Source organism: Streptomyces sp. NPDC048584 (genome assembly GCF_043199595.1).
GTDB classification, from domain to species: domain Bacteria; phylum Actinomycetota; class Actinomycetes; order Streptomycetales; family Streptomycetaceae; genus Streptomyces; species Streptomyces edwardsiae.
On the sequence record NZ_JBICWF010000009.1, the window covers coordinates 280,295 to 363,827 of the forward strand.

Genomic DNA, 83,533 nt, shown 5'->3' on the forward strand with positions numbered 1-83,533 from the left:
TCGCCCGTGCGGGCGGCCGGCGGGCAGGTGCGGCCCAGCCAGGTCCGTACGAGTCTGCCCTCCTCGCCCGCGCGGGCGGCCTCGTCGACGTATGCCACCGCCCTGGGGAAGCGGCGTCTGAGCGTGGCGAGGTTCTTCAGGCCGTCGCCGGAGGTCTGGCCGTACACCGCGCCGAGGACGGCGAGTTTGGCCTGGGCGCGGTCGCCGGCGAAGGCGCGGTCGGACACCGACTGGTAGAGGTCGGTCTCCCGGCCGGCCACCTGCATCAGTCCGGGGTCGCGGGAGATCGCCGCCAGCACGCGGGGCTCCATCTGGTCGGCGTCGGCGACTACGAGCCGCCAGCCCGGGTCGGCGACGGCCGCGCGGCGGATCACCTTGGGGATCTGCAGGGCGCCCCCGCCGTTGGTCACCCAGCGGCCGGTCACGGTGCCGCCGGCGAGGAACTCGGGCCGGAAGCGGCCGTCGCGCACCCAGTCCTGGAGCCAGGACCAGCCGTGGGCGACCCAGATCCGGTACAGCCTCTTGTACTCGAGCAGGGGTTTGACGGCCGGGTGGTCGACGGACTCGATCTCCCAGCGGCGGGTCGACGTGACCTTGACGCCGGCCCGCGAGAACGCCTTCACCACCTCGGCGGGCAGGTCCGGCCGGACCCGGTGACCGAAGGCGGCGGACACCTCGTCGGCGAGTTCGGCCAGCCGGCGCGGCTCGCCACCGCCCGCGTACCGCTCGCCCAGCAGGTCGTGCAGCACCGCGCGGTGCACGTCCGCCCGCCAGGGCAGCCCGGCGCGGTTCATCTCGGCGGCCACCAGCGTCCCCGCCGACTCGGCGGCCGTCAGCAGCCGCATCCGGTCCGGGTGCGCGGTCGCGTCGGTGCGCCGCTGCTGCTCGGCGTAGACCGCGAGGAGGTCCGGCAGGGGCAGCGGGACGCCCTGGGGTTCGAAGAGGGAGGACTGGGCGCCGGGTTCGGCATGGCGCTGCGGCGGATCGGGCGGTACGGGGCCGCCGCGCAGCCGGGCCAGCGCGGCCGCGGCCGAACGGGGTTCCCCGTACCGCCCCTCGTGGCCGAGGAGAAGGGTCTCGGCGGTCTCGACGTCGTAGGCCCGCTCCACTCGCACCCCCGTGGCGAGCAGACGCGGGTATACCTCGGCGGTGGACCGCCATACCCATCGCGTGACACCGGGGCGTCCGCGCACGGCTTCGGCGAGGTCCGGCTCCCGGTGCACCGGGCCGGCGGGCAGCCCGTCCGGGCCGAGGAGGGCGACGTCCACGCCACCGTCCCCGGCCGGAGCGAGCGCCCACCGGTCGGCCATGCTGCGAGTGTGGCAGGGGGGTCTGACAACGGCCCCCGGTCAGCCTTCCCGGCCGGTCTCGTCGGCCTGTTCGGTCTCGACGTACTGCGCCAGCATCTCGGCGACGTACCGCTCGGTGGCGGGCTTGGTGACGCCGAGACCGCTGAGGAGGCCCTCGCCGTTCTCGTGCTCGAGGAGGGCGAGCAGGATGTGCTCGGTGCCGATGTAGTTGTGGCCGAGGCGCAGGGCCTCGCGGAAGGTGAGCTCGAGGACCTTCTTGGCCGCCGGGCCGTACGGCACCAGCTCCGGGGCCTCCTCGACGGCCGGCGGGAGCGCCGCGCGGGCGGCCTCGGCGACCGCCCGCACGGTGACGCCCTGCTCGTCGATCGCCTTGACCGCCAGTCCCCACGGCTCGGCCAGCAGACCGAGGACCAGGTGCTCGGGCAGGCCCTCGGCGTTGTGCGCGGTCTGGGCCTCGGTGTGCGCGGCCATGATCACGTTGCGGGCACGGGGCGTGTAGCGGTTGAAGCCCTGGCTCGGGTCGAGGTCGTTGCCCTCCTTCGGTACGAAGCGCTTCTGGGCCGCCTGCCGTGTGACGCCCATGCTCCGGCCGATGTCGGTCCAGGAGGCGCCCGAACGGCGGGCCTGGTCCACGAAGTGGCCGATCAGGTGGTCGGCCACGTCACCGAGGTGCTCACCGGCGAGCACCGCGTCCTGGAGCTGTGCGAGCGGCTCCTCGTGGACCTTCTTGATGGCCGCGATGAGGTCGTCGAGACGGATGGATGACTTGATGGCGGGGTCCTTCGTCATGTGTCAACCGTAAGTTGACACCCCTGCACTGTCAACCCACGGTTGACACCTTCGGGTGAATGCTCCGGACGTGGCACGATCGGCCCGTGAGTACGTCCAGCACCGTCGACCGCGCCTTCCGGGCCGCCCTTTACGACACCGGCGACACCGCCCTCGACACCGGCGCGTCCCTGCTCGCCGCAGATCCCGCGGCCGACGCGGAACTCGCCCGGCGGGGCGAGGAGTTCGTGGCCACCGCCTGGCAGCGCGGCTGGCAGCCCGCCGATGTCGTACGGATCGTCCGGCGCGAGCTGGACGACGTCCACGTACGGCTCGTCACCGCGCTGATCCTTGCGGGGGCACCGCGCGACGACCGGCCGCGCGGGCCCCGCTGGCAGGCCCAGCTCGACGAGCTGGAAGCGGACGACGTCCCGCGCGGTGACCGTTTCTCGTACGCCTCGGCCGTACTGGAGCTGTACCGCCTGCTACTGCGGCTGCCCGCCCTCGAACCCCTCGACGAGACCGCCGCCCCGGATCCGCGCGACCGGCGGCCCGAGTCCCGCATGCTCGGCCGCATCCGCGCGCTGCTCGCCAAGGCGGAGGCGACGGGGTTCCCGGACGAGGCGGAGGCACTGAGCGCCAAGGCGCAGGAGCTGATGGCCCGGCACAGCGTCGACGAGGCGCTGCTCGCCGCGCGGGCGCCCTCCGCCGCGACGCCGGGAGCCTGCCGGATCGGCGTGGAGCCGCCGTACGAGCAGGCCAAGGCGGTCCTGCTGGACGCGGTCGCCGGCGCGAACCACTGCCGGGCCGTGTGGAACGAACCGCTCGGCTTCTCCACCGTGGTCGGCTTCGCCTCGGACCTGGAGGCGGTGGAACTCCTCTACACCTCACTGCTGGTGCAGGCCACCACGGCGATGACCCGGGCGGAGGCCGCGCAGCGGGCCGGCGGACGCAAGCGGACCAAGACCTTCCGGCAGTCCTTCCTCGCCGCCTACGCGCACCGCGTGGGCACCCGTCTCGCGGCTGTCGCCGAGACCCAGGTGAGCGACGATCTGCTCCCGGTCCTCGCCTCCCGCGCGGTGGCGGTCACCGAGCGGACGGACCGCCTGTTCCCGGAGACGACGACCACCCGGCTGCGCGGGGTGAGCGACGCGGCGGGCTGGGAGGAGGGCGCCCGCGCGGCCGACGACGCCCAGGTCAGGGCCCGCCCGCACCTTCCCGGCGCGTCCTAGGCCCTGTCGTCGAACGGCCGTTTGCCGCGCGACGCGGCGCGGGAGGTGCCCCCACTCGCCGCACCGGACCCTGAGCCGGGTACATCCGGTACGAGGCCCAGGGCCCGGCACTCCCGCAGCCTTCGGCCGGGGGACCCCCAGAGCACGCACCTGACGCCGCGCGGCCCGCCCTGAGGGGCGGACGCCGGGAAGGTGACGACAGGACCTAGTCACCCACCTGCTGGTACGCGCCCACGGAGATCTCGTGGCCGCCCCGGCCGTCGGACGCGACCGGGCCGTACGTCCAGCGGAACGTACGGCTGTCCGAGTCGCCGGGGAGCTCGACCCGCAGGTTCGCGGCGTCGAAGGAGCCGTCCCCGCGCGGGCCGCGTTCGTAGACGAGGGTGAAGGACGCGGACTCGCCCTTGGCCAGGGTCAGCTTCTGCGCCTTGGCCCCCTCGGCCGGCGGCACGTCCAGGCTCTCGGAGTCACCGGTCCCCGCCAGCAGCACCTCGGGGAAGCCCTCGAGGGTGCACGAGGCGCTCTGGTTGGTGAAGGCGACGGGAACCTCACCGGTGTCCCCCGCGGCCGGCGCGATGCTCGCGGGCCCGACCTCCATGCTCACCGTGCCGGCCGAGCAGGGGCTGCTGTCCGGCTTCCCGTCGTCACCGTCCGGGCCGCCGCAGGCGGTCAGCAGGAGAAGCGCGGCGAGGACGGCGGGGACGGCGATCGGCGTGGTGCGCATGAATGATCCTCTGGGGTTCGTGGAAGTGCCCATCGGCCATCATCACGCACCGCCACCGGTTCGCCGGAGAAGGTGACCCGCCGGTCGGGGCGCTACGAACCCACCCCATCCGTCGGCAGCCCCGACGGGAAGGAGCCGCCCTCCGCCCTGGTGTACGTCTCGGTGCCGAGGGGGCTCTTCCAGGTGACCTTCAGGGAGTCCTTGTCGACGGAATCGACCGTGCCGTTCGCCCGGTCCTCGTCGTCGCCGCACTTCAGGCGGATCGTCCGGGTTCCGCCCTCCTCCCGCGCGGTACCGCTGCACACGGTGCCGCCGGTGGCGAAGAGGGCGGCCTCCTCGCCGCTGACCATCAGGACGACGGCCTGGCTGTCGACCGTGACGAGCCAGCTGCCCTCCAGCGGGCCCGCCGGAGCCTTGCTCGCTTCGGGGCTCGGGGTCGCCGTGGCCGACAGGGCGGGCGTGGGCTTGGAGTCCGAGTCGTCCGAGTCGTCGGAGCCGCCCCCACCGCCCGCGGTCAGCGCGAGCGCGCCGGCCAGCCCCACGGCCGCCGTCGCGAGCCGCGCGCGCCGGGACCGCCACCCGCGCGGTGCCGGCGGCGATACGCGTGAGTGCCCCACCCAAGCCCTCGAAGTCACTGCGAGCCCCCTAGCTGAATCCGGCCCCGGCGGCCGGACGACCGCCGTCAGCTAACAGGACCCGCCCTCCGGCCCACCAGCCTCCGTGACGCACCTCGCACAGCATGTCCACTGCTGAACGGCGGGGCCGGGACGTGGAATGCGGGCAGCACGCAAGGGAACACGAGGGAACACATGGGCTCCCGCGCGCGTCTCATTGGGAGCGGGGTTCGGTAAGGCATCCGCCAAAGCGGACACGACACGACCGCAAGGGCTGTAATCGCGGGAACACCGCGCGTGCACGTGCATATGCCCATGCATCTGCACATGAAACAAAGCTATGATCCGCATCAGTTGACCACTGCATCAATGGCCACACCAGCCAGTGCACCAGCGGGGAGCGACTTGTGGACCACGACGTGTACGACGGCGACGTGTACGACGGTGCCGACGCGTCCGGCGTGTACAACGGCATGGCGGCCACCGGGCTCGACGGTGTGGCCTGGCAGAAGAGCCGGCACAGCAACTCGCAGGGATCCTGCGTGGAGTTCGCCCGGCTGCCCGGCGGCGAGGTGGCGGTGCGCAACTCCCGTTTCCCCGAAGGCCCCGCGCTCGTCTACACCCGCGCGGAGATCGAGGCCATGCTGCTGGGCGTGAAGGACGGCGAGTTCGACCACCTGGTCGCCGGCTGACCGGTGCGCGGGGGCGGATGGTGGCGCCCCGAGGTGCTCAGGAGGCGATGACGCGCGTAGAACCGCGGCGCCCGGACGCGCCGCGGTTCGTCATACGCCGGGACCGGAGCGGTCCGCCGTGTGCGGCAGCCGGAACAGCGCCCAGACCACCTTGCCGCCGAGCCGCCCGGCCATCGGGTGCCAGCCCCAGCCGTCGCTGAAGGAGTCGACGAGGAACAGTCCCCGGCCCGACTCGGCGGAGAAGTCGGCGGGGAGGTCGTCCGGGTCACGGGCGACGGGACCGTCGTCGCTGGGGTCGCGCACCGCGCACACCAGCCGCTCCGTCCACCGCAGCAGATGCAGCCGTACCGGCAGGTCCGGCGCCGTCGGACGCGGGGTGCCGGCCGGCAGCGCGTGCCGCAGCGCGTTGGTGACCAGTTCGGAGACGACCAGGCACACGTCGTCGAAGCGGTCGCCGGTGTCCCACTGCTCGAGTGTCTTGCGGGTGAACCGCCGGGCCTCGCGGACCGCTTCGTAGCGGGCGGGGAGGGTGCAGGAGGCGGCGTCGGAGGCGGCCGCGAGGTTCAGCGGCGGAAGGCCCTGCCGTAACGGCTGGAGCATGGTCGATCCATTCGTCCCCATGCGAGGCACTCCCGGGAATTCGCGGTCGTAGCGAGGCTGCGGTGGTGCGGGACCATGGTTTCCGATACGTACAGCAGATGCAAGGGCAGATGCACGTGCAGCTGACCGAAATCGGCGCCCCCGTGCTGGTTTGGTGGGCATTTTTTCCGTCAACTTCGTGTCCTCTTCCGCCTGTTCCCTTGCCTCGTCGTGACTTCTCCCCTCTCCTCTCTTGCTGCTTCCGTGCCCGTTCCGTGCCCGTTCCGTGCTCGTTCCTGATCGGAGTGAGCGGCTGGATTCCGTTTCCGTAACCGGACGAGTACTGCTCGAAGTGTTTTAGTGGCAGACTGCGGGCCCTGAAGACGTTGGGGAGGCTGGCGAACGTGAGCGCGGGAGAGCCGGGATCGGTGGTGCGGCGCATGCTGCTCGGATCACAACTACGGCGACTGCGTGAGGCGCGGGGGATCACGCGCGAGGCCGCGGGCTACTCGATCCGCGCCTCCGAATCGAAGATCAGCCGCATGGAGTTGGGCCGGGTGAGCTTCAAGACCAGGGATGTCGAAGACCTCCTGACGCTGTACGGCATCACGGACGAGCAGGAGCGCCTGTCGCTGGTCTCCCTCGCCAAGGAGGCCAATGTGGCGGGCTGGTGGCACAGTTACTCGGACGTGCTGCCGAGCTGGTTCCCGACGTACGTGGGCCTGGAGGGCGCGGCCTCGCTGATCCGGGCGTACGAGGTGCAGTTCGTGCACGGCCTGCTGCAGACCGAGGAGTACGCCCGCGCGGTGGTCCGCCGGGGCATGAAGGGCGCGAGCGAGGAGGACGTCGAGCGGCGGGTGACGCTGCGCCTGGAGCGGCAGAAGTACCTGGTCGCGGAGAGCGCCCCCGAGTTCCACGTCGTCCTCGACGAGGCCGCCCTGCGCCGGCCGTACGGCGACCGCGCGGTGATGCGCGGCCAGCTCCAGCACCTCATCGACATCTCCGAGCGGCCCAACGTCCGGCTGCAGGTCATGCCGTTCAGTCTCGGCGGGCATTCCGGCGAGTCGGGCGCGTTCACCCTCCTCAGCTTCCCGGAGTCCGATCTGTCGGACGTCGTGTACCTGGAGCAGCTGACCAGCGCGCTGTACCTCGACAAACCCGAGGACGTGGCCCAGTACGAGAAGGCCCTCAAGGACCTCCTGCACGACAGTCCGGGCCCGTCGGAGAGCCGGGACCTCCTGCGCGGACTGCTGCAACTGTCCTAGGAGAGCCCGTACGGCTGTGCGGACGACCCCTGCAACTCGTATGCAACATAAGTACGATGACGTCCAGTCAGGTAATACGGTCGATCAGTGCTCCGCTGATGCAGCAAGGGATCGAGGAATCACATGCCGTCGTACTTCACCGACCTCGCTCAGCAGTACATCGACGGTGAGTGGCGCCCGGGCACCGGCTCCTGGGACATCATCGACTTCAACCCGTACGACGACGAGAAGCTCGCGTCGATCACCATCGCCACGGTCGACGAGGTCGATCAGGCCTACAAGGCGGCCGCCCGCGCGCAGAAGGAATGGGCGCGGACCAACCCGTACGCCCGCCGCGCGGTGTTCGAGAAGGCGCTCAGGCTGGTCGAGGAGCGCGAGGAGGAGATCGCCGAGGCGATCGTCGCCGAACTCGGCGGCACCCGCCTGAAGGCCGCCTTCGAGCTGCACCTCGCCAAGGAGTTCCTGCGCGAGGCGGTCCATCTGGCGCTGGCCCCCGAGGGCCGGATCATCCCCTCGCCGGTCGACGGCAAGGAGAACCGCGTCTACCGCGTGCCCGTCGGCGTCGTGGGCGTGATCAGCCCCTTCAACTTCCCCTTCCTGCTCTCCCTGAAGTCCGTCGCCCCCGCACTCGCGCTCGGCAACGGCGTGGTGCTCAAGCCGCACCAGGACACGCCGGTCGTCGGCGGCTCCCTCGTCGCGAAGATCTTCGAGGACGCGGGCCTGCCCGGCGGTCTGCTCAACGTCGTCATCACCGACATCGCAGAGATAGGCGACGCCTTCCTGGAGCACCCGGTCCCGAAGGTCATCTCCTTCACCGGCTCGGACGCGGTCGGCCGCCGTGTGGCCACCGTCTGCGCCTCCCTCTTCAAGCGCTCGGTGCTCGAACTCGGCGGCAACAGCGCGCTGGTGGTGCTCGACGACGCCGACCTCGACTACGCCGTGGACGCGGCCGTGTTCAGCCGGTACGTCCATCAGGGCCAGGTCTGCATGGCCGCCAACCGTGTGCTGGTGGACCGCTCGGTGGCCGACGAGTTCACCGAGAAGTTCGTCGCCAAGGTCCGCTCCCTCAAGGCCGGCGACCCGCGTGACCCGGAGACGGTCATCGGCCCGGTGATCAACTCCCGCCAGGCGGACACCCTGTCCGGCGTGGTCGAGCAGGCGCTCGCCGAGGGCGCCACCGCCCTGGTCTGGGGCGCGCGCCGGGACAACCTGGTCGAGCCGTCCGTCCTCACCGGTCTGCCCGCCGGCTCGGCCCTGCTGAAGCAGGAGGTCTTCGGACCCGTCGCCTTCCTCGTCCCGTTCGACGGTGAGGAGGAGGCCGTACGCCTCGTCAACGACACGCCGTACGGCCTGAGCGGCGCCGTGCACACCGGGGACATCGAGCGGGGCGTCCGCTTCGCCAAGCGGATCGACACCGGCATGTTCCACGTGAACGACGGCACCGTGCACGACGAGCCGATCGTCCCCTTCGGCGGCGAGAAGAGCTCCGGCATCGGCCGGCTCAACGGCGACACCATGCTGGACGCCTTCACCACGGTGAAGTGGATCTCGGTGCAGCACGGCCGGAGCGGCTTCCCGTTCTGAGCGGGCACGCGCGGGCGGGGACCGGCGGAAGACCGCCGCGGGCGGCCGGCAGCGGGCAGGGCAGCCCCCGGGCCTGATCCCGGGGGTCCTACGCTGGCCCCATGTCAGCAATCCGTCTCCTGGTGCTCGGCGCCGTGCGCCAGCACGGGCGGGCCCACGGCTACCAGGTGCGCAACGACCTGGAGTACTGGGGCGCGCACGAGTGGTCCAACGCCAAGCCCGGCTCGATCTACCACGCGCTGAAGCAGATGGCGAAGCAGGGACTGCTGCTCGCGCACGAGATCGCGCCGTCCACGGCGGGCGGGCCCCCGCGCGTGGAGTACGAGATCACCGCGCGGGGCACCGAGGAGTACCTGACACTGCTGCGCGCCTACCTCACCGCCTACGACCAGCGGCCGGACGTCCTCACCGCGGCGCTCGGCTTCATGGTCGACCTGCCGCGTGAGGAGGCCCTCGCCCTCCTGGAGGAGCGGGTGCGCAAGATCGAGGAGTGGCGGTCCTCCGTCACCGAGTACTACACACCCGAGGACGGCCCCGGCCAGCTCGGGCACATCGGCGAGATCATGAACTTCTGGGTGCACTCCGCCGACTCCGGCGCGGAATGGACGAGGGGCCTGATCGAGCGTGTCCGGGGTGGCGCCTACACCTTCGCCGGTGAGGGCGACCCGTTCGTCGGGGTGCTGGCGGAGGGGCAGGAGAACCCGTTCGCGTCGGGACGGCCGCACGCCGACGAACAGGACGCCCGCTAATCAAGTTTGACCAATCACTCCGCGCGCGTTACGTTCTCCAGGTAGTCAAATTTGTCTAGCGAGGGAGTCCGAGTGGCCGACGCGGCGATCACCGTCGAAGGGGCACGCAAGACATTCGGTGGCAAACACGCATTGGACGGCCTCGATCTGACCGTCACCCGCGGCACCGTGCACGGGGTGCTGGGGCCCAACGGCGCGGGCAAGACGACCCTGGTCCGCATCCTGTCCACCCTGCTCCGCCCCGACGCGGGCCGGGTCGAGGTGGCGGGTCACGACGTCGTGCGCGAGGCGTACGCCGTACGGCTGCGCATCGGCCTGCTCGGCCAGCACGCGGCGCTCGACGAGGAGCTCGGCGGCCGGCAGAACCTGGAGCTGTTCGGCCGGCTGCACCACCTGGGCGCGCGCCGCGCACGCGCGCGTGCGGACGAACTCCTGGAGCGCTTCGAGCTCTCCGGCACCGGACCCAAGGCGGTGAAGCAGTACAGCGGCGGCATGCGGCGCCGCCTGGATCTCGCCGCCTCCCTGATCACCGAACCGGAGGTGCTGTTCCTGGACGAACCCACCACCGGCCTCGACCCGCGCGGCCGCGCGGAGGTGTGGGACTCCGTCCGCTCCCTGGTCGGCGGCGGTACGACGGTCCTGCTCACCACCCAGTACCTGGAGGAGGCCGACCAGCTCGCCGACCGCATCTGTCTGGTCGACGCCGGCCGGGTCGTCGCCGACGGCACGGCGGACACGCTCAAGGCCACCATCGGCGGCGACCGCATCGACGTCGTCCTGCGCGACGCGGGGCAGCTGGGCGCGGCCGTCGCCCTGCTGCCCGTGGCCAAGGACGCGGTCACCGTGGACACCGACCGGCGGCTCCTCAGCGCCCCGGTCACCGACCGCATGGCGGCCCTGACCGGTGTCGTGCGCGCGCTGGAGGAGGCCGGTATCGAGGCCGAGGACATCGCCCTGCGCAGGCCCACCCTCGACGAGGTGTTCCTGCGGCTGACCGGACACGACGACCGGACGAAGGAGGCCGCGTGAGCAGCCCGGCGTACGCCCTGACCGACTCCTGGACCATGACCCGCCGCGAACTCGCCCGCTGGGGACGCCGGCCGGCGGCGGTGGTGGTGAACCTGGTCTTCCCGGTGATGCTGCTGCTGATGTTCGGCTACCTGGTCGGCGGCGGTCGGGGCGTCAGCGGGGACTACCTCGACTTCCTGGTGCCCGGCATGCTCGCGCTCACCATGGCCTTCGGCCTGGAGGGCACGATGATCGCGGTCACCCAGGACCTCGACAAGGGGGTCATCGACCGCTTCCGCTCCATGCCCATGGCGAACGGCGCGGTCCTGGTCGGCCGTTCCGCCGCCGACATGCTCCAGTCGGCGCTCGGCCTGACGGTCCTCCTCGCCGTCGCCGCCGCGCTCGGCTGGCGCCCGCAGGGCGGCCCGGACGGCTTCCTCGGCGCCGTGGGACTGCTCCTGCTGTTCCGGTTCGCCATGCTGTGGATCGGCATCCACCTGGCCCTGATCGCCGGGAAACCGGAACTCGTGCAGGCCGTACAGATCCTGGTCTGGCCGGTCGGCTTCCTGTCCAACGCCTTCGCCGCCCCCGAGTCCATGCCGGGCTGGCTGGGCACGGTCGTCGAATGGAACCCCATGTCCCAGACCGCCACCGCCGTACGCGACCTCTTCGGCAGCCCCGGCGGCGAACCGGGCCACACAGGGGCCGCCGTCGTATGGCCCCTGGCCCTGCTGGCGGTGTTCCTCCCGCTGGCGGTACGGAGGTTCTCGCGGCTCAGCCGTTAGTGAGGGAAGCCGGTGGCCGTGTTCCCGTCGCGTGTACGGGGACGCGGTCGCCGGCCGACCGCGCCACGACCTGCGCGACCGGCCGGGAGAAGTTCAGTGCGAAGGTCGGCGGGTCGCCACCCGGGTAGTTTCACCCGGAGGACCGGTTCACTCGGGCAGCGCCCGCGCGTCCCGCCACGGCGCCCCGCCGCCACCCGGGTGGACCAGCCCGTACTTGTGCCCGGACGTGGTGATCGACGCCTCGCGCGGGAGACGGAAGTCCCACACCAGGTCCTCGTCGGGGAACGGCGCGATCATCGCCCCCGACACCGGCTCGACGGCGGCCCCCCGGGTCGAGGCGGAACCGCTCGCCCGCCCTGCGCACCTGACGGGGATTCACCTCCCGGAAGGTGCGGGACTTGTCCCGGCGGACCTGGACGTTGACGCCCCTGACGAGGTTCGGACGCGCACCCCGCGCGAGGCCCCGTTCGCTCCAGCGCCATCCCGGCGAGCATGCGCGCCTCACTCGAACCGGCCGTCCCAGGAAGGGGTCCACGGACACGGGGCGTTCGTCGTGCCGCGGGCCTCTGTGGAGCGGCATGGGTGCCTCCGGATCCCGGGAACGACGGATGAGGGGGAGCGGGGGACGGTCAGCGCACGGCGGTTCCGTCCGCCCGCAGCTGCATGTGCGGACGCCCCGTCACCAGCAGCCAGGCCGGCAGCGAGGCGACGCACAGAAGGGCGAGGATCCCGGGGGAGGCGACCAGGACGGCGGCGACGAACAGGCTCACCCAGCCCTGCCGGGTGATGGCCAGCAGAACCCCCAGCACACCCGCCGACACGCCCACCGCGGGCTGCACCCCGGGCACCAGCGCGTGCGCGCACAGCCCGAGCGCGGTGCCGACGAACACCGCGGGGAAGATCCGCCCGCCCCGGAAACCGCAGGACGCGGCGACGAGCAGCGCGGCCAGTTTGACGATCGTCATCGTGGCGAACCCGCCCGCCGACCAGCCTTCGGGGTCGCGCGCCAGTACCGCGATCTCGTCGAGCCCCTTGAACAGGGTCAGATGCCCGCCCAGCGCCGCCAGGGCGCCCAGCAACACGCCACCCGCCGGCAGCATCAGCATCGGGTGCCGCAGCCGCCGGAACACCCCATGGACGTACGGGAAGGCGTAGACGGCGCACATGCCGAGCACGGCGCCGACGGAGGCGACCACGAGGGACGCCAGCAGGTCGCCCCAGCCGGGATGCCCGAACGGCGGCAGATGGAGGTCGAAACTCGGCTCCGACACCAGCGCGATGGTGAGCGCGCCGGCCCCGGCGGCCGCCAGCGGCGCGAAGAGGCTGTCCCACAGCTGTCCCTTGAGCCGCTGCCCCGCCAGCGCCTCGGAGATCACCAGAGCGGCGGCGACCGGCGTCCCGAACAGCGCCCCGATCGTCCCGGCCTCCGCCAGCGCCACCCAGCCCCGCTCCGGAGCCTTCGGGAAGGCCCTGGCGCCCAGCCACACCGCCAGCGAGACGTTCACCGCGATGATCGGGTTCTCGGGCCCCAGGCTCGGCCCGCCGGCCAGCATGAGCGCCGTCGCCAGCAGCAGCCCCGGCAGCACCGCCGGCGGCAGCACCGGCGCGTCGAGTCCCGTGGTCGCCGGATCGGGCCCCGCGTGCCCCGGCGCCTTCCACACCACCAGCCCGACCGCGATCCCGGTGGCGACGAGCATCACGAACATCCACAGCACGGAGTACCGGCCGACGCCCAGGGCGTCCGGCAGACCCTGCCAGAGCACGTCCTGCAGCTCCTCGGCCGCCGTGCTCACCCCCACCAGGACCAGGCTCGTCACCACGCCCACGAGCAGCGCGGGGACGATGGTCGGCAGCAGGGAGCGCGCCTCGGCCGCCGGAGCGGTGGCGGCGGGTGTCTGCGGTGCGCTGTCCTGGGCCACGCGCACACGATAAGCGGACGAAGCGGACGAAGCGGACGAAGCGGACAAAGCCGTAAGCGGCTTGCACCTCACGCGACGTGAGGGCCGAAGGTGGAACGCGTACCGAGAAGGGAGCGGAAGTGAGCTACACCGTGGGACGGGTCGCCGGATTCGCCGGAGTCACGGTGCGCACCCTGCACCACTACGACGACATCGGCCTGCTCACCCCGAGCGAGCGCAGCCACGCGGGCCACCGGCGTTACAACGACGCCGACCTCGACCGGCTGCAGCAGATCCTGTTCTACCGCGAGCTCGGCTTCCCGCTCGACGAGGTCGCCGTCCTGCTCGACGACCCGGAGGCGGACCCGCGCGCGCATCTGCGCCGGCAGCACGAACTGCTGACCGCCCGGATCGAGAAGCTGCGGAAGATGGCGGCGGCCGTGGAGAACGCCATGGAGGCACGCAAGATGGGAATCAACCTCACGCCCGAGGAGAAGTTCGAGGTGTTCGGGGACAAGGACCCCGAGCAGTACGCCGAGGAGGCCGAGGAACGCTGGGGCGGCACCGAGGCGTACGCCGAGTCGCAGCGCCGCGCGGCGACCTACACCAAGGAGGACTGGAAGCGCGTCCAGGCCGAGGTCGACGACTGGCAGGAGCGGTACACCGCCCTGATCGCCGCCGGGGTACAGCCGGCCGACGAGGCCGCCATGGAACTCGCCGAGGAACACCGGCGGCACATCGGCAAGTGGTACTTCGAGGTGCCGTACGAGATGCACCGGTGCTTCGGGGAGATGTACGTCGCCGACGAGCGCTTCAAGGCGTACTACGACTCCATGCGGCCCGGTCTCGCCGAGCACCTCAGGGACGCGATCCTCGCCAACGCCGAGCGGCACACCTCCTGAGCGTCGCGGCCCGGCCCGCACCCGGGCCGCGACCTGCGGATTGCGTGTCCTGGCACCCCCGCGGAACCCGGGCGTCCACGGCTGCGTTCATAATTTGGGCAGCGAACCCAGCCCTGACCCCCAGCTGCAGGAGCCACATCCCCGTGACCACGCTTGCGCTCGGCCCTGAGTGGCTGAGCCCGGACTACCTGATCGAGACCTTCAGCCTTCCCGGCATTCTGCTGATCGTCTTCGCGGAGTCCGGACTCTTCGCGTTCCTGCCCGGTGACTCCCTGCTGTTCACGGCGGGTCTCTTCGTGGCCGAGGGCAACTACATCACCCAGCCGCTGTGGCTGGTGTGCACCCTGATCGTGGCGGCCGCCGTCATCGGCGACCAGGTCGGCTACATGATCGGCAAGTTCTTCGGGCCGAAGCTGTTCAGCAGGCCGAACTCCAAGCTCTTCAAACAGGAGAACCTGGAGAAGGCCCACGAGTTCATGGAGAAGTACGGCCCCAAGGCGATCGTCCTGGCCCGCTTCGTCCCCATCGTGCGCACGTTCGCGCCCATCGTGGCCGGTGCCGGCCGCATGAAGTACCGCACGTTCCTGACGTACAACCTCATCGGCGGTATCGCCTGGGGCAGCGGCGTCACCCTCGCGGGTTACTGGCTCGGACAGATCGAGTTCATCAAGACCAACGTCGAGGCGATCCTCGTCCTCATCGTCGTCGTCTCCGTGGTGCCGATCCTCATCGAGTACCTGCGCGAGCGCGGCAAGAAGAAGCGCGCCGCCGCCGCAGCGGCCGCGGCCCCGCAGCAGCCCCAGTACCCGGTCATGGACGACGCCACGACCCAGCTGCGCCGCATCACCCCGGCCCAGCCCCAGCAGCCCCACTACGGCAACCAGGGCCACCCCCAGCAGGGCTACCAGCAGCAGCCCCAGCAGCCTTACGGCAACGACCAGTACTACGACCAGAACCAGCAGCAGCCGTACAACAGGGGCTACTGAAGCGCCCCGAAGGGGCGCGGGGAACTGCGCGAACAACCCCCACCGGCCCGCGGTCGCCATCCCACCGAGGCTCCCGAGCCGGATGGCGCCCGGGGGCAAAATGGCGCCGGCGCCAAAAACTCCGCGCCCGGCGCCAAAAACTCCGCGCCCGGCGCCAAAAACTCCGCGCCCGGCGCTAGAAACCCCGCGTCCGCTTGGCCGCCCGGCGCTTCTCCGCGGACCCGATCCGCAGGAAGATCCGCGAGATCTCCGACCCGAGGTTCACCCCGATCGCGATGGCCATGGCCAGTGCCACGGCCTTCGTGAGGGACGCCAGCCCCGAGTCCACCTCGTTCTGCGCGATCCCCAGCAGACCGAAGTACGTCGCGGAACCCGGCAGCAGCGGCCCGATCGCCGCCGTGGTGTACGGCAGCGCCGACGCGAACCGGTACCGGGCCAGCAACTGCCCGAACAGACCCACGAGTCCCGCCGCCACGGTCGTGGAAGCCACCGGCGAGATGTCGCCCGTCGCGTGCATCGCGCCGTACACCACCCAGGCGACCCCGCCGTTCAGGGTCGCCATCAGCACGGTGGACCGTTCCTGCTGGAGCAGGACCGCGAAGGCCAGCGACAGCATCATCGACGCGCCGATCTGCGACAGCCGGTCGTCGGAGGCGCCGAGCGCCGCGTCCGGGTTGAGGTTGGCGCCCAGCTGCACGCCGAAATACAGCACCGTCAGCACCCCGGCCACGATGCCCACGAAGAAGTACAGGACCTCCAGCAGACGCGCCGACGCGGTGATGTAGAAGCCGGTCAGACCGTCCTGCACGCCCGCCACCAGCGCCCGCCCGGGCAGCAGCGCGAACAGCCCACCGGTGATCACCGCGGACGCCTTCACATCCGCGTGCGCCAGCGTCAGCGCCACCCCGATCGCGGCCGGCGGCATCGCGGCCACGGTGAACTGGTAGAACTCCGGCAGCCCGCGCCCCGCGCAGAGCCAGGCCAGCCGGTCGCCGAGCATCGCGCCGGTCGCGGCCGACACGAACACGACGAAGCCACCGCCGACGAGCACCGACGCGGCCCCCGCGAGCAGCCCGCTCGCGAGCGTCAGCGCCCACCCGGGGTAGGGATGCCGGTTGCGGCGGATCTCCGCCAGCCGGCGGTAGGCCTCCTCCAGGGAGACGTGGGTCTCGTCGTCGCTGAGGTCGTCCACCAGCTGGTAGACGGCCGCCAGCCGGGTGTAGTCGGGGCTGCGGCGCCGCACCGTGCGCGACGCGGTCACCGGGTCGTCGACCAGGGACGGCTGGTGGGAGATCGACAGCAGGGTGAACGTGACGTTGGGCTCGCAGCGGTCCAGGCCGTAGGAGCGGCACACGGCGAACATCGCCGCCTCCACGTCCTCGGCGCCCTCACCGCCCGCCAGCAGCAGCTCCCCGATACGCAGGGTCAGGTCGAGCACGCGCGGGACGGCCGGCCCGGCCTCGTCGGGCCGCTGCACCGGCTCCGGCGCCGGACGCTCCGTCACCGGCATGCGCAGCATGGTGCGCATCCGGTCCTGCCACGGAACGTCCTGGGCCAGCCGGACCAGCGGTATGCCGCTCGCCGGGGTGAACGCCGCCGTCTGCTTCGCGCTGTAGGTGCTCGGCGTGCTGAACGCCGACCCCTCCGTCTCGTCCGCGGCGGCCGGGGCCATGTCGAGACCGTCCGGGACGGAGAACTCGGAGGTGGTCTCGGACTCCGTACCGTGCTTCGTGACCGCCAGCCCGTCGGGGACGGCGAACTCGGACGTCGTCGACGAGTCGGCCTCGGCCGGCCCCGCGACCACGGCGGGAGGCGTGAACGCGCTCCTCGCCTCGTCCGACTGCGGCTTGCGGTCCTCCGCGTCCGTCACCTGCTCCGCTCTCCCTGTACGACACCGTCCGTCAGATGTCCGTAAGCCTGCCCCGTACCGCCTCAGTATGCGCACGCACAGCAGAAACGGGCCGCACACGTGTGTGCGGCCCGTTCGCGCGTCGTGCGGCGGGAGGGCTCAGTGGCCGCCCGTCTCCTTGAAACGCTTGTAGGACCGCTCGATCTCGACCTCGGCGTCCACCCGGCCGACCCAGTCGGCGCCCTCGACCGACTTGCCCGGCTCCAGGTCCTTGTAGACCTCGAAGAAGTGCTGGATCTCCAGGCGGTCGAACTCCGACACGTGGTGGATGTCACGCAGGTGCTCCACGCGCGGGTCCGTCGCCGGGACGCACAGCAGCTTGTCGTCGCCGCCGGCCTCGTCCGTCATACGGAACATGCCGATCGCGCGACACCGGATCAGACAGCCCGGGAACGTCGGCTCGTCCAGGATGACCAGCGCGTCCAGCGGGTCGCCGTCCTCACCGAGGGTGTTCTCCACGAAGCCGTAGTCGGTCGGGTAGGCGGTCGACGTGAAGAGCCGACGGTCCAGGCGGATCCGACCCGTCTCGTGGTCCACCTCGTACTTGTTCCGCGAACCCTTCGGGATCTCGATCGTGACGTCGAACTCCACCGGACGCTCCTCCATGATCAGCACATAGTTCTGGTGGTTAAGTGTCCCTCACGCAGGTGTGTGATCGCGAAAGGGGCTGGTGGTCGTGCCAGAGCTGAGGCCTTGGCGGGCCGCGAGGCCGCATGTCGTGCGGTTCGCGAGCGCCGTACGACCTCGTCTCACCCGGGCCGCGGAGACCGTACGGCCACGTCTGGCGCGCGTCGCCGCGGCCACCGTGCCACGGTTCGCGCGGCCCGACCGGCCGGGATCACCGCAGGCCGCGCGGGGCGCGCGACCGGGGACCTGGCTGTTCACCGCGACCGCCGGCACCGCCGGTCTGGCGCTCGCCGCGGGTGTGGTGACCGCCGCCGGTCCCTGGGACTCCTCGGGCCAGCGTACGGCCGAGCGGGACCGGGCCGTGGCTCTGCAGGCCGCGCGTGGCACAGATCACGGCGGCGTCCGCGCTCACGCCGGTACGCCGCCCCGCGGGCCCCGGGCGGCCCCACCGGCCGCTTCCGTGCTCACCGGCCTCGGCGGCACCGCCACCACCGTGAAGTCGGCGCCCGGCGGCAAGGCCCTCGGCGCCGTCCTCGACCCGCTGCTGAGCAGCCCCGCGCTCGGCCGGCACGGCGCCGCCGTGCTCGACGTCGCCACCGGCGAACAGCTCTACGGCACGGGCTCCGCGGACGCCCTCATCCCCGCCTCGACCACGAAGATCGCCACGGCCGTCGCCGCGCTCTCCGCGATGGGCGCCGACCACCGCCTCACCACCCGCGCGGTGTACGAACCCGACACCAAGGAGGTCGTACTCGTCGGCGGTGGCGACCCCACGCTGACCGCGCGGAAGAAGGCCGGCGATCTCGCGAGCCTGCGCGACCTCGCGGAGCGGACCGCCGCGGCCCTCGCAGGACAGGGCGTGCGCGAGGTGACGCTGTCGTACGACACGACCCTCTACCAGGGCGCCACGATCCACCCGATCGGGGTCAACCCGAACATCGCGGCCGTCACCCCCTTGATGACCGACGAGGCCCGGACCGACGACTCCACCAGCGGGCCGGCTCCGCGGATCGCGGACCCGGCGGCGGACGCCGCGCGGAAGTTCGGCGACCTGCTGAAGGAACACGGCGTCAAGGCCACACCTCCCGGCCCGTCGAAGGCCACCACCCGCGCGTCCACGCTCGCCACGGTCTCCTCGCCCCCGCTGGCCGCACTCGTCGAGCGGATGCTGACCAACAGCGACAACGACCTCGCCGAGGCCCTCGCCCGCCACACCGCCCTCGCTGCCGGTGAGAAGCCCGACTTCGCCGGCGGCGGAGCGGCGATCACCGCCCGTCTGAAGCAGCTCGGGCTCCCCGTGAAGGGTGCCGACGTCAAGGACGGCAGCGGCCTCGACCGGCGCGACCGACTCACCGCCGGCCTCCTCACCGCCCTGCTCGCCAAGGCCGGCGACCCGGCCCACCCCGAACTGCGCCCCGTCCTCACCGGCCTGCCCGTCGCCGGCTTCACCGGCACCCTCACCGGCCGCTACACCGAGGGCGCGGCCGGCGTCGTACGGGCCAAGACCGGCACCCTCACCGGCGTCAACACCCTGGCGGGCACGGTCGTCGACACCTCCGGCCGCCTCCTCGCCTTCGCCTTCCTGGCCAACGACACCACCGACCCGACAGCGGCCCAGTCGGCCCTGGACAAGGTGGCGACAGCCCTGGCCGCGTGCGGCTGCCGCCTTTGAGGGGCGCGAGGCCGTGTCGATGTGCGGCTCCGCCGCGTGGGCGCGAACGGGGGTTCGGGGGCAGCGCCCCAGGGACGGGACGGGAAGCGGCGGCGGGGGGCGGAAACCGGAAGCGCGACCACCCCCCTGCCTCACCCCCTCCGGGCACCGCCACCCTGCCCCGAACCGGGCCACTCACGTACCGTTGACACATGACGAGCATCGGTGGTGCCGCTTCTTCCGGGATGGTCGACTGGAACCTCGCGGTCGCGACCGCGACCCGCCTCATGCGCCCAGGCCCGGACGTGAGCCGCGACGAGGCCCGCGCCGTGGTCGCCGAACTGCGCCGGCACGCGAAAGCCTCGGAGGAACACGTCCGGGGCTTCACTCGTCTGGGCACCGAGGAGACCCACGACACCCCCCTCCTCGTCGTCGACCGCCCCGGCTGGGTCCGCGCCAACGTCGCCGGCTTCCGCGAACTCCTCAAACCGCTCCTCGACAAAATGCAGGAACGCCGTGGCACCGGCCCCGGCAACATGGTCCTCGGCGCCGTCGGCGGCAAGGTCACCGGCGTGGAACTCGGCATGCTGCTGTCCTTCCTCGCCTCCCGCGTCCTCGGCCAGTACGAGACCTTCGCCCCCGCCACCCGCGACCTTCCGTCCGGCGCGAACGGCGGCGGCCGACTGCTGCTCGTGGCCCCCAACATCGTCCACGTCGAACGCGAACTCGACGTCGAGCCGCACGACTTCCGCCTGTGGGTGACCCTCCACGAGGAGACCCACCGCACCCAGTTCACCGCCGTACCCTGGCTGCGGGACCATCTGCAGGGCGAGATCCAGGCGTTCCTCGAACAGACCGACGTCGACCCCATGACCGTTCTGGAACGCATCCGCGAGGCAGCCCAGTCCCTGGCCGGCGGCCGCCCCGAGGGCGAGGACGGCGACGACGGACGCTCCCTCGTCGAGCTCGTGCAGACCCCCGCCCAGCGCGAGATCCTCGGCCGGCTCACCGCCGTGATGTCCCTCCTCGAGGGCCACGCCGACTTCGTGATGGACGGCGTCGGCCCCGAAGTCGTCCCGAGCGTCAACGAGATCCGAGAGAAGTTCCAGCAGCGCCGCGCCAAGGGCGCGTCCCGCCTCGACACGGCCCTGCGCAAACTCCTCGGCCTGGACGCCAAACTCCGCCAGTACCGCGACGGCGAACGCTTCGTGCGCGCCGTCGTCGACGAAACCGGCATGGACGGCTTCAACCGGGTGTGGACCTCGCCCAACACACTCCCCACCAAAGCGGAGATCGCCAAACCGGCGGACTGGATCACACGGGTGCACCGCAAACCGGAAGCCTGACCCCCACGCCCCGTCATGCGCCGCACACGGCCGACGGCAGACGGACGCCCCTGCAATCACCCGTCCGAGGGACCGTGAGTCCGGAGTAGGCGTGCGATGCTCGGGGAACGGCCCGGTTCTGTCACCATCTACACACTCTGAGTGACCGGATCTCGGGCTCACCCCCCGACAACTTCATGAAGGGAACCGGACATGGGTCCCCACCCCGCGGTCGCGGCGATACGCCTGGCGGTCCGCCGCGTCCTGACCGACATCCTCGACGACCACGGCCGAATCCCCGGCCCGCCCACGCACGAGCGGCCCCCCTCCCCTCTCGTGCTCGTGGCCTGCTCCGGCGGCGCCGACTCCATGGCGCTCGCCTCCGCCCTCGCCTTCGAAGCCCCCCGCCTCGGCGTCCGGGCCGGCGGCGTCACCGTCGACCACGGCCTCCAGGCCGGCTCCGACCTGCGCGCCGCCGACGTCGTCACCCGGCTGCGCGAACTCGGCCTCGACCCCGCCGAGTCCGTCGCCGTCACCGTCGGCCGCGACGGCGGCCCCGAGGCCGCCGCCCGCGACGCACGCTACGCCGCGCTGGACGCCGCCGCCGAACGGCACGGCGCCGCCGCCGTCCTGCTCGGCCACACCCGCGACGACCAGGCCGAGACCGTCCTCCTCGGCCTGGCCCGCGGCTCCGGCATCCGCTCCCTGTCCGGAATGGCCGCGGTCTCGGGGGCCGACGGCCGTTACCGGCGCCCCTTCCTCCAGGTCGACCGGCAGACCGCCCGCAAAGCCTGCATGGCCCAGTCCCTGCCCGTCTGGGACGACCCGCACAACGCCGACCCCGCCTACACCCGCTCCCGCCTCCGCCACGAGGGCCTGCCCGCCCTCGAGAAGGCCCTCGGCAAAGGCGTCGTCGAGGCTCTCGCCCGTACGGCCCAGCTCTCCCGCGACGACGCGGACGCCCTCGACGCCTGGGCGGGCCGCGTGGAAGCCGGCGTACGCGACGCCGACGGCCGCCTGGAGTGCGCCGCACTGCACGATCTGCCGCCCGCCGTACGCCGCCGGGTGCTGCGCCGCGCCGCCATCGAGGCCGGCGCACCCGCCGGTTCGCTGTTCGCCCGCCACATCGAGGAAGTCGACCGGCTGATCACCGGCTGGCGCGGCCAGGGGGCCATCAATCTCCCCGGCCGGGTCGTCGCCCGCCGGCAGGGTGGCAGACTGGTGATTCGGCAGGGCTGAATCCGGACCCCACCGACCCGTACGAGTCGCGGGACGGACCGGACCGGCCGGTGGGACGACCGAAAGTGATGCGGGTGGACGCGAAAGACATGGGTGCCGACCTCGAGAAGGTGCTCATCACCAAGGAAGAGATCGACGCCAAGCTGGTGGAGCTGGCCGCGAAGATCGACGCGGAGTACGCGGGCAAGGATCTGCTGATCGTCGGCGTGCTCAAGGGCGCGGTGATGGTGATGGCCGACCTCGCGCGGGCGCTGTCCACTCCCGTCACGATGGACTGGATGGCCGTGTCCTCGTACGGGGCGGGCACCCAGTCCTCCGGTGTGGTGCGGATCCTCAAGGACCTCGACACCGACATCAAGGGCCGGCACGTCCTGATCGTCGAGGACATCATCGACTCGGGACTCACCCTGTCGTGGCTGATCTCCAACCTCGGCTCGCGCGAGCCCGCCTCCCTCAAGGTGTGCACCCTGCTGCGCAAGCCCGACGCCGCCAAGGTCGCCATCGACGTGGAATGGGCCGGTTTCGACATTCCCAACGAATTCGTCGTCGGCTACGGCCTCGACTACGCCGAGAAGTACCGCAACCTCCCGTTCGTCGGTACGCTCGCGCCCCACGTCTACGGCGGCTGAACGAGGGCGCCCGGTCCGTCGTACGTGATCGGGAACCCCAGCAGGCTCCGCGGCGTTGGAGCATGCGTGGACGGGATCGCCGGCTGTCCCCCGCAGCTTCGGGGGACAAAGCTGGGGTACCGTCCGAAGAACAGCCTTTATCAAACTCACTATGGCAGGAGGGACGGGGCGGCACCGCTCCGTATGGATGGACGTGAAGCGATACTTCCGTGGGCCGGTCATGTGGATCGTGCTGGCCGTCCTCGCCGTGGTCGTGTTGATGCAGGTCGTCGGCTCGTCCGGCGGCTACAAGACAGTGGACACCGGCGAGGTCGTCCAGGCGATCAATGAGAACAAGGTCGAGTCGGCCAAGCTGACCACCGGCGACGAGCAGACCATCAAGGTCCAGCTCAAGGACGGCGTCAAGGTCAAGGACAGCTCGAAGATCCAGGCGAGCTATATCGGTGACCAGGGCGTCACCATCGCCAGCACACTGCAGGACAAGTTCCAGAACAAGCAGATCCCGGACGGCTACACGGTTTCGCCGTCCAAGCAGAACCCCTTCGTGAGCATTCTGCTGTCCCTGCTGCCGTTCGTCCTCATCGTCGTGGTCTTCCTGTTCCTGATGAATCAGATGCAGGGCGGCGGCTCCCGCGTCATGCAGTTCGGCAAGTCCAAGGCGAAGCTCATCACCAAGGACACCCCGAAGACGACGTTCTCCGACGTCGCCGGATCGGACGAGGCGGTGGAGGAGCTCCACGAGATCAAGGAGTTCCTGCAGGAGCCGGCCAAGTTCCAGGCCGTCGGAGCGAAGATCCCCAAGGGCGTCCTGCTCTACGGGCCGCCCGGAACCGGCAAGACCCTGCTGGCCCGCGCCGTCGCGGGCGAGGCCGGCGTCCCCTTCTACTCGATCTCCGGTTCCGACTTCGTCGAGATGTTCGTCGGTGTCGGTGCCTCCCGGGTCCGTGACCTGTTCGAGCAGGCCAAGGCGAACGCCCCGGCGATCGTCTTCGTCGACGAGATCGACGCGGTCGGCCGCCACCGCGGCGCCGGCCTCGGCGGCGGTCACGACGAGCGCGAGCAGACCCTGAACCAGCTCCTCGTCGAGATGGACGGCTTCGACGTCAAGGGCGGCGTGATCCTCATCGCCGCGACGAACCGGCCCGACATCCTCGACCCGGCGCTGCTGCGCCCCGGCCGCTTCGACCGCCAGATCGCGGTCGACCGCCCGGACATGCAGGGCCGCCTCGAGATCCTCAAGGTGCACCAGAAGGGCAAGCCGGTCGCCCCGGACGTCGACCTGTCGGCCGTCGCCCGCCGCACCCCCGGCATGACCGGCGCCGACCTGGCCAACGTGCTGAACGAGGCCGCGCTGCTGACCGCGCGCAGCGATCAGAAGCTGATCGACAACCACATGCTGGACGAGGCGATCGACCGTGTGGTCGCGGGCCCGCAGAAGCGGACCCGGATCATGTCGGACAAGGAGAAGAAGATCACCGCGTACCACGAGGGCGGACACGCCCTGGTCGCGGCGGCCTCCCCGAACTCCGACCCGGTCCACAAGATCACGATCCTCTCCAGAGGCCGTGCCCTCGGCTACACCATGGTCCTGCCGGACGAGGACAGGTACTCCACCACGCGCAACGAGATGCTGGACCAGCTCGCGTACATGCTGGGCGGCCGCGCGGCGGAGGAGCTCGTCTTCCACGACCCGACCACCGGTGCGGCCAACGACATCGAGAAGGCCACCGGAGTGGCCCGCGCGATGGTCACGCAGTACGGCATGACCGAGCGGCTCGGCGCCATCAAGTTCGGCGGCGACAACACCGAGCCGTTCCTCGGCCGTGAGATGGCGCACCAGCGCGACTACTCGGAAGAGGTCGCCGCGCTGGTGGACGAGGAGGTCAAGAAGCTCATCGAGACCGCGCACAACGAGGCGTGGGAGATCCTCGTCGAGAACCGTGACGTCCTCGACAACCTGGTCCTGGCCCTCCTGGAGCGGGAGACGCTGGGCAAGGAGGAGATCGCCGAGATCTTCGCGCCGATCGTCAAGCGCCCGCCCAGGCCCGCCTGGACCGGCTCCTCGCGCCGTACGCCGTCGACCCGCCCGCCGGTCCTCTCCCCCAAGGAGCTGGCCCTGACGAACGGGGCGAACGGCGCGACGCCGGCCATCAGCACGGCCAAGAGCACCGCGGCGGACCCCGCCCCGGCGCCGGAGCGCACCCCGGAGGAGCGCCCCGAGAGCTGACCGGCCCGGAATGGATGCCGCGCCCCCCAGGTTCTAGCCTGGGGGGCGCGGCATTTTGCGCACCGCAGTTGAGACGCGTGCCCCGCACGCGTGAAGGCACAGGAACGAGGCACCTCATGACCGACCCCGTGACGCTCGACGGCATGGCCCCCATCGGCGAGTTCGACGAGAAGCGCGCGGAGAACGCGGTACGCGAACTTCTGATCGCGGTCGGCGAGGACCCGGACCGTGAGGGCCTCCTGGAGACCCCTGCACGGGTGGCGCGGGCGTACCGGGAGATATTCGCGGGCCTGTGGCAGAAGCCCGAGGACGTCCTGACGACGACCTTCGACCTGGGCCACGACGAGATGGTGCTCGTGAAGGACATCGAGGTGTACTCGACCTGTGAGCATCATCTGGTGCCGTTCCGGGGTGTGGCGCACGTCGGGTACATCCCGGCCACCAGCGGAAAGATCACCGGCCTGTCGAAGCTGGCCAGGCTGGTGGACGTCTACGCCCGGCGGCCCCAGGTGCAGGAACGTCTCACCACGCAGATCGCGGACTCGCTGATGGAGATCCTGGAGCCGCGCGGAGTGATCGTGGTCGTGGAGTGCGAGCACATGTGCATGTCGATGCGCGGCATCCGCAAGCCCGGTGCGAAGACGCTGACCTCGGCCGTGCGCGGTCAGCTGCGGGACGCGGCGACGCGCAACGAGGCGATGAGCCTCATCATGGCGCGCTGACGCCTGCTCTCACGCCGCCCGGGCCGTGCCCTGGCTGTTGTCGTCGTCGTCCTCCGGGAGTTTGCAGACGCGTTCCAGGAAGATGGCGGCCGCTATGACGCCGATGCCCGCCAGGACCGAGGAGCCGGCGTAGATGGCCTGGTCGCGGCGGGCGGGGATGTCGAGGGACTCCAGGAGGAAGACGCCCGTGCCGCCGTACATGCCGGCGACGAGGGCGGCGACCAGGGCGCTGGCCTGCCCGAACACGACCGCGCGGGCCGCCATCAGGGGGTCGACGCCCTTCGCCCCGGCCTGCCGCTCGCGCTGGGCCTTGAGGCGGGCGCGCAGCGAGAGCGCGGTGGCCGCGAGGACCACCGCGATCAGGGCGAGGACGATGGGCGCGGCCACGGGCACGCTCGGCAGGGTCCCCACGGAGTTCCAGAGGCGGGCGCCGGCCCAGGACAGGACCCCGGCCACGACGAAGACGCCGGCCAGCACCCTGATGCGCAGCTCTTTCACGGTGTCCCTTCGTGTTCCCCCGGACGACGGTGCCCCGGAATGTGGTCCTGTCGACCTTAACGGCTACTCGGGCAGCCGGAGTTCCAGGTCCGCGCGGGGGGCGACGCCCTCCCGGGTGACCGTGCCGAGGAGATCGGCGACGGGGCCGCGGCCGGGGAGCTCCGCCCCGGGGTCGACGTCGTGCCACGGGGCGAGGACGAAGGCCCGCTCGTGTGCGCGGGGGTGGGGGAGCGTGAGCTGCGGGTCGTCGGAGTGGAGGTCCGCGTAGGAGACGATGTCCACGTCGAGGGTGCGCGGTCCCCAGTGCTCGTCCCGGACCCGGTGGAAGGCCTCCTCCACGGCGTGGGCCCGCTCCAGCAGGGAGGACGGGGGCAGGGTGGTCTTCAGGACAGCGACCGCGTTGAAGTACGAGGGCTGGGTGCCGGGCTCGACGCCCCAGGGCTCCGTCTCGTACACGGGGGAGACCGCTTTGACCCGGATGCCGGGGGTGTCCTCCAGGGCGTCGACGGCCCCCTGGAGGGTCTCCAGCCGGTTGCCGAGGTTGGCGCCGAGGGAGATCACGGCCCGTTTCGGGTTGTGCAGGGTGGTGTCCGCGGCGTCGACCTGCTCGACCACGGCGGCGGGGACGGGCTGGACGGTCGGGTCGGTCTGGCCCTGGGTGGACGGCCTGGTCATACGCGGCTCCGGATGATGGTGACGGTCACGTCGTCGAAGGGCACGGTGATCGGCGCGTCCGGCTTGTGGACGCACACCTCGACCTCGCGCACCGCCTCGTGCTTCAGACAGACCTGGGCGATGCGCTCGGCCAGGGTCTCGATGAGATTGACGGGTTCGCCGCTGACGACGGCCACGACCTCCTCCGCCACGATGCCGTAGTGCACGGTCCTGGTGAGGTCGTCGTCGGCCGCGGCCGCCCGGGTGTCCAGGCCGAGGACGAGGTCCACGATGAAGGTCTGGCCCTCTTCGCGTTCCTTGGGGAACACACCGTGGTGCCCGCGGGCCTTCAGGCCGCGCAGCGCGACACGATCCACGCCTATCACTCCTGCAAAGTCGTCGGTCCGGCCGGTCGGTGCCTGTGCGGACGGCACACCGGTCACCACTCGAATCTACCCGCGGCAGCCGACAGTGCCGGTGGCCCGGGGGTGCGAAGGCGTCCGGTGTCCGGCGATTTCACCGCCCGTTTCCTCCCGGGGAGGCGGGGGCTCACGGGGCGGCGGCCGTTTCCGCCCGTCCTGTCGTGATTCCCGCCACCTCCCGCGCCCCGGCGGGTCCCCGCTCAGGCCGGGGTGTCGTCGTCCTCGCCGTCCTCGTCCTCGGCGAGGACGGGGGAGGCGTGGTGGGACCAGAGCTTCCAGCCCTCCGGCGTGCGGCGGAACACGTTCGTCGCGACGACGAGCTGGCCGACCAGGGGACCGAGTTCCTCGCCGGCCTCGGGCGCGGGGCCGCCGCTGAGGATGTTCTCCGTACAGGTCACGAGGGCGGTGTCACCGGTGACGGAGACATGCGTGTCGGTGAGGAAGAACTGGATGTAGTCGGTGTTCGCCATGATCAGGGCGTACGACCTGAGGACCTCACCGCGCCCGGTGAGCACCGGCCAGCCGGGGTGCACGCAGGAGACCACGCCGGTGTCCGCCGGGTCGTGGTACGACTCGTCGACGCCGAGATCGCCGGGGGTCAGCCAGAGCGACGCCACCCCTTCGAAGTCGCCCCTTTCGAGTGCCTCGTAGAAGGCGGTGTTGGCGGCCTCTACCTGCTCGACGTCGGTGTGGGGCGCGCTCACCGGGCTCCTTCTGCGCCGTGCGCGCCGGGTTCGGGGGGCGCGGTGCGCGCCTGCGTGATGGCGCGGGTGACCCGTACGGCGTCCGCGGTGGCGCGTACCTCGTGCACACGGACCGCCCACGCGCCGGACCGCGCGGCGAGCGCGGAGACGGCGGCGGTGGCCGCGTCCCGCTCCCGCGCGGGCGGGGGCGCGCCGTCCGGGCCGGCCAGCACACGGCCGAGGAACCGCTTGCGGGAGGCGGCGACGAGCACCGGGTGGCCGAGGGCCAGGAGACGGTCGAGGTGGGCGAGGAGTGCCAGGTCGTGGTCGGCGCCCTTGGAGAAGCCGAGGCCGGGGTCGACGATCACACGGTCGGCGGCGACGCCGCCCTCCAGGACGGCCGCCACGCGCGCGTGCAGTTCGTCGGCGACCTCCGTGACCACGTCGGCGTACACGCCTTTGATGGTGCCGCCCTCCAGGAAGCCGCGCCAGTGCATGACGACGAAGGGGGCGCCCGCGTCCGCGACGACGGGGATCATGGCGGAGTCGGCGAGTCCGCCGCTGACGTCGTTGACCAGGGCCGCGCCCGCCGCGAGGGACTGTTCGGCCACGGAGGCGCGCATGGTGTCGACGGAGATGGTGACGCCCTCGGCGGCGAGGCCGCGGACCACGGGGATGACGCGTTTGAGCTCTTCGGCCTCGTCGACGCGGGTGGCGCCGGGCCGGGTGGACTCGCCGCCGACGTCGATCAGATCGGCGCCCTGGGCAACCAGGTCGAGGCCGTGCTTGACGGCGGTCGTCGTGTCGAACCAGCGGCCGCCGTCGGAGAAGGAGTCCGGGGTGACGTTCACGACTCCCATGACCGCGCAGCGGTCCCATTGAGGAAGGCCCGCGACCTGGCGGCGTCCGCTGTGGTTGCTCATATGTTCAGCGTAGGCCCAGGGGAGGGGCGGGGGACGCCTCGGGCGGGTGGGGTGCCGCTGGTCCGGGGAGGGCGCGCGGGGCCTGTCGGGGCGGGACCGGGCCGTGCCCGAGGAAACCTTGCGCCCGTATTGCGGTGATGCCCGATGCCCGGCGGATCTGCGCATACGGGACGGCTCGGGATTCGCGGTTCCCGGGGGTCCGGAACTCGGGATGGAATGCGCGCCGGGATTCGCTTCCGGTACCGGGGGAGGAGCCGGACCGGGTGCCTCGAGGCCCTGCCGTCCGGGGCGGGGCGGCCCCAGGGCCCGTCTGCGGGCCGGGTAGTTGGGCAATAAACGATCTTGATATTTGGGCAATATGTGTATTCACGCGCGGCCCGCGTTCCCTGATGCCCTGTGAAAGTCTCGGTGTGGCTTTGTTTTTACGGGGCGGGGCACCATCATTCGCCTACGCGCGGTAAGTTTCTGGCCATGCCACGTGGACGTCACCGTCATTCCCCGCCTCTGCACAGGATGCTGCCCCCGTCGGCGATCGCAGGCGTCTCCGTCGTCTGCGCCCTGGGGTCCTGGGTGTTCACACAACCGATGGTGCTTCGTGTCCTGGCCGCGGCCGCCGCGGTCACGGCGGTTCTGAGCGCCGTCGTCATGCGGCACTGGGATACCCAGGCGGGCAAGCGCGTCGCCGATCTCACCCGCGCGCGTGCGAGTGACGAATGGCGTTTCGAGGAACGGATCGCCGAACTCGAGTCCGACCTCGAGGAGTCGCGCGAGCTGCGGACCAAGCTGGACCAGCGGTTGCGCGCCAAGCGCGCGGAACTGGCGGGGCTGCGCAACGAGCACGCGGCTCTGCTGCGCCGGTACGCCGCGGCGGAGGTCGACCGGGCGAGCGTCCTGGAAGAGCGCCGGGTGCTGGAGATAGAGGCCGCGGTCCCGGCCCGCGCGCTGCCGGCCGGGACGTCGGACGCGGCCGAGGACGGGGAGGCGGAGGCGCCCGCGCGGGAGTCCGCTGAGGTGGCGGCCGAGGCGGTGGAGCCGGCCGAGACGGTCGGACCGGACGAGGCCGTCGTCGAGGAGGAGACCTCCGCGTCGTCCGTCTTCTCGCCGGAGGGGTCCAAGCTGTTCCTGCGGGCCGACGCGGCGCTGACCCGGCTCGCCTCCGACGCGGGCGAGGACGAGGCGGCCGACGTCACTGGGGAGGACGGCGCCGATACGGCCGTAGCGGCCGACGACGCGCCGGAGGAGACCGACGACGCCCCGGCCGGGTCCGGCGACACGCCGCAGGACGCGGGCGCCCCGGACGACGAGGACGACGATGCCTCCGCGGAGGGCCCCGAGGACGACGGGCCCGAGCCGACGAAGGAGCCCGAGCAGGAGGACGAGACCGAGGCCGAGGGGCGGACCGAGGAGGCCGGCGAGCACGAGCGTACGACGGCCCCGCCGCCGCCGCCGGCCGCTCCGCCCGCCCAGTCCGTGCGCCGGCCCTCCGGACACTTCACCGTGCCGACGGCGGTGGCGGTCGTACCGCCGACCGCGCCGGTACGGCGGCCGGTGTCCGGGGGCGACTTCGACTTCTTCGGGACGAAGAAGGACGCGGACGGCGCCGCGATGGACACCGTGCACAACGAGGACCTCGCCGATGTCGTCGGCCAGGAGGCGCTCGCGCTGCACAAGGCGGAGGCGGAGGCGGAGTTCAAGCCCGCCGACGAGCAGGCGCGCGGCGTCGGCCAGGTCATCGACCTGACGGCCCACGACGAGACGGAACACATCGACGTTGAGGGCCTGCGCAGCGCGGTCTCCTGACCCCGGCCACCCCGACGGGCCCCGTGCACACCGCGCGGGGCCCGTCGGCGTTCCGCGGCCGGACCCGCCGGGTCAGGACATCCAGCGGTCCGGGAGGGCGTCCCTGCGGCCGGTGCGGGAGCGTTCCGCCTGGGAGCGGAGGAGGGCGGCCGCCTCCGCGGTGTCGCGGAGACGGGCCGTCACCGACTTGTTCGCGCCGGTGTCCACGTGGACGTCCGCGACGCCCCGCGCGCGCTGCCAGGGGCCCTGGACCAGCCGTACGCTCTGCACCTTGGCGTGCGGCACCAGGGACAGGCTGCGGCGCAACAGGCCCTGCCGGGTGGCGAACACCGCGTCGGTGACGGTGAGTCCGTAGCCCCGCCACCACAGCGGGACGCACCACCGCGCGCGGCGCGGCGGCGGGACGAGTGCCTCGCGCGGGGGCACGCTCACGCCGGGCAGCACCCGCGCGACGACGGATTCCGCGAGTTCGCGCGGGGCGACCGGCAGCAGCAGCGAGTTGGACGAACCCGCCACGTCCAGTTCCACGCGTACCCAGCCCCGGCGCCGCCACAGCAGCGGCTCGACGAGCCGTACCGTCTGCACGCGCCCCGGCGGCACCGTCTCGTGGGCCCGGTCGAGCAGCCCGTGGTCGATGCGCAGCCCGTCCGGTGACTCGGCCAGCGTCCAGTCGTACTCGGTGACGAACCGGCCCACACTGCTCGCGCCAGCCGCGCCCAGCATCGGCACGGCCGCGGCGAGCACCGTCCACAGGCTGTGGGTGGCCATCCACAGCAGCGGCACCACGACACCCGCGACGAGGAGCCAGCCCCAGGTCGCCCCGGTCAGCAGGAGGGAGACGACGAGGACGCCCGCCGGCACCCGCAGCATCTGCCGGGCCGGCGCCTCGCCGACCTCGTGCGCGGTCTCGGGAGCGAAACCCGCCGCCCGCGCGAGCAGTTCCGCGCGCAGCGCGCGTGCCTCGCCGGCGCCCAGGAAGGCGAGTTCGTCCTTCTTGTCGGCCCCTATGACATCGAGTTTGAGTTTCGAGACGCCCGCCACCCGCGCGAGCAGCGGCTGGGTGACGTCGATGGCCTGGATGCGCTCGAGGCGGATGTGCGCGGTGCGCCTGAACAGTAGTCCGGTCCGGATGCGCAGCTCGCTGTCGGTCACCGCGAAGTGGGTGAACCACCAGGTCAGGAAGCCGTAGAGGGCGGCGGCCGGAATGAGTACGGCGATGCCGATCAGCAGGGTGGTCGTGGTCAGCCGGTTCAGCTGGCGCTGTGCCTGGTCGGGGTCGTGCAGCGCCCAGCCGATCAGCACGGCGACGGGCGCCCACGCCCGCCTGAGGGGTGTGACGGGGTGCAGCCGCCGTTCCGTCACGGGCGGCCGGCCGCGCACGGCCTCGGGGGCGTCGGGGGCGTCGGGGGTGGTCACAGCCCCGCCGATCGGGCTTCACCGAGCTCGGTGAGCCGGTCGCGCAGGCGTTCCGCCTCGGCCGGGTCGAGGCCGGGGATGGTGGCGTCGGTCGCCGCGGCCGCCGTGTGCAGCTGCACGCTGGCCAGCCCGAAGTGCCGTTCGACCGGCCCGGAGGTGACCTCGACCAGCTGCATCCGCCCGTACGGTACGACCGTCTGCTCGCGCCACAGCACGCCCCGGCTGATCAGCAGGTCGTCGGCGCGTTCCGCGTACCGCCAGGAACGCCAGTTCCGCTCCAGCAGTACCCAGCCCCAGAGCAGCAGGGCCAGCGGCAGCAGCGCGAAGGCGGCCCAGACGGGTCCGGCGAGCAGTCCCGGCACCAGCGCGGTGGCCAGGGTCAGCAGCCCCAGCCACACCACCAGCAGCAGCCGCCGCATCCGCAGCAGCCCCGGAGGCAGCGCGATCCACACCGGCTCATCGCCGTCCGCGACCGCCCGCCTGCCCGTTGCCGCTGATCCCGTGTCGTGCGGGCTCCCCGTCTCCATACGGCCAGCGTACGTAGGAGAGACTGTGTTCATGACTCCTACGACGGAGACCATGGTCGGTATCGGCGGCGCGGCGGAGAGCACCGACATGGTGCTCAACATCGGCCCCCAGCACCCCTCCACCCATGGCGTGCTGCGGTTGAAGCTCGTCCTGGACGGTGAGCGCATCGTCAGCGCGGAACCCGTGATCGGCTATATGCACCGGGGCGCGGAGAAGCTGTTCGAGGCCCGTGACTACCGTCAGATCATCATGCTGGCCAATCGTCATGACTGGCTGTCGGCGTTCTCCAACGAGCTGGGCGTGGTCCTCGCCGTGGAGCGGATGCTCGGCATGGAGGTCCCCGAGCGCGCGGTGTGGCTGCGCACGCTCCTCGCCGAGCTGAACCGGGTGCTCAACCATCTGATGTTCCTCGGCTCCTATCCGCTGGAACTCGGCGGCATCACCCCGATCTTCTACGCCTTCCGGGAGCGCGAGGAGCTCCAGCACGTCATGGAGGAGGTCTCCGGCGGGCGCATGCACTACATGTTCAACCGTGTCGGCGGCCTCAAGGAGGACCTCCCGGCCGGCTGGACCACACGCGCGCGTGCCGCGATCGCCGACGTCCGCTCCCGTATGGACCGCTTCGACGACCTGGTCCTCGGCAACGAGATCTTCCGTGGCCGCACGCGCGGGGTCGGCGTGCTGTCCCCCGAGGCCGTGCACGCGTACGGAGTGAGCGGGCCGATCGCGCGTGGCTCCGGTGTCGACTTCGATCTGCGCCGCGACGAGCCGTACCTCGCCTACGGCGAACTCGGCGACGTCCTCAAGGTGGTCACCCGCGCGGAGGGCGACTGTCTCGCCCGCTTCGAGTGCCTCCTGGAGCAGACCCACAACGCCCTCGACCTCGCCGGCGCCTGCCTCGACCGGCTCGCCGAGCTGCCTCCGGGCCCGGTCAACCAGCGCCTTCCGAAGGTCCTCAAGGCGCCCGAGGGACACACATACGCGTGGACCGAGAACCCGCTCGGCATCAACGGCTACTACCTGGTCAGCAAGGGCGAGAAGACCCCGTACCGGCTGAAGCTGCGCTCGGCCTCGTTCAACAACATCCAGGCGCTCACCGAACTGCTGCCGGGGACGCTGGTCGCGGACATGGTGGCCATCCTCGGGTCAATGTTCTTCGTCGTCGGCGACATCGACAAATAGGTCCCGCGCGATCCCGACCGGCTGGGCGAGCCACCCGAAGTCGCCGAGTCCGCCCGGCGCGACGAGTTCGGCGGCCTCTCCGGCGCGCGCGAGGGCGCGTACGTATCCGGCGGGGTCGGTGGACGCAAGCGTGAGCGGGGGGCGTACGCCGCTGACACCGAGGGCGCGCAGGGCGTCCCGCTGCGACAGCAGGCGTGTGCCGGGGAGAGCGCAGGCCGCGGCGCACGCGTCCAGGGCCACGTGTGCGGTGAGGTCGCACGACCCGTCGGGCACGGGCGTCGTCTCCCGCCCTTCCCGGAACGCCGCGAGCGTCCCGAACGGCGGCCGCGCGGCCGCCGTGTGCGCGTAGTCCACCGCGACGGCGAGCCCCCGCGCGAGCGTGCCGACGGCCGACGCCCACGCCCCGTCCCGCGGCAGTCCGATCTCCGCGCGGAGCCCCTCCTCGGCCCCGAGCGGCCACCACCGCGCCAGCCACCCGGCGTCCGCCCCGGTGACCGGCTTCCCGAGCTCCTCCGTGCCGTCCGGGCGCACCAGCACCCGCCGCGGGACGCCCGCCGGGTCCACCTCCGCCACGTCCACGGGTACGTTGTCCAGCCACTCGTTGGCGAAGAGCAGCCCTGTGACCGGCTCCGGGGGCAGGGCGGGCCGCCAGTCGATCCGTGGGGCCAGCCCGTCGGGCGGGTCGGCGAGCTCGACGGCGTACGCGTGCACGCGTGCCGCCACGTCGGTGGGCAGCGCGGCGAGGACGCCGGTGATCAGTTCACCCCGCCCGGCCGCCATGTCCACGAAGTCGAGCACCTCCGGACGCCCCAGTGCCTCGTCGACCCGGCACAACAGCCGCGCCACGGCGCCCGCGAACAGCGGGGAGGCGTGCACGGACGTACGGAAGTGTCCGGCCGGTCCCGGACCGGGCCCGCGGTAGAAGCCGCCCGGCCCGTACAGGGCCTCCTGAGCCGCCTCCCGCCAGCCTCGCGGGCCCCGCCCGCCGCCCTCCGCCTCGCCCGTCCGCGCCGTCGTCACCGGCCCAGGTTAAGGGCGCGGATATGCCGGGCCTCCACCTTGCGGAGTACACGTGCCCACCAGGGATCGGCCCTCCGGTTGACCCCTGCACGCATTTCGCTTCCCTACGCTGGGTTACGTGCAGCGCCTCTATGACTTCCTCCGCAGACACCCGACCTGGGTGGACGGCTTCTGGGCCGTGGTCCTCTTCGGGATCTCGGTGCTCAGCGGAACCACCGTGGAGGAGAGCCGGGGGACGGATCTGCCGGCCCTCACCGTGCCGGTCATGCTGCTGCTGTCGCTGGTCGTCGCCCTGCGCCGCCGGACGCCGGAGCGGATGCTGGTCCTCGCCCTCGCCGTGGGTGTGGGACAGCTGACCACGGACGTGGCGCCGATGCCCGCCGACTTCGCCCTGTTGGTGATCGTCTACACGGTCGCGGCGGTCGGGGCGCGCTGGTCCTCCCGCCTCGCGCTGTCCGCCGCCCTGGTCGCGGCTCCGCTGGCGCAGTTGCGGTGGCCCAACCATGAGGCGAGCACGGTCGAGAACATCGCCATAACGGTCTTCCAGGCGGTGCCCTTCGCCCTCGCGTGGGTGCTGGGCGACTCCATCCGCACCCGCCGCGCGTACTTCGCGCAGCTGGAGGAGCGGGCCGCCCGGCTGGAGAAGGAGCGCGAGGCGCAGGCCAAGGTCGCGGTCGCCGCCGAACGCGCGCGGATAGCCCGCGAACTGCACGACGTCGTCGCACACAACGTGTCGGTGATGGTGGTGCAGGCCGACGGCGCCGCCTACGTCCTCGACGCCGCACCCGACCAGGCGAAGAAGGCCCTGGAGACGATCTCCTCCACCGGCCGCCAGGCCCTCGCCGAGATGCGCCGCCTGCTGGGCGTTCTGCGTACCGGCGAGCACCAGGAGGCCGGGGAGTACGTGCCCCAGCCCGACGTGCAGCAGATAGAGGACCTGGTCGAGCAGTGCCGGGAGTCCGGACTGCCGGTGGACTTCAAGGTCGAGGGCACGCCGCGCCCGCTGCCCAGCGGCGTCGAGCTCACCGCGTACCGCATCGTGCAGGAGGCACTCACCAACACCCGCAAGCACGGCGGCTCCGACGTGGGCGCCAGCGTGCGCCTGGTGTACTTCGACGACGGCCTGGGCCTCCTGGTGGAGGACGACGGCAAGGGCGCCCCCCACGAGCTGTACGAGGAGGGCGGTTACGACGGCCAGGGGCACGGCCTGATCGGCATGCGCGAACGGGTCGGCATGGTCGGCGGCACCCTGGACGCGGGCCCGCGCCCGGGCGGAGGATTCCGCATCAGTGTGCTGCTGCCGCTCAAACCCGCGCATTGACGCCCGCGCACGCCCCCACCGGCACCTGTCACACCCCCTGCGACGAACCAACGGAAGAGGCCCCGATGACGATCCGCGTGATGCTCGTCGACGACCAGGTGCTGCTGCGCACCGGGTTCCGGATGGTGCTTGCCGCCCAGCCGGACATGGACGTCGTGGCGGAGGCGGGCAACGGCGTCGAGGCGCTGGAGGTGCTGCGGTCCACCGCCGTCGACGTCGTCCTGATGGACGTCCGCATGCCCAAGCTCGACGGCGTGGAGACGACTCGCCGGATCTGCGCGGACACCGACCCGCCGAAGGTGCTGATCCTCACCACCTTCGACCTCGACGAGTACGCCTTCTCCGGCCTCAAGGCGGGCGCGTCCGGCTTCATGCTCAAGGACGTGCCGCCGGGCGAACTGCTCGCCGCCATCCGCGCGGTGCACAGCGGCGACGCCGTGGTCGCCCCCTCCACCACCCGCCGGCTCCTGGACCGGTTCGCGCCGATGCTGCCCAGCACGGGCGCGCAGCCCGAGCACAAGCAACTGGAGCGCCTCACCGACCGTGAGCGCGAGGTCATGGTGCTGGTCGCGCAGGGCCTGTCCAACGGCGAGATCGCGGCCCGCCTCGTGCTCTCCGAGGCGACCGTGAAGACACACGTGGGACGCATCCTCACCAAGCTGGGCCTGCGCGACCGCGTACAGGTCGTCGTCCTCGCCTACGAGACGGGTCTGGTACGGGCCGGCGGACACGGCTGAACGGACGGCCGTACGCCGGTAGGGTGCGTGATCCGGCAGGCCGGCGTGGGCCTGCGGCACATGCGCCGGCACTGACCGCACCCGCGGGCGAGGGCGCCCTCAGCGCAGGATGCCCTCCAGGAAGTCGCCGCCCAGCCGGGCCACGACCGTCACGTCCAACTGGTGCAGCACGTACCGCCCGCGCCGCCGGGTGGTGATCAGGCCCGCCTTCTTCAGCACGCCCAGGTGCCGGGATATCTCCGGCGCCGTCATGCCGTGCACCTGGGCCAGCTCGCTGGTCGTGTACGCGCTGCGGGCGAGATTGCGGCACATGCGCATGCGGACCGGGTGGGACAGGGCGGTCATCCGCAGGGCAAGCTGCTCGACCGTCGGCGGGGCGGCCGGTTCGGAGGAGCCGACCGGGTAGTGCAGCACCGGCTGCCAGCCGTACCGGTGCAGCACCATCAGATGCGGCCAGCCGAGACTGGTCGGGATCAGCAGCAGCCCGCCGTCCCCCGTCGCCGTACGCCCCTCGCCCAGCTTGTCGACGGTGATCCGCGCGGTGGTCTCGTCGAGCGTCACCGCGGGGGACACGGCGGCCAGCGCCCCGGCCGGCCCCTTGTGGCGGAGCAGGTCCGTCTTGAGACGGGTGTCGGCCGTGAGCCGATCCCGCAGCCGGGACCAGGTCTCGGCGAAGAACGCCTCGTCGCAGTCCTGGAGGAACTGGCGCAGCCAGGCCCTGATCAGGGGCGGGTCGGCCAGCAGCCGCTCGGTGAACAGCATCTGGCGCGGCCCCCGCGCGGCGGCGAGCTCCAGCGAGCGGCGTCTGAGTCCCGCGTCGGTGAGCGGTCCGGCGCCGGGGGCGCCGTAGGGGAGCGCGCAGGTGAACTCCAGGGCGGCGTCCACGAACTGCTCGTCGGACAGCTTGTCCAGCAGGTCGAGCTCCTCGCTGAGCGTTCCGCCGGGGAGGGCGGTGCGGCCCGGGACGCCGGCGCTGGGGAGGAACAGGTCGGAGAACGTGGTGCGCCACAGGAAGTCGGCCTCGCACATGCGGTCGGCGAGGTGGGGGTCGAGGCGGGCGGTCACGGCGGTCACCCAGGCCTGGAGCGCGGGGTGGTGGCCCGGCTCGGCCAGCGCGTGCAGGGCCATGCCGAGCTCGGCCAGCGGCGAGGGCACGACGACGATCCGCTCCGGCCGGAGACCGGTGATGTCTATGTGCACGCCCATGCCCACATGATGCAGGGGATTCAGCCCCCACCGGGAGCGCTGCCCCGGGGTCCGAGGCTGGTTCCAGCCCCTCCGGCGTGCGAGGAGCGGGGTCCGGGGCGGAGCCCCAGGGCCGGGACGGGAGGGGGCGGCAGGGGTGAGGACACCCCTCAGACCGCCCGCCGCAGCCGCCCCGCGAAGTCCTCCGCCGCAGCCCGCACATCCCCTGCGCTCCACTCCAGCCCCGCCGCCCGCACATACACCTCCGTGAAGCACACCCCCGGCCCCTTCGGATCCCAGTGATTCGCGAACAGCACCACCCCCGTCTCCTCCGCCGCGGCGATCGCCACCTCCGCCACCACATCCGCCTCGTACGGCAGCCACACCTGGAAGTCGTACGTGTACGGCACCTCGGGACGCACCCGGAACCAGGGCAACCCCCCTGCCTCCAGCCCCTCCCGCAGAGCAGCCGCCACCACACGCGCGTGCCGCACATACGACGGCAGCCGAGGCAGCTCCCGCTCCAGCCCGATCAACGCCGACAATGCGGTCGGGAACTGCTGGAACACATTCCCCCCGTACCGGTGCCGCCACGCGCGCGCCTCCTCGATCAGGCTCGAGGGTCCGGCGAGCGCGGCGCCGCCGAACGCGTCGAGGGACTTGTAGAACGACACGTAGACGCTGTCCGCGAGGCCCGCGATCTCCGCCAGCGGGCGCCCGAAGTGCTCGGTGCACTCCCACAACCGGGCCCCGTCGAAGTGCACGACCGCGTCGCGTTCCCGCGCGGCGGCCACGACCTCGGTGAGCTCCTCCCACGTGGGCAGGACAAAACCGGCGTCCCGCAGCGGCAACTCCAGCATCAGCGCCCCGAAGGGTTCCTCGAAGTCGCGCACCTCGGCGGCGGTGGGGAGCCGGGGCTCGTTCGTCATCCGCACCGGCCGCAGGCCGCTGACCTGGCTGAACGCGTTCCGTTCGTACACCTCGGGGTGGCTGAGCGGGTGCAGGGCCACCGCTGGGGTGCCGGTGCGGCCCGCCCAGCAGCGCAGGGCGACCTGCTGGGCCATCGTGCCGGTCGGGAAGAACGCGGCGGCCTCGGTGCCGAGCAGGCCGGCGACCCTCTTCTCCAGGGCCTCGACGACTCCATTGCCGTAGATGTCGGACGTCTCGTCGAGGTCGTACACGCCGCCGGCCGCCTCCAGGAGGGCCAGCCGCTCCCGGAGCGGGGCCAGGAAGCCGAGGCGCGCGAGCACGCGCGGGGCAGCGCGCCAGGCGGCGATCCGGCGTTCGCGCAGCGTAGGGGTGTCGCTCGTGTCACTCGTGACGTCGTCGTCGGTAGCACTCATGCGCGTGATCATCCCCGCCCGCGTCCGCGCGGGCACCCTCATTTCCGTACGGCCGCGCCTTCCGGCCCGCGCCTTCCGGCCCGCGCCTTCCGGCCCGCGCCTTCCGGCCCGCGCCTTCCGGCGGCGCACGGAAACCCACAGCCTGTGGACAACCGGTCGCCCCCGGAACCGATCGCGTTAACATGACGAGAAATCGTCCGGTACCCCGAGCGGACTGGAACGGGAAGGCCGCCGTCGCGTGAACACAACCCCACAGCCAGATCCCCGGGACCGCCCCGCGCGGCTCACCGTCGGCGTCGTAGGCGCCGGACGCGTGGGCCCCGCCCTGGCCGCGTCCCTCCAGCTCGCCGGGCACCGTCCGGTGGCGGTCTCCGCCGTCTCCGAGACCTCCCGCAGGCGTGCCGGGCAGATGCTCCCCGACGTGCCGGTGGTGCCGCCCGCCGAGGTCCTCCAGCGGTCCGAACTGGTGCTGCTGACCGTCCCGGACGACGCGCTGCCCGAGCTGGTCTCCGGGCTCGCCGACACCGGCGCGGTACGGCCGGGCCAGCTGCTCGTGCACACCTCCGGGCGCTACGGCGCGAAGGTCCTCGACCCCGCCCTGCGGGCCGGCGCCCTGCCGCTGGCCCTGCATCCCGCGATGACGTTCACCGGCACCCCCGTCGACGTGCAGCGCCTCGCCGGGTGTTTGTTCGGCGTCACCGCCCCCGAGGAGCTGCGGCTGGCCGCCGAGGCGCTCGTCATCGAGATGGGCGGCGAGCCGGAGTGGATCGCCGAGGAGAACCGCCCGCTCTACCACGCCGCCCTCGCCCTGGGCGCCAACCACCTGGTCACCCTGGTGGCCCAGTCCCTGGAACTGCTGCGCACGGCCGGTGTCCAGGCGCCCGACCGGATGCTCGGCCCGCTGCTCGGCGCCGCCCTGGACAACGCCCTGCGCTCCGGTGACGCGGCCCTCACCGGCCCCGTGGCGCGCGGTGACGCGGGCACGGTCGCCGCGCACGTCACCGAGTTGCGCCGGCACGCCCCGGGTGCCGTCGCCGGCTATCTGGCGATGGCCCGCGCGACCGCCGACCGCGCCCTCGCCCACGGCCTGCTGAAACCGGAGCTCGCGGAGGACCTCCTCGGGGTGCTCGCGGACGGAACCGACGGCAAGGGAAGCAACCCGGGAGACGACCGATGACCGCCGCCCTGCTGCGCACCGCCGCCGAACTGCGCGCACGCGCGCGTGCGGGCCGCCGTGCCGTCGTGATGACCATGGGCGCCCTGCACGAGGGCCATGCCGCGCTCATCCGCACCGCGCGGGAGACCGCAGGCCCCGAGGGCGAGGTGGTGGTCACCGTCTTCGTCAACCCGCTGCAGTTCGGCGCGGGCGAGGACCTGGACCGCTATCCGCGCACCCTGGACGCCGACGTCGAGCTGGCCGGGCGGTCCGGTGCCGACGCCGTCTTCGCCCCGTCCGCGGACGAGGTCTACCCGGGCGGCGAACCCCAGGTCCGCGTCAGCGCCGGCCCCATGGGCGAACGCCTGGAGGGCGCGTCGCGCCCCGGCCACTTCGACGGCATGCTCACCGTCGTCGCCAAGCTGCTCCACCTCACCCGCCCCGACATCGCGCTGTACGGCCAGAAGGACGCCCAGCAGCTCGCCCTGATCCGCCGCATGGTGCGCGACCTGAACTTCGGCGTCGAGATCGTCGGCGTGCCCACCGTCCGCGAGGAGGACGGGCTCGCTCTGTCCAGCCGCAACCGCTACCTCTCGGCCGCCGAGCGGCAGACCGCGCTCGCCCTGTCGCAGGCCCTGTTCGCCGGCCGCGACCGGCACGCCGCACAGCAGGCGCTGCGCGCGCGGGCGAGCGAAGTGCCCGCCACGCGCGCGCGTGCCGAGGCGCTCAGCGCCATAGGGGAGTCCCGCGCGGCGGCCGACACGCACGCCGTCGCCACCACCGCCGGCGGCCCCGCCGCCGTCCGGGCCGCCGCCCGCCTGGTCCTCGACGACGCCGGCCGCCTCACACCGCCGCTCACACTGGACTACCTGGCCCTGGTCGACCCCGCCGACTTCACCGAGATCGACGACGGGTTCAGCGGCGAGGCCGTCCTCGCCGTGGCCGCACGCGTGGGCTCCACCCGCCTGATCGACAACACCACCCTGACCTTCGGAACCTTCGGAGCCGCCTCGTGACCAGCACAGGCATACGACTGCACGCGCCCGCGCCCGGGTGGTCCATCGACGCGGACGTCGTGGTCGTCGGCTCCGGCGTGGCCGGCCTCACGGCCGCCCTGCGCTGCGAGGCCGCGGGCCTGACGACGGTCGTCGTCACCAAGGCCCGCCTCGACGACGGCTCCACCCGCTGGGCACAGGGCGGCATCGCCGCCGCCCTCGGCGACGGCGACACCCCCGAACAGCACCTGGACGACACCCTGGTCGCCGGTGCCGGCCTCTGCGACGAGGAGGCGGTGCGCATCCTCGTCACCGAGGGACCCGACGCCGTACGCCGCCTCATCGCGACCGGCGCGCACTTCGACGCGACGACCGACGGCGCACTGGAGCTCACGCGCGAGGGCGGCCACCACCGTCGCCGCATCGCCCACGCGGGCGGCGACGCCACCGGCGCGGAGATATCCCGCGCCCTGGTCGAGGCGGTCCGCGCGCGCGGACTGCGCACCGTCGAGAACGCCCTCGTCCTGGACCTCCTCACCGACGCCGACGGCCGCACCGCCGGCGTCACCCTGCATGTCATGGGGGAGGGCCAGCACGACGGTGTGGGCGCCGTCCACGCGCCCGCCGTGGTCCTGGCGACCGGCGGCATGGGCCAGGTCTTCTCCGCGACCACGAACCCCTCCGTCTCCACGGGCGACGGCGTGGCGCTCGCCCTGCGCGCGGGCGCCGAGGTGAGCGACCTCGAATTCGTCCAGTTCCACCCCACGGTGCTCTTCCTCGGCCCGGACGCGGAGGGCCAGCAGCCGCTGGTCTCCGAGGCGGTACGCGGCGAGGGCGCCCACCTGGTGGACTCCGACGGCGTGCGATTCATGCAGGGGCAGCACGAACTCGCCGAACTGGCCCCGCGCGACATCGTCGCCAAGGGCATCATGCGGCGTATGCGGGAGCGGGACGCCGAGCACATGTATCTCGACGCCCGCCACTTCGGCGCCGAGATGTGGGAACACCGCTTCCCCACGATCCTCGCCGCCTGCCGCGCCCACGGGATCGACCCGGTCACCGAGCCCATCCCGGTCGCCCCGGCCGCCCACTACGCCTCCGGCGGCGTCCGCACCGACTCCCGCGGCCGCACCACCGTGCCCGGTCTGTACGCGTGCGGCGAGGCCGCCTGCACCGGTGTGCACGGCGCCAACCGGCTGGCCTCGAACTCCCTCCTGGAGGGGCTGGTCTACGCCGAGCGCATCGCCGCCGACATCGCGCGCGCGGGACACATCCTCCCCGCGCGGGAGCCGCAGCCGCTGCCCGCCACGGAACGCCCCGCGTACCCCCTGCTCCCCCCGGAGGCCCGCCTCACCGTCCAGCGGATCATGTCCAGGGGCGCGGGCGTCCTGCGCTCCGCCGGCTCCCTCGCCGAGGCCGCCGACCGGCTCCACCGGCTGCACGCGGACGCGCGCGACGCCCTCGACGAGAACGGCAAGACCGCCGAGCCCGGCGTCGACACATGGGAGGCCACCAACCTCCTGTGCGTGGCCCGCGTCCTGGTCGCCGCCGCGCAGCGGCGCGAGGAGACGCGCGGCTGCCACTGGCGCGAGGACCGCCCGGAGCGCGACGACACGGCATGGCGCCGCCACATCGTCGTACGGCTGAATCCGGACCGATCGCTGGCGGCGCACACCACCGACACCACAGACTTCCCCCCGACCCTCACCGACGCCCAGGAGCAGTGACAGCAGTGACCACCCCCGACCTTCCCCTCGTTTCCTCCGGCGGCTGTGGCGACGGCTGCGCCTGTGGCGCCGACGAGGACGCCTACCTGGAGTGCGGCCTCGACCCCGCGCTCGCCCAGCTCCTGGCCGACGCCGGCCTCGACCCCGTCGAGGTCGAGGACATCGCCAACGTCGCCCTCCAGGAGGACCTGGCCCACGGAGTGGACGTGACGACGGTCGCGACCATCTCCGAGGACGCCGTGGCCACCGCCGACTTCACCGCGCGGGAGGCGGGCACCGTGGCGGGCCTGCGGATCGCCGAGGCGGTCATGTCGATCGTCTGCACGGAGGAGTTCGAGGTCGAACGCCACGCGGAGGACGGCGACCGAGTCGAGGCCGGCCAGACCCTGCTCTCCGTCACCACCCGCACCCGCGACATCCTCACCGCGGAACGCAGCGCCCTGAACCTCCTGTGCCGGCTGTCGGGCATCGCGACCGCCACGCGCGCGTGGGCGGACGTCCTCGAAGGCACCAGGGCGAAGGTCCGCGACACCCGCAAGACCACTCCCGGACTGCGCAGCCTGGAGAAGTTCGCCGTGCGCTGCGGCGGCGGCGTCAACCACCGCATGTCCCTCTCCGACGCGGCCCTGGTCAAGGACAACCACGTGGTGGCGGCCGGCGGTGTCGCCGAGGCGTTCACCGCGGTCCGCGAGCGCTTCCCCGACGTCCCGATCGAGGTCGAGGTCGACACCCTGCACCAGCTGCGCGACGTGCTGGACGCCGGCGCCGACCTGATCCTGCTGGACAACTTCACACCGGGCGAGTGCGCGGAGGCGGTGGCGCTGGTCGACGGCCGGGCCGCGCTGGAGGCGTCGGGCCGCCTCACGCTCGTCAACGCGAAGGCGTACGCGGACACGGGCGTCGACTACCTGGCCGTGGGCGCCCTGACCCACTCCTCGCCCATCCTGGACATCGGCCTCGACCTGCGGGCTGCGGAGTAGGACCGGCCATGCTGCTGACGATCGACGTAGGCAACACACACACCGTCCTGGGGCTCTTCGACGGCGACGACATCGTCGAACACTGGCGCATCTCCACGGACGCGCGCCGTACGGCGGACGAGCTCGCGGTTCTCCTCCAGGGCCTGATGGGCATGCACCCGCTGCTCGGCGAAGAGCTGGGCGACGGCATCGACGGCATCGCGATCTGCGCGACGGTGCCGTCCGTGCTGCACGAGCTGCGTGAGGTCACCCGCCGCTACTACGGCGACGTGCCCGCGGTGCTCGTGGAGCCGGGGGTGAAGACGGGCGTGCCGATCCTCACCGACAACCCCAAGGAGGTCGGGGCGGACCGCATCATCAACGCGGTCGCCGCGGTCGACCTCTACGGCGGGCCGGCGATCGTCGTGGACTTCGGTACGGCGACGACGTTCGACGCGGTCTCCGCGCGGGGGGAGTACATCGGCGGTGTCATCGCCCCCGGCATCGAGATCTCCGTCGAGGCGCTCGGGGTGCGCGGTGCGCAGCTGCGGAAGATCGAGGTGGCCCGGCCGCGGAGTGTGATCGGCAAGAACACGGTGGAGGCGATGCAGTCCGGCATCATCTACGGGTTCGCCGGGCAGGTCGACGGGGTGGTGAACCGGATGGCCCGTGAGCTGGCGGACGATCCCGACGAGGTGACGGTGATCGCGACGGGTGGGCTGGCGCCGATGGTGCTGGGTGAGAGCTCGGTCATCGACGAGCATGAGCCGTGGCTGACGCTGGTGGGACTGCGGCTGGTGTACGAACGCAACATGTCGCGCATGTAGGGGGCGCATGTGCTCCCGCGTGGGTGTCGGCGCTGCCCGGCGCCGTCGCGGTCGACTCTCTTCGGCGGGGTTGGGCGGGGCCCGGTGCGAGGGCTGGGCGGGGGGTGTCGGCGCAGCCCGGCGACGGCGGGGTGCCCCCACCCGTGCCGCCCTGCGGCACGACTGCCCGCGGGAGCGGAGTCGCGGGAGCGGGGCGGGGGAGTGGGGCGGCGGGAACCGCGGGACCGGGGCGGGGACTCGCGCGAGCGGAGTGGGAAAGAGGCGGCGGGAACCGCGGGAGCGGCGGGGCGGGGCGGCGGGGACCGCGCGGGAGCGGATTCGCGGGGGCGGGGCGGAGGGAGTTCACGGGAGCGGAGTCGCGGAGCGGGCGGCGGGGTCGCGGGAGCGGAGTCGCGGAGCGGGTGGCGGGTCGCGGGAGCGGAGTCGCGGAGCGGGCGGCGGGGTCGCGGGAGCGGAGTCGCGGAGCGGGTGGCGGGAGTGGTGGGGCCGGGGGTGTGGGGCTCCGCCCACCCGGGTGGCGTCTCGCGCCACGTATGTGACACGCGTGGGGGTTTGTCTGATTAGCGCGTATTGTCGGTGCATGCCCACGCCTTACGGATCTCGCGGTGGACTGGCATTCGGAGCGGAGGAACTGCGTGTGCTTCGGCGCGCTCTTGTCCTCGCCCTGGACCCCGCCCCCGCCTCGGCCGACGACCTCCAGGACTGCCTCCGCCTCGCCGAAGACCTCGACGAGGCGACGCGGGAGAGCGGCCGGCTGCGCGCCTTCCTCCTGGCCGACCTCGGCCGCTACCGCGCCGCCCTTCCCGGCACCGCGGCCGGCTACCTCACGCTCCTCGAGGAGGCGCTGGGCGCCGGATACCGTCCTCGCCCCGACGACCTGGCCGCGCTCAGGGCCCTGCGCGGCAACCCCACCGCCGCCGCCCTCCTGCACCTCAGCCGGCGCACCCTCCTCCTGGCCCTCCCCGGTGGCCGCGCGGCAGCGGAGAAGGACCGGGAGGAGGAGAAGGACCCGGCGCAGCAGCCGCCCGCCACACCGCGCCCCCAGCCCGGCCCGGCCCCCAAGCCGCCCCGCCCCGTCCCCACCCCCGGCGAGGTCTTCCCCCGTCGCAAACCCGCCCCGCCCGCGCCGGACCACCACCTGGCCGCCGGCTGAGAGCCCTGTCCTACCCTGGAGCCATGGACTACGTCTCCGCGCTCCTGCCCCCGGCCGTCATGGCCGTCCTCTTCATCGGCGTCATCCGGGTGATCGTGAAGACCCAGGGCGGCGCCAACAAGACCAAGGAGGACGCGGTCGTCGACGCGGCCCTCGCGCGGGCGCAGGGCCCCCAGCCCACCGCGCCCCGCACCGAAGCCTGATCCACCCCGACCAGCCCTCCCTGGCGTACGACCCACGGTCGTGCGCCCTTTTTGTTCACATGTGTAGCAGAACGTGCCCGTTCGACACGCCATCGCCGGTATCTCCCACTATTGTTCTGAGTTGTGCCTCGTCCCTTGGGAGAACTCGAAGACACGGTCATGACACGGGTGTGGAAGTGGAACCGCCCGGTGACCGTTCGGGAAGTCCTGGAAGATCTTCAGAAGGACCGGTCCATCGCGTACACCACGGTGATGACCGTTTTGGACAATCTCCATCAGAAGGGCTGGGTGCGCCGAGAGGCGGAAGGCAGGGCCTATCGATATGAGGCGGTCTCCACTCGCGCCGCCTACGCCGCCGCCCTGATGAACGAGGCGTGGTCGCAGAGCGACAACGCCGCCGCCGCTCTCGTCGCCTTCTTCGGCATGATGAGCGAGGAACAGCGGCAGGCTCTCACCGACGCGGTCCGCATCGTCCAGCTCCCCCAAACGCCGGCGGAGCAGAGCCCCGGCGCCACGGAGGAGCCCGGCGGACGATAGCGTCCGCTCATGTCAGCAGACAGTCCCGAAGTCCCCGCAAAAGCCATCACCGTCAGACGGGCCCGCACCAGCGATGTCCCCGCCGTGCGTCGGCTCCTTGACGCCTACGTCCGCGGTCGCATCCTGCTCGACAAAGCGACGGTGACGCTTTACGAGGACATCCAGGAGTTCTGGGTCGCGGAACGGGACGACAACGCGGAGGTCGTCGGCTGCGGCGCCCTGCACGTGATGTGGGAAGACCTCGCGGAAGTCCGCACTCTCGCGGTCAAGCCCGGCCTCAAGGGAGCGGGCGTGGGCCACCGGGTGCTGGAGAAGTTGCTGGAAACCGCCCGCTGGCTCGGTGTTCGCCGCGTATTCTGCCTCACCTTCGAAGTGGACTTCTTCGGGAAGCACGGCTTCGTGGAGATCGGGGAGACCCCCGTCGACACCGACGTGTACGCGGAGTTGCTGCGTTCCTATGACGAGGGTGTCGCGGAGTTCCTCGGTCTCGAACGCGTGAAACCGAACACCTTGGGCAACAGCCGGATGCTTCTGCATCTGTGATCTGCGCGGTGCCCTATGTCCGAAACGCGCACGTTTCCGTGCCGGGAGGGGACCGTGGGTCTCTGCCGGGGGTTTGTGTTTTTACGGCAAAAGCGGTTTGCTTTCCGGAGTACTGCAGTACTGCATATAACAAGGGACGGCGATACGGCGGACGCCGGTACGGCCCAGCCCTCAAGTTATCGATGAAAGGAAATCCGGTGGCACAGAAGGTTCAGGTCCTTCTTGTCGATGACCTCGACGGTGGCGAGGCGGACGAGACCGTGACGTTCGCGTTGGACGGCAAGACGTACGAGATCGATCTCACCACCGCCAATGCGGACAAGCTCCGCGGCCTTCTCGAGGCTTACGTGAAGGGCGGTCGCCGCACCGGAGGCCGCGCTTCCGGCGGTCGTGGAAAGGCGCGCGCTTCCTCCGGTGGCAGCCAGGACACCGCGGCCATCCGCGCCTGGGCGAAGGAGAACGGCTACGAGGTCAACGACCGCGGCCGTGTCCCCGCGTCCATCCGCGAGGCCTACGAGAAGGCCAACGGCTGACCGACGGCCCCCGCGGCGGCGGCCCCCGCACGCCGCAGCCGGACCCGGTGAACCTGTGTCGCCACCGTGTCCACCAGCCGCACGAGATCCGGGGGGCCGGCACCGTCCCCCCGCGCACCCCTCGTGCCCATCGCCGACAGCGTCGGCAGTGAGGCCCCGGCCCCGCTCCCCGGCTCGGGGGGCCGCAACCATACGGCGGCCCCCTGCGAACCGCCCCGGCCCGGGGGAAGCGTCCGGGCGGCACCGGGACCAGCGCTGCCGGACACCGCGGCCGGCGGACAGGGCGCCTCCATGAGGCCCCCCGTCCCGACCGCCACCAGGTCCAGCTCCAGCGCACCCCAGTCCAGCCACTCCAGCAGCCCCGGCAGCTCCTCCGCGCTGCCCGCCGCCACCAGCAGCCGCATCCGGCCGCCGCGCAGCGCCACGGGAAGCCCCCGCCCGAGAGCACCCGAACGCCCGAGGCGTTCCAGCGCCGCGCACCCCGCCTCCGCGGGCACGTCCAGGACGTCGAAGCGCACCCCCACCCTCAGCCGCGGCGGCTCCCCGGGCACCGTGGGCCACCCCAGCACGTCCTCGTACCAGAGCCGTACGTCGTCGTCGCCCGGCGTGAGCGGGTGGCGGGGGAGCGGTACTGCGGGGGTGACGGCGCGAACCATGCCAGACGCAACCGCCTCGACGCCCCACGGGTTACGCTGGGTGCTCACCCATGAGCGAACAGTGTCGAACAGGGGGGTGTGCGGGGGTGCGGGGAGGCGCAAGGTTGTTCGCCCGTAGCGGAGGGAACCCGTGCACTCGGCATGGACTGTCCGTAGCAGCGGGTAAGACATCCCTAGTGGGAGGGGGCGACACGCAGGGCGGGACGTCTCCCGTTCGCCATGGGCGTACTGGCGATGGGGGTAACTGCCTGGCCTGCGGGAACATCGTCTCGCACCATCGGGTTGGAGCAGATGTCGGCGTGAGCGGGGTCAGGAGGCCATCGACGGTGTCGGCAGTTGGAATGAGCGGTCCCCGCTTGCGGGACTAAGCTGCGGAAGGACAGGGAGGGGAAGTTCCCCCCACTGCCTGACCGCTCTGAGGAGCGATTAACGATGTTCGAGAGGTTCACCGACCGCGCGCGGCGGGTTGTCGTCCTGGCTCAGGAAGAAGCCCGGATGCTCAACCACAACTACATCGGCACCGAGCACATCCTCCTGGGCCTGATCCACGAGGGTGAGGGTGTCGCCGCCAAGGCCCTTGAGAGCCTCGGGATTTCGCTCGAGGCGGTCCGCCAGCAGGTGGAGGAGATCATCGGGCAGGGCCAGCAGGCCCCGTCGGGTCACATCCCCTTCACCCCCCGTGCCAAGAAGGTCCTGGAGCTGTCGCTCCGCGAGGCCCTTCAGCTGGGCCACAACTACATCGGCACGGAGCACATCCTGCTCGGCCTGATCCGTGAGGGCGAGGGTGTCGCCGCCCAGGTCCTGGTCAAGCTGGGTGCCGACCTCAACCGGGTGCGGCAGCAGGTCATCCAGCTGCTCTCCGGTTACCAGGGCAAGGAGACCGCCACCGCCGGCGGTCCTGCCGAGGGCACGCCCTCCACGTCCCTGGTCCTCGACCAGTTCGGCCGGAACCTCACCCAGGCCGCTCGTGAGTCCAAGCTCGACCCGGTCATCGGGCGCGAGAAGGAGATCGAGCGGGTCATGCAGGTGCTGTCCCGCCGTACGAAGAACAACCCGGTGCTGATCGGTGAGCCCGGCGTCGGCAAGACCGCCGTCGTCGAGGGCCTCGCGCAGGCGATCGTCAAGGGCGAGGTGCCCGAGACCCTCAAGGACAAGCACCTCTACACCCTGGACCTCGGTGCGCTGGTCGCCGGCTCCCGCTACCGCGGTGACTTCGAGGAGCGCCTGAAGAAGGTGCTCAAGGAGATCCGCACCCGCGGCGACATCATCCTGTTCATCGACGAGCTGCACACGCTGGTCGGTGCGGGTGCCGCCGAGGGCGCCATCGACGCCGCGAGCATCCTCAAGCCGATGCTGGCCCGCGGTGAGCTGCAGACCATCGGTGCCACCACGCTGGACGAGTACCGCAAGCACCTGGAGAAGGACGCCGCCCTCGAGCGACGCTTCCAGCCCATCCAGGTCGCGGAGCCGTCCCTGCCGCACACGATCGAGATCCTCAAGGGCCTGCGCGACCGCTACGAGGCGCACCACCGCGTCTCCATCACGGACGAGGCCCTGGTGCAGGCGGCCACGCTCGCCGACCGCTACATCTCGGACCGCTTCCTGCCGGACAAGGCGATCGACCTGATCGACGAGGCGGGCTCCCGGATGCGTATCCGCCGGATGACCGCGCCGCCGGACCTGCGCGAGTTCGACGAGAAGATCGCCGGTGTCCGCCGGGACAAGGAGTCCGCGATCGACTCGCAGGACTTCGAGAAGGCCGCCTCCCTGCGCGACAAGGAGAAGCAGCTCCTCTCCGCCAAGGCGAAGCGCGAGAAGGAGTGGAAGGCCGGCGACATGGACGTCGTCGCCGAGGTGGACGGCGACCTGATCGCCGAGGTCCTCGCGACGGCCACCGGTATCCCGGTCTTCAAGCTCACGGAGGAGGAGTCCTCGCGCCTGCTGCGCATGGAGGACGAGCTCCACAAGCGGGTCATCGGCCAGAAGGACGCCGTCAAGGCGCTGTCCAAGGCGATCCGCCGTACGCGTGCCGGCCTGAAGGACCCGAAGCGTCCCGGTGGCTCGTTCATCTTCGCCGGCCCGTCCGGTGTCGGTAAGACCGAGCTGTCCAAGGCGCTGGCGGAGTTCCTCTTCGGTGACGAGGACGCGCTGATCTCCCTCGACATGTCGGAGTTCAGTGAGAAGCACACGGTCTCGCGTCTCTTCGGTTCGCCCCCCGGCTACGTGGGCTACGAGGAGGGCGGTCAGCTGACGGAGAAGGTGCGCCGCAAGCCGTTCTCGGTCGTCCTCTTCGACGAGGTCGAGAAGGCCCACCCGGACATCTTCAACTCGCTGCTGCAGATCCTGGAGGACGGTCGCCTGACCGACTCCCAGGGCCGGGTCGTGGACTTCAAGAACACGGTCATCATCATGACGACCAACCTCGGCACCAGGGACATCTCCAAGGGCTTCAACCTGGGCTTCGCCGCCGCCGGCGACACGAAGACCAACTACGAGCGCATGAAGAACAAGGTCCAGGACGAGCTCAAGCAGCACTTCCGGCCCGAGTTCCTCAACCGGGTCGACGACGTGGTGGTCTTCCCGCAGCTCACGCAGGACGACATCCTGAAGATCGTCGACCTGATGATCGAGAAGGTGGACGAGCGCCTGAAGGACCGGGACATGGGCATCGAGCTCTCCCAGTCCGCCAAGGAGCTGCTGTCCAAGCGGGGCTACGACCCCGTGCTGGGCGCCCGGCCGCTGCGCCGCACGATCCAGCGCGAGATCGAGGACAGCCTGTCGGAGAAGATCCTCTTCGGCGAGCTGCGTCCCGGTCACATCGTGGTCGTGGACACCGAGGGCGAGGGCGAGACCGCCACGTTCACCTTCCGGGGTGAGGAGAAGGCGGCCCTGCCGGACGTCCCGCCGATCGAGCAGGCGGCCGGCGGAGCCGGTCCGAACCTGAGCAAGGACGCGTAGGCGTCCCACGGCGACAAGAAGGGGCCGGTGCCTGAGGGCACCGGCCCCTTTCGCATGCCCGCGTTACGAGAGCTGACCGTCGTAGTCGGGCAGCTTGAACGTCCTCTCCGCGTGCCCGCCCGACAGGTCGGTCGCGCTGTTGCCGATGTTCGCGACGATCGTGTAGCCCTTCGCCTCGATGGCGGCGCGCCGGGCCGTCTTGTACTCGGCCACGTCCCGGAACAGGTCGAGGAAGCCGCGTACGTGGAGTCCGGCGGGCTCGTAGCCGGCGTGTTCGAGGTTCCACTCGGTGGGTGCGTGGATGATGCCGGGGCGGGCGGTCACGAAGAAGACGGCCACCCCGTGGTCCTGGGCGTACTCGGCGACGTCCAGCACGGGCTCGTTGGCGGGCTGGGGGAAGCCGAAGCCGAAGTCGGTCTCCAGCGCGGTGTTGTCGACGTCGAGGACGATCGCCTGCTTCTCGCCGGGCCCGGCGTCCCCGATCCGCTCCTTCAGATACGGCAGCGCCTGGTCCATGACCGCCCTGCAGTCGCGCTGCCAGGTGTCGTAGTCGACGTCCGCCGCGGCGGCGGCCGCCACCGGGGACGCGGCCGCCGCCGTGGGGGCGGCGGCCTCGGCCGGGGCGGCCAGGGCCACCAGAGCGACCGCGGAGACAGCGGTGGCCGATGCGCGGACAGGCCAGGAGCGTCGGGTTGTCATATCGGGGTCCTCTCACGTCCGTAACGCTGCAGGATGTCGTGTGCATGCTCGTCTGCGAGGGTGACGCGAGGTGAACCGTAGGGTTACCGGGCGGTAGGCGCCTAGAGGCCTGCGCCACATTTATGGAATGGCCGAACCCGGTCGCCGGTGACATGCTGCACAGCCCCTTTGTCCGGTACTAGCGGGAATAGTGGCTAAAAGGATCCTGCAAAACGGACATTTGGCCCACGGTGCTGATCGATCAGCTCTAAATGGGCGGTTTCAGCCGGTAGGGGTGGTGCGTCAAGAGATCTGCATCTCAATGGCGTTCTACGACTTTCCGTCGTAGGTCACACCTTTGCGCGGTTATGTCCGGAAGGGCTACCAATGAATCACCACCGAGTCGCGGATCCGTCCGCCGGGTGGTTTTCCTACGCCCCCTTCCCGATGAGGTTCAGATGTCCCAGCGCGTCACGCCCCGCTTCTTCCGCACGTCCCAGATCCGCACCCGTGCGGCCGTCCTGGCCGCCGGTCTGGGGGCTTCGGTCGTGATGGGAGCCGGGGTCGCGGCCGCCGCCGACATCACGGCCGCGTCCGGTGCCGCCAGTGCGGCCAGTGCCGTCGAGGCGCAGGCCGCCGCCCAGGCCAAGGCCGCGAAGGCCCAGGCGGCGAAGGCGGAGAAGGCCGCGAAGGCTCAGGCGGCGAAGGCGGAGAAGGCCGCCAAGGCCCAGGCGGCCAAGGCGAAGAAGGCCGCCCAGGCGAAGAAGGCGGCGAAGGCGGCCGCCAAGAAGAAGGCCGTGTCCTGGATCGACCCGGTCAAGAGCTACAAGCTGTCCGCGAGCTTCGCGCAGAACGGCGGCATGTGGGCGCACAAGCACAGCGGCCAGGACTACGCGGTCCCGACCGGCACGAAGGTCATGGCCGCGCACGGCGGCACGGTCGTCAAGGCCGGCGGCAACGGCGCCGGTGACGGTCCCGCGTACGGCAACGCCGTCGTCATCAAGCACGGCAACGGCGCGTACTCGCAGTACGCCCACCTGTCGCAGGTCGACGTGAAGATCGGGCAGGTCGTCAAGACCGGCCAGAAGATCGCCCTGTCCGGCAGCACCGGCAACTCCAGCGGTCCCCACCTGCACTTCGAGATCCGCACCACCCCGAACTACGGCTCCGCCGTCGACCCGGTGAAGTTCCTGCGCGCCAAGGGCGTCACCGTCTGACCGGACGGACGGCCCTGGAGGGCGGCAGCCTAAGCGCCCTTGGACCCCCGGTGGGCCTGGGTGATCAGATCGATGGCGACCTCGAGGACGGCCTTGCGCTTCTCCTCGGGGTCGCTTTCGACGTCCTGGAGGACGTGCATCCCCGCGTGCATGGTGAACAGGGCGCTGACACAGCGCACCTGGTCGACCAGATCGGCGTCCGGGTCCATGAGGATGTCCCGCAGCCCCAGCATGCGGGTCTTGAACATCTCGCCGATGCGCAGCTCACGGATGGTGGCCTGGTTCTCCTGCATGAAGCGGAAGAGCGGGGCCGCGCCCGCGAGTGCCTCGCTGTAGCGGCGGATGATCTCCTGCTTGGTCTCCAGCGAGTGCGGCTGCCCCCGCCCCCACTCGATCAGGTCCTCCATCGGGCGCGAGAGGTCCTCGAAGATGCCGACGAGGATCTCTTCCTTCGTCTTGAAGTGGTAGTACAGCGCCGCCTTCGTGACATCCAGGCGCTCGGCGATCTCGCGCAGTGAGGTCTTCTCGTAGCCCTGCTCGGCGAAGAGTTCGAGGGCCACGTCCTGGATGCGCTGGCGGGTGTTCCCGCGGCGCCGCTGTCTGGTGCCGTCCATGGTGCCGCCCATCCTCCTGCTAGACCCCTCTTGGCGAAAACTTACTTGACGCCCGGCTAGTTACGCGTCTAGCTTTCCCCAGTGTAGTGAACTAGCCGGGCGGCAAGTAAGTAGCAGTGGTCACCACCGTGGCCGGGGGAGAAGGAATCATGGCGGACACACCAGCGGCGGGGGCCGTGGAGACGGACGGCGGCAAACAGCCGAGGAGCGTGCGGGTGGTCCTGCTCGCCCTCATGGTCGCGATGATGCTCGCGATGCTCGACAACATGATCATCGGTACGGCCATGCCGACGATCGTGGGCGAACTGGGCGGCCTGGAGCACCTGGCCTGGGTGGTCACCGCCTACACCCTGGCCACCGCGGCCTCCACCCCGGTCTGGGGGAAGCTCGGCGACATGTACGGGCGCAAGGCCACGTTCATGACGTCCATCGTGATCTTCCTGATCGGCTCCGCGCTCAGCGGTATGGCCCAGGACATGGGCCAGCTCATCGCCTTCCGCGCGGTGCAGGGTCTGGGCGCCGGCGGTCTGATGGTCGGCGTCATGGCGATCATCGGCGACCTCATCCCGCCCCGGGAGCGCGGCAAGTACCAGGGCATGATGGCCGCCGTGATGGCGCTGGCGATGATCGGCGGACCGCTGGTCGGCGGCACCATCACCGACAACTGGGGCTGGCGCTGGGCCTTCTACATCAACCTGCCGCTCGGCGCGATAGCGCTGGCCGCCGTCGGTGTCGTACTGCATCTGCCGAAGAAGCGGGCCAAGGCCGGTATCGACTACCTCGGAGTGGCGCTGCTGACCGTCGGCATCACCTCCATCGTGCTCGTCACGACCTGGGGCGGCACGGAGTACGCCTGGAGCTCCGCGCGGATCATGGAGCTGATCGGCCTCGGCGTGGCGTCCCTCGTGGGCTTCGTGTTCTGGCAGACCAAGGCCGCCGAACCGGTGCTTCCGCTGCACATCTTCCGCAGCCGCAACTTCACGCTGATGTCCGTCATCGGCTTCGTCGTCGGCTTCGTGATGTTCGGCGCGACGCTCTTCCTGCCGCTCTACCAGCAGGCCGTGCAGGGCGCCTCCGCCACCAACTCCGGTCTGCTGCTCCTGCCGATGCTCGGCGCGATGCTGGTGACCTCGATGGTCGCGGGCCGGGTGACCACCAACACCGGCCGGTACAAGATCTTCCCGCTGCTCGGCAGCGCGCTGATGATCGTCGGCCTGTATCTGCTGTCCACGATGGACACGGACACCACCCGCCTCACCTCCGGTGTCTTCATGGCCGTGGTCGGGCTCGGCATGGGCTGTCTGATGCAGATCACCATGCTGGTCGCGCAGAACAGCGTGGAGATGAAGGACATGGGTGTGGCGTCCTCGTCCACCACCCTGTTCCGTACCCTCGGCTCGTCCTTCGGCGTCGCGGTCATGGGCGCCCTGTTCAACAGCCGTGTCCAGGACGTCATGTCGGAGAAGGCAGGCGCGCTCGGCTCCCAGGCGACCGAGCAGTCCGCCCAGCTGGACGCCGCGAGTCTGGCGAAGCTGCCGGCGGCGGCCCGCGAGGCCTACCAGCACGCGGTGTCCTCGGGCACCCACTCGGCGTTCCTGCTGGGCGCGGTGATCGTGGTGTTCGCCCTGGTGGCGGCGGTCTTCGTGACGGAGGTCCCGCTGAAGGGCGCGGGCCCGAAGAAGGACGACACCGGTGACGGCGCACCGGCGGCGATGACGGTGAGCGAGCCCGTCTGACCCCGTTGGCTACGCGAGGAAGGCCCCCGCGAGCGGGGGCCTTCCTCGCGTAGCGGACCCGTTGTCGGACCCCCGTGCCACCATCGGTCACATGGACAGGACGCGGCAGCTGAGGCTGGCCAAGGACGCGATGGACCGGGACTGGGCCGACCCGGACCTCGACCTGGCCGCGATCGCCGCGCACGCCGGATATTCGCGCTTCCACTTCATACGCGCCTTCCGGGAGGTCTACGGCGAGACACCGGGTCAGTACCTCACGCACCGCCGGATCGAGCGCGCCAGGCCCTGCTGCGGACCGCGAACCTGTCGGTCACGGAGATCTGCCACGGGGTCGGCTTCAGCAGCCCGGGCACGTTCTCGGCACGGTTCAAGACCTTAGCCCCGCGAGGGCGGCCTCGACACGGACAGGGACTGGTCCTGCTGAACGGCGGCCGCCACTAGGCCAGTACGGGATAGCTCCCGGTGTTCGTCGGCGCGTGCTCGGGCAGCCACAGCACGGCGACCGCGCCCTCGGCCGGCGCGTCCTCCGGTGCTCCCGGCGGACGTACGTTGCGGAAGGTCAGCCGTGCGCCCAGCACCCGGGCCTGCCCCGCCGCGATGGTCAGGCCCAGCCCGTGACCGCGGCCGGCCCGGTCCGTGCTGCCGGTGCGGAAGCGGCTCGGCCCTTCGGCGAGCAGTCCCTCGGGGAAGCCGGACCCGTGGTCGCGGACCCGGACGACCCGGCCCTCGACGGTGACCTCGACGGGCGCCCTGCCGTGCCGGGCGGCGTTGGCGAGCAGGTTGAACAGCACGCGCTCCAGGCGCCGCGGGTCGGTGGTGACCTCCGACTCGTGCACCACGCGCACGGTGACGTCCGGGTTCTTCGTCGTCACCCGCCGGGCGACGAACTCGCCCAGCAGGATGTCCTGCAGTTCGGCCCGTTCGGAGGCGCTGTCCAGCCGGGCCACCTCCAGGACGTCCTCGACGAGGGTGCGCATCGCCTTGGCCCGGTCCAGCACCAGCTCGGTCGGCCGGCCCGGCGGCAGCAGCTCGGCGGCGGTGAGCAGTCCGGTCACGGGGGTGCGCAGTTCGTGCGCGATGTCGGCGGTCACCCGGCGCTCGGCCTCCAGGCGCTGTCGCAGCGCGTCCGCCATGGCGTCCACCGCGCTGGCCAGATCGTCGGTCTCGTCCCGCACCACCCCGCCGATCGCGTCCCGCACCCGGACGTCCGTGTCGCCCTTCGCGACCCGGCCCGCGGCCGTGGCCGCCTTCCGCAGCCGCCGCGACAGATGGCCCCCGATGAGCACCCCGAGCGCGCTGCCGCCCAGCACGACCGCGATGGACCCGATCACCAGCGCCTGGTCGAGATCCTTGAGGATGTCCGAACTGCGGTCCGTGAAACCGGAGTGCAGGGACATCACATGCCCGTTCTTCAGCGGCACCGCCGCCCAGACGTCCGGCGACCCGCCCGGCCGGTCCACCACATAGGTGGCCCGCCGGCCCGCCTCGGCCTTCTCCCGCAGCTCCGGCGGCAGCTCCGGGTCGTCGATCTTGGTGTTGGGGAAGTTCAGCCGCCCCGACAGCTCGTAGTTGCGCTGGGCGATCAGCACCCGTTCGTCCGCCAGGTCGCGCGCGTTGTCCAGCATCGACACCCGGGCCGCGTTGTGCACGACCAGGCTCAGCGCGACCGCCACCAGCGCCCCGACCAGCGCGATGGCCGCGCTGAGCTTCCACCGCAGCCCCGTACCTATGCCCACCCGGTCGACGCACGCCGCCACCAGCCGCCGGAGATACCCGCGCATCCGCTTCACTCAGGCCTTCAGCTTGTAGCCGAAGCCACGGACCGTCTCGATACGGTCCTGGCCGATCTTCGTACGCAGCCGCTGCACATGGACGTCGACGACCCGGGTGTCGCCGCCCCAGCCGTACTCCCACACCCGCTCCAGCAGCTTGTCGCGGGAGAGCACCGTGCCGGGCGCCGCCGAGAACTCCAGCAGCAGCCGCATCTCGGTCGGCGTCAGCGCCACCGGGTGTCCCGCGCGGCGTACCTCCATGCCGCCGGTGTCGACCTCGAGTTCGCCGAACGCCAGCACACCGCCGTCCCCCGGCCCCGCCGTGTCCTCCCGGCCGCCGTTCGCGCGCCCGAAGCGGCGCAGCACCGCGCGGATCCGCGCCACCAGCACGGCACTGTCGAACGGTTTCGTCACATAGTCGTCGGCGCCCGCCTCCAGCCCCAGCACCACGTCGATCGCGTCGGCCCGCGCCGACAGCATGATCACCGGCACCATCGACTCGTCCCGGATACGCCGGCACAGGCTGACCCCGTCGAGACCGGGCACCATGACGTCGAGCAGCGCGATGTCGGGACGGTCCGCGCGGAACGCCTCCAGGCCCGCCAGCCCGTCGGGCATCGCGGTGACCGCGAAGCCGTCCCGCTCCAGGGCGAGCTGGGTCGCCTCGCGGATGACGTCGTCGTCCTCCACGAACAGGACGTGGGTCTGGTCTGCCATCGCGGTGCTCTCAGTCCTCGTATGTTCTCGGTTCGGTGCGCGCGTGCGGTGCCCGTCCCCCACACGGACGCCGGGACCCGCGCCGGGGTTCACCCGTTCCCGCCGCCGCGCACCGGACGTCTGTCTCAGTCGCGGGGCACCGGTGACGGCTGCACGCCGTCCACCTGCCCGTAGTCGTTGTGCGTGCGGTACTTCTCGGTGAACCGGTCCGAGATCCAGCGGTACGTGATCACGTTCTCGCCGGACGCGCTCGACACCCGGTCGCCACGGTCGTACACCTGCTGGGACACCACCAGATCACCGCGGTCGATCTCGCCGTACACCGGGGGCTCCTCGGCCGAGAACACGTTCACGTACGCGCCGCCCTGCTCGCGGTACACATATGTGCCGACGCCGACCATGTCCCCGCAGGTCAGCACGTTGACGACGATGTCGTCGACGCCCCCCCGGGTGAGGTTGCCGTAACTCACGTCGACCGGGTACTCGTCGGCGACACACGGCTGCAGCTCCCGCTTGACCTCCGGCGAGACCGCCGGATCGGCCTTGATCAGCCGCACGGCGTCCACCCGGTCGGGGGTGCTCGACGGGGTGGACGACGCCGCCGCGGCGGGGGCGCTCGCCATCGAGTCCGCGTGCGCCGGGCCCTCGTCCCGCGCGCCGGTGCCGCCCGTGCCGCAGCCGGCGACGAACAGGACAGCGGCGGCGAGCACGGTCGTCGCCGTGATCGCCGCCCTGGCGGTGGTCCGGGCCCAGGTGGGCCCCGGGCCGGTCAGGCCGCGCAACGCTCCCGCTCCTCACGCTCCAGCGCGCGTGCGTCCAGATCGCGCGCCTCCAGCTCCTCGCGGAGCCGGGCGAGCGCCCGGTGCAGCGTGCTCTTGACCGTTCCGGCCGACATACCGAGGGCGGCGGCCGTCTCCTCCGTGGACATCTGCTCCCAGTGTCGCAGCACCACGACACTGCGCTGCTTCGGGGCGAGGACCTTCAGGATGTCCATCAGCAGGGCGCGGTCGGCGTGCTGCTCGGTGGAGTCGTCCACACAGGCGTCCGGAAGCTGCTCGGTGGGCACTTCCTCCAGCTTGCGGGCCCGCCACCACTCCGTCCGCGTGTTGATCATGACCCGGCGGAGGTAGGCGTCGGCCAGCCGCTTGTCCTCGATGGTCTCCCAGCGGCCGTACGTCCGGGCCAGCGCGGTCTGCAGCAGGTCCTGGGCGTCGACGGGGTCCGGGACCAGTCGGCGGGCGCTGCGCAGCAGCGCGTCCTGCCGGGTGCGGACGTACTCCTCGAACCCGAGCACCGCGCCCTGCGCCATGTCCTCAGCCATGGTGAACCGCCTCCCGCTCCCCGTACCCGCCCGCACACGCGGACCGGCGGTACCGCCTGTGTTGCCTTGTCGTGCCCTCGGCGAGCACGTGATCGACGGTACGAAGGCGTTGTCACGGCGTTGTCCGAGGAAGCCTGCGGGAAGCGCTCGGCTGTCCGTCGGTTGTGTAACGGAAGGAGGAACGGGGTAAAGCGGACCGCCGATCGGGCGTGTTACGGCGCGATATGTCCACCGATGCCGAAGGGGCGGCTGTGAAACGGCCGGGACGTGTGTGCTCCGGCCGTGTCCGGTGGGTCAGGTCTGCGGCAGCCGGTACAGACCGCCCTGCAGTGGCTCCACCAGCCCGTCCGCGACGAGCCCGTCCAGCGCGCGGGCCCGCTGCACCGGCTCGTGCCACACCCGGTCCAGCGCGCTCTGCGGCACCGGATTGTGCGCCTCCCGCAGCACGGCCAGCAGCCGCCCGCGGACCTGACGGTCCGTGCCCGCGTACGTCTGACCCCGGCGCGGCGGACCCTCGTGGGCCGGCTTGCCCGCCAGCCGCCAGGCACACTGCGCGGCGATCGGACAGCGCCCACACGTCTCGCTCTTCGCCGTGCACACCAGTGCGCCGAGCTCCATGGAGGCGGCGGCCCAGCGCGCGGCGGTCGGCGCGTCCTGGGGCAGCAGCGCGCGGGCCAGCCGGCGCTCGGCGGCGGTGGTGGCGTTCGGCGGGTACTGCGTACCGGTGACCGCGCGGGCGAACACCCGGCGCACGTTGGTGTCCAGCACCGCGTGCCGCTGCCCGTACGCGAACGACGCCACCGCCGCGGCCGTGTACTCCCCGATGCCGGGCAGCGCCAGCAGCTGGGCGTGGTCGGCCGGTACGTCGCCGCCGTGCCGTTCCGTTATGGCGACCGCGGCGCCGTGCAGCCGCAGCGCGCGGCGCGGGTAGCCGAGCCGGCCCCAGGCGCGGACCGCCTCGCCGGGCGCCTCCGCGGCGAGGTCTGCGGGGCGCGGCCAGCGGGCCAGCCACTGCTCGTAGACGGGCAGCACCCGGTTCACCGGGGTCTGCTGCAGCATGAACTCACTGACCATCACCCCCCAGGCACCGGCCTCCGGACGCCGCCACGGCAGATCCCGGGCGTGCTCGTCGAACCAGTCGATGACGGGGGAGTGCAGCGGCTCACCGGGAGCACGCTCGGACGCGGAATCGGTGGCGCCGCCGTACGGGGGCTTGGTGGGAGCAGTCATGACCCCCCGATCCTCCCATGCGGATGCCCACCCTCGGGGGGAGCGCCACGGCGGGGGCGGGGTGACGCCGTACCTGACGATCGGCGGTGGTGCGGTGCCTTCGGCGGGAGTGGCACGGCGGGGTCACCCGCGGGTGGGGGGCCGTTCCCGGCGATCGGCGGTGGGGAGGCTTCGCCGTCGGCGGCACGGCGCGGGTGCGGTGCCCTCGGTGGGGACGCCACGAAAGGGCTCCCGCGGGGTGACGCCGTACCTGACGATCGGCAGCGGTGCCGCAGCCCCCTCCGCTTGTAGCGTCCAGGCATGGAACGTGCCCGCCCCGTCATGCTCGGCAAGGACGTCCTGCTCTGGACGGCCCTCACCCTGCCCGCGGTCGGTGCCGACCGGGTCGGGCTGAACGAGCCGTACCCGCTCTGGCAGCAGCTCGCCGGACCGGCCGTGCTCGCCGCCGCGACCGCCCTGGCCCGCCGGCAGCCCCTGGCCGCCTTCGGGCTGACGGGGGCGCTGAGCCTCGCCCTCACGCCGGCGCTGTTCAGCGTCTCGTACGGCCTCGCCCTCGCCGTGTTCGCCCTGCTGCTCGGCCTGCGGTCGCCCCGAACGGCCCCCGCGGCGCTGTGCTTCGCCGCCGTCGCCTGCGCCGGCACCGCGAAGATCGCCCTCGTGGGTCCCGATCCGGTCCCCGAGTGGCTGGTCCTCATCGGCACCCTGCTCTTCATCTGTGTGCTGCCATGGCTCGGCGGCCGCTACTGGCGGCAGAGCCGCGCGCTCACGGCGGCGGGCTGGCTGCGGGCGGCCCGCCTGGAGGAGGAGCAGCGCCTTACCGGGGAACGCGCGCGGCTGCGCGAGCGGGCCAGGATCGCCCAGGACATGCACGACTCCCTGGGCCACGAACTGAGCCTGCTCGCCCTGCGCGCGGCCGCCCTCCAGGTCGCCCCCGACCTCCCCGCCCACCACCGGTCGGCCGCGGCGGACCTGCGCGCGGCCGCCGCCGACGCCACGGACCGGCTGCACCGCATCATCGGCGTCCTGCGTGAGGACGACGAACCCCTGCCGCTCGCCCCGGCCGGCGAGAACGTGGAACAACTCGTGGCACGCGCGGCGGGGTCCGGCCTCCCGGTTCGCTGGGAGACCGGCGCACCGCACACGGACCTGACCCCCGGCGGGGTCGCCGAGAGGCTGCTGCACCAAGTGACCAGGGAGGCGCTGACCAACGCGGCACGGCACGCGCCGGGCGCACCCGTCGTCGTGACGGTGACGGGGAACGAGAGACAGGGCGCGGCCGTCACCATCTTCAACGGACGTCCTGCCAAGGAGAGTTCCCCCGCCCCCGGTGGCGGTTCCGGACTGCCGGGACTGCGCGCCGCCGTCGCGGCGGTCGGCGGCGCCTTCGAGGCGGGCCCGCACGCGGACGGGTTCCGCGTCCGCGCGTACGTCCCCGCACGGGCGGCCACGGCACTCGCACCGCCCCGCCCGGCCTCCGCCCCCTTCACCCGCGCCCGCCGCCGCGTCGCCGCCGGCCTGGGTGCCGCCGCCGGCGCGGGCGTCGTCCTCGTCGGCGCCGCCGTCGGCTGGTACGCGTACACCGAGACGCACTCGGTGCTGGAACCCGCCGCCTACGCCCGACTGCGTCCGGGCACACCGGCCACGGAGGCCGAGCGGGTGCTGCCGGACCGGCACGTCCAGGACCCGCCGACGGAACGCGCCCCCACGCAGCCCGAGGGCACCGACTGCCGCTACTACCGCGCGAGCGGCGAGCTCTTCGTCTCCGTCGACCACTTCCGGCTGTGCTTCGACGACGAGGGCCGCCTGGCCGCCAAGAATGTGATCCCGCGTGCCGGACTGTCCGGCGAAGAGCGGGCCGAGTACGAGGAGTTCGCACCGTGATCCGGGTCCTGCTGGCCGACGACGAGGCGATGGTCCGGGCCGGGGTCCGCGCCATCCTGGCGAGCGGCGGTGAGAGCGAGGTCGTCGCCGAGGCCGGCGACGGACGCGAGGCCGTAGAACTGGCCCGTGCGCACCGCCCCGACGTGGCCCTCCTCGACATCCGCATGCCCCGGCTGGACGGACTCACGGCGGCCGAGGAGATTGTCCGGACCGTCCCCGGCACCGCCGTCGCCCTGCTGACCACGTTCTCCGAACAGGCCTACGTCGCCCGTGCCCTGTCCGCCGGCGCCACCGGCTTCCTCCTCAAATCCGGCGACCCCTACGAACTGATGGCGGGCGTACGGGCCGTGGCGGAGGGCGCCGCCTTCCTCTCCCCGAAGGTCGCCCGGTACGTCATCGAGGACCTCGGCAGGGGCGGTGCCGGCGGCCGGCTCGCGCGCGGGGAGCACGCACGCGCCCGCGTGGCGGTGCTGAGCCCGCGCGAACGCGAGGTGCTCGGCCTGGTCGGGGCGGGGCTGTCCAACCCGGAGATCGCCGCCCGACTGCACCTCGTCGAGGGGACGGTGAAGGCGTACGTCAGCGCCGTCCTCGACCGGCTCGGCGTGCGCAATCGCGTACAGGCGGCGATCGTCGCCTACGAGGCGGGCCTGGTCGCGGACTGAACCCGCTCAGGGCCGCCGGTGCGTGGCGTACGGCGGCACCGCGCGGGCGGCGGTTTCCGGGCCCGGCCCGGTGAACCACCGCGCGGGCGGCACCGACGACGCACGCATCGCGTCCGCGAGCCGCACCGCCGGACGTGTGGCCAGTCGTACGACCACGAAGGCACAGGCCGCCCCGAGCAGCAGGCCCACGGCCACGTCGTGCGGATAGTGCACGCCGACGAACACGCGGGAGAACGCCATGAGCAGGGCCAGTGGTGCCGTCAGCCATATGAGCAGGCGCCGGACCAGGACCAGTGCGAGGGCCGAGGCGCCCGCGATCGTGGCGTGGTTGCTCGGGAACGACCAGTCGCCGTGCGGCGGACAGTCCGCCAGCGACGGCGCGGCGCCGGTGACCGCCCGGCACGGACGCTCCTCCGTCACAACGGACTTGAGTATCTCGCTGCATACGTACGCCACAGCCGTGGCCAGAGGTGCAAGGGCCGCGATCGCGAACGCCCGGGTGTCCGCGTGCCGTGCCCGCCACCAGCAGGCCGCGAACAGCGCGACGAACACCAGCAGTCCGGCCTCCGTCCCGATCTCGGCCGTGTGCCGCACCCACGCGGGAGTGTCGTACGCGTGCTCGGTGATGTCGCGGTAGAGCCCGCTGTCCACGAAGTCCATGCTCACGGACGGTAGGCGAGACATGGATACGGTCACACCCCGCGATCGTCGTGTGCCGAACCTGACGAAAGACAGGGGTCACAAGGCCGTTACCAAGATGATGATCCGGAAAAGTTGGGTCCGGAGCGGCGGGTGGGACAAGTTAACGCGCCGATCTCTCGTACAGTTTGCGCCGTGGGATCTCTGCGCAATCCGGTCGGGCCGCTTCCCTCCACCATCTACTGGCGTCGGAGGGCCGTACTGCTGTCCGTACTGGCCCTGTTGGCGTTGTTGATCACGTGGATCGTCGTCTCCGGCGGTGGGGGCGGAAACGACCGCGACACCGGGGCCAACGGCAAGAATCCCGCGCCCTCCATCACTCCGGGACCGTCGAGTTCGGGACCGGCGATCAGTCAGGCACCGGGCGGGCGCGACGAGTCGGCGTCCGGTGGCTCCGACGGCGGCGCGGGCGCGTCGGACGGCTCGTCGTCCGGGACCGGTGACGACGGAGCCAACGGCGACCCCGCGGACTCCGGGGGCGGCACGGGCGGGGGTTCCGGGGGCGGTACGGCTGCGGGGGTCGGCGCGGGGGACGCTCTGCCGGCCGGTTCGGGCGCGTCACTGCCCAACTGCGCGGCGAGCGCGGTGAAGTTCAGCCTGCGCAGCTATCGCAACGCCTACGCGCCGGGGGAGACGCCCACGTTCCTGCTCACCGCGCGGAACATCTCCGGCGGCGACTGCAAGATCGATCTCGGGCCGGACAGCGCGGTGTTGACGATCACGCCGGCCAGTGGGGACGAGGCGTACTGGGCGTCGGACGACTGCCCGAAGGAGGAACGGAGCCTGGTGTTCCGGGTGCCGGCGGGGGACAGCATCACCTACACGGTGAAGTGGGACCGCAAGCCGAGCGTGCCGGAGTGCGCGACGCCGAAGGCGGGGGCGGCGAAGCCGGACACCTACCTGGTGGAGGCCAAGGCCCCGGGCTTCACGAAGGTACAGACGTCCTTCGTCCTGGAACGCGACTGACGCAGCCGGGTTGGGGGTGGGTTTCCCTCACCCGCGCTCGCAGGGTGCCGCTGCGCCCACCCGTGCCGCCATAGCGGCACGATTGCCCGCAGCGGCGGTCGGCTTATACGTACCGCTCGAGGATCGAGCTCTCCGCCAGCCGCGACAGCCCCTCGCGCACGCTCCGCGCCCGGGCCTCTCCGACCCCGTCCACCGTCTGCAGATCGTCCACGCTGGCAGCGAGCAGCTTCTGCAACCCCCCGAAGTGCTCCACCAGCCGATCGATGATCGCCCCCGGCAGCCGCGGCACCTTCGCCAGCAGCCGGAACCCGCGCGGCGACACCGCCGAGTCCAGCGTCTCCGGCGACCCGGTGTACCCAAGCGCCCGCGCCACCGTCGCCAGCTCCAGCAGCTCCGCGTGCGTGAGCACGTTCAGCTCGTGCAGCGCCTCGTCGACCGTGCGGGAGCGCTTGGCGGTGGGCTCGGGCACGTAGTCCCGCACGACCAGTTCACGCTCCGGCTCCACGCCCGCGATCAACTCGTCGAGCTGCAGGGCGAGGAGACGACCGTCGGTGCCCAGTTCGACCACGTATTCGGCGATTTCGGTGGCGATGCGGCGCACCATCTCCAGCCGCTGCGCGACCGCGGAGACGTCCCGCACGGTCACCAGGTCCTCGATCTCCAGCGCCGACAGCGTGCCCGCCACCTCGTCCAGGCGGAGCTTGTACCGCTCCAGCGTGGCGAGCGCCTGGTTGGCGCGGGAGAGGATCGCCGCAGAGTCCTCCAGGACCCGGCGGTGGCCGTCGACGTACAACGCGATCAGCCGCATCGACTGGGACACCGAGACGACGGGGAAGCCGACCTGCTTGGAGACGCGGTCGGCGGTGCGGTGCCGGGTGCCGGTCTCCTCGGTGGGGATCGTCGGGTCCGGCACCAGCTGGACACCGGCCCGCAGGATCTTGGACAGGTCGGACGACAGCACGATGCCACCGTCCAGCTTGCACAGCTCACGCAGCCGGGTCGCGGTGAACTCGACGTCCAGCACGAAGCCGCCGCTGCACAGCGTCTCGACGGTCTTGTCGAAACCGAGCACGATGAGCCCGCCCGTGTTGCCGCGGAGCACGCGCTCCAGGCCGTCGCGCAGGGCGGTACCGGGTGCCACGGCGCTCAGTGAGGCGCGCATCAGGCCCTCGGAACCGGCACTCCCACCGGACTTCCCGGGAGCTGCTGCCCGGTCGTTGGCTGCCACTGCACTCCTCCGGTCGCAGGTTCTGGCCGCCCCCGCGGTTCGTACGGACGGGCGAGACCTGGGCAAAGTCTACCGGCGGTCCTCCTCGTCCCGTGGGGCGTCTCGGCGACGGGAGCGCGGAAGGACCCGCAGCGCGTCACCTATGTCCGCCACTTCCAGCACCTTCATGCCCGGCGGGACCTTGCCCGGATCGCCCGGCACCAGGGCGTGCGTGAAGCCCAGGCGGTGCGCCTCGGCGAGCCTGCGCTGGACGCCCGTGACCCGTCTCACCTCGCCGGCGAGACCCACCTCGCCGATCGCGACGAGGTTCTTCGGCAGCGGGGTGTCGCTCGCCGCGGACGCCAGTGCGAGCGCCACGGCCAGATCGGCGGCCGGCTCGGAGAGCTTCACCCCGCCGACCGTCGCGGAGTAGATGTCCCGTTTGCCCAAGGCGCTGATCCGGCCGCGCTGTTCCAGCACCGCCAGCATCATCGACACGCGTGACGTCTCCAGGCCGGACGTGGTGCGCCGGGGAGAGGGGATCTGCGAGTCGACCGTGAGCGCCTGCACTTCGGCGACCAGGGGGCGGCGGCCCTCGAGGGTGACGGTCAGACAGGTCCCCGGGACCGGTTCGGCACGGCGGGTCAGGAAAAGTCCGCTCGGGTCCGCGAGGCCCGTGATGCCCTCGTCGTGCAGTTCGAAGCAGCCCACCTCGTCCGTCGTGCCGTAGCGGTTCTTGACGCCGCGCACCAGGCGCAGGCGGGCGTGCCGGTCGCCCTCGAAGTGCAGGACGACGTCCACCAGGTGCTCCAGCAGGCGCGGACCGGCGATGGCGCCGTCCTTGGTGACATGGCCCACCAGGAGGGTGGACATCCCGCGCTCCTTGGAGGCCCGGATCAGCGCGCCGGCCACCTCGCGGACCTGCGCCATGCCGCCCGGGGCGCCGTCGATCTCCGGGGACGCCACCGTCTGCACCGAGTCCATGATCAGCAGGGACGGCTTCACCGCGTCCAAGTGGCCGAGCACGGCGGACAGGTCCGTCTCGGCGGCGAGATACAGATGGTCGTCGATGGCGTGGATACGGTCGGCGCGCAGCCGGACCTGGCTCGCGGACTCCTCCCCGGTCACGTACAGCGTGCGGTGCTCGTCGCTCGCCGCCTTGGCCGCCACGTCCAGCAGCAGCGTGGACTTGCCGACACCCGGCTCGCCCGCGACCAGCACCACCGCGCCGGGCACCAGCCCGCCGCCGAGCACCCGGTCCAGCTCGGGCACACCCGTGGAACGGGCGGTGGCCTGGCGGCCGTCGACCTGGCCGATGGGCAGGGCGGAGGTGGTGACCCGCCCGGGCGTCGTCGTACGCACCGCGGGCGTGCCGTACTCCTCGATCGTCCCCCAGGCCTGGCACTCGGGGCAGCGACCGAGCCATTTGGCCGTCTGCCAGCCGCACTCGGTGCAGCGGTAGGACGGTCGGTCCTTGGAGCTCTTGGTACGGGCAGCCATGCGCAAAAGGTAACGGCACCCACTGACAACGGGAGATGCGCACCCTCGCCCGGTCCGGGTCGGCGGCCCCGGGGAGAGGGCAGCTCACAGGGCAGCGAAAGGTTCCTGTTCCCCGATAGAGGGATCGTTTCACCCGTACGGATTAAAAGCGCGCATCGCTCCGGTGGGCGCCGTCCCGGGCCCCCTACGGTCGCCGGATGACGAGCAGCGGCCCGGACACCTCGACCCGCACGACCGGAACCCACCGGACGCACCGGGAAGTGCGCGACCGCGGGGCCGCGCGCACGCTGGCGCAGCGGCCGGCCACCCGGTACGAGCCCCATCTGGACGGTCTGTTCACGTACTGCCTGTCCGTGCTCTGCGACCACGAGGCGGCGACCGCCGCCCTGGCCGACGTCCTCACCCTCGCGGAGCGCCGCGGGCGGCACGTCCCCGAGGAGCTGGGCAGCCGCAGGGCCTGGCTCTACGCCCTGGCCCGCTGGGCGTGTCTGCGCAAGCTCGCGGAGGCCCGGCAGCGACGGCAGGCCACCCACGCGGTGGGCCGCGCGGGCCGCGGGCGGCCGGCCAGGACCGTTCCGGCCCCGGCCGTCTCCGACGACGTCCTGGAGCAGCGCCGCCGTGAACTGGGCGAGCTGGCCTGGCCGGAGGCCGCCGGCACCACGCCCGAGCAGCGCGAGGCGCTCGAACTCTCCGTCCGCCACCGGCTCGCGGCCCACGAGGTGGCCTCCGTGCTCGGCATGCAGCCGGCCGCCACGCGTGCGCTGCTCGCCGCCGCGGCCTGCGAGGTGGAACGCACCCGCGCGGCGCTCGCCGTCGTCGAGACCGGCGCCTGCCCGGGAGTGGCACATCTCACCGGCGACCGCCGGCTCGTCCTCAGCGCCACCTTGCGCCGGGAGCTCGTCCGGCACGTCGACGACTGCCCGCGCTGCCGCCGTACCGCCGAGCGGGCCGTCCCCGGCCGCTGGCCAGGCACCAGCGTCACCCCGGCCGCGCTGCCCGTCCTCCAGGCGCCCGGCGCGGCCCTGCACGCCGCCATGGCGCACCAGTCACGCGCGCGCGGCGCCGCGCCCCGCTTCGACCGGCGCGGCTTCCCGATGGACGCCAAGGACCGCGTCGCCCGCAGGAACCGCATGCGCACGCGTGCCGTGACGACGACGGTCGTCGCCACCGTCCTCGCCGCACCGGTGCTCGCGCTGTGGGCCGCCTACCGCGGCACCCCCGTCGGCGAGGCCCAGGACGGCCGTTCGGCCTCCGCGCGGGAGGGCGGCGGACCCGTCGACCTCGACGGCGAGGGACCCGGCGGCTACGAGAACGCGGGCAACGCGAGCACGCGGCCCGGAGCCGGATTCGGTGCCTCCGGGGACCCGGACGTGTCCGTGGAGGTCGTCGGCGTCGCCGGAGCCGGGCGCGAGGGCACCGCCGCGATGGGCGTCACGGCCGACCACAGCGGCGACACCACGCTGATCACCCTGACCGCCACGGGCGCCCGGCCGGTCCGCTGGTCCGTGTCGACGGGAGCGTCCTGGCTCTACGCGAGCCGCTGGTCGGGAACGCTCGCGCCCGGCGAGTCGGTGACGGTCAGGGTGTACGTCGACCAGCTCCGCGAGCCGTCGGGTCACTGGACGGCGACCGTGACGATCGCGCCCTCCCGGGCGGCGGTGACCATCGAGGGCTACGGTCCCGTCCCCTCCGCGCCGACCGGCGGGTCACCCTCCGGCCACCCCGGTACGCCGAGCGGGCCTCCCGCGTCGTCGCCGGATCCGGAGCCGACGCCCACGCCCCCGCCCTCCGGGCCCTCGGAACCCGCACCGAGTGACCCGCCGACCTCCTCGGCCCCGGAGCCGACCGACCCGGAGGACCCGGTGCCACCGCCCGTCCCCGACGAGCCGTCGCCCCCGCCCACGCCCTGACGCCCCTACGCGGTCCCGCCCCCGGACCCCCGTGCGCGCCCACGCCGCGGAAGCGCGCATCGGCACAGCCCCGCACCCGGCGGACGCGTCAGGCCGGGTCCGCCGGGTGCGGGGCCAGGAGGGGGAGCTGGGAGGCCAGGCGGGCTTCGCACAGTTCGGTGAGGCGGTCGTAGCCCGCCTTGCCCATCAGTTCGGTCAGCTCCGCGCGGTAGGAGACGTACACCGGATCACCGGCGCCGTGCGCCGAGGTGGCCGACGTGCACCACCAGTGCAGGTCGTGGCCGCCGGGGCCCCAGCCCCGGCGGTCGTACTCACCGATCGACACCTGCAGCACGCGCGTGTCGTCGGGGCGGTCGATCCAGTCGTACGTCCGCCGCACCGGCAGCTGCCAGCACACGTCCGGCTTGGTCTCCAGCGGCTCCCGGCCCTCCTTGAGGGCGAGGATGTGCAGCGAGCAGCCCATGCCGCCCGCGAAGCCCGGCCGGTTCTGGAAGATGCACGAGCCCTGGAACGGGCGGGTCTGACGGTCTCCGTCCTCGTCCTCGGAGACCCAGCCGTTCCGCGTGCCCTCCGCGTGGTGCTGCCAGATGTCCGGCGTGAGCCTCGCCACATGCTCGGCGACCCGCTTCTCGTCGTCCTCGTCCGAGAAGTGGGCGCCCAGGGTGCAGCAGCCGTCGTCCGCGCGACCCGCCTGGATGCCCTGGCAGCCGCTGCCGAAGATGCAGGTCCAGCGAGAGGTCAGCCAGGTCAGATCGCAGCGGAAGACCTGCTCGTCGTCCGCCGGATCGGGAAACTCCACCCACGCGCGGGCGAAGTCGAGGCCCTGCTCGTCGTCCACCGGCGCCTTTCCCGGCGTCCGCGGGGCTGTCGGACGCGAAGAACCCTCGGCCGGTCCGGCCTTCTTGTCCTTCTTGGGTCGCTTGTCCGTCTTTTCGTCCTTCGCCTTTTTCGTCTTTGGCACCCGTCCAGGGTAAGTCGCCCGCCCCCGAGCCCGGCACCGGCTCGACCACCGGGAAAAGGGCATCACACCGCGCGGTGGGCAATAGCATTTCCGTACATGAGACTCGGTGTCCTCGACGTGGGTTCGAACACGGTGCATCTGCTGGTGGTGGACGCACACCCCGGCGCCCGCCCGCTGCCCGCCCACTCGCACAAGGCGGATCTGCGCCTCGCCCAGCTCCTCGACGACGACGGAGCCATCGGCCCCGGCGGGGTCGACAGGCTGATCTCGATCATCCAGGAGGCGCTCCAGGCCGCCGAGGACAAGGGCGTCGAGGAACTGCTGCCGTTCGCGACCTCCGCGGTCCGCGACGCCGGCAACGCCGACGACGTGCTCACGCGTGTGCGCGAGGAGACCGGGGTCGAGCTGCAGGTGCTCAGCGGCGACGAGGAGGCCCGGCTCACCTTCCTCGCCGCCCGCCGCTGGTTCGGCTGGTCGGCCGGGAAGCTCCTCGTCATCGACATCGGCGGCGGCTCCCTGGAGATCGCCTACGGCATGGACGAGGAACCCGACGCCACGGTGTCCCTGCCGCTCGGCGCCGGCCGTCTCACCGCCGCGCGGCTGCCCGGTGACCCGCCCGAGCCGGACGACGTACGCGCGCTGCGCCGCCATGTCCGCACCGAGATAGCCCGCACGGTCGGGGACTTCAGCCGTCTGGGCGCCCCCGACCACGTGGTGGCCACCTCCAAGACCTTCCGGCAGCTCGCCCGTATCGCGGGCGCCCCCGGCTCCGCCGAGGGCCTGTACGTCCAGCGCGAACTGAAACGGGAGTCCCTGGAAGCCTGGGTTCCCAGGCTCGCCGCCATGACCACCGCCGAGCGCGCCGAACTGCCCGGCGTCTCCGACGGCCGCGCGGGCCAGCTGGTCGCCGGCGCGCTGGTCGCGGAGGGCGCCATGGACCTCTTCGGCGTGGAACGCCTGGAGGTCTGCCCCTGGGCTCTCAGGGAGGGCGTCATCCTCCGCAGACTGGATCACATGGGCCAGGGGTAGCGGTCCCGGGCCTCCGGCACACACGGCTCCGCCCCTATGGCAAACACCACAACGGCGAACACTCACCCCGCACCCACCCGACCCCACCCCGTAACCTGAGGCTCGTGGCAGAAGCAAGGGACGTAGTCCGCATCCCGGATGCGAAGGTCGCCCTGTCGACGGCCTCCGTCTACCCGGAGTCGACGGCGACGGCCTTCGAGATCGCCGCGCGCCTCGGCTACGACGGCGTCGAGGTCATGGTGTGGACCGACCCGGTCAGCCAGGACATCGAGGCGCTGCGCAGACTCAGCGACTACCACCGCATCCCCATCCTGGCCGTCCACGCGCCCTGCCTGCTCATCACGCAGCGCGTGTGGTCCACCGACCCCTGGACCAAGCTCCAGCGGGCCCAGGCCGCCGCGGAGAAGCTCGGCGCCGGCACGGTCGTCGTCCATCCCCCCTTCCGCTGGCAGCGGCAGTACGCCCGCGGTTTCGTGGACGGCATCTGGCGGATGGCCGGCGAGACGGACGTGCGGTTCGCCGTGGAGAACATGTACCCCTGGCGCTACCGCGACCGCGAGATGCTCGCGTACGCCCCCGACTGGGACGTCACCAAAGAGGACTACCGCCACTTCACGATCGACCTCAGCCACGCCTCGACCGCCCGCACCGACGCCCTGCGCATGATCGACCGCATGGGCGACCGCCTGGGGCACGTCCACCTCGCCGACGGCAAGGGCTCCGCCAAGGACGAGCACCTGGTGCCGGGCCGCGGCGACCAGCCCTGCGCCGAGGTGCTGGAAGGGCTCGCCGCGCGTGGCTTCGACGGCCATGTCGTCATCGAGGTCAACACCCGCCGGGCCATGTCGGCCGCGGAGCGCGAGGCCGACCTCGCCGAGGCGCTGGCGTTCACGCGCCTGCACCTGTCCTCCTCCGCGATCGAGGTGCCGCGCGGATGACCGGCCGCACCGCGAGCGACGGCCCGGACGCCTCCGGCGCCCCCGCGCGGGGCAATGGCACGGCCCGCCGCCGAGGCCGCCCGCCCCGTACGGAATCGGCCGGCACCCGGGAGCGCATTCTCGACACCGCGCGTGAGGAGTTCGCACAGCGCGGCTACGAGAAGACGTCCGTCCGGGGTATCGCCAAGGCGGCCGGTGTCGACTCCGCTCTGGTGCACCACTACTTCGGCACCAAGGAGCAGGTCTTCGAGGCCGCCGTCGAGGTCGCCTTCGCGCCGGTGCTCACCGCGCGGAGCACGGTGCTCGAAGGACCGCTCGACGAGGTGGGCGAGCGGATGACACGGATGATCTTCGGGCTCTGGGAGAGCCCCGTCACCCGGGCCCCGCTGCTCGCGATCGTCCGCTCCGCCGTGAACAACGAGATCGCGGCCGGTGTCTTCCGCCGTCTGGTCGCCAGTCAGCTGCTGCGCCGGATCGCCGGACAGCTCGACGCCCCGGACGCCGAGCTCCGCGTGGAGCTCGCCGCCGCCCAGATGGTCGGGATCGCGATGATCCGCTACGTGATCAAGGTGGAGCCGCTGGCGTCGGCGGACCCCGAGCTGATCATCGGACGAGTGGCGCCCGTGGTGCAGAGGCACCTCACCGGCCCCTGAACCACCATCGGCGGCTGAGACATGCGTCCCGCATTCCGGACACCCTGTCCCGCCCTCTGGATGACCGGCGTACGCTCGACGGCAGTCATTACTCTCCGAAGGAGCGAGCGACGATGCCCGAGCTGAGGTCCCGCACAGTCACCCACGGCCGCAACATGGCGGGCGCCCGCGCCCTTATGCGCGCCTCCGGTGTACCGGGTGCGGACATCGGCCGCAAGCCGATCATCGCGGTCGCCAACAGTTTCACCGAGTTCGTCCCCGGCCACACCCACCTGGCCCCGGTCGGCCGGATCGTCAGCGAGGCGGTCACCGCGGCCGGCGGCATCCCGCGCGAGTTCAACACCATCGCCGTCGACGACGGCATCGCGATGGGCCACGGCGGCATGCTGTACTCCCTGCCCTCCCGCGACCTGATCGCGGACAGCGTGGAGTACATGGTCGAGGCGCACCGCGCGGACGCCCTGATCTGCATCTCCAACTGCGACAAGATCACCCCGGGCATGCTCAACGCGGCCCTGCGGCTGAACATCCCCACGGTGTTCGTCTCCGGCGGCCCGATGGAGTCCGGCCGGGCCACCCTGGTCGACGGCACGGTCCGCACGCTGGACCTGGTCGACGCGATGTCGGAAGCGGTCAACGAGAAGATCTCCGACGCGGACATCCTCCGTATCGAGGAGAACGCCTGTCCCACCTGCGGCTCCTGCTCCGGCATGTTCACCGCCAACTCGATGAACTGCCTGACCGAGGCGATCGGACTCTCCCTGCCCGGCAACGGCTCGGTCCTCGCCACCCACACCGCCCGCAAGGCGCTCTACGAGAACGCCGCCCGCACGGTCCTCGACCTGACCCGCCGCTACTACGAACAGGACGATGACTCGGTCCTGCCCCGCAGCATCGCCACCCCCGCGGCCTTCGGCAACGCCATGGCGCTGGACATCGCGATGGGCGGCTCCACCAACACGATCCTGCACCTGCTGGCCGCCGCCCAAGAGGCCGAGGTCTCGTACGGCCTCGCCGAGATGGACGCCCTCTCGCGCAGCGTCCCCTGCCTGGCCAAGGTCGCGCCCAACGTTGCCAAGGACCGCACGTACTACATGGAGGACGTGCACCGCGCGGGCGGCATCCCCGCCCTGCTCGGCGAACTGCACCGCGCGGGCCTGCTCAACGAGGACGTCCACTCCGTCCACAGCCCCTCCCTGGCCGACTGGCTGAAGACCTGGGACGTGCGCGGCGGCTCCCCGTCCGCGGAGGCTGTCGAGCTGTGGCACGCGGCCCCCGGCTGCGTGCGCTCCGCCGAGGCCTTCTCCCAGTCCGAGCGCTGGGACACCCTCGACGACGACGCCGAGGGCGGCTGCATCCGCTCCGCCGAGCACGCCTACTCCAAGGACGGCGGCCTGGCGGTCCTGCGCGGCAACCTCGCCGTCGACGGCTGTGTGGTGAAGACGGCAGGCGTCGACGAGTCCATCTGGACCTTCGAGGGCCCGGCGGTCGTCTGCGAGTCGCAGGACGAGGCCGTGGAGAAGATCCTCACCCAGCAGGTGAAGGAGGGCGACGTCGTCGTCATCCGCTACGAGGGCCCCAAGGGCGGTCCCGGCATGCAGGAGATGCTCTACCCGACGTCGTATCTGAAGGGCCGCGGCCTCGGTAAGGCCTGCGCCCTGATCACCGACGGCCGCTTCTCCGGCGGCACGTCCGGTCTGTCCATCGGCCACGCCTCCCCGGAGGCCGCGGCCGGCGGCACCATCGCCCTGGTCGAGGACGGCGACCGTATCCGCATCGACATCCCGAACCGCGCGATCGAGCTGCTGGTCGACGAGGCCGAGCTGGCCCGCCGCGAGCAGGCCCTCGACGGGCGGTACGCCCCGAAGAACCGCGAGCGCAAGGTCTCGGCGGCCCTGAAGGCGTACGCGGCGATGGCGACGAGCGCGGACAAGGGCGCGGTGCGGGACGTGAGCAAGCTGGGCTGAGACCCCGCCGGACCGTACGGAGGCCGCTCCCGCGCCACGCGGAGGCGGCCTCCGCCGTGCATCCCACGCGTGCGCATCGCGCGGGGCGGTTTCGCGGTCATCGGGTGTCGGGGTGCGTGCGGCCGCCCTGGACGGGCGTCGGCAGCGCGGCGGTCGGGTTTCCACGTCTGCGCATCGCGCGGGGCGGCCTCCGCCGTCACCAGGTCCCGGGGTTTTGTCCGTCAGCGGCGAACACGGTTCCGTCGGGCGCGGACGCGTAGACCCGCCCGTCCGCCACCACCGGCGCCGGCAGCGCGGCGGCCACCGTACCGGCCTCGCCGAGCCGCGACGGCGTCTGCCCGGCCAGCCGCCCCGACTTCGCGTCCACCGCGAGCAACCGCCCGTCGGGCGCGGTGAGATACACATGGCGGCCGTCGGAGACGGGTGCGGAGCCGCGCGTGAGGCCCGTTTCCAGGCTCCACAGCTGCTCATCCGCCTCAAGGTCCACGGCGGTGAGGGTGCCGCCCGTCCCCATGAGGTGGACAACCCCGCCGTGGACGGTGCCCTGGGCCTGCTCCAGCGCTGCGGAGAGCGCGACCCGGCGCGTCGCTCCCGTCTCCGGGGTGTAGCCGATCACGGCGTCCGTATCGCCGTAGACGCGGTCGGAGGAGGTGAGGAGGACCGTTCCGCCGTGCGTGCCGACGGGTTCCAGCTCCCCTTCGAGCCGGGCGTCCCACCGCACGTCCCCGCTGACCGGATCGACGGCGGTGACACGCGTGCGCGACCCGTCGTCGGACGGGCTCGTCGCGTACGCCAGCGGATCCCCGGCGAAGGAGACGAGGCGCGGCGCCCCGTGGCCGGGGACACGATGGCTCCACCGCGTCCCGCCCGTGGCGCCGTCCACCGCGGTGACCGTGCCGTCGGCCCCGGTCAGCAGCAGGGTGTCCCCGGCGGACGCGAGCCCGCCGTGCGCGGGAACGTCCCGCTTCCAGCGCGTTGCCCCGGAGCCGGGATCGAGCGCCTCCACGTGCCCGTCCCGCGTGGGCGGCGACAGCACCAGCCCGCCCACCACGGCCGGCGTCCCGCTCCCGTCGGCGGAGGCGACGGCGTGCCGCCACCGCAGACGGCCGTCGGACGGATCGAGCGCGAAGACCTGCCCGGCCCGCGCACAGAGCAACTGCCCCGCCCCGTAGGAACACCGGGGCATGCCGTTCCCGGGCCCCGGTGCGGCCCACGCGCGGAAGGCGGCCGACGTGGTCCGCGGCGTGTCGTCCTTCGGCGGGACGCTCTCTCCGCCGGTCAGCTGAACGGTCGCCAGCGCGGCGAGCACCGCGACCCCGAGAGCCCCGAGGCCGAAGACGACCCGCCTGCCTCCGGGACGCCCGGTCCGGACCGGCTCGTCGGCAACGCCGACCCGCGGCTCCGGCTCCGGCTGATCTCCCGCGCGCTGCGCCGGTATGAACACCTGAGTGTCGTACGAGGCAGCCACCGAGCGCAGTTCCCGCATCAGCTCGTCCGGAGTGGGCCGGTCCTCCGGCTCCTTGGCCAGGCAGCGCACGATGAGCGGCGCCAGGCCCTCCGGCACACCGGTCAGGTCGGGTTCGTCGTGGACGACCTGGTAGGCGACCACGTACGGACTGTCCGAGTCGAACGGCCCGCGTCCGGTCGCCGCGTGCACCAGCACGGACCCCAGCGCGAAGATGTCGGCGGCGGGCCCGACCTCCCGCGGCCGGCGGAACTGCTCGGGCGCCATGAACGGCGGCGTACCGATCAACTTGCCGGTCTCGGTCCGCAGTTCGCTGTCCTTCGGCCGGGAGATGCCGAAGTCGATGACCTTGGGCCCGTCCTCGGCGAGCAAAACGTTGCTCGGCTTCAGATCCCGGTGCACGACCCCGACCCGGTGAATGTCGCGCAGCGCCTCGGCCAGCCCCGCCATCAGCCGGCGCACTTCGGCCGGCGCCATGGGACCGTTCCGCTTCACATGGTCGGCGAGGGTCGGACCGGGAACGAACAGGGTGGCCATCCAGGGCCGCGCAGCCTCGGGATCGGCGTCGACGACCGACGCGGTGAAGGCGCCGCTCACCCGGCGAGCCGCCCCCACCTCCTGCCGGAATCGGCCCCGGAACTCCGGGTCCTTGGCGAACTCGGCGTGCACGACCTTCACCGCGAGCTGCTTGCCCGAGGTGCTCCGGGCCAGATGTACGACCCCCATACCGCCCGAGCCGAGAAGCGACTCCAGACGGTAGTGACCGGCGTACTCCGGACGTTCCGCCTCCACACCCGCCCCGGTGTCCTGATGTGGCGCCATGGGAACACCCCCGTGCTGTTCGTCCGCGCGCGCGACGCACGGAGCCTAGTCGATTACCCGTGCGAGACCGAGGCGACTTGCTAGCCTCCGCGTGCGAGTTGTGAACGCGTGTTTCATGGCTTGTTCCAGGGGAATCAACGTGACCCCATGGCAGTCATGGGGTTCAACGGGGGGAGTTTCACATGTCTGTCGAAGACATCGAAGAGGTCGAATCCGGCACGGAGGAGGCCGTCACGACGACGGCGGTCTCGGCGACCCGCTACTACTCGGTCGCCCCGGGCGTCCGCCTGAACGTGCGCAGCGGTCCCGGCACCGGCTACACCATCGTCCGCGTCCTGGCCGAGGGCGCGAAGGTCCCGATCTTCTGCCAGGCACCGGGCACCAGGGTGACGGGCCCGTACGGCACGTCGAGCATCTGGGACAACATCGACAACGGCGAGTTCGTCTCGGACACGTACGTGTACACCGGCCACGACGACTACTTCCGCCCGCGCTGCTCCTTCTGACGGGCCCCGACGCACCACGAGCCGCGCCGGGAAACCCGGTGCCGCCGGTCCCGGCCGGTCCCGGCGGTACCCGCGGAGCCATAATCGACGCGTGAGCGCAGAGAACGGCACCGCGGGTTCCCCGGGTACCCCCGCCGGCCCCCAGCCCGAACCCATCCGCTTCTTCGGCACCACCTGGGTCGGCCACACCGGCGGCTACGCGGCCCGCCGCGCCGGTGTGGCCGTCGGCTCCCTCGCGGCCGCGGCCGCCGCCTGCTTCGTCCTGCGCATCGCCTACCAGGGACTCCAGATCGCCGACATCGGCAGCTTCGTCACGGTGCTGATGATTGTGATGTTCGCGATCTGCAGCGCGCTCGCCTTCCGGCACACCTGGTCCGCGTTCGCCACCCGCCCCGACCCGGAACGCCAGGCCTCGCTCCGCGGCCTCCTGGCGATCGGCTTCATCGGCTCGCTCGTCGCCTACTTCTTCCGCTCCCTCACCGAGGCCCCGGGCGAGAGACTGCACCGCGCGGAGTACGACACGGCCCGCGCGGAGTACGAGAAGCGCACCACCCGCCGCTCCGGCAACCCCTCCAAGAAGCGCCGCCGCAGCACCTGACCTCCCGTAAATCCCCTGGGCGCTCCGGTCACCCGGCCACCATGGCCGTATGACGACATCCGGAGCAGCCGACGAGGTCACGCACACCACCCGCGCCCACTCCTTCAACGCGGCAGCCGCCCAGTACGCCGCCCACCGCCCCTCCTACCCGCCCGCCCTCTTCGACACCATCGAGGAACTCACCGGCCGCCCCCTCGCCGGCTCCCGGGTCGTGGACGTCGGCGCCGGTACGGGCATAGCGACCTCCCGCCTGCACGCGCGCGGCGCCGACGTCATCGCCGTCGAACCCGGTGACGGCATGGCGGCCGAGTTCCGCCGCACCCTCCCCGATGTGCCGGTCGTCCGGGGCAACGGCAACGCCCTCCCCCTCACCGGCCACAGCGCCGACCTGATCACCTACGCCCAGGCCTGGCACTGGACCGACCCGGACCGGGCCGTCCCCGAGGCCGTACGCGTCCTGCGGCCGGGCGGTGCACTGGCCCTGTGGTGGAACACCGGGGCGGACGACGTGCCGTGGATCGCGGAGGCGTCCGCACGCGCCGACCGCCACTTCGGCCTCGACCTCTCCGCCGAGAAGCGCAACATCCACGCCCGCGTCGCCGACCCCTCCGGCCGCCTCGACTTCGTCCGCCGCGTCGTGCGCTGGAGCCGTCACGTCCCCCTCGACACCCACCTGGCCAACCTCGGCAGCCACTCGGTCTTCCTGACCCAAAGCGCGGAACGCAGCGCGGCCTACCTCGCCCAGGAGCGACGGCACGTCCTGGACGTCTTCCCGGACGGCGTCGTCGAAGAGACCTACGACGTCATCCTCCTCCTCGCGACCGCCTCCCCGCCGCCGACGGCTTGACGCCGCCCGCGGGCCGGGAGGAGTATTCATCACATGATGAATTACTCCTCCCGGGCCGCGGAGGAACCGGCCGTCCGGGCCCGGGACCTCACCGTCGTCCGAGGCCCCCGCACCGTCCTGCGCGGCCTCGGCTTCTCCGTCCCGCACGGACAGATCACCGGCCTCCTCGGCCCCTCCGGCTGCGGCAAGTCGACCCTCATGCGGGCCGTCGTCGGCACCCAGGCCAAGGTCACCGGCACCCTCGACGTCCTCGGCCACCCCGCGGGCCACCCCGGCCTGCGCACCCGCATCGGCTATGTCACCCAGGCACCCTCGGTCTACGACGACCTGACCGTCCGCCAGAACCTCGACTACTTCGCCGCGATCCTCGACCCCGGCCGAGCCGCCGCGGCCCGCCGCGCCGAACACGTCACCCGCGCCATCACCGACGTCGACCTCACCGGCCACGCCGACGCCCTCGCCGGCAACCTCTCCGGCGGACAACGCAGCCGCGTCTCCCTCGCCGTGGCCCTCCTCGGCACCCCCGACCTCCTCGTCCTCGACGAACCCACCGTCGGCCTCGACCCCGTGCTGCGCCGCGACCTCTGGCAGCTCTTCCACACGATCGCCGCCGAACGCGGCGCCACCCTCCTGATCTCCTCCCACGTCATGGACGAGGCCGAACGCTGCCACCGCCTGCTGCTCATGCGCGCGGGCGAACTCCTCGCCGACGACACCCCCGACGCCCTCCGCGACCGCACCGGCGCCGACACCGTTGAGGCGGCCTTCCTGCACCTGGTCGACGAAGCGACCGCGGCAGGCCGTACGAAGGAGACCACCCGATGAGCACGACCACCCCCGCGCCCACCCGCGCCCTCAGCGCCTCCCGCACCACCGCCACCGCCGCCCGGGTCCTGCGCCAGCTCCGCCACGACCCGCGCACCATCGCGCTGATGGTCCTCATCCCCTGCGTGATGCTGTTCCTGCTCCGCTACGTCTTCGACGGCAGCGCCCGCACCTTCGACAGCATCGGCGCATCACTTCTCGGCATCTTCCCGCTGATCACGATGTTCCTGGTCACCTCGATCGCCACCCTGCGCGAACGCACCTCCGGAACCCTCGAACGCCTCCTCGCCATGCCCCTCGGCAAGGGCGACCTCATCGCCGGCTACGCCCTCGCCTTCGGCACCCTCGCGATCATCCAGTCCGCCCTTGCCACCGGCCTCGCCGTCTGGTTCCTGGGCCTCGAAGTCACCGGCAGCCCCTGGCTGCTCCTTCTGGTGGCCCTCCTCGACGCGCTCCTGGGCACCGCCCTCGGCCTCTTCGTCTCCGCCTTCGCGGCCTCCGAATTCCAGGCCGTCCAGTTCATGCCGGCGGTGATCTTCCCCCAGATCCTCCTCTGCGGCCTCTTCACCCCCCGCGACAACATGCACCCGGTCCTGGAGGCGATCTCCAACGTCCTCCCCATGTCCTACGCCGTCGACGGCATGAACGAGGTCCTCACCCACACCGACCTGACCGCGGCCTTCATCCAGGACACGGCCATCGTCACGGGCACCGCCCTCCTGGTCCTGACCCTGGGCGCGGCCACCTTGAAACGCCGGACAGCATGAACAGCCCGTCCGGCACGTGAGGACGAGGCCCGCAGAGCCGAAAACCGACATCCCGCCCACCGGACGCCCCAGCCCCACCCGCCCCGTGGATGCGAGGATGCCCACAGGACGACGCACCCCCGGAGGGCACCCACAGCCATGACCCAGAAAGTCGCAGTCCTCGGCACCGGCAAGATCGGCGAAGCCCTACTCAGCGGAATGATCCGCTCCGGCTGGCCCCCCGCCGACCTTCTCGTCACCACCCGCCGCCAGGAACGAGCCGAAGAACTCCGCACCCGCCACGGAGTCACCCCGGTCTCCAACCAGGAAGCCGCAAAGACCGCGGACACCCTGATCCTCACGGTCAAACCGCAGGACATGGGCACCCTCCTCGACGAACTCGCCCCCCACATCCCCGCCGACCGCCTGATCATCAGCGGCGCCGCGGGCATCCCCACCTCCTTCTTCGAGGAACGCCTCGCCGCCGGTACGCCCGTCGTCCGCGTCATGACCAACACCCCCGCCCTCGTCGACGAGGCCATGTCGGTCATCTCCGCCGGAAGTCACGCCACCGCCGACCACCTCACCCACGCCGAGGAGATCTTCGGCGCCGTCGGCAAGACGCTCCGCGTCCCCGAGTCCCAGCAGGACGCCTGCACCGCCCTCTCCGGCTCCGGCCCGGCGTACTTCTTCTACCTGGTCGAAGCCATGACCGACGCCGGCATCCTGCTCGGGCTGCCCCGCGACAAGGCCCACGACCTGATCGTCCAGTCCGCGATCGGCGCCGCGACCATGCTCCGCGACAGCGGCGAACACCCGGTGAAGCTCCGCGAGAACGTGACCTCTCCCGCAGGCACCACCATCAACGCCATCCGCGAACTCGAGAACCACGGCGTACGAGCCGCCCTCATCGCCGCCCTCGAAGCCGCCCGCGACCGCAGCCGCGAACTCGCGAGCGGCACCAAGGACTGACGCCCGGCCTGCTACCGGGCCGCGTTCAGCACAGGCGACCCGGTATCAGCGCCCGCCGGCAGCAGACCGATCGCCCGATACGCGGCATCCACGGTCGGCCGAGCCATGCCCCGCGCCCGCTCCGCACCATCCCGCAGCACCTCCTCCACATAGCCAGGATCAGCGCACAACTCCTTGTGCCTCTCCCGCACGGGCCTCAAGACCTCGACCACCGCCTCCGCGGTGTCCCTCTTCAGATCCCCGTACGACTCATATACACCGGCCAGCGCCTCCGGGTTCCCACCCGAGCAGGCAGCGAGGATCTCCAGCAGATTCGCCAGTCCAGGCCGCGCCTCCCGGTCGTAGACGACGTCCCGCTCGCTGTCGGTCACCGCACGCATGACCTTCTTCCGAGCCACGTCCGGCTCGTCCAGCAGATAGACGATGCCCGGCCCGCTGTCGTCGCTCTTGCCCATCTTCGACGAGGGCTCCTGCAGATTCATCACCCGCGCCGCCACCGACGGATTCGTCGCCTTCGGCACGACGAACGTGTACCCGTACCGCTGGTTGAACCGCACTGCGAGATCCCGCGCCAGCTCCACATGCTGCGTCTGGTCGAGCCCGACCGGCACCTCGTCCGTCCCGTACGCCAGGATGTCGGCCGCCATCAGCACCGGATACGTCAGCAGCGACAGCCGCACGCTCCCACCCCGCCGCTGCTCCCGCGTGGCCTTCTCCCTGTACTGGATCATCCGACGCATCTCGCCGTCCGTGGCCACGCACTCCAGCAGATACGACAGCCGCGCGTGCTCGTCCACATGGCTCTGCACGAACACCGTGCACAGCGCGGGATCCACCCCGGACGCCAGCAGCAACGTCGCCGCCTGCCGGCTCAGCCTGCGCACCCGCGCGGGATCGTGGTGCACGGTGAGCGCGTGCAGATCGACGACGCAGAACAACGCGTCCGCCTGGTGCTGGTCGACCGCGGCCCACTGCCGCATGGCTCCCAGGTAGTTCCCCAGGGTCAGATGCCCGGTCGGCTTGATCCCACTGAAGACCCGTGTCATCTCTTCACAGCTCCGTCTCCGGTCAGAGGCCGCCGTCCCCGGCCGGCCGCCCCTCGGAGTCCTGGAGGGAGAAACAGCAACGGCCGCCGAGGCGGCGGCCGTTGCTTGCGTACGTAGAGGGCGGCCGCCGTCAGGCGGCCCACCAGAACTGGCTGTACGTACGCATGGTCATACGGGCCACAGTACGCCCGGCGAGGTGGACGAGGCAGCGAGTTGACACGACCCGGCGGCATCCGTACTGTTCTCCGAGTTGTCCGACGTGAGCACCGACCCCGGTCGGTCCCCGGACAGCCTTTCCGCAAGTACCACTCCTGATCGACGTCAGCAGTCTGTCTGCAGGCGCGTCATTGGCGTGTGTATTCGCGAAATGAGGAATCCGCACCCGAAAGGGAGCAGGACCCCGATTAGGTCGGGGGCCGGGAATCCGCTAAAGTCTCACTCGTCGGAACGGCCCAACGGCCGGGAAGGCAACTCAATCTGACTGAAAATCAGGCCCGAAAGGATCTGATACAGTCGGAACCGCCGGAAAGGGAAACGCGAAAGCGAGAACCTGGAAAGCACCGAGGAAGTCGGATCGGAAAGATCTGATAGAGTCGGAAACGCAAGACCGAAGGGAAGCGCCCGGAGGAAAGCCCGAGAGGGTGAGTACAAAGGAAGCGTCCGT

General features: G+C 71.9%; 78 protein-coding genes and 2 pseudogenes (1 of these 80 only partly in view). 47 read left to right on the forward strand and 33 right to left on the reverse strand.

The window, feature by feature from the left end:
- Positions 1-1,310: the 5' portion of a bifunctional 3'-5' exonuclease/DNA polymerase gene (locus ACGFR9_RS21720; RefSeq protein WP_393211055.1), read on the reverse strand. 370 nt of this gene lie to the left of the window's left edge; only the first 1,310 of its 1,680 coding nucleotides appear in the window; it begins with the start codon at positions 1,308-1,310; its stop codon lies beyond the left edge, outside the window.
- A gap of 39 nt (positions 1,311-1,349) precedes the next feature.
- Positions 1,350-2,099 (reverse strand): Clp protease N-terminal domain-containing protein, encoded by a 750-nt coding sequence (locus tag ACGFR9_RS21725; RefSeq protein ID WP_393211058.1) that lies wholly within the window; start codon positions 2,097-2,099, stop codon positions 1,350-1,352.
- 86 nt (positions 2,100-2,185) lie between these two features.
- Here ACGFR9_RS21725 and ACGFR9_RS21730 point away from each other — a divergent pair, with 86 nt between their 5' ends.
- A complete protein-coding gene (locus tag ACGFR9_RS21730; protein WP_393211061.1) occupies positions 2,186-3,310 on the forward strand; it encodes a DUF2786 domain-containing protein in 1,125 nt (374 codons plus the stop codon).
- Between the two features lie 205 nt (positions 3,311-3,515).
- Here ACGFR9_RS21730 and ACGFR9_RS21735 read toward each other — a convergent pair whose 3' ends face one another.
- Positions 3,516-4,034, reverse strand: coding sequence for a DUF4232 domain-containing protein (locus ACGFR9_RS21735; RefSeq protein WP_393211064.1), 519 nt, complete (start codon positions 4,032-4,034; stop codon positions 3,516-3,518).
- A 92-nt stretch (positions 4,035-4,126) separates the two neighbouring features.
- The gene (locus ACGFR9_RS21740) at positions 4,127-4,576 is read right to left on the reverse strand and encodes a hypothetical protein (protein WP_393211067.1); all 450 of its coding nucleotides are present in this window, start codon (positions 4,574-4,576) and stop codon (positions 4,127-4,129) included.
- A 479-nt stretch (positions 4,577-5,055) separates the two neighbouring features.
- Here ACGFR9_RS21740 and ACGFR9_RS21745 point away from each other — a divergent pair, with 479 nt between their 5' ends.
- Positions 5,056-5,340 carry a DUF397 domain-containing protein gene (locus ACGFR9_RS21745; RefSeq protein WP_393211070.1) on the forward strand — a complete coding sequence of 95 codons (285 nt, stop codon included), beginning with the start codon at positions 5,056-5,058 and terminating at the stop codon, positions 5,338-5,340.
- Positions 5,341-5,430: 90 nt separating this feature from the next.
- On the opposite strand, the gene ACGFR9_RS21750 is transcribed toward ACGFR9_RS21745, so the two are convergent.
- The gene (locus ACGFR9_RS21750) at positions 5,431-5,961 is read right to left on the reverse strand and encodes an ATP-binding protein (protein ID WP_393211072.1); all 531 of its coding nucleotides are present in this window, start codon (positions 5,959-5,961) and stop codon (positions 5,431-5,433) included.
- 398 nt (positions 5,962-6,359) lie between these two features.
- Here ACGFR9_RS21750 and ACGFR9_RS21755 point away from each other — a divergent pair, with 398 nt between their 5' ends.
- From ACGFR9_RS21755 to ACGFR9_RS21775, 5 genes are all read left to right on the forward strand, one after another.
- Positions 6,360-7,184 carry a helix-turn-helix domain-containing protein gene (locus ACGFR9_RS21755; protein ID WP_393211267.1) on the forward strand — a complete coding sequence of 275 codons (825 nt, stop codon included), beginning with the start codon at positions 6,360-6,362 and terminating at the stop codon, positions 7,182-7,184.
- A gap of 123 nt (positions 7,185-7,307) precedes the next feature.
- Complete coding sequence (locus ACGFR9_RS21760; protein ID WP_393211075.1) at positions 7,308-8,768, forward strand: aldehyde dehydrogenase family protein; 1,461 nt, start codon at positions 7,308-7,310, stop codon at positions 8,766-8,768.
- 101 nt (positions 8,769-8,869) lie between these two features.
- A complete protein-coding gene (locus ACGFR9_RS21765) occupies positions 8,870-9,517 on the forward strand; it encodes a PadR family transcriptional regulator (RefSeq protein ID WP_393211077.1) in 648 nt (215 codons plus the stop codon).
- Positions 9,518-9,589: 72 nt separating this feature from the next.
- Positions 9,590-10,546: an ATP-binding cassette domain-containing protein gene (locus tag ACGFR9_RS21770; RefSeq protein WP_393211080.1), complete on the forward strand. Its 957-nt coding sequence runs from the start codon at positions 9,590-9,592 to the stop codon at positions 10,544-10,546.
- Positions 10,547-10,581: 35 nt separating this feature from the next.
- Positions 10,582-11,310 carry an ABC transporter permease gene (locus ACGFR9_RS21775; protein WP_393211270.1) on the forward strand — a complete coding sequence of 243 codons (729 nt, stop codon included), beginning with the start codon at positions 10,582-10,584 and terminating at the stop codon, positions 11,308-11,310.
- 58 nt (positions 11,311-11,368) lie between these two features.
- Here the strand turns inward: ACGFR9_RS21775 and ACGFR9_RS21780 are convergent.
- Positions 11,369-11,828: pseudogene (locus tag ACGFR9_RS21780) on the reverse strand (pyridoxal-dependent decarboxylase); the annotation flags it as partial.
- A gap of 111 nt (positions 11,829-11,939) precedes the next feature.
- Positions 11,940-13,229 carry an ion channel protein gene (locus ACGFR9_RS21785; protein WP_393211083.1) on the reverse strand — a complete coding sequence of 430 codons (1,290 nt, stop codon included), beginning with the start codon at positions 13,227-13,229 and terminating at the stop codon, positions 11,940-11,942.
- Positions 13,230-13,348: 119 nt separating this feature from the next.
- Here ACGFR9_RS21785 and ACGFR9_RS21790 point away from each other — a divergent pair, with 119 nt between their 5' ends.
- Positions 13,349-14,110, forward strand: coding sequence for a MerR family transcriptional regulator (locus ACGFR9_RS21790; RefSeq protein ID WP_393211086.1), 762 nt, complete (start codon positions 13,349-13,351; stop codon positions 14,108-14,110).
- A gap of 143 nt (positions 14,111-14,253) precedes the next feature.
- Positions 14,254-15,096: a DedA family protein gene (locus ACGFR9_RS21795; protein ID WP_393211089.1), complete on the forward strand. Its 843-nt coding sequence runs from the start codon at positions 14,254-14,256 to the stop codon at positions 15,094-15,096.
- A gap of 175 nt (positions 15,097-15,271) precedes the next feature.
- Here ACGFR9_RS21795 and ACGFR9_RS21800 read toward each other — a convergent pair whose 3' ends face one another.
- Together ACGFR9_RS21800 and ACGFR9_RS21805 are read right to left on the reverse strand one after the other, a co-directional pair.
- On the reverse strand, positions 15,272-16,966 hold the full coding sequence (locus tag ACGFR9_RS21800; RefSeq protein ID WP_393211092.1) for a threonine/serine exporter family protein: 1,695 nt from the start codon (positions 16,964-16,966) through the stop codon (positions 15,272-15,274).
- Between the two features lie 138 nt (positions 16,967-17,104).
- Positions 17,105-17,596, reverse strand: a complete 492-nt coding sequence (locus ACGFR9_RS21805) for an inorganic diphosphatase (protein ID WP_030224988.1) — start codon at positions 17,594-17,596, stop codon at positions 17,105-17,107.
- A gap of 79 nt (positions 17,597-17,675) precedes the next feature.
- Between ACGFR9_RS21805 and dacB the strand changes: the two genes are divergently transcribed.
- The 6 genes from dacB (at position 17,676) to folE (ending at position 25,425) form a co-directional block, all read left to right on the forward strand.
- Positions 17,676-19,304: a D-alanyl-D-alanine carboxypeptidase/D-alanyl-D-alanine-endopeptidase gene (gene dacB, locus ACGFR9_RS21810; protein WP_393211095.1), complete on the forward strand. Its 1,629-nt coding sequence runs from the start codon at positions 17,676-17,678 to the stop codon at positions 19,302-19,304.
- A 191-nt stretch (positions 19,305-19,495) separates the two neighbouring features.
- The gene (locus ACGFR9_RS21815) at positions 19,496-20,629 is read left to right on the forward strand and encodes a zinc-dependent metalloprotease (RefSeq protein ID WP_393211098.1); all 1,134 of its coding nucleotides are present in this window, start codon (positions 19,496-19,498) and stop codon (positions 20,627-20,629) included.
- 192 nt (positions 20,630-20,821) lie between these two features.
- Positions 20,822-21,847, forward strand: coding sequence for a tRNA lysidine(34) synthetase TilS (tilS, locus tag ACGFR9_RS21820; protein WP_393211100.1), 1,026 nt, complete (start codon positions 20,822-20,824; stop codon positions 21,845-21,847).
- Positions 21,848-21,915: 68 nt separating this feature from the next.
- Positions 21,916-22,476 (forward strand): hypoxanthine phosphoribosyltransferase, encoded by a 561-nt coding sequence (gene hpt, locus ACGFR9_RS21825; protein ID WP_030224979.1) that lies wholly within the window; start codon positions 21,916-21,918, stop codon positions 22,474-22,476.
- 187 nt (positions 22,477-22,663) lie between these two features.
- A complete protein-coding gene (ftsH, locus tag ACGFR9_RS21830) occupies positions 22,664-24,703 on the forward strand; it encodes an ATP-dependent zinc metalloprotease FtsH (RefSeq protein ID WP_030224978.1) in 2,040 nt (679 codons plus the stop codon).
- A gap of 116 nt (positions 24,704-24,819) precedes the next feature.
- A complete protein-coding gene (gene folE / locus ACGFR9_RS21835) occupies positions 24,820-25,425 on the forward strand; it encodes a GTP cyclohydrolase I FolE (RefSeq protein WP_030224976.1) in 606 nt (201 codons plus the stop codon).
- A gap of 9 nt (positions 25,426-25,434) precedes the next feature.
- Here folE and ACGFR9_RS21840 read toward each other — a convergent pair whose 3' ends face one another.
- The 5 genes from ACGFR9_RS21840 to folP form a co-directional block, all read right to left on the reverse strand.
- Positions 25,435-25,923, reverse strand: coding sequence for a DUF3180 domain-containing protein (locus tag ACGFR9_RS21840; protein WP_393211104.1), 489 nt, complete (start codon positions 25,921-25,923; stop codon positions 25,435-25,437).
- Positions 25,924-25,986: 63 nt separating this feature from the next.
- Complete coding sequence (gene folK / locus ACGFR9_RS21845) at positions 25,987-26,598, reverse strand: 2-amino-4-hydroxy-6-hydroxymethyldihydropteridine diphosphokinase (protein ID WP_030224972.1); 612 nt, start codon at positions 26,596-26,598, stop codon at positions 25,987-25,989.
- On the reverse strand, positions 26,595-26,954 hold the full coding sequence (gene folB, locus ACGFR9_RS21850) for a dihydroneopterin aldolase (protein ID WP_393211107.1): 360 nt from the start codon (positions 26,952-26,954) through the stop codon (positions 26,595-26,597). The genes folK and folB overlap by 4 nt, the downstream gene beginning before the upstream one ends.
- A gap of 245 nt (positions 26,955-27,199) precedes the next feature.
- Positions 27,200-27,703 (reverse strand): nuclear transport factor 2 family protein, encoded by a 504-nt coding sequence (locus tag ACGFR9_RS21855; protein WP_393211110.1) that lies wholly within the window; start codon positions 27,701-27,703, stop codon positions 27,200-27,202.
- Complete coding sequence (gene folP, locus ACGFR9_RS21860; RefSeq protein ID WP_393211113.1) at positions 27,700-28,605, reverse strand: dihydropteroate synthase; 906 nt, start codon at positions 28,603-28,605, stop codon at positions 27,700-27,702. Before folP ends, ACGFR9_RS21855 begins: the two co-directional genes overlap by 4 nt.
- Positions 28,606-29,076: 471 nt before the next feature.
- Here folP and ACGFR9_RS21865 point away from each other — a divergent pair, with 471 nt between their 5' ends.
- The gene (locus ACGFR9_RS21865; protein WP_393211115.1) at positions 29,077-30,405 is read left to right on the forward strand and encodes a hypothetical protein; all 1,329 of its coding nucleotides are present in this window, start codon (positions 29,077-29,079) and stop codon (positions 30,403-30,405) included.
- 72 nt (positions 30,406-30,477) lie between these two features.
- Here ACGFR9_RS21865 and ACGFR9_RS21870 read toward each other — a convergent pair whose 3' ends face one another.
- Both ACGFR9_RS21870 and ACGFR9_RS21875 read right to left on the reverse strand, forming a co-directional pair.
- Positions 30,478-31,821 (reverse strand): PH domain-containing protein, encoded by a 1,344-nt coding sequence (locus ACGFR9_RS21870; RefSeq protein ID WP_393211118.1) that lies wholly within the window; start codon positions 31,819-31,821, stop codon positions 30,478-30,480.
- On the reverse strand, positions 31,818-32,348 hold the full coding sequence (locus tag ACGFR9_RS21875) for a PH domain-containing protein (protein ID WP_393211121.1): 531 nt from the start codon (positions 32,346-32,348) through the stop codon (positions 31,818-31,820). Before ACGFR9_RS21875 ends, ACGFR9_RS21870 begins: the two co-directional genes overlap by 4 nt.
- A gap of 31 nt (positions 32,349-32,379) precedes the next feature.
- On the opposite strand from ACGFR9_RS21875, the gene ACGFR9_RS21880 reads away from it, so the two are divergent.
- On the forward strand, positions 32,380-33,531 hold the full coding sequence (locus ACGFR9_RS21880) for an NADH-quinone oxidoreductase subunit D (RefSeq protein WP_393211124.1): 1,152 nt from the start codon (positions 32,380-32,382) through the stop codon (positions 33,529-33,531).
- On the opposite strand, the gene ACGFR9_RS21885 is transcribed toward ACGFR9_RS21880, so the two are convergent.
- Positions 33,496-34,551 carry an SAM-dependent methyltransferase gene (locus ACGFR9_RS21885; protein WP_393211127.1) on the reverse strand — a complete coding sequence of 352 codons (1,056 nt, stop codon included), beginning with the start codon at positions 34,549-34,551 and terminating at the stop codon, positions 33,496-33,498. The two genes, ACGFR9_RS21880 and ACGFR9_RS21885, sit on opposite strands and share 36 nt — an antisense overlap.
- A 118-nt stretch (positions 34,552-34,669) precedes the next feature.
- On the opposite strand from ACGFR9_RS21885, the gene ACGFR9_RS21890 reads away from it, so the two are divergent.
- Together ACGFR9_RS21890 and ACGFR9_RS21895 are read left to right on the forward strand one after the other, a co-directional pair.
- The gene (locus ACGFR9_RS21890) at positions 34,670-35,872 is read left to right on the forward strand and encodes a sensor histidine kinase (protein ID WP_393211130.1); all 1,203 of its coding nucleotides are present in this window, start codon (positions 34,670-34,672) and stop codon (positions 35,870-35,872) included.
- Positions 35,873-35,937: 65 nt separating this feature from the next.
- A complete protein-coding gene (locus ACGFR9_RS21895) occupies positions 35,938-36,609 on the forward strand; it encodes a response regulator (RefSeq protein WP_393211133.1) in 672 nt (223 codons plus the stop codon).
- 99 nt (positions 36,610-36,708) lie between these two features.
- Here ACGFR9_RS21895 and ACGFR9_RS21900 read toward each other — a convergent pair whose 3' ends face one another.
- On the reverse strand, positions 36,709-37,815 hold the full coding sequence (locus tag ACGFR9_RS21900; RefSeq protein ID WP_393211136.1) for a DUF5937 family protein: 1,107 nt from the start codon (positions 37,813-37,815) through the stop codon (positions 36,709-36,711).
- Between the two features lie 149 nt (positions 37,816-37,964).
- Positions 37,965-39,137 (reverse strand): threonine aldolase family protein, encoded by a 1,173-nt coding sequence (locus ACGFR9_RS21905; protein WP_393211139.1) that lies wholly within the window; start codon positions 39,135-39,137, stop codon positions 37,965-37,967.
- Between the two features lie 238 nt (positions 39,138-39,375).
- On the opposite strand from ACGFR9_RS21905, the gene ACGFR9_RS21910 reads away from it, so the two are divergent.
- From ACGFR9_RS21910 to ACGFR9_RS21955, 10 genes are all read left to right on the forward strand, one after another.
- Positions 39,376-40,314: a Rossmann-like and DUF2520 domain-containing protein gene (locus ACGFR9_RS21910; protein ID WP_393211142.1), complete on the forward strand. Its 939-nt coding sequence runs from the start codon at positions 39,376-39,378 to the stop codon at positions 40,312-40,314.
- Positions 40,311-41,309, forward strand: coding sequence for a pantoate--beta-alanine ligase (gene panC / locus ACGFR9_RS21915; protein WP_393211145.1), 999 nt, complete (start codon positions 40,311-40,313; stop codon positions 41,307-41,309). Before ACGFR9_RS21910 ends, panC begins: the two co-directional genes overlap by 4 nt.
- A complete protein-coding gene (locus ACGFR9_RS21920) occupies positions 41,306-43,015 on the forward strand; it encodes an L-aspartate oxidase (protein ID WP_393211148.1) in 1,710 nt (569 codons plus the stop codon). Before panC ends, ACGFR9_RS21920 begins: the two co-directional genes overlap by 4 nt.
- A 5-nt stretch (positions 43,016-43,020) precedes the next feature.
- Positions 43,021-43,995 (forward strand): carboxylating nicotinate-nucleotide diphosphorylase, encoded by a 975-nt coding sequence (nadC, locus tag ACGFR9_RS21925; protein ID WP_393211151.1) that lies wholly within the window; start codon positions 43,021-43,023, stop codon positions 43,993-43,995.
- A gap of 8 nt (positions 43,996-44,003) precedes the next feature.
- Positions 44,004-44,801 carry a type III pantothenate kinase gene (locus ACGFR9_RS21930; protein WP_030224937.1) on the forward strand — a complete coding sequence of 266 codons (798 nt, stop codon included), beginning with the start codon at positions 44,004-44,006 and terminating at the stop codon, positions 44,799-44,801.
- Between the two features lie 580 nt (positions 44,802-45,381).
- Positions 45,382-45,954 carry a hypothetical protein gene (locus tag ACGFR9_RS21935; RefSeq protein ID WP_393211153.1) on the forward strand — a complete coding sequence of 191 codons (573 nt, stop codon included), beginning with the start codon at positions 45,382-45,384 and terminating at the stop codon, positions 45,952-45,954.
- Positions 45,955-45,977: 23 nt separating this feature from the next.
- Entirely contained in the window at positions 45,978-46,157 is a 180-nt protein-coding gene (locus tag ACGFR9_RS21940; RefSeq protein WP_393211156.1) for a hypothetical protein, read from the forward strand.
- A gap of 123 nt (positions 46,158-46,280) precedes the next feature.
- Entirely contained in the window at positions 46,281-46,694 is a 414-nt protein-coding gene (locus ACGFR9_RS21945; protein WP_393211159.1) for a BlaI/MecI/CopY family transcriptional regulator, read from the forward strand.
- A 9-nt stretch (positions 46,695-46,703) separates the two neighbouring features.
- Positions 46,704-47,237: an amino-acid N-acetyltransferase gene (locus ACGFR9_RS21950; protein ID WP_393211162.1), complete on the forward strand. Its 534-nt coding sequence runs from the start codon at positions 46,704-46,706 to the stop codon at positions 47,235-47,237.
- A gap of 197 nt (positions 47,238-47,434) precedes the next feature.
- Complete coding sequence (locus ACGFR9_RS21955) at positions 47,435-47,770, forward strand: Lsr2 family protein (protein ID WP_030224930.1); 336 nt, start codon at positions 47,435-47,437, stop codon at positions 47,768-47,770.
- Here ACGFR9_RS21955 and ACGFR9_RS21960 read toward each other — a convergent pair.
- Positions 47,749-48,426 (reverse strand): SCO3374 family protein, encoded by a 678-nt coding sequence (locus ACGFR9_RS21960; protein ID WP_393211165.1) that lies wholly within the window; start codon positions 48,424-48,426, stop codon positions 47,749-47,751. The two genes, ACGFR9_RS21955 and ACGFR9_RS21960, sit on opposite strands and share 22 nt — an antisense overlap.
- 432 nt (positions 48,427-48,858) lie before the next feature.
- Between ACGFR9_RS21960 and ACGFR9_RS21965 the strand changes: the two genes are divergently transcribed.
- A complete protein-coding gene (locus ACGFR9_RS21965) occupies positions 48,859-51,384 on the forward strand; it encodes an ATP-dependent Clp protease ATP-binding subunit (protein ID WP_311642954.1) in 2,526 nt (841 codons plus the stop codon).
- Between the two features lie 63 nt (positions 51,385-51,447).
- Here ACGFR9_RS21965 and ACGFR9_RS21970 read toward each other — a convergent pair whose 3' ends face one another.
- Positions 51,448-52,083 carry an HAD family acid phosphatase gene (locus ACGFR9_RS21970; RefSeq protein ID WP_393211168.1) on the reverse strand — a complete coding sequence of 212 codons (636 nt, stop codon included), beginning with the start codon at positions 52,081-52,083 and terminating at the stop codon, positions 51,448-51,450.
- 437 nt (positions 52,084-52,520) lie between these two features.
- Here ACGFR9_RS21970 and ACGFR9_RS21975 point away from each other — a divergent pair, with 437 nt between their 5' ends.
- Entirely contained in the window at positions 52,521-53,279 is a 759-nt protein-coding gene (locus ACGFR9_RS21975) for a M23 family metallopeptidase (protein WP_393211171.1), read from the forward strand.
- 29 nt (positions 53,280-53,308) lie between these two features.
- Here ACGFR9_RS21975 and ACGFR9_RS21980 read toward each other — a convergent pair whose 3' ends face one another.
- A complete protein-coding gene (locus tag ACGFR9_RS21980; protein ID WP_393211174.1) occupies positions 53,309-53,905 on the reverse strand; it encodes a TetR/AcrR family transcriptional regulator in 597 nt (198 codons plus the stop codon).
- A 137-nt stretch (positions 53,906-54,042) separates the two neighbouring features.
- Between ACGFR9_RS21980 and ACGFR9_RS21985 the strand changes: the two genes are divergently transcribed.
- Both ACGFR9_RS21985 and ACGFR9_RS21990 read left to right on the forward strand, forming a co-directional pair.
- Positions 54,043-55,629: an MDR family MFS transporter gene (locus tag ACGFR9_RS21985; protein ID WP_393211177.1), complete on the forward strand. Its 1,587-nt coding sequence runs from the start codon at positions 54,043-54,045 to the stop codon at positions 55,627-55,629.
- 91 nt (positions 55,630-55,720) lie between these two features.
- Positions 55,721-56,058: pseudogene (locus ACGFR9_RS21990) on the forward strand (helix-turn-helix transcriptional regulator); the annotation flags it as partial.
- A gap of 8 nt (positions 56,059-56,066) precedes the next feature.
- Here the strand turns inward: ACGFR9_RS21990 and cseC are convergent.
- The 5 genes from cseC to ACGFR9_RS22015 form a co-directional block, all read right to left on the reverse strand.
- Complete coding sequence (cseC, locus tag ACGFR9_RS21995) at positions 56,067-57,410, reverse strand: two-component system sensor histidine kinase CseC (RefSeq protein ID WP_393211180.1); 1,344 nt, start codon at positions 57,408-57,410, stop codon at positions 56,067-56,069.
- Positions 57,411-57,419: 9 nt separating this feature from the next.
- On the reverse strand, positions 57,420-58,118 hold the full coding sequence (gene cseB / locus ACGFR9_RS22000) for a two-component system response regulator CseB (RefSeq protein ID WP_393211183.1): 699 nt from the start codon (positions 58,116-58,118) through the stop codon (positions 57,420-57,422).
- A 125-nt stretch (positions 58,119-58,243) separates the two neighbouring features.
- A complete protein-coding gene (locus ACGFR9_RS22005) occupies positions 58,244-58,900 on the reverse strand; it encodes a hypothetical protein (RefSeq protein ID WP_393211186.1) in 657 nt (218 codons plus the stop codon).
- Complete coding sequence (locus ACGFR9_RS22010; RefSeq protein WP_030229299.1) at positions 58,888-59,427, reverse strand: SigE family RNA polymerase sigma factor; 540 nt, start codon at positions 59,425-59,427, stop codon at positions 58,888-58,890. Before ACGFR9_RS22010 ends, ACGFR9_RS22005 begins: the two co-directional genes overlap by 13 nt.
- A 306-nt stretch (positions 59,428-59,733) precedes the next feature.
- On the reverse strand, positions 59,734-60,669 hold the full coding sequence (locus tag ACGFR9_RS22015; RefSeq protein WP_393211189.1) for an A/G-specific adenine glycosylase: 936 nt from the start codon (positions 60,667-60,669) through the stop codon (positions 59,734-59,736).
- A 300-nt stretch (positions 60,670-60,969) separates the two neighbouring features.
- Between ACGFR9_RS22015 and ACGFR9_RS22020 the strand changes: the two genes are divergently transcribed.
- On the forward strand, positions 60,970-62,550 hold the full coding sequence (locus ACGFR9_RS22020; protein ID WP_393211192.1) for a histidine kinase: 1,581 nt from the start codon (positions 60,970-60,972) through the stop codon (positions 62,548-62,550).
- Positions 62,547-63,212: a response regulator gene (locus ACGFR9_RS22025; protein ID WP_393211195.1), complete on the forward strand. Its 666-nt coding sequence runs from the start codon at positions 62,547-62,549 to the stop codon at positions 63,210-63,212. Before ACGFR9_RS22020 ends, ACGFR9_RS22025 begins: the two co-directional genes overlap by 4 nt.
- 6 nt (positions 63,213-63,218) lie before the next feature.
- Here the strand turns inward: ACGFR9_RS22025 and ACGFR9_RS22030 are convergent, their stop codons facing one another.
- Positions 63,219-63,872, reverse strand: coding sequence for a phosphatase PAP2 family protein (locus tag ACGFR9_RS22030; RefSeq protein ID WP_393211198.1), 654 nt, complete (start codon positions 63,870-63,872; stop codon positions 63,219-63,221).
- Positions 63,873-64,046: 174 nt separating this feature from the next.
- On the opposite strand from ACGFR9_RS22030, the gene ACGFR9_RS22035 reads away from it, so the two are divergent.
- A complete protein-coding gene (locus tag ACGFR9_RS22035; RefSeq protein ID WP_393211200.1) occupies positions 64,047-64,877 on the forward strand; it encodes a hypothetical protein in 831 nt (276 codons plus the stop codon).
- Between the two features lie 103 nt (positions 64,878-64,980).
- Here the strand turns inward: ACGFR9_RS22035 and disA are convergent, their stop codons facing one another.
- Both disA and radA read right to left on the reverse strand, forming a co-directional pair.
- Complete coding sequence (gene disA, locus ACGFR9_RS22040; RefSeq protein WP_393211203.1) at positions 64,981-66,105, reverse strand: DNA integrity scanning diadenylate cyclase DisA; 1,125 nt, start codon at positions 66,103-66,105, stop codon at positions 64,981-64,983.
- Between the two features lie 69 nt (positions 66,106-66,174).
- The gene (gene radA, locus ACGFR9_RS22045; RefSeq protein WP_030229282.1) at positions 66,175-67,584 is read right to left on the reverse strand and encodes a DNA repair protein RadA; all 1,410 of its coding nucleotides are present in this window, start codon (positions 67,582-67,584) and stop codon (positions 66,175-66,177) included.
- Positions 67,585-67,781: 197 nt separating this feature from the next.
- Here radA and ACGFR9_RS22050 point away from each other — a divergent pair, with 197 nt between their 5' ends.
- A complete protein-coding gene (locus ACGFR9_RS22050) occupies positions 67,782-69,494 on the forward strand; it encodes a hypothetical protein (RefSeq protein WP_393211207.1) in 1,713 nt (570 codons plus the stop codon).
- A gap of 88 nt (positions 69,495-69,582) precedes the next feature.
- On the opposite strand, the gene ACGFR9_RS22055 is transcribed toward ACGFR9_RS22050, so the two are convergent.
- Positions 69,583-70,332, reverse strand: coding sequence for a hypothetical protein (locus tag ACGFR9_RS22055; protein ID WP_393211275.1), 750 nt, complete (start codon positions 70,330-70,332; stop codon positions 69,583-69,585).
- A 219-nt stretch (positions 70,333-70,551) separates the two neighbouring features.
- Between ACGFR9_RS22055 and ACGFR9_RS22060 the strand changes: the two genes are divergently transcribed.
- From ACGFR9_RS22060 to ilvD, 4 genes are all read left to right on the forward strand, one after another.
- Entirely contained in the window at positions 70,552-71,484 is a 933-nt protein-coding gene (locus ACGFR9_RS22060; protein ID WP_393211210.1) for a Ppx/GppA family phosphatase, read from the forward strand.
- Between the two features lie 104 nt (positions 71,485-71,588).
- Positions 71,589-72,422: a sugar phosphate isomerase/epimerase family protein gene (locus ACGFR9_RS22065; protein ID WP_393211213.1), complete on the forward strand. Its 834-nt coding sequence runs from the start codon at positions 71,589-71,591 to the stop codon at positions 72,420-72,422.
- The gene (locus tag ACGFR9_RS22070; protein WP_393211216.1) at positions 72,419-73,075 is read left to right on the forward strand and encodes a TetR family transcriptional regulator; all 657 of its coding nucleotides are present in this window, start codon (positions 72,419-72,421) and stop codon (positions 73,073-73,075) included. The genes ACGFR9_RS22065 and ACGFR9_RS22070 overlap by 4 nt, the downstream gene beginning before the upstream one ends.
- A gap of 113 nt (positions 73,076-73,188) precedes the next feature.
- The gene (ilvD, locus tag ACGFR9_RS22075) at positions 73,189-75,042 is read left to right on the forward strand and encodes a dihydroxy-acid dehydratase (RefSeq protein WP_393211218.1); all 1,854 of its coding nucleotides are present in this window, start codon (positions 73,189-73,191) and stop codon (positions 75,040-75,042) included.
- Positions 75,043-75,238: 196 nt separating this feature from the next.
- Here ilvD and ACGFR9_RS22080 read toward each other — a convergent pair whose 3' ends face one another.
- On the reverse strand, positions 75,239-77,329 hold the full coding sequence (locus tag ACGFR9_RS22080) for a serine/threonine-protein kinase (RefSeq protein WP_393211220.1): 2,091 nt from the start codon (positions 77,327-77,329) through the stop codon (positions 75,239-75,241).
- Between the two features lie 182 nt (positions 77,330-77,511).
- Between ACGFR9_RS22080 and ACGFR9_RS22085 the strand changes: the two genes are divergently transcribed.
- The 6 genes from ACGFR9_RS22085 to proC all read left to right on the forward strand — a co-directional run bounded on the left by ACGFR9_RS22085 (position 77,512) and on the right by proC (position 81,823).
- On the forward strand, positions 77,512-77,835 hold the full coding sequence (locus ACGFR9_RS22085) for an SH3 domain-containing protein (RefSeq protein WP_393211222.1): 324 nt from the start codon (positions 77,512-77,514) through the stop codon (positions 77,833-77,835).
- Positions 77,836-77,926: 91 nt separating this feature from the next.
- Positions 77,927-78,433 (forward strand): EamA/RhaT family transporter, encoded by a 507-nt coding sequence (locus tag ACGFR9_RS22090; RefSeq protein WP_393211224.1) that lies wholly within the window; start codon positions 77,927-77,929, stop codon positions 78,431-78,433.
- A gap of 49 nt (positions 78,434-78,482) precedes the next feature.
- Positions 78,483-79,280, forward strand: a complete 798-nt coding sequence (locus ACGFR9_RS22095; RefSeq protein WP_393211227.1) for a class I SAM-dependent methyltransferase — start codon at positions 78,483-78,485, stop codon at positions 79,278-79,280.
- Positions 79,281-79,313: 33 nt separating this feature from the next.
- The gene (locus ACGFR9_RS22100; protein ID WP_393211230.1) at positions 79,314-80,105 is read left to right on the forward strand and encodes an ABC transporter ATP-binding protein; all 792 of its coding nucleotides are present in this window, start codon (positions 79,314-79,316) and stop codon (positions 80,103-80,105) included.
- Complete coding sequence (locus ACGFR9_RS22105) at positions 80,102-80,872, forward strand: ABC transporter permease (protein ID WP_393211233.1); 771 nt, start codon at positions 80,102-80,104, stop codon at positions 80,870-80,872. The genes ACGFR9_RS22100 and ACGFR9_RS22105 overlap by 4 nt, the downstream gene beginning before the upstream one ends.
- A 138-nt stretch (positions 80,873-81,010) precedes the next feature.
- Positions 81,011-81,823 carry a pyrroline-5-carboxylate reductase gene (gene proC / locus ACGFR9_RS22110; protein ID WP_311642909.1) on the forward strand — a complete coding sequence of 271 codons (813 nt, stop codon included), beginning with the start codon at positions 81,011-81,013 and terminating at the stop codon, positions 81,821-81,823.
- Between the two features lie 11 nt (positions 81,824-81,834).
- On the opposite strand, the gene trpS is transcribed toward proC, so the two are convergent.
- Positions 81,835-82,869: a tryptophan--tRNA ligase gene (trpS, locus tag ACGFR9_RS22115; RefSeq protein ID WP_393211236.1), complete on the reverse strand. Its 1,035-nt coding sequence runs from the start codon at positions 82,867-82,869 to the stop codon at positions 81,835-81,837.
- Positions 82,870-83,533: the final 664 nt, after the last annotated feature.

Bases quoted from the DNA above. Each gene is read 5' to 3' on its own strand.
- folP (WP_393211113.1), bottom strand. From the start codon at position 28,605: ATGAGCAACCACAGCGGACGCCGCCAGGTCGCGGGCCTTCCTCAATGG.
- proC (WP_311642909.1), top strand. From the start codon at position 81,011: ATGACCCAGAAAGTCGCAGTCCTCGGCACCGGCAAGATCGGCGAAGCC.
- ACGFR9_RS22070 (WP_393211216.1), top strand. From the start codon at position 72,419: ATGACCGGCCGCACCGCGAGCGACGGCCCGGACGCCTCCGGCGCCCCC.
- hpt (WP_030224979.1), top strand. From the start codon at position 21,916: ATGCGGGTGGACGCGAAAGACATGGGTGCCGACCTCGAGAAGGTGCTC.
- ACGFR9_RS21815 (WP_393211098.1), top strand. From the start codon at position 19,496: ATGACGAGCATCGGTGGTGCCGCTTCTTCCGGGATGGTCGACTGGAAC.
- ftsH (WP_030224978.1), top strand. From the start codon at position 22,664: ATGGACGTGAAGCGATACTTCCGTGGGCCGGTCATGTGGATCGTGCTG.
- folE (WP_030224976.1), top strand. From the start codon at position 24,820: ATGACCGACCCCGTGACGCTCGACGGCATGGCCCCCATCGGCGAGTTC.
- ACGFR9_RS21755 (WP_393211267.1), top strand. From the start codon at position 6,360: ATGCTGCTCGGATCACAACTACGGCGACTGCGTGAGGCGCGGGGGATC.
- ACGFR9_RS22050 (WP_393211207.1), top strand. From the start codon at position 67,782: ATGACGAGCAGCGGCCCGGACACCTCGACCCGCACGACCGGAACCCAC.
- ACGFR9_RS22095 (WP_393211227.1), top strand. From the start codon at position 78,483: ATGACGACATCCGGAGCAGCCGACGAGGTCACGCACACCACCCGCGCC.
- ACGFR9_RS21970 (WP_393211168.1), bottom strand. From the start codon at position 52,083: ATGACAACCCGACGCTCCTGGCCTGTCCGCGCATCGGCCACCGCTGTC.
- ACGFR9_RS21935 (WP_393211153.1), top strand. From the start codon at position 45,382: ATGCCCACGCCTTACGGATCTCGCGGTGGACTGGCATTCGGAGCGGAG.
- ACGFR9_RS21975 (WP_393211171.1), top strand. From the start codon at position 52,521: ATGTCCCAGCGCGTCACGCCCCGCTTCTTCCGCACGTCCCAGATCCGC.
- ACGFR9_RS21900 (WP_393211136.1), bottom strand. From the start codon at position 37,815: ATGGGCGTGCACATAGACATCACCGGTCTCCGGCCGGAGCGGATCGTC.
- ACGFR9_RS21940 (WP_393211156.1), top strand. From the start codon at position 45,978: ATGGACTACGTCTCCGCGCTCCTGCCCCCGGCCGTCATGGCCGTCCTC.
- ACGFR9_RS22100 (WP_393211230.1), top strand. From the start codon at position 79,314: ATGATGAATTACTCCTCCCGGGCCGCGGAGGAACCGGCCGTCCGGGCC.
- ACGFR9_RS21895 (WP_393211133.1), top strand. From the start codon at position 35,938: ATGACGATCCGCGTGATGCTCGTCGACGACCAGGTGCTGCTGCGCACC.
- ACGFR9_RS21965 (WP_311642954.1), top strand. From the start codon at position 48,859: ATGTTCGAGAGGTTCACCGACCGCGCGCGGCGGGTTGTCGTCCTGGCT.
- ACGFR9_RS22030 (WP_393211198.1), bottom strand. From the start codon at position 63,872: ATGGACTTCGTGGACAGCGGGCTCTACCGCGACATCACCGAGCACGCG.
- ACGFR9_RS22105 (WP_393211233.1), top strand. From the start codon at position 80,102: ATGAGCACGACCACCCCCGCGCCCACCCGCGCCCTCAGCGCCTCCCGC.
- ACGFR9_RS21960 (WP_393211165.1), bottom strand. From the start codon at position 48,426: ATGGTTCGCGCCGTCACCCCCGCAGTACCGCTCCCCCGCCACCCGCTC.
- ACGFR9_RS21950 (WP_393211162.1), top strand. From the start codon at position 46,704: ATGTCAGCAGACAGTCCCGAAGTCCCCGCAAAAGCCATCACCGTCAGA.
- ACGFR9_RS21875 (WP_393211121.1), bottom strand. From the start codon at position 32,348: ATGGAGACGGGGAGCCCGCACGACACGGGATCAGCGGCAACGGGCAGG.
- ACGFR9_RS22060 (WP_393211210.1), top strand. From the start codon at position 70,552: ATGAGACTCGGTGTCCTCGACGTGGGTTCGAACACGGTGCATCTGCTG.
- cseC (WP_393211180.1), bottom strand. From the start codon at position 57,410: ATGCGCGGGTATCTCCGGCGGCTGGTGGCGGCGTGCGTCGACCGGGTG.
- ACGFR9_RS22010 (WP_030229299.1), bottom strand. From the start codon at position 59,427: ATGGCGCAGGGCGCGGTGCTCGGGTTCGAGGAGTACGTCCGCACCCGG.
- ACGFR9_RS21725 (WP_393211058.1), bottom strand. From the start codon at position 2,099: ATGACGAAGGACCCCGCCATCAAGTCATCCATCCGTCTCGACGACCTC.
- ACGFR9_RS21930 (WP_030224937.1), top strand. From the start codon at position 44,004: ATGCTGCTGACGATCGACGTAGGCAACACACACACCGTCCTGGGGCTC.
- ACGFR9_RS21765 (WP_393211077.1), top strand. From the start codon at position 8,870: ATGTCAGCAATCCGTCTCCTGGTGCTCGGCGCCGTGCGCCAGCACGGG.
- trpS (WP_393211236.1), bottom strand. From the start codon at position 82,869: ATGACACGGGTCTTCAGTGGGATCAAGCCGACCGGGCATCTGACCCTG.
- ACGFR9_RS21865 (WP_393211115.1), top strand. From the start codon at position 29,077: ATGCCACGTGGACGTCACCGTCATTCCCCGCCTCTGCACAGGATGCTG.
- radA (WP_030229282.1), bottom strand. From the start codon at position 67,584: ATGGCTGCCCGTACCAAGAGCTCCAAGGACCGACCGTCCTACCGCTGC.
- tilS (WP_393211100.1), top strand. From the start codon at position 20,822: ATGGGTCCCCACCCCGCGGTCGCGGCGATACGCCTGGCGGTCCGCCGC.
- ACGFR9_RS22015 (WP_393211189.1), bottom strand. From the start codon at position 60,669: ATGACTGCTCCCACCAAGCCCCCGTACGGCGGCGCCACCGATTCCGCG.
- ACGFR9_RS21980 (WP_393211174.1), bottom strand. From the start codon at position 53,905: ATGGGCGGCACCATGGACGGCACCAGACAGCGGCGCCGCGGGAACACC.
- ACGFR9_RS21735 (WP_393211064.1), bottom strand. From the start codon at position 4,034: ATGCGCACCACGCCGATCGCCGTCCCCGCCGTCCTCGCCGCGCTTCTC.
- cseB (WP_393211183.1), bottom strand. From the start codon at position 58,118: ATGGCAGACCAGACCCACGTCCTGTTCGTGGAGGACGACGACGTCATC.
- ACGFR9_RS21985 (WP_393211177.1), top strand. From the start codon at position 54,043: ATGGCGGACACACCAGCGGCGGGGGCCGTGGAGACGGACGGCGGCAAA.
- ACGFR9_RS21880 (WP_393211124.1), top strand. From the start codon at position 32,380: ATGACTCCTACGACGGAGACCATGGTCGGTATCGGCGGCGCGGCGGAG.
- ACGFR9_RS22085 (WP_393211222.1), top strand. From the start codon at position 77,512: ATGTCTGTCGAAGACATCGAAGAGGTCGAATCCGGCACGGAGGAGGCC.
- ACGFR9_RS22080 (WP_393211220.1), bottom strand. From the start codon at position 77,329: ATGGCGCCACATCAGGACACCGGGGCGGGTGTGGAGGCGGAACGTCCG.
- folK (WP_030224972.1), bottom strand. From the start codon at position 26,598: ATGACCAGGCCGTCCACCCAGGGCCAGACCGACCCGACCGTCCAGCCC.
- ilvD (WP_393211218.1), top strand. From the start codon at position 73,189: ATGCCCGAGCTGAGGTCCCGCACAGTCACCCACGGCCGCAACATGGCG.
- ACGFR9_RS22020 (WP_393211192.1), top strand. From the start codon at position 60,970: ATGGAACGTGCCCGCCCCGTCATGCTCGGCAAGGACGTCCTGCTCTGG.
- ACGFR9_RS21760 (WP_393211075.1), top strand. From the start codon at position 7,308: ATGCCGTCGTACTTCACCGACCTCGCTCAGCAGTACATCGACGGTGAG.
- ACGFR9_RS21905 (WP_393211139.1), bottom strand. From the start codon at position 39,137: ATGAGTGCTACCGACGACGACGTCACGAGTGACACGAGCGACACCCCT.
- ACGFR9_RS21775 (WP_393211270.1), top strand. From the start codon at position 10,582: ATGACCCGCCGCGAACTCGCCCGCTGGGGACGCCGGCCGGCGGCGGTG.
- panC (WP_393211145.1), top strand. From the start codon at position 40,311: ATGACCGCCGCCCTGCTGCGCACCGCCGCCGAACTGCGCGCACGCGCG.
- ACGFR9_RS21750 (WP_393211072.1), bottom strand. From the start codon at position 5,961: ATGGGGACGAATGGATCGACCATGCTCCAGCCGTTACGGCAGGGCCTT.